Consider the following 115343-nt stretch of genomic DNA (forward strand, 5'->3'; position numbering starts at 1 on the left):
CAAACTCTCCAGTTCTATTTCCCAGCCAATCACAATCAAAACATGATCGGACTTATCTACTTCTCTTCGAGTATCAACATACTCAATCGGCCCGCTCTACTACTGTTCAGTTTTCAAAGATCAAGACCGAGCCTTGGGGCATCTGCCCACGCCTCTCGGTGGAACGCTAGCTTATCTCGAAAGCGATCACTTGTCAATGCTTTTTTCCGCCGCCCTTCCGCAAATCCAGCAGGACACGGACAGGCAAATCCTGTCCCCAAGGCAACGGAGCGGCAAATTACCGGAACCGGAACGCCTTGTCAATGGGTTTTATATTTTTCCGTTTTATCAGAACCTGTCATTCAGGCCAAACCAAAAAATTCAGGTTAAAGATAAAAATCATTCATTAGCCTTCTGTTTTTACATGTTATTTTTATCATCTAAAGTAACCAGAAAGAACGTTGCCCCCACGAGAAGGGTCTTTTATTGTATTGCAAACAATGAATTTTCGCACCACCAGCAGTGTCTTTGCCTTCGGCAGCCAATGCACCCTCAAGAACAACAAAGACAATTCATCCCTGTGAGCAGTGTCCGGCCCCACGCCATCTTTATTCCCCGTAACCGTCCGATAAAGTCTACTTTAACCGAACGGTGACAGACAATAAAAATGACGCACGGACGAACGCTCACGGATCCAGAATGAGGATACTGAATCAGGTCCGTTGATAATCCTGTCGGAGCCCTTTTCGCATACAGGTGCGAAACCTGTTTTCTCGGTTTTTTTAAAAAAAAAGGGTAGCTGGATTGCTCCAACTACCCGTATACACTGGCGGGGCCGACGAGACTCGAACTCGCGACCTCCGGCGTGACAGGCCGGCATTCTAACCAACTGAACTACGACCCCAGTATATCTATTGTGGTGGGCGAAACAGGGCTTGAACCTGTGACCCTCGGCTTGTAAGGCCGATGCTCTCCCAGCTGAGCTATTCGCCCCAAGGTGAAGGATGTATTTATCAGGATAGCTGTTGTCCGTCAAGAAAAAACAGTGCTCATTCCCGGGAATATATGTTTTCTTTACGAAGTTCCTTTTCTTTATGAAGTTCCAAGTGACCGGTTATGGACCGTCACTGTGCTGTGGTATTGTGCGAAGAGACCGTGAAATCCTTGAATATTGATCCCGGTGGCACTTCCTTGAACAGGTCGTCTCCCTCTTTGACAATCAGGGCTCGCTGCAGCACCTCATCAACATCATCAACCAGTTCAATGGTCAGGCTGTTGCGGATTTTTTGGGGCACATCACGCAGGTTCCTCTCATTATCCCTTGGAATCAGCACACTGGTAATGTTTCCCCGTTTAGCCGCCAGTAATTTCTCAGTTAGACCGCCAATGGGTAACACCCTGCCCCGCAGGGTAATCTCCCCGGTCATGGCCAGTTTTCGATCCACCGGCATTTTGAGAATCGCTGATACGATGGCTGTTGCAATGGTGATGCCTGCGGAGGGACCATCCTTTGGAATGGCACCTTCCGGAACATGAACGTGAATATCAATTTTCTGATAAAAATCGGTGTCCAAACCAAGCCGCATCGCCCGGGAGCGGACATAGGACAAGGCGGCCCGGGCCGACTCCTGCATGACATCACCAAGCTTACCGGTGATCGTCAATTTACCGGTGCCGGGCATGATGGTGGCCTCGATCTGCAGCAGTTCACCACCGACCTCTGTCCAAGCCATACCGGTGGCCAGGCCGATTTCGCTATGCTCCTCGGCTGAACCAAAACGGTATTTTGCCACGCCCAGGTAGCGCTCCACTGCCTGAGGAGAAATACGAAATTTTTTCCTGGGCTCCTTGTTCTTCAACCGCTCTCGAGCCACCTTGCGGCAGATGCCGGCCAAGGCACGTTCCAGCCCGCGCACACCTGCCTCCCGAGTGTACTTTCGAATGATTTCCAGGATAGCTTTGTCGTTGATGGTGATCTCATCGGGCTTGAACCCGTTGGCTTCCAACTGTTTAGGGAGGAGAAAACCCGTGGCGATGTGTTGTTTTTCTTCTTCGGTGTACCCGTTGAGATGAATGATCTCCATTCTGTCCTGTAATGGCAAGGGAATGCCATGCAGGGTATTGGCCGTGGTGATAAAAAAAACCTCGGACAGGTCATAGTCAGCATCAAGGTAATGATCGTTGAAGGCGTAGTTCTGCTCCGGATCCAGCACCTCGAGGAGGGCAGCCGAGGGGTCACCACGAAAATCAACACTCATCTTGTCGACTTCGTCCAGGCAAAAAACCGGATTGATCACCCCGGCCTTCTGCATGGATAGGATGATTTTACCAGGCATGGCTCCGATATAGGTTCGTCTATGACCGCGAATCTCTGCCTCATCACGGACACCACCCAAGGACTGACGAATGAATTTCCGTCCCATGGCCCTGGAGATGGACTTGCAGACCGAAGTTTTCCCTACCCCGGGAGGTCCGACCAGGCAGAGGATGGGACCACGGATTTTTTTAACCTGAGCCTGGACTGCCAGGTACTCAAGGATGCGCTCCTTCGGTTTTTCCAGGCCATAATGATCCTCGTCGAGGACTTTTTCTGCTCGCTCGATATCGATCTTTGATCGTGTTTTCTTTTTCCAGGGAAGGCTGAGAATGGTGTCAATATAATTGCGGACCACCGTGGTTTCCGCGGACATGGGAGGCATTTGTCGGAGTTTCCTGAACTCCTTGAACATTTTCTCTTTCACTGCTTTGGGAAGATTTTTTTTCTCGATCGCCTGCTGCAGTTCACTCAGTTCATCGCCGCCCTCGCCGGAGCCCATTTCCTCCTGGATGACCCGCATCTTCTCGGAGAGGTAATAATTCCGTTGGGTAGCCCCCATTTTCTTTTTCACCTTGGCATGGATATCCTTTTCCATTTCAGAAAGTTCCATTTCCCGGTGAAGGATTTCAAGCACTCTGGCAATACGCTGCGGCAGAGAAACCATTTCCAGAATCGATTGCTTCTCTTCTGTTTTCAAAGCAATATGCGAGGTCATGAGGTCGACCATGCGCGACGGATCTTCCAGGGAGGTAATCGATTTCAGCACCTCGCGCGGAAGCTTTTTATTGCTCTGGCTGTATTGATCAAACATTTTGCGGAGTTCGCGGATATAGGCAGGCACCTCCACCCGTTCGAGGTCGACATCCGGGGCTTCAACCAACCTGACCGAGTAATATGATTCCTCACCACTCCTGCCTTCAAAGGAGCCGACAATGATGGCCCGTCGCTTGCCCTCCACTAGAGCTTTGATGGTCCCGTCCGGCAGGCGTAACAGCTGCATAACCGAGGCCAGGGTGCCAAGAGAATAGAGGTCCTCCTGGCTGGGGTCATCAACTCTGGCATCCTTCTGAGTGACAAGAAAAACCAGAGAACGGTTTTCCATGGCTGCTTCCAGAGCTTTGATCGATTTTTCCCGCCCAACAACCAGAGGCGCCACCATTCCAGGGAAAAGAACGATATCCCGCAGTGGCATCAAGGGATAGATTTCCGTATTCAACTCACTCATACATTCTTTCAGGCGCTTTTTTTGGATTCAGCATTATCATACAGAATGACAGGATATTCTCCATGGGTAATGACCTGTTCGTTGATCACGCATTCAGTGGCATGCTCATCAGAAGGTATTTCGTACATGACATCCAGCATGCACTCTTCCAGGACCGAACGGAGACCGCGGGCTCCTGATTTGCGGGCCATGGCCTTCTGGGCAATGGCTTTATACGCGCCTTCGGTAAACCGCAGGGTGATCCCTTCGTATTCAAACAGCTTCTGATACTGCTTACTCAAGGCATTTTTCGGTTCTTTGAGGATACGAATCAGATCTTCTTCCACCAACTCTTCCATGGTGGCAATCACCGGTAAACGGCCAACCAGTTCCGGGATAAGGCCGAATTTCAGCAGATCCTCAGGCTGAATGTTGGCAAGAATTTCACCGATGGTTCGTTTGGTCTGACTGACCACTTTGGCGCCAAATCCCATAGCCTGGGTCCCGGTTCGCCTTTTGATCACCCCGTCCAGACCGACAAAGGCGCCACCGACAATAAAAAGAATATTGGTGGTGTCAATGCGCACCAATTCCTGCTGCGGATGCTTCCGCCCTCCTTTGGGAGGAACTGAAGCTGTTGTACCCTCGATGATTTTCAGCAATGCCTGCTGCACCCCTTCCCCGGAAACATCCCGAGTCAGGGAAGCGGAATCGGACTTGCGGGCTATTTTGTCGATTTCATCAATGTAAATAATACCGCGCTCAGCCTGCTCGATATCATAGTCCGCGGCCTGAAGCAGACTGACAAGGATATTTTCAACATCCTCACCGACATATCCGGCCTCGGTCAGTGTCGTGGCATCGGCGATGGTGAACGGCACCTTGAGCAGCCTCGCCAAAGTCTGGGCCACAAGAGTTTTGCCGCTACCTGTCGGGCCAATGAGGATAATATTTGATTTCTGCAGTTCAACATCATCAATGGTGCTGGTTCTGGGAGCGTTGATGCGTTTGTAATGATTATGCACAGCCACTGAAAGAATCCGTTTGGCATGATCCTGCCCGATCACGTACTCGTCAAGATATGCTTTTATTTCCTTTGGCTTGAGAACCTGACTGGTGGTCTCTGCTCCGATGCCATCATCCTGTGAAGAATCCAGAACGATTTCATTGCACAACTCGATACACTCGTCGCAAATGTACACGTTGGGCCCGGCAATCAGCTTACCGACCTCCTCCTGATTCTTACCGCAGAAGGAACACGAGCAGGTCATGGAGCGCTCATCATGAAAATCATTATTCACCTTACTTCTCCTCGCCCAGTTCCTCTCGGCTGGTCAAGACTTTATCTATTATGCCATACTGGCTGGCCTCAGCAGCAGTCATGAATTTATCACGATCGGTGTCGGCCTGTATTTTTTTCAGTGATCTGCCGGTATGTTTTGCAAGGATGGTATTGAGATCATGCCGCATCCGGAGAATTTCCTTGGTGTGAATTTCAATATCTGTTGCCTGGCCCTGGTATCCCCCCATGGGTTGATGAATCATGATCCTTGAATTGGGCAGGGCAAAACGTTTACCCGCCGCCCCACTGGCAAGCAGAAAGGCCCCCATGGAAGCGGCCTGCCCCATGCACAGTGTGGCCACATCGCAACGGATGTACTGCATGGTATCATAGATGGCCATTCCGGCGGTAACGGAACCACCCGGAGAGTTGATGTAAAACGTGATATCCTTGTCCGGGTCATCTGCTTCAAGAAACAGCAACTGGGCGATAACGACGCTAGCCACATCGTCATTGACCTGGCTGCCCAGGAATATAATTCGCTCTTTGAGCAACCGGGAATAAATATCAAAGGCCCGTTCGCCGCGTGGGCTCTGTTCAACTACCATGGGAACTAAATTCATCTGTCTCTCTCCGAAATAAACTTTTCCGCGACGACCCGGCCACCAAACCGCCATGGAGGGTGCTACTGCCCTCGACGCTTGTCAAGCTTCAGTTTTCTCGACTGTCGATTCCTTGGAATCTGTATCCACCTGAATAATGTTGGCCTGCTGACGCAAAAAGTCGAGAATTTTTTCATTATGCAGTTCATTCATGAAGGGGAGAATCTCTTCACGGCGCTTGAAGTACTTTTTTACCTCATCCAAGCTCATATTGTACTGGTTGGCAATACGCTGATACCCTCGCTGGATATCCTCATCGGCAATTTTGATTTCCTCTACTTCGGCGATTTTTTTCAGCAGAAAGTCCCCTTTGACGCGCTTAACGGCCACTTCCCTGTTTTTTTCCACCAGATCCTTCAAATCGATTCCCGCTGATTCAAAAGACAGGCCATTTCTCTTGAGATTCTCTTCCGCCTGCTTGAGCATTTCCTGAATTTCAAAATTGACCAGCCTTTGCGGCACCTCAAAGGGATTGAGTTCGATGAGTTTTTCCATGATCTTGTCATGCACATCCCCCAGTTGAGCTTCTTCTTTCCCTTTCTGCAGATGGGTGCGAATGTCTTTTTTCAAATCCTCCAGGCTGGTGAAATCAGGGTTGATATCCTTGGCCAGTTCATCGTCTATCTCAGCCATGATCCGCATCTTGACGTCCTTGATGTCGACCTTGAACTCCACCTTTTTTCCAGCGAGAACGGGGTTGGGGTAATCACCGGGAAAATCGATTTCGTAGAGAGTCTTGTCCCCTTTTTTCAGGCCGAGCAGCTTTTCTTCGAATTCTTTGCCAAGGCGATGCATGCCGATATCGACGTTGTAATTCTCGCTGCGGACTTCCTTCATGGCCTTGCCTTCATGAAACCCCTGAAAATCGACGGTGACCATGTCATCCATAGCGATAGCATGATCTTCATCCACGCTCTTCAGGGCAGCCTGATGGCGCTGCAGCATTCGTATCTCCTTATCGACCTCTTCGTCGGTTACCTTGGCAACCGGCCTTTCGACGTCGAGTCCCTTGTACTCCTTCAACTCAATGTCCGGTTTGACATCAATCATGGCCACATAGACAAAAGTGCCGTCCTCGGTGAAAGAGTGTTCGGTGATCTCAGGATGCACCACCGGCTCGATACCCTCTTTTTCAACGGCATCGAAATACGTGTCCTGCACCAGTTTTTCACCGACTTCAGCTTCCACCTGACTCTTGAAATTTTTTTCCAGAACGGTCTGGGGAATTTTGCCCCGGCGAAAGCCCTTAAGTTTGACCTCCTTATTGATCTTGCGGTAGGCCTTGTCAAGAGCCGGCTTAACGGTTTCCCTGGGAAGCGTGATGGTCAGTTTTCTTGTCAGGTCAGAGAGATTTTCGACGACGATTTCCATGGACAGCGATTCCTCTAGTTCGGTTTTCTGCGGCTGTGACTCCGGCAGCTTTGTTTTTCAACCTGCTTGCCACCATACATCTCTACAGGACTGCAGGCTGGGGATGATTTCCTTGACGGTTTTGATGGGTGTACAGTTTTATCCAGGTGCACGTAAACTGTGGTCCTGCCAGACCGGTGGAACCGGCTACTGGTGCGAGAGGGGGGAGTCGAACCCCCATGAGCCGGGCCCGCTGGATCCTAAGTCCAGTGCGTCTACCAATTTCGCCACTCTCGCATCAACCTTCAAGTAATAACCAGAATAATCTGCTCCGTCAAGTAATCCATAAAGAGAAAAAGTTGTATTATCAACAAATTTAAGCCATTACCTGGACACACCCTTCATGATGCAGAACCGACTGTTTCGCCCGAATGCTCACCGGTCCGGATCATGACTGCGGCAATTAATGACAAAACCAAGACCGCAACAGCGGTGATCCGGAATGCCTGGGGCATACCCCACGAATCCATGCTGACCCCCGCGAGAATGGCTCCGGTGAAGACTCCGGCGCTCATGGCCAGGTTAAAGACCCCCATCATGGTACCATGACCGAAATGGGTTCGCCCCTCCTCGGCAGCATACGCTCCCAGCACCGGCCAGAGTATCGCTTCGCCGAAACCGAGAAAAAGGTACAGTCCCATAATCGCCATGAAAGTCGAAGCCATGGGGATAGAGAAAATTGCGATGCTCATACAGATGCAGCCAAGAAGTAACAACACCACCTTGTCATGCTTGTCCGCCAGTCGACCAAAAGGTATTTGCAGCACGGCATTCATCATGGTTCGACCGGCGATGACCAGGCCGACCTGGAGTCCGCTGCTGTCGGGCCACGGCGCCATCATCACCGGCAGAAAAGCCATGGTCGGCACCATCATCAGTACGGTGGAAAACCGGGCGAGAAGAATACCCATAGTCCGCCGACGCGCCATCATCCGCCGCATACTGACCTGCAACCCGACCGCCATGTGCCCGTCTCCGGGGCAGCTGGCAGGCATATTGACCACCACCAGAACACAAGCGATGAAACAAAGGGTCGCCATCATATAAAAGACCGAAGCCAGGCCCCATAGATCAGCAAAGATCCCTCCAAGCACGGGTCCGAAGCCGATACCGCAGAAGATGGCAATGTTGATGACGCTCATGTAGCGTCCTTCCTGACCTACAGGGGACAAAGCACTCGCATACGCCATAGCCACAGGGATGATCATGGCGGAGCCGATACCCTGAAAAAGACGAATCAAAATGAGATGGAAGACACTGGTGGCATACGGAATGAGCAATCCGACCAGACCGTAAATAAAAAATCCAACTACCAGGAATCCTTTGCGCCCCCATCGATCAGACAGCGATCCGACCCCCGGCTGGACCAGACCACGACTCACCGAAAAGGCCGCGGTAATCAACCCCAGAGTGAATCCGGTTGCCCCAAGATTGACGGCCAGCAGCGGCAGCACCGGAATAACGATCCCCACCCCGAGAAGAGCAATAAAAACCGATAAAACAACGGTGATAAGGATGCGGTTCATCATGAGATCAAACGGGTCGGTGCAGGTATGAACAGTACTGCCGGAAGATTGAAAAGAGAAAAACACACCAACTAAACCGGTGCGTATGGACAGAATGCTCGTAACGAGGAAATTCTCCTGCCCGATGTGTGTCCTTTTACCACTTGGGGCAGGGAAAACAAACCGCTCTTTACATCATGTTGCCTTAATGTTTAATGCGCTCGAGAAGATGACTGTCCCTTGATCAACCGGGGAAAAGACCGTATATTCGGCGACTGGTCTGTGCAACACATTTCTCCTCAATATGCAAAGGATACAAGAACATGCAGCACAATGTACTCGATGCTCGTATCAGCCCCTACGGCAGCCTAGACGTCCTTTCCCGGCTGGAAGTAGGCAAGCTTCTCAGCGCCAGTCAGGGGAATCTGTACCCTCTATTCCGCAGTTGTTCACTGGCTGTCCTCAACTACGGCGATTACCTTGATGACGGCAGAGAGTTGCTGGAACGCTACAAAACTTTCGACATCCGGGTGATCCAGGAAGAACGCGGCATCAAACTCGATCTGCGCAATGCGCCGGCCAGCGTCTTTGTGGACGGCCAGATGATCAGAGGCATCAACGAACACCTTTTTTCCGTTCTTCGTGATGTAGTCTATACCGACGATGCCATTAACAACAATCCGCGATTTGATTTGAATACCTCCGATGGCATCACTAATGCTGTCTTTCATATCCTGCGCAATGCCGGCATCATGCGGCCTCTGACCAACCCTCGCATGGTGGTCTGCTGGGGAGGGCATTCCATTCCCCCCGACGAATACGATTACAGCAAGGATGTCGGGCATCAACTGGGCCTGCGCAACCTGGATATCTGCACCGGTTGCGGCCCGGGTGCCATGAAAGGCCCAATGAAGGGAGCAGCCATCGGCCATGCCAAGCAGCGTATCAAGGGCCAGTATCTCGGCATCAGCGAACCAGGCATCATTGCCTCCGAATCACCCAACCCCATTGTCAATGATCTGGTTATCATGCCGGATATTGAAAAGCGACTGGAGGCTTTTGTCCGCACCGGCCATGCCATCGTAGTGTTTCCCGGAGGTGTCGGCACGGCAGAAGAGATCCTCTATATTCTCGGCATCCTCATGGACCCTGAAAATTCACGGATCCCCTTCCCCCTCATTTTCACCGGCCCGGCGAGCGCCGCCGGATATTTTGAGATGATTGATCAATTCATTACCGACACACTGGGCCTTGTGGCCCGGCAGTTTTACCGGGTTGTCATAGACGATGCAGAGACAGTGGGGCGTCTGGTCCAGGAAGGAGTCGAAGAGGTGCGCTTGTTCCGAAAAAAAACGGATGATGCCTATTATTTCAACTGGCAGCTGAAAATCCATTCGCTCTTCCAGCAACCTTTTATTCCGACCCATGAGAGTATGCGCAGTCTAGATCTGCACAAAGGCAATGCTCCCCATTTACTGGCAGCCCATCTCCGCCGAGCCTTTTCCGGCATTGTTGCCGGTAACGTCAAAGAGTCGGGTATCCTCGCCATAGAGGAAAAAGGACTCTTCGAGCTTCACGGCGACGTCAGCGTCCTCAAGCCGCTGGACACCCTGCTCACCGCCTTCGTGGAACAGCAACGGATGAAACTGCCGACCGCAACGACCTATACCCCGTGTTACAAGCTTCTCAGCCAGGAGAACACCCAGAATTCATGACCCCCCTTTTCGATCCAACAACCGCAGGGAGATGGTCATTACAGCCATATGGCTCCTGTCGGGACATAAGGCCCCCCACCTTTTTCTTCCGCTCATGAGCCGGTCATGCTTTCCTTGATCATACTCACCGTCATCGTTGTTGTCGCTCTGATCCTGTTCATTGGTGGTTGGCTTTCTGTCGACCTGGTCGGCCTGCTCGTCCTCTCATCTCTCGCCCTCACCGGCCTGATAAGCGGCACACAGGCCCTGGCCGGATTCAGCAGTCCGGCCGTGGTCACGGTCTGGGCCATGTTCATCCTTTCCGCGGGATTGACCCGCACCGGAGTTGCCCAGCAACTTGGACAACCGCTCCAGCGTTTTACCAAAGGCAGTGAGGCTGTGCTTGTCATCGCCCTGATGGTGGCCGCGAGCCTGTTGTCGGCGCTCATAAACACAATCACGGTCGCCGCTATTCTCCTGCCGACGGCGATGGAACTGGCGCGCCGCAGTGGCCGTCCCCCCGGACGCCTGCTGATGCCTCTTTCTCTGGGATGTCTTCTCGGCGGTCCCTTCACTGGAATTTCAACCCCACCGAACATCCTGGTGACCGATGCCCTGCGCACTGCCGGGCTCAGCCCCTTTGCCATCTTCGATTTTACCCCCATCACCGCCGCCATCGTTGTCTCAGGCATTGCCTTCACAGTCCTTATCGGTCTTCATCTCCTTCCCAAGCGATCCGCGCAGACAGCCGTTGACAGGCACGCTTCCATCGAAGATTCCTACCAATTGAGTACCCATCTCTTCACCACCCAGATTCGCCCTGACTCCCTGCTCGCTGGGCGGACCATTGCCGAAAGCCGACTGGGCTCAGCCCTCTCTCTCACCGTTGTGGCTCTGCAGCGCAAAGGTGCTCTGATCCTCGCCCCCCGGCCCAATGAAATTCTTCAGGTGCATGATAACCTTGTTGTCCATGGCCCAAGTGAACTCCTGGCCCACTTTAACGGCAGCCATCATCTCCGCATCGAACCCGCGGACATAATCGATACAGATATTCTCCGCCGGCTGGTGATGGCCGAAGGACGTATCGGCGAAGGTTCACCGCTTGAGGGAAAGACGTTGGCTGAAAGCGGTCTGCGCAACACCCATCGTGTCCATGTCCCGGCACTGCCGCCTGCGCCTGAATGCCACGCCATGGCCACTCATCTGTGCCGTCGATTCGTCCAGGGCGACAGGTTGCTGCTGCAGGGAGAACGGGAAGATCTGGAGGAAGTCGCGCGCCAGGGCCTGGTCACGGACCTCGAGTTTCTTGACCCCGACCAATCGTACACAGGTACAGAGACCAAGGTCTCCCTGCTGCCGGTGCAAGTTCCTCCTGGGTCGGTTCTTGCAGGCCTTAATCTGATTGAAAGCCGGCTTGGCAATGCCTTCGGATTGACAGTCGTGGCCATCGTGCGCGACCAGGAGACACTGTTCATGCCCTCACCTCAGGAACAGATCAACGCGGGCGATCTGCTCATATTGCAGGGCAGTAAACACGATCTTGATGTTCTCGAGGAATTGCAAAATCTTCAAATCAAGGAGCAATCCCTGAGCCTCGCAGCCGAACTGGAATCCCAGCAGATCGGAGTGACCGAGGTCCTCCTCTCACCGCGGACAACCCTGGCGGGACGAACCCTGGCAGACCTCCTCTTTCGCGAACATTACGGGCTCAATGTGCTCGCCATCTGGAGAAAAGGGACCGCCCATCGCATCGGTCTACAGGATATGCCTTTGCAGTTCGGTGATGCCCTGCTCGTCTATGGGCAGCGCCAGAAACTGGAAGCCGTGGACCGTGATCCCAATTTTCTGGTTCTCGACCAGGCAGCCGCCAGCACGCCACGCCTTGAGAAAGCTCCCATTGCCATTGCGATAATGGTGGCCGTCCTGCTCAGCGCGATTCTTGGCTATGTACCCATCGCCATTGCCGGGCTGACCGGAGCGGCTCTGATGGTATTGTTCGGGTGTCTGAGTATGGATGAAGCGTATCGGGCCATCGAGTGGAAGGTGGTCTTCCTCATTGCCAGCATGCTTCCCCTTGGGGTGGCGGTGGAAAATACAGGGGCAGCGCAAATGGGAGCTGAGGCACTTCTTGCAGTGGTAGGCGACCTGGGGCCCCGCTGGGTAGTCGCCGCCCTTTTTCTCGTCACGGTGATCGGTACCCAGGTCATCCCCACCGCAGCCTTGGTGGTGCTGATGGCCCCGGTGGCACTCAGTTCTTCCGAGGCCCTGGGCATCTCCCCCCATTTGTTGATGATGACCGTGGCCATGGCAGCCTCGGCAAGCTTTGCCAGCCCCCTGTCCCATCCTGCGCACCTCCTGGTCATGGGTCCCGGCGGATACCGCTTTATTGATTATGTCAAAGTCGGGGTCCCCTTGACCATTGTGGTGATGGCGGTCTCGGTATGGCTTCTGCCGATTCTCTGGCCGGCATGAGCACATGAGCACCCCATACCCGGCATCAGCCTAGACGACAAAGGATCGTTTCATGACGCCCCCAACCGTCGACAATCAGGATTCTGAATCCATGACGGCCGGAATTGGTTTAGGATATATCATATTGTAATCACTATACAATTTCAGCAGAATCCTTGATAATACCCTACACTGGCCGCCCTTGGGAAACATCCGTCCGCACGCCATCTTCATTGACCGTAACCGTTTGATAAAGTGTCCTTTAATCGAACGGTCAGTGCGGCCGATAAAGCTGACGCACGGAAGAACGCTCAACGGATCCAGGAGGATGTTATGAAGGAATTCAATGTGCACCAATATCTTGCCTCTCGGTGCAAATGTATCACTGATGAAGAGTACAGGTTGCAAGCCATGCAACCATTTATCTGAAATCTGAAAACAGGTATCTGTAACAACAAGGAGGATTCAAATGCTTCGAGACCTGGCCCTGGCCGCAAAAGCCGCTTGCAGCAAGGAAGATCAGGAAAGCCTGGTCCCTTTGGTACAGCAGTTGCGTACCCTGGGTGAAATCGCCTTTAAACGTGGCCTGCTGGCCCTGGAGGGTGAACTTGCCAAGATCACTGACCCATTTCTTAAACTGGGCCTCCAACTCATCGTCGACCAGACCGAGCCGGAGAATGTTCAGGATATTCTTGACGCAGACATTTATTATAATGAGTCCAACGGTAGGGAACTGCTGAAGAAGATCATCATCCGCGAAGGACTGCTGCGGATTCAGGCCGGAGACAACGCCCGCAATATCCTCATCTGTACGAAAATTTTTCTGGGTAAGGTCGATCCGGATCAATGGTAATCGGTTTACCTTCCAGGGTATGTACAACCTGAATCCGTGACGGCTGAACGCTTGTTTTAGATATATCTTGCTGTAATCATGTTTTAATTGTAACGAAATCCTAGGTAATGAGTTTCATCAGCCGCCCTTCGGGGCATCCGTCCGCACGCCATCTTCATTGCCCGTAACCGTCCGATAAAGTGTACTTTAATCGAACGGCCACGAACAACGAAGCTGACGCACGGACGAACGCTCACGGATTCAGGCACAAGAAAAGAAAAGTTCACCTGTTTAACCGAGAATACACCGCAACGACATGAAATATGTTTTTTTAACGAAAACGAAGGGGTTTTTGCTCCCGCTCTTCCTCTGGCCCGGTATCTTCACGGACAGATGGACCTGATCTACCCTCGATTGCGGGCTGCTGCCGAGATTCACCCAGCGACGCGCTGCTCAGCAGATCAAGAACTTTATTCATTTTCCTGTTCAGTTGGGCTACATGGGAGAGTATCCGAAAAACGAGGAACGGCAGCAGAATTGCCGTAACCCCCACGGTGACCGTGGCAACTATGCCGACAAGTAACAAAATCAACCCTAATCCACCTGCCAATACCTGTTCCATAACTGCCAATTCCTCCTATGTCATTGAATTCTCACTTGGAGAACGTTGCAAGTGCCTTTCTCCTGGCATGCCATACCATAGGATGGCGCTAAATATATTTCTGATACTGGGGCTCAAACGTCAGGTCACGAATGAAGGCTTGCAGATCATCCGGCCGTGGTCTGCTTGCCAATCCTCTGGCATAAGCCACCTCGGCCACTGCCACCGCCACTTTCAGTGAAACCTCACGGATTCTGGTCAGAGGTGGAAAAATCCGCCCCTGAGCGAGATCCGTCTCCAGGACTTCACCAGCTACTATCCGGGCAGCCACCAGAAACATTTCATCCGTGACCCGCATCGCGCCACTGGCCATCACCCCCATACCAACCCCTGGAAAAATATACACATTGTTGCCCTGAGACGGAATCAGGGTCCGATTATGGGTGGTCACCGGATCAAATGGACTGCCACTGGCAAAAACAGCCCGTCCCTCGGTCCAGGTATAGGCCTCCTCGGCCGAACATTCGGAGTTCGATGTCGGGTTGGACAGAGAAAACACAATGGGGCGCTCATTGATTCTGGCCATGGTTTCGAGAATTTCCGCAGTGAACCGGCCTGCCTGCCCGGAAACTCCGATGATCGCCTGCGGCTGCAGGATTTCAACCGCAGCATGGAAATCAAGGACCGGGGGATGTTCGTGCGCAAACAATGCTTTATGTTCATTCAGGTCAGTACGTTCCTTGACAATCAACCCCTTGGAATCAACAAACCAGCAGCAGCTCCGCGCTTCTTCGCTGGTGAGTCCCTCCTCCATCAAGGCACTCACCATCAGTTCTCCGGTGCCAAGCCCGGCCTCGCCAGCGCCAAGGAAGAGAAAGCGCTGCTCTTTGAGATGACCACCGGTGATCCGCAAGGCAGAAAAAATTCCGGCCACGGTGACAGCTGCGGTCCCCTGAATATCGTCATTAAAACAGCAGACTAAATTACGGTATTTTTGCAACAGGCGAAAAGCGTTACGGTTGCCGAAATCCTCGAATTGAATCAAGGCCGCGGGGAAAACCTGCTGCACGGCGAAGATAAATTCCTCTATCATTTCATCATACACCTCGCCGCGCAAACGCGGGTGCTGCAACCCGGTGTAGAGCGGGTCATTGAGCAACCGGGTGTTGTTCGTGCCCATATCCAGGGTTACCGGCAGGCTTAACGAAGGATGGATCCCGGCGCAAGCTGAATAAAGGGCCAGTTTGCCTTTAGGAATACCCATACCATCGGCGCCAAGATCGCCAAGGCCAAGGATACGCTCTCCGTCGGTTACGACAATGATGCGGATGTCATTGAATGGCCAGTTGCCCAGCAGTTCGGCCACTCGCCCCTTGTCCCGGGCGGTAATATAGATACCTCTGGGCCGTCGGAAGATATGACCGAATTCAAGGCAGGCCTGGCCAACAGTTGGCGTATAGACAATGGGCATCAGCTCTTCAATGTTATCAAGCAACAACCGATAAAAAAGGATTTTGTTGCGGTCCTGCAAGGCGATGAGAGAAACATAGCGCTCGATATCGCTGGATTTTTTCCGCAGGACCTCCAGTACCCGCTGCATCTGCTCCTCAATGGTGTGTACTCGAGGCGGCAACAGACCTGTCAAACCGAGCATTTCCCGCTCCTCCAGAGTAAAGGCTGATCCCTTGTTCAGGGTTGGATCACGGAGCAGAGCCATGCCGGTGGGCAATCCTTCCAGCTGTTTCCGAATTCGTAGACGAGCAGCGGTATCACCACCAGTGCATTTTTTCAGCATGGACTGCAGATTGATATGATTGAGAAAACCGGACAGCGTATCGCCGTCGACCAGATCTTTTTCAAACTGAACGGTTATCTCGTTTTTTTCATGGATTATTTTATACATGTATTATTCCTTTTCCTGGAGAGGACCACGGCCATGCCAACTTTACCAGTTACTGAATCCGTGACGGCTGGACTCTTGTTTTGGACATATATTGCTGTAATCATTTTATAATTGCAGCGAAATCCTTGGGAATAACTTTCACCCGCCGTCCTTCGGGGCATCCGTCCGCACGCCATCTTCATTGCCCGTAACCGTCCGATGAAGTGTACTATAATCGAACGGTCACGAACAACGAAGCTGACGCGTGGACGAACGCTCACGGATACAGGCAGTCGGAATCAGCACAAACCTGATCTGCCGATGTTACAAGAGAACAAATGCGTACAGCATTACAAGCCGTTGTTTACCCTGTCAAGGCTATCCGGTCGTAATAACCTTATCCTGAATCCGTGACGGCCGGGATCTTGTTCTGACTTAATTTGATTGTAGTTAACTTATAATTCTGGCTTCTTTTTTTGGAAGTAAACCGTCACTGAAATAACCGTGAAAGGACTGAAAAATGCACAAGAAAGCAAAATTTTGTTGAATCCAAAAGGTGGATGCATGATTCCTCTGGTAATGGTCGGCAACATCATGATAACATAATTAGTATCGGGCAGATACATACATCCCGCAAAGGGACGAATCATCGAGGCATCCGGGAGATTTTACGTTAAGCAATAAATGCGACTCCCTCCTTCCGCCGTGCAAGAGGCTTTCCAGCTTCTACGGGCGGCGAGACGTTTCATTACAATGCGGCACAATAAACAGCGAATGGAGAACTCTAATGAGCGTAGCAACCATAGTGGTTTTGGTACTATTCGGCGGCATAGTCCTGTTTATGATCATGATGTTCAACCGCCTGGTGGCGTTGCGGAACCGGCTCAAGAATGCTTTCGCGCAGATCGAGGTTCAGTTGAAGCGACGTTACGATCTGATTCCCAACCTGGTCGAAACCGCGAAAGCCTACCTGCAGCACGAACGGGAAACCCTGGAGGCGGTGGTCAATGCCCGCAACACAGCGACCCGTGGCTTGAGCCAGGCTCATGACCGTCCCGGTGATCCACAAGCCATGGCGGTTTTGGGTCAGGCAGAGCATGGTCTGGCCAGCGCCCTGAGCCGTTTTAATCTGGTGGTGGAAGCCTATCCCGAACTGAAGGCCAATCAAAACATGATGCAAGTCAGTGAAGAGTTGACCAGCACCGAAAACAAGGTGGCCTTCGCCCGCCAAGCCTTCAACGATGCCGTCATGACCTACAACACATACAAGCAGTCGTTTCCCCAGGTCGTGGTGGCCGGGATGTTCGGCCACGGCCCGGATGCGGCCCTCCTGGAATTCGCCGATAGCGAACAGATTCAAGCCGCCCCTAAAGTGTCGTTTCAGTAAACGGGGCCGACGATGAATTTTTTCGAGGAGCAGGAGCGGGCCCGGCGCCGGACCGTTGAACTGGTGCTACTTTTCGTCCTGGCCGTGACTGGGATGATTCTGCTGGTCAACCTGCTGGTCCTGGTGACCATAGTCGGTTTCGAAGCCGGTATGGTCGATTTCAACCCGACAACCCTGGCCCGCTATTTCCGCTGGGATATTGCCGCCCTTGTCAGCGTGGCGGTACTGGTGCTGATTACGCTTGGCAGTCTGCACAAAACTCTGGCCTTAGGCGGAGATGGCGGCCGGGTCGCCGAATTGCTCGGTGGCCGCCTGGTCGGTGCGAATACCAAGAATGAAGCCGAGCGCCGTTTACTCAATGTTGTTGAAGAAATGGCCATAGCCGCCGGGATACCGGTGCCCAGAGTGTACCTGCTGGATGAACCAGGGATTAACGCCTTTGCCGCCGGAACCAGTCCCGCCGACGCGGTGATCGGGGTAACCCGCGGGGCGTTGATGATGCTGAATCGAGACGAATTGCAGGGAGTGGTGGCCCACGAGTTCAGTCATATTTTCAACGGCGACATGCGGCTCAATCTTCGCTTGGTCGGAGTGCTGCATGGCATTCTGCTGCTGGGAATGGTGGGCTATCACCTGCTGCGACTCACCACTATCCGCGGCTCCCGACGCTCTGGCGGTGGCCGGCAGACTGCAGCCCTGGCAGCCCTGGGTGTCGGGCTACTAGCCGTCGGCAGCGTCGGATATTGCTGCGGACAACTGATCAAGGCCATGGTCAGCCGGCAGCGCGAATACCTGGCCGATGCTTCGGCGGTTCAATTCACCCGCCAACAGAAAGGGATCGGCGGCGCCCTGAAAAAGATCGGTGGTGCAGCTGCCGGTTCCCGGCTGGAAACTCCAGCCGCCAGCGAATACAGCCATGCGTATTTGGCCGCCGGGGTCACCGGTTTCTTGCAGGGGCTTTTCGCCACCCACCCACCCCTGCCGGAGCGGATCAGGAAGATCGACCCCGGCTGGGATGGACAATTCATCACCCCGGGAGAGAAGAAGCCGCTAGCCGGAGATAAACTGAGGCAAGAAGAAGATAAACGCCGAATCAGTCCCCAGTCGATTGAGGCAGCCGGGGTGCTGATGACAGCCGGAGTACTGAACGCCGGCCGCATCCTGGAAAGAATCGGGACAGTGGACGAACAGGGAGTGGAGGCGGCCCGTGTCATGCTGGGATGCATTCCCGGTCCTCTGCGCACGGCCGCGTCAGAACCCTTCGGGGTCCGGGCTGTGATTTACGGTCTCCTCCTCGACCATCGTCCGGAAATCCGGGCTGAACAGTGGCGCCTGCTCACGGAACTGGCTGATCCGACAGTGGTCGCTGAAGGCCGTAGCCTGGAAGCAGATTTGTCAGACCTGCCTGAGGAAGCTCGCCTCCCTTTGCTGGAGTTGGCCCTGCCGACTCTACGCAATTTGTCCCTCGAACAGTATCAGCGTTTCCGCCGGGTGGTGGAAGCCCTGATCGAAGCGGATCAGCAAGTGAGTCTGCGGGAATGGATCGTGCGTCGCCTGGTGGTACATCAACTCGACCTGGATTTCAGCCTGCGCAAGCCACCCCGGCCTCGTTACCGCGAACCGGCCTCGATTCGAGAAGAACTGGCGCTGTTGCTCTCCCTGATCGCCCACGCCGAACATCCCGATGATCCGGAAAAAGCCATCCGGGCCTTCGTCGCCGGCGAAGATGCATTCGGCGAAACCGGCCTGAGGCTGCTTCCTCGTACATCCCTGAATACCGTAGCGCTGGATGCCGCCATGGATACCTTAGAGATGGCTGTTCCACTGCTCAAACAACGTCTGCTGCAGGCCTTTACCGCCTGCCTGATGTTTGACGGCCGGAGCAAAATGGTCAGCTGGGAATTGTTGCGCACCATTGCAGCCTGCTTGGACGTCCCCGTCCCCCTGCACCACGCAGCCAAAGAAATTCCAGCCTAGATACACCGCGGCACTGTAAACTAATACCTGAATCCGTGACGGCTGGACTCTTGCTTTGGGCATATCTCTCTGTAATCATTATATAATTACAGCAAAATTTTTGGCAATAACTTTCACCCGCCGCCCTTCGGGGCATCCGTCCGCACGCCATCTTCATTGCCCGTAACCGTTCGATAAAGTGTACTTTAATCGAACGGCCACGAACAACAAAGCTGACGCACGGACAAACGCTCACGGATCCAGGGTGGAGTTTTGTCTCCTTGTGGCTTCACGCCTCCTTTTTCAGAACGTACAACATAATATAAATACCGGCAAAACCGCTCTTCTCTTTTGACAAAAGAGCGGTTTTAGAAGTAAATAAACAGTATTGTTTGACGTTTCATACCAGATACGTTCTGCAACCAGGCATCACATCTTTCTGAACAGTTCCCCCGGTGGGTACGGGTTCCTCCAGGAGCCCGGTTCTTTCTCTTTCACATAGGAGTAATCGAATGGCTGAGCAAATTTTTCGCGTGAACATGTCGGACTTGAGTACCAAGATCGAAACCGTGCCCGAGGAATGGAAGGGGCTGGGGGGCCGTGGCTTGACTTCCACCGTAATCGCAGCCGAGGTTAATCCGACCTGTCACCCCCTGGGCAAGCATAATAAACTCGTCATAGCCCCGGGCCTGCTTTCCGGCACCCCGGCCGCCAACTCCGGCCGTCTGTCGTGCGGGGCGAAAAGCCCCCTGACCGGCACCATCAAGGAAGCCAACGCCGGTGGCACCTCAGCCCAGATGCTGGCCAGACATGGCGTCAAGGCCCTGATCATCGAGGGGAAACCGACTGATAACGGGAAATGGTACAGTCTCCATGTCCATAGCGGCGGAGTTACTGTCCAGGAAGAGACGGAAGTGATCGGCATGGGAAACTTTGCCGTGGTTGAGGTACTGAACAAACGGCTCGGCGACAAAGTCGGTGTCATCACCATCGGTCCTGCCGGTGAAATGCGGATGACCGGAGCCAACATTTCCATCAAGGATCCGGACAATCATATACGTTCCAACGGTCGCGGCGGCCTTGGCGCGGTCCTGGGGTCCAAACAGATCAAATTTATCTCCGTGGAACCAACCAGCGAGAAGGTGGCGATTGCCGATCCGGAAGCGTTTAAAACCGCCAATCGCGCCTTTGCCAAGGCCTTGGTCGACAACCCGATCAGTAAGGCTCTGGGCCAGTACGGCACCAACGTCCTTGTAAATATTATCAATGAGTCGGGTGGATTGCCCACCCGCAACTTCACCAGCGGTCAGTTTGCCGGTCACGAGGCCATCTCCGGTGAAACCATGCACGACACCATTGTCGCCCGTGGCGGCAAGCCAAAACATAACTGTCATGCCGGCTGTGTCATCAACTGTTCGCAGATCTACACCGATCTCAAAGGGCAGTACAAAACCTCGGGATTCGAGTATGAGTCTATCTGGGCGTTGGGGGCTGACTGTTGTGTCGATAACCTCGATCACATTGCCGAGGCCGACAGCCTCATGGATGACCTTGGTCTTGATTCCATTGAAACCGCCGTGGCCTTTGGGGTGGCCATGGAGGCGGGAGTACTTCCCTTCGGCGACGGTGCCGGTATCTGCCGCATCCTCAGGGAAGAAGTCGGCAAGGGTACTCCATTGGGACGGATTATCGGGTCCGGGGCCGCGGCGGTCGGTCGAGCCTATGGAGTCACCCGGGTACCAGTGGTGAAAAACCAGGCCATTCCGGCCTATGATCCGCGGGCCATCAAAGGCATCGGCATCACCTATGCCACCTCGACCCAGGGCGCGGATCACACCATGGGGTACACCATCGCCACCAACATCCTCGGGGTTGGCGGCAAGGTCGACCCTCTCAGCAAGGAAGGCCAGGTGGAACTGTCACGCAACCTGCAGATCGCCACCGCGGCCATTGACTCAACCGGCATGTGCCTGTTCATTGCTTTTGCCGCTCTTGACGATGCCACCTGCCTCCCCTCTCTCATCGATCTGCTCAACGCCCGCTTCGGTATCAACTTGACCGCCGATGATGTCACCAATCTCGGCATGTCGATTCTCAAGACCGAACGTGCCTTCAATCTGGCCGCGGGTTTCACCAACAAAGATGATCGATTGCCGGAATTTTTTGCCGAAGAGCCGATCGCTCCCCATAACGTTGTCTGGGACATCAGCGACGAGGCCATTGATTCGTTCTGGGATTTTTAACCAAAGGACCAGGCCTATGCAACTGACGGTCAAACTCTTCGCCTATTTCCGGGACAACCGTTTCAAGCAGAAAGTGACGGACTATCCCGAGGGGACCACGGTGGAAGACATTATCCGTTCCCTTGGTATTGATCTTGACGAGGTCGGTGTGACCATGATCAACTCACGCCATTGTTCCCTTGAACAGGTCCCGGTCGACGGGGACCAACTGGCCATCTTTCCCAACATCGGCGGGGGGTAACCCCCCCGCCGATCCTTCCCGGGTTCCTTGTCCTCTCGTCGACTGATATTCTCCACATCCGCATCGGTGCACATCCAGACCGGTACGGGGAGCCTTCCCGGCCAAGGCTTTTGTTGAGATAGGGAGCAACTCTTCATCAATACGGCAAGTAGTTGCCAATTGGCTGTCATCGTCATCATCTTCGAGACGTAATTTCACCTCAACCTCACTCCATCAGCCCACTTCCCGACCGCAGGCAAGAGATGATGAAAGACTTCTTCAAACTGATCACCTCCACTGAGTTCCTGGCCCATTTTTCAACTTTTTCTACCTTGGATGAGCAGACAGTGCCCTTGCACGCGGCCCGAAACCGCGTTCTGACAAGGGACATCATCAGCCAGGAAGCCCTGCCGCCTTTTTCCCGTTCCACCATGGATGGGTTCGCGGTCAGGGCCCGCGATACCTTTGGCTGCTCGGATTCGGAACCAGCTCTGCTGCAGGTGACCGGCGAAATCGCCATGGGTATACCCGGATGGGAATATTCCCTGCAACCCGGTCAGACCGTTCGCATCTGGACCGGTGGGGAACTGCCCGCAAAAGCTGATGCCGTGGTCATGGTCGAGTATACGCAACCCTACGACGAAGAAACCGTGGCCGTCTATCGACCGGTGGCGCCGGGAGAACATGTTATCCAGGCCGGTGAGGATTACCGGCAAGGGGCCATGGTGCTCGAGCGGGGCAGGATGTTGCGGCCCCAGGATCTGGGCGTGCTGGCCGGCCTGGGCATCGTATCCGTACCGGTCTACCGCAAGCCCAGGGTCGCTATAGTGTCCACCGGTGACGAAATTGTTCCTGCTGAGCAAAAACCACCACCAGGGAAGATACGAGATATCAACTCCACAACTCTGGCAGCCCTGGTGGAAGAGGCTGGAGGCGTACCAGTGACCTGTGGTATTCGCAATGACGACCTTGAGGCTCTCCTTGCGGTGTGCACCGCAGCCTTGGCCGAATGTGATATCCTGCTGATCTCAGGGGGCAGTTCTGTCGGTCGCCGTGATTACACCTTACAGGTCTTCAAGGCCCTGCCGGAGGTCGAAACCCTGGTTCACGGGGTTGCCATCCGGCCGGGCAAGCCCACTATTCTGGCCCGACAGGGCAACAAGGCCCTGTTCGGTCTCCCCGGCCATGCAGCCTCGGCCATGGTGATCTTCACCCTTTTTGTCCGTCCTCTGTTGCGCGCCATGGCAGGCTTAGGCGCCAGTCATGGTTTACAGGTCGTCAAGGTCATTACTGCCCAGCAGATCCCCTCGACCATCGGCCGGGAAGACTATGTACGGGTACGATTGATCCCTTCGGAGAACAACACCCCTCCCCAGGCCATCCCGGTGTACGGCAAATCGGGTCTGCTCAATTCCCTGGTGCAGGCCGACGGACTCCTGCCGATTGGCCGGGACATCGAAGGGCTTGACCAGGGATCTGAAGCCCATGTCCTTGCGTTCCCCTGAGCCCATTCCATGTACACAGGCGTGGTTAACCACACAGTGACAACCCCTGATTGGTTACCCATCCTATCCGCTAACTCAGCATTGATCCATTGCCATGCAACGAAAAATCTATCTGAACATGCATTCCAGGGAAGAAGCCGAACGCCTGCTTCGATCACGATTCAGCAGCAGACGTACCGTCTCGGAGACCATCCCCTCCCGCCAGGCTCGGGGCCGGGTCACTGCCGGGCCGGTCAGTGCCCGCCTTTCCTCACCCACTTTTCACGCTGCCGCCATGGACGGCCTGGCAGTGCGGGCTGAGCAGACCTTCGGGGCCAGTGATCATGCGCCCTTGGTCCTGCGCCTTGACACCGGTCAGGCGGACCTGATCAACACCGGCTATCCTCTGCCGGCGGATAAGAATGCCGTTATCATGATCGAGCAGGTTCTGCTCAGCGACGACGAAACCAGTGCTACCATCCGTGCCCCGGTATATCCCTGGCAGCATGTCCGCAAAGTAGGAGAAGATATTGTTGCCACTGAGCTGCTTTTCCCCACCGGCCATATCATCCGGCCGGCCGATGTCGCCGCCCTGGTTACCGGTGGATGCGCGACCGTCGATGTCCGCCGCAAACCGAAAGTGGTGATCATGCCCACCGGCAGTGAACTGGTTGGTCTGGAGGAGTGCGCAGATGGAGTACCGCCGGGTAAAATCATTGAATCCAACTCGGCGGTCCTGGCCGGCCTCGCCGAGGAGGCCGGAGCCGCGGTGACGGTGACCCAGATCATCAGCGACGATTTTACCACCATCAAAAACCAGCTGGCAGCTCTCATGGTCACCGATGTCGACCTGGTGGTGATCAATGCCGGATCATCGTCGGGCAGCGCTGATTACACGGTCCGCATCATCGAGGAGTTGGGCGAGGTCCTGGTCCACGGCGTAACCATCATGCCCGGCAAACCGACGATTCTGGGGGTGATCGACGACAAACCGGTGGTCGGTATCCCCGGCTATCCGGTCTCGGCAATCATCGCCATGGAGCAGTTCATCCTCCCCCTGCTGGCACAGATGCAGGGTATGCACCTTCCGGCCAGACCTTCCATCCAGGCCATTGTGGCCAAGGACCTGCCCTCCCCCGCCGGTATCGAAGAATTTCGACGTATGATCGTCGGCCGAATCAAAGGTCAATTCATTGCCGTCCCCCTGAAAAAAGGAGCGGGTGCCATTACCACCTTGACCCGGGCCAACGGTATGCTGCGCATCGATCCCGCCTCGGAAGGCGAAAAACAGGGGACAACAGTCAACCTGGAAGTACTCGTACCCGAGTCCCAGGTGGAACGAACCATCCTCTGTACCGGCAGTCACGACCTCTGCCTGGATGTGCTGAATGATTTCCTATGGAAAAAAGACCCGGCCTTTCCCCTGGCCTCAACCCATATCGGCAGCCTGGGCGGCATCATGGCCCTCAAACAGGGAATGTGCCATATGGCCGGATCCCATCTGCTTAACCCCAGGGATGGCTCATATAACACCTCTTATATCCGTACATACCTGCCGAATAGAGATATCCGCATCCTGACCCTGGTGCATCGGCAACAGGGGTTCATCGTTCCGCCCGGTAACCCCAAGGAAATCGACGGCATAGCTGATCTTTTCAGAAAAGGGATATCCTTTATCAACCGGCAGGCCGGTTCCGGCACCCGGGTGCTGCTCGATTACGAATTGCAGCGCCACAATCTTGATGGTGATCTGATCAAAGGCTATGATCAGGACGAATACACTCACATGGCGGTGGCGGTGGCGGTTCTTTCCGGCAAGGTGGATGTCGGCCTGGGCATCAAGAGTGCAGCCAGGGCCCTGGGGTTGAATTTCGTCCCGTTGGTCGAGGAGCGCTATGACCTGCTCATCCCCGGAGAGTTATTCCACTCCCCGATGATAACTGCGGTGATCGAGGTGATCAACTCGCCACTTTTTCAACAAACAGTGGTTCAATTAGGCGGCTACTCCACTCGGGAGACTGGAACATTAGTACCCTTGAACTGAGCCTGAATCCGTGACGGCTGGACGCTTGTTTTGGACATATCTTACTGTAATCAGTTTAGAATTGCAGCAGAATCCCTGACAATGACCTTCGCCGGCCGCCCTTGGGGGCGTCCGCGGCTCAGCCCATGGTGGCAAAATCACCGTGTTTGAGATCGATGTGCATCCAGTTGTTCCGGAGGGACGAAGGCTCCCCCAACAGCACTTTTATCGTCTCACTAACCTGAAGACCAGCAACAACGACCACGGTGCAAACGAGCACGGAAGGGGGCGACGGGGAAGATAATCGCGGAGCGCGATCCGGATACAGCCGGGCCAGAAGATCGTCGCCGGGCCGCTGTACACCAACCTGCCCGCACCAGGCATTGACCGCGCCATGAATCAAGGGCTGCTTATGTTCACCGCAGAGACGTGCCAGATCTCGCCTCGCTTCGATACTATCCAGACAATCCACCACCGCGTCCACCGCCGGCCAGGTCTCCTGGGGCACATCCCGGAAATCGACGGCCCAGGCGGTCACCCTGGCGAACGGATGAATGCAGCGGGCCCGATGGGCGGCGATTTCAGCCTTGTTGCAGCCCAGGGTGGCGGTCAATGCGTTGAGCTGACGGTTGCAGTTGCTGGCAGTGAAGACATCGGGGTCAAAAACATCCATCCGGCCGATACCGATGCGGACCAGCTGCTCGATCACGTATCCGCCAAGTCCACCGCAACCGACCACGGCCACATGACTGTTGTCCAGGGTCTGTTGCTGCTCCAGAGTCAGGGCCCCCTGGTTGCGGACAAAATATTCCTTGAAAGGTTCCATGGCAAAACTCGATGCAAAACAACCTGATACAGACCGCCCATACCGGCGGTCCCCATTGTTCGTCCTACAGTATCGGGCCATACCTGGGGTTGTCAACAGGCAGCCCCCCGGTTTCGTCGTAATCGACATTCCCTTGCACAAGCATACCCTGTGCCCTTCCATTACCAACTTTACTTCCAGTCTTTCTATCGCGCCGTCAGAATCACTCCTCAAATTATTTCCAGCCCAGGAATACCTGTGACCCTGGTGGACCGGGACACGTCTATCAAATACAAATAAGATCACGAGATTGTGGCTAAAGAATCAAAATCAAGGTAAGATAGACAAAAATGTATCGGCTGAATAGCATCCGCACAGATCTTGACCCCACGCTGCCTGCTGTGCCTGTCTCATAAGCGTTACCTGTGCCGAACGTCTTCTGCATAGAGTTAACAATAAAAAAAGTCTTTTTTCAAATAGATGAATGCAATACTTCGAGTTTTACAAACAGCGGCCAAATCTAAGGAGGTGAACCGGACTCGCACCTGATTTCTCAATCGCAATACATGCCCCTTGAAAGAACACTTTGTGAGGAACCGAACACCATCCCTGTATTCGTGAAAAATCTGTTTTCCTGAAGCAGGCATACCCGAGACCGGAAGCCTGCTTATCCCCAAGGGAAAACTGGGAAACGGTTCCAGGTTCCGGGTGTATGCAGCATCAAGTTGTCCACCCGGTGAACGGTTATCTTTGATGAAGAGAGGTCACCATGAAGAAGATCCTGGTATGTGCAATCGGAGTCCTTGTCGCCGCCGGATTCTCAATCCTCCAGGCCGAGGGCATCGACCTGGGCGAGGGCAATTTGGAATTCAGAAACATGCCCCAGTACCAATCCTACCTGCAAAACAATGACGATACCCAGATGACCGAATACGGTGGATCAGTGCCCCACCGTAAACACGATGGCGTCAACCCCCTGCCCAAAGGGTATAAGCATGCCCAGCCTTACCTGAAAAACCTGTGGCTCGGGTATCCCTTCAGTTACCAGTATGACCGCGCCCGCGGCCACACCTATGCCATCGACGATCTTTTCAAGATTGACCGGATCAACCGCTACAGTGAACAGGCCGGCCTGCCAGCGACCTGCTTGAACTGCAAGACCAACACCATCCCTCAACTGCTCGAGGAAAAGGGGGATGAGTTCTGGGCGTCGGAGTTCCACCAGTACCGACCCATGCATGACGGCGGTAAACACAGCATCGGTTGTACCAACTGCCATGATCCAGAGAACAGTATGCGCCTGACCATCACCAGCGTTCCTCTTGACGAGGCGCTCAAAAGGGCCGGTAAGGACTGGCGCCAAGCCTCCCGTGACGAGATGCGCTCCCTGGTCTGTGCCCAGTGCCATGTGGAATACTACTTTGAAACCGGTGTCCACGGGGTAGCTGCTAAACCCCATTTTCCCTGGGATTACGGGATGAACCCGGATCAGATGTACGAATTTTTCCGGAACGGTATTCCGGAACGCGACGGTTTCAAGGGACAATTTGTCGATTGGACGCATGCGGTTTCCAAAACTCCGATGATCAAAGTCCAGCATCCCGAATATGAAATGTACTATGACAGCATCCATGGGGCCAACGGTGTTTCCTGCGCCGACTGTCACATGCCGCGCATCAGAGTCGGCCCGGCAACCATCTCTTCGCACCATTGGACCTCGCCGCTGAAAAGCGATGTTGGCATGAGCGCCTGCATGACCTGTCATGGCGACAAGACCCCGGAATTCATGAAGAGCCGAGTCATTTATCACCAGGAAAAAGTCTGGCGACAACTCCTCATCGCCCAGGAAAAATCAGTGCGTGCACATGAAGCCGTGCGCATGGCCATGGAGTACCCGGATCTGCCCTTACCTAACGAAACCATTATCAACGAGGCCCGGGAATTGGTCCGCAAGGGCCAGTGGTTCTGGGATTATGTCTCAGCCGAAAACAGCGCCGGCTTCCATAACCCAAGCAAATCCCTGGAAACGCTAGCTTTTTCACAGCAATACAGTGATGAGGCGGTGCGGCTGGCCATCCGCGCCACCAACTATGCCATTGCTGCTGACCTGGATAAACCGATTGAGGAACTGGTACCGCCGATCATGGAGCATAGCCGCAAACTGCAGCAGAGCCAAGAGCACCTCGATTCACATCCCTGGCTCCGCTACTTGCCGCTGTTTCCGGAGGCCGACCTGGTATGGGATGGATACCAACGGGTGAACTGACGCAACAACACAACCGAACACTGCCAGGTGAGTGAGGCGGAACACCGTCTCACTCCGTTGGAACTTCCCTGCAAGGAGGTCTGTATGAAAAAAAACAGGACGATTTTCTGGACATTGATCGTTGTTGTTGCCCTCGCCGTTGTTCTTGGTGGGGCCTTGAAACTGACAGCCATTACTTCTTCTGATACTTTTTGCATCACCTGTCATGCCTACGAGAAAGTCTCTTGGGATTACGGCCAGCATCCGGATGTCGGATGCATTGCCTGCCATACCAAGGGAACAATACAGGATAAAACGGCAGGTCTGCGCAAAGTGTATTTGACCCTGACCGACCAGGTCGATCCCCATCGAGATAACCTGCCCAGTTATTTAGACAACACCCAGGACAACTGCATCGCCTGTCATATGGACAGCGAAAGAATCGCTCTTATGCCCGTCTTCAAGGAACGGCATGACGAGTACCTCCGCCATGCCCCAAGCTGCATGAGCTGTCACGAAGCAGGCCATTCCCTGAAACTCAGGGATTTACGTGTCCCGGGGACCCGGCTCAGGCTCTGATTTATCCTGGGTCCGTACTGTTCGTCCGTGCGTCAGCTTTGCTGCCCGTGACCGTTCGATTCAAGTGCACTTTATCGGACAGGGACGGCAATGAAGATGGCGTGCGGATCGGGGCCCTCAAGAAAGGCGGGTGAATCTCATTGTCAAAAAATCTTCAGAAATTATAACCTGACGACAGGACAACAATACCCAAACAGCTGTTCAGCGATCATTCATCCAAAGGATGATTTACTGTTTCCCACAGCTAAGGTTTGGGGGAAAATGCAATGGCAGGATTCGGTCCCACTCGGTTTCTTTGCCAGAAACAGGCAGGTGTTGCTGGCATATTTCCGTGCCAGTGATTATATTTATAAATTACCTAAGAAAAGGTTCATCCATGGATGAAGAGCAGCTCTTGTCCAAGCTCAGCCCTTCATCACCTGTAGCCAATGAACACCACGTGGAGGTTGACCATGTACAGTGAAAAGCAGTTGTGTGATAAAATCAGATCGCTTTATCCTGAAATCGGTGCGTGCGGGATAGATATTGATGTCAACTATAATGACAAGGAACAGGCTTGGCTTGTTACCCTGAAAAAAGATGCCAAGGAGTTGAAGCATTATCTCAACCTGCCCGACGCCGATGGATGCATGGAAGGAAAACAATGCGTGTCCCTTGGTCTTGAAATTGCCCAACTTCGTAAACACCTGGAACGCGAAGGCTTCTAACACCCTTCACTCCTGTTTTGCCAGAGGCGGTAAAGCGCCAAGTAAACTTCAGGCCCTGGTTCCTGGCAAAATCACAACAATAGTCAAAAGGAGGCAGGTCTCTCACTTGCCTCCTTTTCTCGTAGTTGCAAGCGACACATTGTCCACCCCGCCCTGACCACAAAAAAGTCGCGAAACACCCTGATACCAGGTTTCATGGTGCAGCGCCCATCCAAGGCGAATCAAGCCGACGTCACTCCCCCTCATTTTCATTGTGCAGCAACTGTTTGCCCGGGCCTGTTTGCAGAAAACTGCTTGGAGAGAGCAATTCCTTTGGCTATACTTTATCTATGAGAGTACTATTTCGTCTTTTCCCATTTTTTTGCACCATGCACCCAGAAAACCACGGTTGCGCTAAAGCTCCTCCTTACCGAATCAGGTTTCGGACAGTGGTAGGAAGCCCGCCAGCTGAATGCCACGATTTTTCGGTCGCAGGTACTGTCGTGCTTCGTCAAAACGACGACGTGCGCTCTCCGGCACAGGTTTGGCAGGCAACAACGGCCATGGTCCTGTTCATCCTGACCCTGCTCCTGGTTGGAGCAAACTTCGGCCATGCCGAAGTGCGCCCTTTTCGTATCGGCACCGGTGGCCTTGGCGGCGCTTATTATCCTGTCGGCAAGCTGATTGCCCTGGGGATAACCGCGCCTATACCCCGAGAAGATGGCAGGGAAGACAGTATCCAGGGCATACCAGGACTTGTCGGGGTGGCTTATAATTCCACGGGATCCGTAGCCAACGTCCTTGCGGTAGCGGCCAACGAAATCGAGGCCGGCCTGGCACAGGCTGATGTGGCCTTCCAGGCTATACACGGTCAGGGTCCGTTCGCCGATGTTTTCGCTGCCCGCAATCTTCGCGCCGTAGCCAGCCTGTATCCGGAAAAATTACAGATTGTCACCCGGAGAGATACCGGCATCAGAAGCGTCGTTGATTTTCGTAATAACCGCATCTCCATCGACGAGCTTGGTTCCGGAACCCTGCCGGTTATGCGCATTGTCCTCGAAGCACATGGGTTGACCGAGAATGATTTTTTCCCTGTATATCTCAAACCGGTCTTCACCACAGAAAAAATGATCAACCGAGAAATCCATGGCTTTTCAATGATGGGTGGCGTTCCCATGGAGGCTGTCTCCCAGATCATTGATACCGGTTTGTTCCTGGTTCCCATCGCCCCGCCCACGGCGGTACAGATCGCGGCCCGTTACCCCTTCCTCACCCCCGGAATTATCCCGGCCAATGCCTACCAAGGCCTGCCGGAGACACCAACCCTGCAGGTTCACGCACTGCTGGTCGTCCATTCCAACCTGGACCATGAACTTGTCTACCAACTGACCCGGGCTTTATGGAACAGGCGCACCCAGGAACTCCTCGCTACAGGTCACCCCGTTGGCCAAAGTATCCGTCTTGAATCAGCCATGGAGGGCCTGTCTATTCCCCTGCATCCCGGGGCTGAACAATTTTACCAAGAGCAGGGCATGGTCCTGCCATAAGCGCATCTTGACAACACCATGCTGCAAGCGAACAACGTCCCTCTAAACTGCAAACACTGACACTTCAGGAAGGGTCACCTGCGAAGCCGTTTCCCAGGCCGTGTGACTGCCACCGGCTGTGCACCTGGTCAACTGTTTAAACCTCACCACGTTTTTTCATTTTGAATACAGAATACCCTGACAAACGATTGAGCCGCGCCACTCACATCCTGCCTTGGGTTGCCATATTCGTGGTGATTGTCATGGTGATCGGCACCGGCTGGCATACCAATACCACCTTGCGCTCGGTGGAGAAAAACCTGCCTTTTCTCGTCCTCAATGAACTCCACGACCTGACCCTGATTTTTGAAGAACTCTCCGAGGCCACATTCGCTGCCGAATTGACCAGATCCATGCCCAGCAACCTAAACCTGGAACGGCTTCGCCGCAAAGTGGATACCGTGCATGATAGTTTGATCGAACTTCGCCAGAGTTACGTGTTCGATAACATGGTGCAGGCTTCTGCTTTCCATAATCTGGTGGCCCCGGCTCTCATCGATGCGCGGATCTGGTTGTCTGAAGGTATCTCCGGGTACGGACCCGACTCGGAGACAACCCTGGCCATTGTCCAGTCCCGCCTGGCCAATGTCTTTGCTCAATCCAAATCACTCAATCGGGTCTCAAGGGAGTCCGCCCTGAGCATCCTTGATGCACAGCGCACTCGACTTGACCGTTTTCTTCTCAGTATCAATGTACTTTTTGCGGCTACTCTGTTTATCACTGCAACCCTGATCGCCCTGCTCATCCGTCAACAGCATTTCCGCCGTCGAGAAATGGAGCATGTGACAGCTCTGACCCGAACCAGACGGTCCCTGCAGCAGAGTGAAGAACTGCACAGCAAGCTCCTGGCAACACTGCCGGATATCGTCCTTCGTACCGACCTGGCGGGAACCATTCTCTTTGTTAATGAACAGGCTCTGGACATATCCGGCTATCGAGCCGTGGACGTCATCGACCGCAATATGTTTGATTTCATCGCTCCTGAGGATCGGCAGCGGGCGGTGAAAAATACCAGGGACATGATGAACCAACCCTTGGGCCCACGGGAATACCAGCTGATCATGAAAAACGGTGACCTGAAAAATTTTGAGGTCAACGGCAGCGTTTTGAGGGATACTGAGAACAACCCGTACGGGATTGTTCTTGTTTGTCGGGACAGTAGCGAGCGGTTGCACCTGATAGCTGAACGCCGCCAACTGGAAGAACGTCTGCACCGGGTCGAAAAAATGGAAGCTCTGGGGACGCTCGCTGGTGGAGTGGCCCATGATCTGAACAATGTTCTAGGGGGGCTGGTGGGGTATTCGGAGTTACTGCTGATGAAAATCCCGCCGGATAACCCGCTCCATCGCTATGTCAGCAATATATTCGAATCCGGTCAGCGAGGTGCGGCCATCATTCAGGATCTTTTGACCCTGGCCCGGCGAGGTGTGTCCGTCAATCAGGTCGTCAATTTGAACACCCTGATCCAGGAAGCTCTCAACACTCTGGAGTTTCAACAATTGAAAACCTCGGCTCCAGGTATTCTTTTCACCACCGACCTGGACAATACGCTTCTGGATATTAAAGGATCGTCTGTACACCTTGGTAAAACCATCCTCAACCTGATTTTCAATGCGGTGGAGGCCATGGAAGGATCTGGTCAGGTGACCATCAGGACGGAAAACAGACACCTGGACGCGCCAATCAGCGGCTACGACACCATCACTGCCGGTGATTATGTCCTCCTTTCAGTTGAGGATACCGGTCACGGCATAGCTGAATCCGATCTGAAAAAGATATTCGAGCCCTTCTATACCAAAAAGGTCATGGGCAGAAGCGGTACCGGCCTGGGGCTGGCAGTGGTCTGGGGAACGGTCAAGGACCATCAGGGTTATGTGGACGTTCATAGTGAGGAGGGCAAAGGCAGCCGGTTCATGCTCTATTTTCCGGCTACTTCAGAACACAGGGCAGAGGCACTTCCTTTTCCTCCTTCGCAACAGTATAAAGGACACGGTGAAACGATCCTTGTTGTTGATGATGTCGAGACCCAGCGAGAGCTGGCCCGGAACATGCTCAGCAGTATCGGGTATGAAGTGATCGTTGCCCCAAGTGGAGAAGCGGCGCTGGCCTATCTGCAAACCGGCAACCAGGTTGACTTGGTGATGCTGGACATGATCATGGATCCAGGCATCGACGGCCTGGAAACCTATCATCGCATCCTCAAAATACGCCCAGGCCAGAAAGCCATTCTGGTCAGTGGATTCTCGGAAACGGAAAATGTCCGCAGAGCCCTCCAATTAGGAGCAGGCAGCTATGTCCGTAAACCCTACCTGATGGAAACCCTGGCCATGGCTGTCCGCAACGAGCTTGAAAAATAACACCTGGGTCCGTGAGCGCTCGTCAGCGCGTCAGCTTTATTGCCGGTGCCCGTTTGATGAAAGGACACTTTATCGGACGGGTATGGGCAATCAAGATCGTGCGGACGGACGCCCCGAAGGGCGGCGGCTGAAGATTATCACTAATGAACCCAATACAATTACATTGCAATTACAGCAAGATACACCCAGGAAAGTGTCCAACCGTCACGGATTCAGGCAACGGTGATCATTCCGGCAGGTTATTGACCTGGTACCCTTGGGCAACCAGTGCATTGACCAGTTCTGTCCGCTGACGCTCTCTGGCCACGATCTGCAATTGCAGCCAGGAACGCCATTCAGCCCGCTGTTCCGCCTTGGGTGAATCGGCCGCAAGCGGTGGACTGTTTTCCAATTGAACCCTGGCCTGCTGTATTTCTCCCGTCAGTTTATCGTACTGCTCACGAAAACGGGCAAGATCCTCTATAGTTTCATATTCGATGGTCAGCATAGCATTCTCGTCCGCCTACCCTGGCTCTTCAATTCAATACCAACCGAGAAGCCGGGTGCCCTGCCGGTGCGGTAATCGATGGGCAGAACGGAAACACGATTGCTCTCCCGGTCCCTGTCACCGTTCTTCAGGTGGCGTGTTGTTGCACCCAGGCAGCATACCGGTCCATCCAGCCTTGCAGGAATTTCCGGGACTCGGCGCTGATTCCGCCGGATTCGTCAAAGAGTCCCGCGCCGGCCTGGAGAAAAGCTTCCGGCTGCCCCAAGGTGGGCATATCCAGATAAGCGAGGATAGTACGCAGATGTTGCTGCGCTATGGCGGTGCCGATGGTACCCACCGATACGCCCAGGATGCCGGCTGGTTTTCCGACCCAGGCACTGTCGCCATAGGGGCGGGATGCATGATCCAGGGCGTTTTTGAGAACACCGGGGATGGAGCGGTTATATTCCGGGGTGACAAACACCAGACCGGCAGCAGCCCTGATTTCATCTTTGAAACGCTTGACCGAGTCGTCCTGGCGATCATCGTGGTCCTGGTTGTATAAGGGCAGATCGCCGATTTCCAAGGACTTGAAAGTAAACCCCTCCGGCGCCAGTCCGGTCAGGGCATGGGCCAAGGCACGGTTAAAAGAATCCTTGCGCAGACTGCCAACGACAATACCAATATGATATAATTTCATGATGCCCTCCTGGTATGATGAGATTTATGAATGATTCGTGTCCATTCAGAAACAAAATTTCTTGGCTTTTATTGGAGACACACGCGCGTGGTGGCACACGCGAACGGGACCGCAGGCATCTATCTGATCCTTGCGGTGTTGATCGAACAGCGCCACAAAGAACTAGGGAAAGAGAACCAGTTTCAAATAGTTACACTTCTACTTTTACATCAATTTCTCAAGTTGTCAAGATACGACCGCCTTGACCCTCGCACCACATTCGACCCGTCCGGAACAGGGCTTCATTGCTCCCCCCAGACTTTGGCACTGCGCGCAGCTTTTTTCACCACTGTGCTCCAGGTGTCAGTGGTCAGAAATGAATCGTGGTATCGCTCCAACATGAGGAGGAACATGGCATAAGGAACCGTGAAGGACAACTCATCCGGCGGAACATACTTCCGGGCGGAGGGATCCCAGCCACCAAGAACCGCTTTGTTCAGGCCCCGTCTTTGATAATGGAAGGGCCAGGTGACAATGGAACCGCACGAGGCGCTCCAGGGCGACATGACAACCTCGGGATCGTTGGTAACAAAAGTCGCCAGTTGATGCAGACCGCACAAAGGTTCGGGTCGGGAAAAAAAGAGAACCAGCTCCGGTGCTTCGTCCGCGGCGAAATGGGACAATGGCTTGACAACACAGTATGCTGCCGGGGCCGGGACCGGATCAAGATAGGTGAAAATAGTCCGTAACGCCTCAGGGGATGCACAGTATTTTTCCCCGGTGGACCAACCGGGGATCCCGGTGGTGACATACTTGAGGATGGTTTCGGTCTGCGGCTTGTGAAAACCAAGAAAAAAAGATCCCCCGGGGCATCCCGGCTGGACGGCTGAAAAACAAGCAGCGGTCTTTTTTTTCCGGGCCCGCCAGATGCCCCCCATAACACAGGAAAAAGAGGCGAAAACAGCCTGCCAGTCGATCTCACCGCGCTGTTCCCGTTCAGGGGTCGGTGGCTCCATACCAGGAGGTACCAGGCATTCTTCTGGTTTGACTTCGGTATGATAGAGCCCCATGGGTTCCTCTCTCAGCCTGAGAGTTTCCAGAAATTCCGACAGATTTTTGCCTACTATGGGATCCACAACGTCCTCCTGTTATTCAATACTGACAGAGCAGCTGTCACGCCGCAATACCCACAGATCCCCGGCGATCCAGACCTCTCTTTCCTTGCGCAGATCGGAATTTTCCAGAGCGAGAAGAACCCATCCCGTGGTGGCGGCAACCTCCTGCACATAGGCACGGGAATAGGCAAACCGTCCGGTCGGACGTAACTGGTAGGACCCTGTCTCCATATGCTCGGTGGAAAAACAAAACAGAGCCTGCGGCCGGGCAATGGCGGCGGTATCCTTGAACAAATCGTATAGATCACCGATATAGATCAGGACATCGGTGGCAAGAAAAAAATCATAAGTTTCCGAGGTGGTGCGCAGATAATGACGGATGGTATCCAGGTAGAGTTGACTGTAGCATCCTTTTTGCGCTGCCTGCGCCAACATGTTGGCGGACAGATCCACTCCGTCTAAAACCATTACCGCTTTAATGAAAGCTGTGCCGCTGAGCCCCGTGCCGCAGCCGAGATCAAGACCATGCTCATAGACGGTCTTGTGACCTGGACACCGCCCCAGAAATTCATAGAGTTTTCGCGGATTGTCATAGCCCAGCTCCGTCACCAGGCTGAATTCAAAATCTTCAGCATACGCGTCGAAGAAGCCGCGAATATAGGACTCCGGGGCCTGGGCGATGGCTGATGTCCCGACCAGGGAGGCCAGCATGAATCGAGCAGCATCGTCTTCAGGGCGTAGAGTCAGAACGCGTCGATACCAGATCAAAGCCTGATCGGTGTCCCCCTGGCGGTGACAGAGATAGGCAAGATTATTGATAGCGGGCAGATACTCTGGATTGACCTCCAGCACCCGAAGGTATCCCAGAGCAGCACGTTCATACTCGTGGCTGTCCCGGTAACATCCAGCCAGATTGTACAGGCAGTCAACACTGTCCGGAGTGATCTCAAGAATTCGCTGGTAGGAAACGATGGCCGCCAGCCGGTCTCCCATCTGACTCTGGCACAAAGCGAGATTGAAAAGAACGTCGGTGTCTTCTGGCCCCAGGGTCAATGCCAGGGAAAACTCATCTAAAGCCTCAGTAAAGGATCCAAGCGCAAAATAGACCAGACCGATATTGTAGTGCACAGGAGTCGCATTGGGCAGATACCGCAGCAAAAGCAGGTATCTGTCCCGGGCCTCTGTGAGGCGACCCTCTGATTGCGCGCAACAGGCCTGGGTAAATAGGAGATTAACTTCCTCCTGAGTGATCGCTTGCGTTGTGCCGGGCATAGGTGTTCCAATCCGGGGTCGAAGGTTTTGCGAGGGGTTATAGAGGGGTTATAAGGTTATGCTATCATTTTTCGATCTGTGGATTTATACCTGAATCCGTGACGGCTGGACTCTTGTTTCGGATATATCTTGCTGTACTCATCTTATAATTGTCGCGCAATCCTTGACAATACCTTTCACCAGCCGTCCTTCGGGGCATCCGTTCGCACGCCATCTGCATGGCCAGTAACCGTCCGATAGAGTGTCCATTCATCGAACGGTCACAGATAATACAGCTGACGCACGGACGAACGCTCACCGATTCAGGTTATATACACGGATTCAGCCAAACCTGGTCGAAAAAAATGCTGATCTTTGACTCTTGACTGTGCAAAGACCAGCAGCAGACTTTTCGAATAACTGGATTCAGTCAAAATCCTCAATAATGGCACACCGGACCTTTCAGCAAGGCCCCCTTGACCAGTTGGCTCAGATGACAGGCAAAGCCGTCTTGACAAAAACAAAACCAGATAATAAATTTTTAGGAAATATTCCTTGTCAGGGTTGGATATTGCGTGAATCAGTTCAGTTCCACTTTCTCCTGCAAGCAGCGAGGCTCTTGTGAAAACTCACTCATCCTCTATCTTTTTTCTGTTGTCCCTTTTCATCTGCTTCACTTTGCTGCTCATCTCCGGCTGTAGTAGCAAAATTCCCAACGGGGCCTGGCAGGTGGATCGGGAAGCTCAAAAATCCTTTAAAACCGCCACGGTTCTCCCGGACCATACTTATTATTATCTTGGCTCCTCCAGTGCTCCCGCATCTGTTGTGGCCATCAGCAACGAATTTGTCCTCCGCACAAGAGTCTGGGCCCGAGTAGATATCTCCGAGAACATATTGCGCGGTTGGCGGCAATGGCACACCGCCATAGAAAATTCCTCCTGCAGATATTTTGGCGGTGTTATCCTTGCCCCCGATGGGCGTCAGGCTGGGGTATGGTATTCGCAAAACATCATCAACACCGTCCGCATGCCGGAACCGGGGGTGCTGGAAATTTTTCAGCCGGTTTCCACTTCCGGCAGAGAGTGTGGCGAACGAGAAAGAGAGCGAGTATTTCAACAGGCCTGGACACCCTCGCGAAGCCTGTGAACACTGAATCCTGGATCCGTGAGTGCTCGTCCGTGCGTCAGCTTTACTGTCTTTGACCGTTCGATGAATGGACACTTTATCCGACGGTTACGGGCAATGAAGATAGCGTGCTGACGGGCGCCTCGAAGGGGAGCCGGTGAAGGGTAATACCAAGGGTTCTGCTGCAATTATAATATGAGTGCAGCAAGATATATCCAAAACAAGAGCCCATCCTTCACGAATACAGGTGAATATTTTATGCATTTACCGACACCACCGGCAACCCTTGAAAGTGCGCCTGCAGGTGCAGCGGCCAACGATGCCTGATTTCAGGATCCGATAATCTTGACCAATACTCTTTTTTTACGTCGCCCGTCAAATTCTCCATAAAAGATCTGCTCCCAGGTTCCAAAGTGCAGTTTGCCGTTGGTCACAGCCACTACGACCTCCCTGCCCATGATTTGCCGTTTCAAATGGGCGTCGGCATTGTCTTCATACCCGTTGTGGCGGTACTGGCTGACCGGTTCGTGCGGTGCCAATCGTTCCAGCCACTGCTCATAGTCGGCATGCAAACCAGCCTCGTCATCGTTGATAAACACCGAGGCTGTTATATGCATGGCATTGCAGAGCAGCAACCCTTCCTGGATACCACTTTCTGCGAGACATTTCTCCACCTCGGAGGTGATATTGATAAAAGCTCGCCGGGTAGGGACATGAAACCATAATTCTTTGTGATAACTTTTCATACGTTTTTCCTTGAATCCGTGACGACTGTTGTCAGTCGAGGTTTTTCAGGGCGATATCATGGAAACGGGGTTCCACCTGCAGAAAGGCTTCGATCAGAATCGGGTCAAAATGATTACCCCGGCCGGCAATCATGATATCCATCGCCTCGGCATGGGGCATGGCATTTTTATAAACACGCTTGGAAATGAGGGCGTCATACACGTCGGCAACAGCCATGATTCGACCGGCCAGGGGGATATTCTCTCCCACCAGCCCCCGAGGATAACCACTCCCATCGTATTTCTCATGATGACTGCCGGCTATCTCTTTGGCACAATTGAGAAAAGAGGTCGGCTGACCAGCCATCTGCTCAAGATTGGCAATGACCTCTTCACCGAAAAGTGCATGTGCCTTCATTTCTTCAAATTCCTCAGGAGTCAGTTTACCCGGTTTCAGCAGGATTGAATCCCGGATGGCCACTTTACCGATATCATGCAGAGGGGCGGACTTCCGCAGCAAAACGATATACTCAGGGGTGAGAATATCACCAAAATACCCGTTTCCCGCCAAGGTATCGGCAAGCAGGAACACATATTCACGAGTCCGGTGAATATGGCTGCCGGTTTCAGGATCACGGTATTCCGCCATTTCGCCCATGGCCTCGATAATCACATCCTTGAGCAACTCGGTTTCCTGCGTCCTCTCCTCCACCAGTTGTTCGAGATCCCTGCGATAGGCGTGCAGTTCAAGATGATTGCGCACTCGAGAACGTAGTTCCACTCCTTTGAAGGGTTTGATGATATAATCGACCCCACCAAGCTTGAATCCCTGCACCACATCTTCGGACTCGGCCCGGGCAGTGAGGAAAATCACCGGGATCGATCGGGTAGTCACATTCTGGTTGAGGAGTTCCACAGTTTCAAAACCGCTCATTCCCGGCATCATCACATCCATGAGGATCAATTGCGGCCGGGTGGCAACGATCCGCTCCAGTGCCTGTTGTCCCGAGGTAGCATAGGCGAACTCACACCCTAATTCCTTGAGATGAGACATGGCGATTTGAATATTTTCCGGGACATCGTCGACGATGAAGATAAGAGGATGTTTTTTTTTCATTTTTGATTTCGACCTGTTACCCGTGAAAGTTTTGCCAGCAAACGATCGACACCCAGGATGTTGGGTTCTGTGGCGTGCTGCACCAATTCTCCACCAATCTCGACCAGCAACGGTTGCATGCCAGCCTTTCCAAACCGCTGCATGGCGCTTCCCAGCACGATGGCATCGGAGAGGCTACCGGAACCAGCCGCCTGTTGGCGCAACTGTTCCAATTCATCGGTCCAGGCAGCTCTGATGCCGCTGAGGAAGATATCCTCCTCCCGGGTCGGTTGACCAAAGGAAGCGCCATCCCCTTCCTCTTCACCCGATATCGAGACATACTGACTGACAATCTCTTTGAGGGACTCCAACCTGAACGGTTTCTGCAGGAAATTGTCAAACAGAGGTCTGTACCCGGTTTCATCAAGCATCTCACCGGTCATGACAACAACCGGAATGGCATCGGTTTCAGGCTGCTGTCGCAGCGCTTCGGTGACCTGTCGACCATCCATGCCTGCAAGGTTGAGGTCCATGAAGATGAGATCCGGCAGTTCTTCGGTGGCAATACGCAACGCCTCTTCACCCGTATTGGCGGTGAGAATACGGAGAGGACTGTCCTGAAAAAAATCGACAAACACATCCTTGATCAAATCCACATCGTCAACTACCAGAAGTTTTCGTTCCAGACTCTTCACCACCGGAGGAGCTTCTGCCTGCAACTCATCGGATGATGATGCAGCGACCCGTACGGCATGGAGGCAGATCGTAAATTGCGTTCCTTTGCCTTCAGTACTGGTCAGTTCAATATCCCCGCCCATCATGGCAACCAACCGACTGCTCAGAGTCAAACCCAGGCCGACCTCAACGTATTGATCCGCTGTGGAACTGTTTCGTTGACTGAAACAATTGAAAATCTTGCGCTTATCCCTGGCAGAAATACCACATCCACTATCTTCGACTTGGAAGCGAAGGTCAAAGCAGCTTGAAAGCTCCTGCGAAGGTTCGCCATACACCGTCAGTTTCACGAAACCGTTGGTGGTGAAGTTGATGGCATTGCTGACCAGATTCTGCAGAATCTGCTTCAACCGTACACCATCGAGAATGAAAGTCTGAGGCACATTCGCGGCCACCTGACACGTAAAAGTTATTCCCTTCTCATGAACCTGATCCCGAAAAAGTTCTTCGATTTCACTGCACAATGCCGATAACCTCACAGAACTGGCCATGATCTGCATCCGGCCGGAATCGATCTTCGAGAGCTCCATGATGTCGTTGAAAATAGAAACAAGTCGCAGGCTGCTTTTGTGGATGATGTCGACAAAACGCTTTTCCCTGGGGGCCAGTTCGGCATTGGCGAGCATTTCGGTATAGCCGATGATGGCGTTCATCGGCGTGCGGACTTCATGGTTGATATTGGCTATGAATTGGCTTTTCAGGCGGCTGGCGGATTGCATATCCCAAGCAACCTGACTGTCTCTGCCAGCTGTTGAAACCGTTTCTTCGACCTGACCACAGTTGCTCCGACCGGGTGGTGCTCTAAACCATACAACTACTCGCCGCTCACTGTCGGCAAGGAGAACCAAGGTATCATCGGCAGCTGCCCCGGAGAGAGGGGGAGGATCTGAACATGTCTCATTGATTTTGTCGACCTGGTCTTGAGATTTCAAGGAAACAACTAGAGGATGCTCCAACAATTTCGGTTCCAGCTGAGCGAGATCGACCCCGATCAACTGGCGATCGCCTGCCCTGGTGGCGGCTGATTGATTCGCCTCAAGGACTCTGAACTCAGTGTCCATCCAGAGAATTTCATAGGGAGCGGCGTCCAGGGTCTGCCGGGCCAGGTGGAGTTGTTTCCGGGCCACCTGATTCTCCTTCTTGTGATCTTGCAATCGCACCCACAGCCAACAGGCCCAACCGGCAAGCAGCAGGCTCAGCAAGGGGAAAAAAAAAGAGATACCAAACGTCTGCGGCAGAATACTCTCCGCTGCAAAAACGGCTTGCGGTGCGGACAGGACAACGACAAAGAAAATATAAAAAAACACGTTCACCTTGGCATGGACGGCAAAGGATAGGGGAAAAGCAAATTGTATATATGCATTATAGCACTCGTCCTTCACTTGTCAAAAACAGCCTGGACGAACCAAGCGATCACGAACAATGAATCCGAAGAAGGGTCGAAGGGTAGAATTATTTGTGCAAAAACAACATATTTTTTTGTATCAAGGTGGGCCGGTGAATGGAATCGCAGGAATATCCGCACTATTCCGAGGATTACATTTGATATCTCCCTGGATCCGTGAGCGAACGTCCCGCAAAACGGCCGGTGAAGGTTATTATCAAGGATGCCGCAGCAATGATAATCTGATTACAGGAAGATATATCCAAAACAAGAGTCCAGCCGTCACGGATTCAGGGGCACTACCAGGAGTCAGAGCCAAACAGCCACTCCTGAATGATACTCACTCTCAAGATACATGTGCGCCGAAGGCAAAAAAAAATGAATCAATCCGTAGTTGGCTGCCTGTACGAATCAACCCGCTTGAAAACCGGCGGTTTCACCATGATGATACCTGCGGGCCGCGGCAATTAAGCCTTCCGCCCATTGAGGCGTCCCGGAAGCCAGCACATGCGTATACAGGGCCAGGACATTGTTTTTAACCAGCCCGTCGCGTCCATCCGTGAAACCGGTCCCCCGTTCCATTTCAAGGACCAGGTCCTCTGTATCTCCTGCCCATTGCTTGACAACCGAATAGCGGAACTCATGCCCTTTGATGCGCATACCCACCGGGTAAAAGCTATTGGCTCTCCTCACGATAAAGGTGGAATACCCATGGGCCTGCGGCTTTTCGGCAATGGTGAAGGTCACGGGAAAGACTCCGGCAAGAGAGTATTCCCGGTCACGAAGAATAATGGACCGTCCGAGAAAAATAAGACCGCCACATTCAGCATAGACAGGTAACCCGGCTTCAACTTCGGTGTACACAGACTGGCGGAAGGCAGCATTGTCAGCCAGCTGTGGGGCACTGGTTTCTGGAAATCCACCACCGATGTATAGGGCATCCAGTCCGGGTGGCAGTTCTCGGGAACAAAGGGCATCAATCAGTATCAACCGTGCACCACCGGCACGAAGGGCTTCCAGGTTTTCTTCATAGTAAAACTGAAAGGCGGCATCGCGGAGCACACCGATGGTCAGCATTGCCGAAGCAGTCTTCCGCCGGGAGACCGGTGGGGGTGGCATCGGCACCACTGCCTTCATTTCGATGCATACGGCATCCAGATCGAAATGAGTCTCGGTTAAGGCGGCCAGGGTAGCCACCGCTTCAGTGGCATTGCTATATTCCTGATGCGGGGTCACTCCAAGGTGACGCATGGGGAAAATATCATGTTTCAGGCGCGGCATGACCCCCAGAACCGGCAGGTCGGTGTACCGTTCCATGGCCAGACGAATGACGGATTCGTGTCGGGACGTGGCGATCTGGTTAAGAATGACACCGGCAAAACGTATTCTTGGATCAAAGGCCTGACAGCCAAGAACCAGAGCAGCCACCGTTCTGGTGGTCTTGGCGCAGTTGACAACGAGTAACACCGGCAGATCAAGGAGGAGTGCCAGCTCTCCGGTCGAAAAATCACCGGCTGCATTAACACCGTCATACATGCCCCGGTTTCCCTCGACAATGGCATACGAGTTCCCATGGAGATGGGACTGAAAAGTGGACACAACAGCATCAGGTGGCATGAGGTAGGGATCGAGATTGAAGCAGGGCTGACCGGCAGCCTTACTCATCCAGCCGGCATCAATATAATCCGGTCCTTTTTTAAATGGTACGACGTCATGTCCCCGGTTTTTCAAGGCCGCAACCAGACCGACGGTGACCACCGATTTCCCCGAGCCGCCACTCAGGCCCGCCAGGACAACACTTCTGACTTTTTCCGGACTCATGATTCCCTGCAAACTGTTATCAAAAAAGGGTACGGATTATCTGCACTTCATCACCCACAATCATGCGACTCCATGCAGCGGCATTCAAGCTGAACAGCCTGCTTTCGACCACCTGTGATTGGGGACAGATACAAAACTGATGCACCAGCGAGTATCTGGAAACGACCACCGTTGCCCTGAAGTCGGTGAACGGCTACGAAGCAGGCCTTGAAAACCCCTGCTGGGATATTTCACCCGTAGGCCCGGCTACGTCCTGAATCCGTGAGCGTTCATCCGTGCGTCAGCTTCGTTGTTCATGGCCGTTCGATTAAAGTAGATTTTATCAGACGGGTACGGGCAATGAAGATGGCGTGCGGACGGATGCCCCGAGGGGCGGCTGGTGAAATGTATTACCAAGAATTTCGTTACAATTAAAACATGATTACAGCAAGATTTATCTAAAACAAGCTTCCAGCCGTCACGAATTCAGGTTCGTGGCTCTGTACCGATATCGTGAGGTGGACGGCCCACTTCGCTCCAGGCCTTGAGGTAGAGCCTGTTGAGACAATCCTCCAAAGCCAGCCGATAGCTCTCAACCTGGGCGGAAGAAAGGTCTGGCGGTACATACAAAGGTTCCCCCTGATACAGGAAAACGGTGGCAAAAGGATACGGGATCACAGTTCTGTCCCAACTGTTAAATGCGAAATACCGATCAGCAGCCCAGGCCATGGGGACAATAGGACGCCCTGATTTACTGGCCATGAAGATGCATCCCGGCTGGACCCTTCGTGCCGGCCCCTGTGAGCCATCAGCAACAATGGCACCGTTTGTTCCCTGCCGCAACAGGTTGATCATCTCCCGTAGCGCCTGCATACCGCCACGATTGGATGACCCCCGCACGGGTACGTGTCCCAGTATCCTGGCCACCCGGGCAATGTATTCACCGTCCCGGCTGGCACTGACCATGACCGCCGCCGAGGTCGAACGCTTCTGAAAATAATAAAAAAAATACAGAAAAGAATAATGCCAGAAGGCGGCAATTCCCGTCTCGCCTTTGGCCAGCATCTCGAGGAGCTGCTTTTCACCGCGGGTTCTGAGTCTGCAAGTGGCAAACCAGACCCTGATCAGGGTCACCACCAACCTTGGCAACACCAGCAGAGACCATCTGTAGACCAAATCAGCCAACCGCCAGCTCCAACATTTTCAATTCCTGGATCCGATCTCGATATCCGGCGGCTTCCTCAAAAGCAAGCCGGTCAGCAGCTGCCCGCATTTTTTGATCAAGATCAGTTATTTCCCGGTGCAGTTCCTCAACACTATGGTAGACAACCTCTGGTTCCGCGGCGGTCAACAGGCTAGGAATCATCGCGGTGGCCTCATCGGCGCTCTCCCATCCGGCAGCCTTAAGATGCTGCGCCATGGCATCCTTAACTTCGGAAACCACTGTCTGCGGAATAATGCCATGCTCACGATTGAAAGCGTTCTGAATCTCTCGCCGGCGATTGGTCTCATCAATGGTGTGCTGCATGGCCGGAGTGATCTTGTCGGCATAAAGAATAACCATGCCCGCGGCATTCCGGGCTGCCCTGCCGCAGGTCTGCACCAGTGAGCGCTCGGAGCGCAGAAACCCCTCTTTATCGGCATCAAGAACCGCAACCAGGGACACCTCGGGAATATCCAGTCCTTCACGAAGCAGATTAATCCCGATAAGAACATCGTATTCCCGATGACGCAGGCCTCGGATCAACTCTACCCGTTCCAGAGTCTTGATATCAGAGTGCAGATAACGAACCCGAATACCCAGTTCCTCGTAATACCGGGTCAGATCCTCGGCCATTCGCTTGGTCAGGGTGGTCACCAGCACCGCTTCATTCCGCGCATTGCGCAAGCGTACCTCCTCGAGCAGATCATCGACCTGGGATGAGGCTGGTCGAACCTCGATACGGGGGTCGAGAAGGCCTGTGGGCCGGATCAACTGTTCGACGATACATGCCCCGGACCGTTCCAGTTCGTATGGTCCGGGTGTAGCTGAAACATACACAACCTGACGGATGCGGGCTTCGAATTCGTCGAAACGCAGAGGACGATTATCCAGGGCCGAGGGCAGCCGGAATCCGAACTCCACCAGGGTCTGCTTACGTGACCGGTCACCGTTGAACATTCCGCCGATTTGAGGAATGGTAATATGTGATTCATCGATGATGAGCAGATAATCGTCCGGAAAATAGTCAAGAAGGTTGGGCGGAGGGGTACCCGGTGCCTTGCCGGTCAGATGTCTGCTGTAATTCTCAATGCCGTTGCAGTAGCCCAGCTCACCAATCATCTCCAGGTCAAACATGGTCCGTTGCTCCAGTCGCTGCGCCTCGACGAGCCGATTGGCGGCCTGCAGTTCAACCAGTCTGACCTGCAGTTCATCCTGAATCGAAACCATGGCGGTCTTCAGATTCTCCTCGCTGGTGACAAAATGACTGCCAGGAAAAACCGCCACCTCATCGACATCGGCGATCACTACCCCGCGCAGCGGATCGATAAGGGTGATGGAATCGATGGTATCACCGAAAAATTCAACCCGGATGGCCTGCTCCTCTTCGTGAACGGGAAAAATATCGATGACATCTCCTCGAACCCGAAAAGTCCCTCGATGAAAAGAAATCTCATTACGTTCGTAAAGCATGAACACCAATCGCCGTTGCACCTCTTCCATGGGATGGTCTTCACCCCGACGAAGAAACAGGTGCATATTCTTATATTCATCCGGCGAACCGAGACCATAAATACAGGAGACCGAGGCAACGATAAGCACATCTCGCCTGGTCAGGAGGGATCGAGTAGCTGAATGGCGCAGCTTGTCAATGGCATCATTGATAGCGGAGTCTTTTTCGATATAGGTGTCAGAGGCCGGTATGTAGGCTTCCGGTTGGTAATAGTCATAATAGGAGACAAAATACTCCACTGCATTGCCAGGAAACAGCTCGCGAAATTCACCAAACAACTGAGCGGCCAGGGTCTTGTTGGGGGCTATCACAAGCGTTGGTCGCTGTACCAGTGCCACTACCTGCGCCATGGTAAAGGTCTTACCGGATCCAGTGACCCCGAGCAGGATCTGATCGCGTACACCGGCGCTGAGGTTGTGTACCAGACGCTCAATGGCTTCGGGCTGATCACCGGCCGGAGTAAAACTGGTGACAAGTTCAAAAGGGCGGTCAGGTGAGAAGATAGGAGTCTGCACAGGGAAAAGAAACATTGACTGAAAAAGAGTGACGTTAACCTGGATCCGTGAACGTTCGTCCGTCGCGGACTCAAGGGTTCACGGCAAGCACGCCTGTGCCTCATCATCCGGTAGGCGTACCCATGAACACACTCCGGATACCGTGGCGACAAAGAGCCTAAAACTTGATCGCAAAACTGTACACGCCTTCGTCCAGATGACTGGTGACATTGCAACCGGAATGGTTAAAGACGTTCTGCATCCGTTGGTTTTCCTTGAGCACCTCGGCGGTAAACCCGGCAATACCATTGCGTTTAGCGATCTTGATCAGATGCTGGAACAGGAAGGTGCCCAGTCCCTTATTCTGCCAGCCGTCGCGAACCACAAAAGCGACTTCGGCCATATTGGTCTTTTCATTGAGATAGTAGGTCCCCACCGCAATAATCTGTTCGCCGTGAGCTTCAGGCACTGTTCCAACGACCGCCACATCACGACGATGATCGATATAGACAAAATCCTGAATCTGCCTGGGCGTAAATCGCTGATGCCGACTCATAAAGCGGTAATAGATGGTCTCCTGACTGAGATTATAGACCAGATCTCGCATGTGCGGCTCATCTGTGGGCCGGATGGAACGAAAACTGACCTCGATACCGTCTTCCATGAGGAAGGTAGCACGGATGGATTCCTCCACCGGCATCATAAAACGGTTGCCGAAGCGGGCCAGGTCAGGACGCAGGTATCTGGCCTCCACCGCTTCCCGAAACAGCTGTTCCCGAAACTCAGGATGGGCGATGGAAATCAGGGACATAACCCGCTCCTGAATAGATTTGCCATGGAGATAGGCCACACCGTATTCGGTCACCACATAGTGTACACTGGCCCGATTGATGACCACGCCAGAACCTGCTTGCAGGGTGCAGGTGATCAGTGACCTGGTGCCTTCCCGGTTGACCGAAGGCAGGGTGATGATCGCTCGACCGCTTTCCGACTTGGCGGCGCCGCGGTTGAAGTCAATCTGGCCGCCGATACCGGAATAAAAACGCCCCCCCACGGAATCGGAACAGACCTGGCCGGTGAGATCGATCTCCAGGGCCATGTTGACCGAAACCATCCGCTTGTGTTTGCCTATTATATTGGCATCGTTAATGTACTCGGTGGGCCGGAAACTGAACAGCGGGTTGTCGTCGATATAATCGTATAACTCCTTGGTCCCCATGCAGAAACTGGCGGTAATCTTGCCACGATCGATACTCTTCATCGCGCCTGTCACCGCTCCGGATTCGATCAGAGGGATGATGGTGTCGGAGATCATTTCGGTATGAAAACCAATGTCCTTTCGGTCATGAAGATACTCCATCACCACCTGTGGTATGCGGCCGTAACCAGGTACTCGCCCCAACCCCAGTTCGATGGTGGAACCGTTGGGAATGAGTGCGGCCACTGTTCTGGCTATTTTTCGACTGATTTCGTTGGGTGGATCCACCCGTCGCTCAAGAATAGGTCGGTCAACCGGCACCAGGATGTCAAGATCAAAGACCTCTACCTGGGTATCACCGTGGGTCCACGGCATATTCGGATTGACCTCGGCAATGACCAGAGAGGCGTTCTCAATGGCGCTACGGACAATATCCACTGAAATTCCCAGGCTCACTCGTCCCATGATGTCGGGCGGAGTGACCTGGATGAGGGCGATATCAATGGGCAGGATACCCGAATCAAGAAGCCTTGGCACATCGGAAAGAAGAATCGGTGTATAATCACCGAACCCTTCCTGAATAACATCGCGAATATTGGAGCTGATGAAAAATGCGTTAATCGCAAAGCTGTCCGACATTTTTTTATCGGCATACGGGGCTTCGCCCTTGGTGATCAGCTGAATGATTTCGACATTGGTCACGGATCGGCCCCGAGTGGTCATGGCAGCGATCAATTCCTGCGGGGCTCCGCACCCGGTACCGATGAAAACGCGCTGCCCTGCCTTGAGATGACTCAGGGCCTGGGCTGGAGTGGCAATCATGTCGCTGTATTTTTCCTGCCAATTGCTATCATATTCCATGGCAAACCCCGCTGGAATGGGTGGATATTGTCTTCGACAAACTGCTCTGGCAAGCGTTCAGACACCCGTCAAAGGGCGAGCAAAAGTCATACGGGCGTCGGCTACCACTGGATCATTGCCGACTTCACCGACGATCAGGGGGTTGATGTCAAGTTCGACGACCTGGGGAAAATCAGTGGTCAATTGGCTGATCCGCTGTAAGGCAACGGCAATGGCGCTGATATCGACCTCCTTGAGACCACGCTTGCCTTCAAGGAGCTTGTAGGACCGGGTTGACTTGAGCATCTGCACCGCCTCGTTCTCTGTAATAGGCGCCAGATGAAAGGTGACATCCTTCATTACCTCGACAAAAATACCACCCAGACCAAACATCAGCATAGGTCCGAACTGGGGATCCCGGGTCATGCCGATAATGACCTCCAGTCCTTTTTCGGCCATTTTTTCCACATAGACACCCTCAATAATAGCATTGGGAGCATGCTTGTTAATGCGCAGCATCATGAGATCAAAGGCGTCGGCCACCTCCTGACTGGACCCGAGATTGAGTCGCACACCTCCGAGATCGGATTTCTGCACAATACTGGGCGAAACAATCTTCATGGCAACGGGAAAACCTATGCTTCGGGCAATTTCCACTGCTTCTTCGAGCGAAGTGGTCAAGCGACCTTGCATGATATTGAATCCATACGCCTTAAGAATATCCTTGGACTTAACCTCGCCAAGACGCAGGCGACCGGTTCGCTGCCTGCGGGTGATTATCCGTTCAACCCGTCGGCGATTGACGGGAAAACGGACCACGTGACGGGCGGGCCGCCGCTTCCAGACTCCATACTCATACATGGCCTTCAAAGCACCGGCAGCCCGTTCCGGCGAATCATAAAAGGGCAGACCGGCAGCGGCCAGTTCCTTGCGCGAGGGCATGACATCACTGCCTCCAAGAAAGGAAGCAAGGATAGGAACAGTGTCATCGAGCTGGGCCAGAATGGCACGGACGGTTGCCGCCGGTTCATTCATGTACTGCGGTGCCAGCACCACCAGGATGGCATCTATGGACCCGTCGGCAAGAGCACTTGCAATGACAGTGGCATAGTGCCGGGGTTCAGCATCAGCGGAAATGTCAATGGGGTTATTAATACAAGCGGCCAGGGGCAGTTTGTCCCGCAGGGAGGCCGTCAATCCATCAGTGAGTCTGCTTACAACCAATCCTGACTTTTCCGCGGCATCCGCGGCCATAGTCCCCGAACCACCGGAATTGGTAATGATCAATACCCGGTTGCCCCGGGGGGTCGGTTGCAGGGCGAGGGCTGTGGCGTAATCAAAAAGGGCTTCAAAAGAATCGGCCCGGCAGATGCCAGCCCGTTTAAAAGCCGCGCCGTATGCCGTATCCTTGCCGACCGGCACACCGGTGTGGATGGCTGCGGCCCGAGCTCCGGCGCTGGTGGTCCCGGCCTTGAGGATAACAACCGGCTTGCGGCTGCTTGCCTCCTCTGCTGCTTTAACGAACTTGTCACCATCACTGATGTCTTCGAGATAGCCGACAATGACCTTGGTTTCATCATCGCCCGCCAAGGTGGCAAGGACGTCAACTTCATTGATATCGGCCTTGTTACCGATGGAAATGGCTATGGAGACCCCCATTTCCCGCTCATCGGCAATATCCATCATGGCCGTACACAGGGCTCCGGATTGGGAAAAAATGGCCAGATGTCCGGGTTGTGGGATTCTTCTGGAAAAAGAAGCGTTCAACCGGATGGCCGTGTTGATGATTCCCAGACAATTTGGACCGAGCAGACGCACGCCACCCTGGCGACAGATAGCGGTCAACTCCTCCTCCAACTCGCGACCTTGGAGGCCACTTTCCTTGAATCCCGAAGCCACAACCACAATGGCTCCAGCTTTTTTCCGGACAGCTTCCCTGGCAGCGGCGGGCACCAATTCCGCCGGCACTGCAATGACAACCAGATCAACAGGATCGGGGTACTCGGTGATGTGCGGATAAACCTTGAGACCAAACAGTTCACCTCCAGCAGAATTTACTGGAATAACAGGGCCCTTGAATCCACTCTTCACCAGATTGCTCATTATATCGTATCCGACCTTGCCGATTGTTTTGGATGCACCGATAACAGCAATGGTCTGCGGAGAAAACAACCTGTCCAGCATATCCAACTCCTTCACAGTGATATTTCGGGGACATGAATTGAAAAACCGGCCGCCTCGACAGCCTTGTATACAGAGCGGACATTGTAGGTATTGATCCGGACAAAGATCATCGGCTGGCTTTTGCAGGTGCCATCCGTCCGAACCAAGCGGGTGAACTGAATTTGTTTGTCTTCAAGCACATTGACTAATTTACTCAGGGCCTGGGGATCTTCATTATCCTTGATCGATACCAGGACCGATCCTTTTTCCCCCAGGCCGAAAAGACAGCGGTAGGCTTTCATCAGGTCGCCGATGGTGAAAATACCAAGCAGTCGTCCCTCGTCATTGACAACCGGTAACGCTCCGATTTTACGCGACTGGAAAATCAGCAGGGCATCATCCAGGGTTGCTAAAGGGGAGAGTGTCAGGCAGTCTCTTGACATGACGACGGAAACCGGAGTTTTTCTCACCCGCTCTTCAACGTTGTGTCGCTCCTTGCTGCGAGCTACAGAGGAAGGACGGGCGGAGCGCAGATCCCGGTCTGAAACGATACCGAGAAGTATGCCGCTTTCATCAACGACCGGAAGGTGACGAAAGTCATATTGATGAAGGATATCGACCGCCTCGGCAACAGTATGATCCGGAGTGACGGTAAAAGGTGGAGTAGTCATATGATACTGTATGAACATCACTGTTCTCCCTTGGCCATGGTTCCACCACTGATTGCGCTCATTTGGTATTTTCAAGTATCCCGATCAGATACGCTTCAACACAGAGGCCGAGTTTGTCCAGGTGATACCCGCCCTCAAGGATGGACATGACCCGACCCTGGGTATGATTCCGAGCCAGATCCATTATGAACGTGCCCAACTTCCGGTATAAATCAACGCTGAAGGCCAATCCGGACATATCATCCTCCCTGTGGGCATCAAACCCGGCGGCTATAACAAGGGCATCAGGTTGAAATTTTTCAAGAAAAATTCTTATTTTCGGCAAAAGGCGAAGCACTTCCCGTTCACCGGCCCCTGGTGGCAGGGGTAAATTGAGGATAGTTCCCTTTCCCGCCCCAATGCCATGCTCTTCGGCCCAACCAGTCCCTGGATAACTGAAACTGGGATGTTCATGAATAGAAATATAGGCTGTGGAGGGATCCTCTTCGAAGGCGGTCTGAATGCCGTTGCCATGATGCGCATCGAAATCAAAGACGCACACCCGTTGTCGCCCATATTGTCGCTGCCAATAACGGGCCGCAATGACGCAATTATTAAAAAAACAGAATCCAAACGGCATGTTGGGTTCGGCGTGATGTCCTGGGGGACGTGTCAGGCTAAAGACGGCGTTACTCGAACGTTGTTCGACTGCATCAATGCCAACCAGGCCGGCACCCGCGGCCAGGGTAGCTATCTCATAAGAGTCATAGCAAACCTGATTATCAGGATGATCTATATAGGTACGTCCGGACAACACGGCTTCCTCGAACCGAAACAACCAGGCTTCGGTATGAAAGCTCAACAATTGTGAACGTAGAGCCGCCCTGGATGGCAGACGATTGAGGGTGCCTGCCAGAGGGCTCTGGTCAAGACGATCCGTTATGACCTGCACTCGCTCAGCAACTTCCGGATGCTCGCCTCCACCTGTGTCGTGCCGGCTGAATGCAGGATCAGTGATGAGGGTTATGGCGGGAAGATGGTCCATGGTCGATGCAGCAGAGGCCAATAGCCGGTCTGTCCTTCTGGATTTTTAGAGCACTGTCAATTGCACTCCTTGAAACATTAAACACAGGCTTGGGTTTTACCTTGAATCCGTGACGGTTGGACTCTTTTTGAATTTCATTTTGCTGTAATCAGAAAATAATTATTGAGGAATCCCTGATGACTACTTTCACCCTCCGCTTTTCGGGGCGTCCGTCCGCACGCCATCTTCTTGGTCCGAAACAGTCCGATACATTCCACTCCAATCTAACGGCCCCGGACATCGAAACTGACGCAACAGCGAACGCTCAGGGATCCAGAATCCTGGTTTCCAGCGAAAACTGGTCAAAAAAAAACGGGACCTCAGCCACACAATACGCGTGAGCACGCCCCTTGTTTATAAATAAGTCAATACTACTTCATTAACCGGAATAAAACAAAAAAAGTATTTCATTTGTATTGCCGCCGGAATGACAGTGAATTTCAATATCAGCACAAGAAAAATCATGCCGAAGTCCAATATAATCGAGCGGTGACAAATCCAGGTACATGGGCACTTACTCTTTTTTCCAGATTTTGTCCTCCGTGCCCAGTGCCTGATTGAGATAACGGGCCACAACAAAGAGATAATCCGACAGACGGTTCAAATAAATGAGAATAGCGGCCAACTCGTCCCCGCCATCCGATGCTTCGATCAATTCCGTCAAACGTCGCTCGCATCGCCTGCACACTGTTCTCGCCACATGGCACCAGGCTGCGACCGGTTGGCCCCCGGGAAGAATAAAAGCCTTCAAGACTGGAAGCGATTCCGAGAGAGCATCAATGCGGGCTTCCAGTTGCTTTGAAGCTTCAGATGGTAGTGGTGTGAGATACCCAGTGGCTGATGAATCCGGTGTGGTGGCCAGCCAGGCTCCGGCCAGAAAAAGATTGGACTGCATGCCATCAAAATCCTCCCAAAGTACCTGTTCGTCAGGGGGCAGGTAAGCTGCGACCGCTCCTAAAATGGAATTTAATTCATCCAGATCACCATACGCCTCGATGCGGATGTGGTGTTTAGGTACCCGTTCACCTGAAAACAAACTTGTTTTCCCTTTGTCTCCACCACCTGTGTATACTTTCATCAGAACGCTCCTTGGTACAATTGCTGGGTTAGATCCTCAATCATTAACGGCTGGACTCTTGTTATTGACTTAATTTACTGTAACCATCTTATAAATACGACGAAATCCTTGCCAGTTATCCTTCACCAGCCGCTCTTCGGGGGGTCGGTCCGCACGTCCGCACGCCATTTTCTATTGCCCGCATCCGTCCGATAAGGTCCTTTAATCCAACAGCCCTGAACAATCAAGCTGACGTACCGACGAACGCTCACGGATTCAGGGAAATTTTTTGTTCTGAATCGAAGCGTACTTGCTGGCAAATGACATGTGCAAGCGCAACAGAACGTCAGGGAGTAGAACCGTTTCTGGATGAACGAAGCATGGTGCATGGTGCTGAACGGTACAACCGTTCCCGAATCATTATCTACTACACGAAAATCGAAGTGTTCACAATATTGTGTCGGGTAAACCTTTACCCGGACCTGAGTCCGTGACGGCTGAACGCTTGTTTGGGATATATTTTCTTGTAATCAAGTTATAATTACGGATAAATCCTTGATGATAACCTTCACCAGCCGCCCTTCGAGGCGTCGGTCCGCACGCCATCATCATTGCCCGTATCCGTCCGATAAAGTGAATCATCGAACGGTCGCCGACAATAAAACTGACGCAGGGACGAACGTTCAAGGATTCAGGCCGGGGTAAATAAAGCGCATGAAAATTACTTGCAATATACCTTATTTTTTTCGATTAATGCGCAAAGCTTGAGGTTCCGCGTTTGCGGAGTTCTTTTTGCTGTTGACAAAATGATGAACTTCAAATAGGTAGACTAAATTAAAGTTATTCATTTTCAGAGTGTTACCCTTTTTTTCCGCTGAGCTCGAACATACTGCGCTTATCGTGGCGAAGGGTTTCTTGTTCATACCCGTTTCAGGACACCAAAACGGCAATGGATGGGCGAAAAGAAAAAGGGAGCAGGCCAAACGAGTCCATAGGGTGCTGCAAAACTTTCCTGGATTTCTTTTTTTTTCTTGAAGCATTTTCCGAACCTTTGATTGCGTTTGCAGTAATCCAGGTCGAAGAGGCAAGTCATCTGAGCATATCACGATCATTCCGCGATAAAGCATTTGAGGAGAATTGACTCAACCCATGATAGATCAAACACGTATAAGAATGAGAACGATTGGATTGTTTTTGATCGAATCAGTGAAAAAACCGAAACAATGACGAAAGACCCCTCGTTGTTATCGGTTTTTTTTTTGAAGACCTGAATCTGTGAGCGTTCAGCAAAATATATCCAAAACAATCGTCCAGCCGTCACGGATTCAGGTTAGGAGGGATTCTGGAAAGCCATACGTATCGCCCGAGTATCAGCAACTTCTGACAAAAAGCAAGAGGAAGCAAGTTGGAAAATAGCACGCAAATGTTCTGGACGGGTTTATCACCCGATGAAGCAAGGGAAGCTCTTGTTAACAAGAACAAGTCCATGTGGGATAAACGGATGTCGCTCAAAGAAGCTGTGTCCAGATTTATCAAAAATGGCGATAATATCGGTATCGGCGGGTTCGTCCATGTACGGCAGCCAGTCGCCACCTGTCACGAAATGGTGCGGCAGGGTTTCAAGGACCTGACTCTTTCTTTCCAGTCAGCAGCCATGGCCCCTGAAATTCTCGCTGCAGCCATGATGATCAGGCCGGATCATTGCACCATCAAAAGAATCGAGCTGGCCTATTGGGGCCACGAGTCTTTTGGCCTGTCCCCTGCCTGGAGGTATCTTGGCGAACGTGGCATGATCGAATTTGAAGACTGGAGCAATTATAACATGTCGGCCCGTTTCAAGGCCGGTGCCATGGGCCTGCCTTTCATTCCGACTCGCGGCCCTCTGGGCGGAGATATCCCGAACACCAGCCGCACCAGGGTCATGGACTGCCCCTTTACCGGCCGACCCATCGCGCTGCTCCCGGCCAGTAACCCCAATGTGGCCCTGATTCATGTGCAGGCCGCCGATATGTACGGGAACTGCATCATCCGGGGGACCGACGGCACCTGCGCTGAAATCGCCATGGCCTCAGCCCATACCATCGTCACCTGCGAGCAACTCCTTGACCATGAAATCATCACCAGCAATCCAAAGGATATAGCGATTCCCTTCCCCGCGGTTGATGCAGTCGTCCAGGTCCCATTTGGTGCCTATCCGGGTGCCTGTCGGCGGCATTATTATTACAACGGCGATGAAATCCTCAAGTTCCTCGGTCTCATCTCTCCGATGGTTAAGGGTGGATCAGCCGATGCATTGAAGACCTGGTACGATGAGCACATCTTTGGTGTCGAAACCTTCGGAGAGTACATCGAGACATTCCAGACCAGAAAGCTGATCGCCGACCAGGCCGCGGAAGCTGTTCACTGCCAACGGCTGGCCTGATCCGTGCCAGCATCATTGTCAGAGCATCGGAACCTCCCGGAACTCAAACCTGGATCCGTGAGCATTCAAACCTGGATGCCCCGAAGGGGGCTGGTGAAAGTTATAATCAAGGATTCCACTGCAATTATAATTTGATGACAGCAAGATATAATCCAAAATAAGAGTCCAGCCGTCTCGGATTCAGGTCAAAGATAAGGAGTCACCATGACAGTTGCAACGGACTTCACCGCCCAGGAACTCATTGTTGTGGCGGGAGCAAAAGTTCTCGAAGACAATAAAATCGTCTTTGTCGGGACCGGCCTGCCCATGGTCGCAACCCTACTGGCAAAGCTTACCCACGCCCCCGGCCTGATTCCGGTTTTCGAAGCCGGCGCTGTCGGCCCCCCCTTACTGCACGGTTTGCCGATATCGGTGGGCGATTCTAAAACCGGGACCGGTGCTTCGTATATGAAAGGCCTGAATGCGGCCTTTGAACTGACTCAGCGAGGCTTCGCCGATTTTGGCTTTATCGGCGGCGCTGAAGTCGATATGTACGGCAATCTTAATTCCACCATGATAGGTGAATTTCCAGACGAATACCATAAACCGAAAGTACGTCTTCCCGGAAGCGGCGGCACCGCTGACATGGCCGCTTCCTGCGAGCGTACCATTCTGATCGTCCCCCATGAGAGAAAAAAATTCAACGAAAAGCTGAGTTATGTCACCAGCCCCGGTCACCTCGACGGGACCCCCGGCGCACGTCAAAAGGCGGGTATGCAGGGCAAGGGGCCCTATCGCCTTATCACCACCAAGGGTATTTTTGATTTTGATGAAGAGACCAAGAGAATGCGTATTCTCTATACATTCCCAGGAGAAACCATTAAAAGCGTTCAGGCGGCCACTGGATTCGAACTGCTCGTTGCCCCACATGTCGCTGAATTTCCACCACCGACAGTGGAAGAGGTCCGTTTGATCCGCGAAACCGTTGATCCCAGAGGAATTTTCGTCAAACGAGCCGCTTAAAAAGACTCTGAAGGACCGTCAATACCATCGTCCACAACAGCACTGACACCCCAAAAAGAGTTCAGCCGCCACGGATTCAGGGGGGTGTCCTTTTTCAGCGTAATAGGTTTCAGGCAGGCAGTTTGATCGGCAATAGATTGAAACAGTATGAAAATGTGTTAGAATGCCTCTTGGTTCGGAATCAGAAGGCATCATGTACGTTGAGCACAATACGGCCTTCTGGTCTGGTGCTCAACGCAATCGGTTCAACACAACATCCGCTACAATGTAACGGAAAGGAGACCTCAGCATGAAAATTTTGAAGATCGATCATCTTGGCATCGCGGTCAACACTCTTGAAGAAGGGAATAAGTTCTGGGGTGAAATCCTCGGCCTTAAACTCGAAGGCACGGAAACCGTGGAAGAGCAGAAAGTTACAACCGCATTCTACCCGGTGGGCGACAGTGAAGTTGAGTTGTTGATATCGACCGCTCCCGATGGACCGATTGCTAAATTCATCGAGAAAAAAGGCACCGGTTTTCAACATGTTTCTTTCCGGGTCGCGAACATTGAAGAGGCTCTGGCCGAACTGCAGGAAAAAGGCGTCGCCCTCATCGATAAAACACCTCGCATGGGAGCCGGTGGCGCCAAAATTGCCTTTTTGCACCCCAAAGCCACTGGCGGGGTGTTGGTTGAACTGTCTGAGCGTGACTGAGACAATACCACATTGAGGTATTCGCGGCAACGAAAACCTCCATACTGCACACCGTAACCATGACACGAAGATAATCGGCCTGCCCATAGCAGCCGGTTGTCTTCGCGTCGGTCTGTTTCATATCCAACCAAGGGATTCGTCCCAAGACAACGACAAGGAGTAAGTGACATGGCAAGTGCATACGAACAATGGGTTGAGCTGGCGACCAAGCAGATGAAGGGAAAAACCCCTGACTCGATCGCCTGGAAATCCCCCGAAGGCATCTCCATCAAGCCGATGTACCACGAGGACGATATCAAAGGCCTGCCCTCCGTTGGCAGTCTGCCTGGTATGGCACCGTATACCCGTGGACCGATGGCGACCATGTATGCCGGTCGTCCCTGGACCATCCGCCAATATGCCGGGTTTTCCACCGCCAAGGCGTCCAACGAATTTTATCGGAAAAACCTGGCTGCCGGCCAGAAAGGCCTTTCGGTTGCTTTCAGTCTGTCCACCCATCGTGGGTATGACTCCGACAACCCACGTGTTGCCGGTGACATCGGTAAAGCCGGTGTTGCCATCGATTCCATCGAGGATATGAAAATTCTCTTTGACGGCATCCCCTTGGATCAGATGTCGGTCTCCATGACCATGAACGGCGCGGTCATCCCGATTCTGGCAATGTGGATTGGTGCCGCCGAAGAGCAGGGTGTCAAGCAGGAACAACTCAATGGCACCATCCAGAATGACATTCTCAAAGAGTACCTGACCCGGAACACGTACATTTATCCGCCCGAACCTTCCATGCGGATCGTGTCCGATATCATGGCACATGCGTCAAAAAATATGCCCCGATACAACACGATCTCCATCAGCGGCTACCACATCATGGAAGCTGGTGCCGACTCCGTCCTCCAGTGCGCCTTTACCCTGGCCGACGGTGTCGAATATGTACGCGCCGCTCTCAAATCCGGCATGGACATCGACACCTTTGCTCCACGGTTGTCGTTTTTCTATGGCGTGGGCATGAACTTTTTCATGGAAATTGCCATGCTGCGGGCTGCCCGGTTCCTGTGGCACCGTCTGATGCAGCAGTTCAACCCGAAACATCCCCAATCCTCGATGCTGCGTACCCATGTACAGACCTCCGGTTGGAGTCTGACCGAGCAGGATCCGTATAACAATATCATCCGGACCACCATCGAGGCCATGTCCGCAGTCCTGGGCGGCACCCAGTCGCTGCACACCAACTCCTTTGACGAGGCTGTCTGCCTGCCCACTGAATTTTCCGCCCGTATCGCCAGAAACACTCAGATCATCATTCAGGAAGAATCGCAGATCTGCAAAGTCGCTGATCCCCTTGGCGGTTCCTATTACGTCGAGTGGCTGACCCATCAGATCGTTGAAGAAGCCCAGAAGATCATCGATGAAATCGAGGAAATCGGTGGTATGGCCAAAGCTATCGAGTCCGGTATGCCGAAAATGCGCATCGAGGAATCCGCCGCCCGTCGTCAGGCCCGTATCGACCAGGGCAAGGACGTCATTGTCGGTGTCAACAAGTATCGTCTCAAAGACGAAAAAATGGACTTCGATATCCTCGAGGTACCCGATTCCGTCCGTCTCGAGCAGATCGAACGTATCAACCACATCAAGAAAACCCGTGATGAAGCCAAGGTACAGGCTTGTCTCGAGGCGCTCACCAAAGCCGCAGCCGGTAAAGAAAACCTCCTCGAGGTCGCCATTGAAGCTGCCAAAGCCAGAGCAACAGTGGGAGAGATATCCGACGCCATGGAAAAAGTATTCGGCCGCTTTGTTGCCACCACCCAGTGTGTATCCGGAGCCTATTCTTCTGAATACAGTGAAGTGAACAGTGAAAGCGCCCAGGTTATCGAAACCCTGCGCAAACGCACCGCCGACTTCCAGGCTAAACATGGCCGCCGTCCACGTATTCTTGTCACCAAAATGGGCCAGGATGGCCATGACCGTGGCATCAAGGTTGTTGCCTCCTCTTACGCGGATCTTGGCTTTGACGTCGATATCAGCCCCATGTTCCAGACTCCTGAAGAAGCAGCGAAAATGGCCATTGAGAACGACGTCCATGTTGTCGGTGCCTCCAGCCTGGCAGCCGGGCACAAGTCTCTGGTTCCGGAACTTATTGACCACTTGAAGAAAGGTGGTGCCGGTGAAATCCTGGTTGTGGCCGGTGGCGTTATCCCGCCCAGTGACTATCAATTCCTTTATGACGCAGGTTGCAAAGGCATTTTCGGACCTGGAACCCCGATCACCCAATCAGCGACCAAGGTACTTGATCTGATTGAAGCACAGGTAGGCAAATAAGTACATACAGCACACAGGTAACACTGCAAACGGACGGGCGACAATCCGTCCGTTTGCATGCTGGCATGACGAAACCTCCACTAAAGGTCAGATATGCATAAAGATCCCAGCTATTACATCCAGGGTGTCATGGACAATAACCGCCTGATGCTTGCCCGAACCATTACCCTGGTTGAGAGCAGTCTTTCTTCGCATCAGGAGATTGCCAGACACGTCATCAATGAACTTTTACCGTACACAGGCAAAGCAGTACGAATGGGCATCACCGGAGTGCCCGGTGCAGGCAAAAGCACTTTTATCGAAAGTTTCGGCACCATGCTGACCGTTCTGGGACACCGTGTTGCGGTTCTGGCTATCGACCCAAGCAGTACGCGCAGTGGCGGTTCCATCCTTGGCGACAAAACCAGGATGGAAAAACTTGCAGTGGACGACATGGCTTTCATCCGTCCATCCCCATCCGGCGGCAGTCTGGGAGGGGTAGCCAAAAAAACCCGGGAAACCATGCTTGTCTGCGAAGCAGCCGGCTTTGATGTCATCATTGTTGAGACCGTTGGCGTGGGGCAATCGGAAACCACCGTGGCCTCCATGGTCGATTTTTTTCTTGTTTTACAGATATCCGGTGCCGGCGACGAACTTCAAGGAATCAAAAAAGGTGTCCTTGAAGTCGCTGATGCCATCGTTGTCAACAAAGCGGACGGTGACAATGTCAACAGGGCAAAACTAGCGAAAAGACAATACGAAACAGCACTTCACCTGGTGACCCCATCCTCGCCTAACTGGATGCCGCCGGTCATGACCTGCAGCGCTCTTGAAAATACCGGCCTGAAAGAAATCTGGGATACCATCAATTCTCATAAAGGCATAATGGTCGCCACCGGCGAGTTGGAAACCAAACGTCAGGAACAAGCCATGTCCTGGATGTGGTTTCTGGTTAATGAAGGATTGGAGCGCTGGTTTTATCAGCACCCGGAAATCAAGAAACTCCTGCCCGGTATTAAACAGAGTGTTGAACAGGGTCATATAGCTCCCACCAGGGCCGCCGAGGATCTGGTTTCCATTCTTGGCAAGGACCTGCTCATCTGACAATACCTTTCCGCCAACCGAGGTGACCATTGCCCCTGGCACAACCTGACAATCGGTCATCTGAAATCATTCACTTCCTCACCTTTTCCGGGAGTGAATGATTTCACTTACCTGGCATCCTCCCGTCGTTTATCACCCTTTTCTCCGGAATACCATCTCCACGCCTGTGCTCCGTCACCAGTGGAATCAGTATGCACCCGGCATAGCAGGCTCCGCAACATGCCGATTAATATTCCACCTTTTCCATCCCGACCATGAAATCTCTTGACGGGTATCGAATTGACAGGTATAAACGACCGATCGAAAAGGGAAAGGCTAACCAAGATAGCACAGGACCTCGACACATAGCCGGACAGGTTCAGATTCAACCTTATCTCTCCTTTCGTACCATTCCCTTTTCATGGAACCAGATCCATCAGTGTGATAGCCGGGTCCTGGGCAATAAAGAATCACGAACCCCGTCAGGTCCGGAAGGAAGCAGCGGCAGTGACCCTCTTTATGTGCTCAGGGGTGCCCGGCTATCTTTTTCCCCCCACCGGAATCACTCCTCGGCCGCTTAGTGATCCGATCATTTTTTTCATCACTCAGCCTGGTACCCCGTTGTGTCCTACCTTGTCCTTGCCAGAAAATCACGTCCGCAGACTTTTGCAGAAGTTGTTGGTCAAAAAGCGGTGGTACGGACCCTGCAGAACGCACTGAAGCTGAACCGGGTCCCCCATGCTTTGATCTTCAGCGGTGTCCGTGGCACCGGCAAGACAACCCTGGCACGCGTTATGGCCAAAGCCCTCAATTGCGAACAAGGGCCGGCAGCCGAACCCTGTAATCGCTGCCGCTCCTGCCGCGAGATCACCGACGGCACCAGTATCGATCTTCAGGAAGTCGACGGGGCATCCAATCGAGGTATCCAGGAAATTCGTGAACTGAAAGAAAAAATTCGCTTCATGCCCACCAGTTCACGGTATAAAATCATCATCATTGATGAAGTGCACATGCTCACCACCGAGGCTTTCAACGCACTCTTGAAAACGCTGGAAGAACCGCCTCCCCATGTGTACTTCATGTTTGCCACCACCGAACTGCATAAAGTTCCCATAACCATCCTTTCCCGCTGCCAGCGTTATGAACTCAAACGCCTGAGCCACCGAGAACTCGCCGATCATTTCAGCCGACTGGCTGAAGCGGAAGGTGTACAGATCACCACTGAGGGTCTTGACATGATCGTCCGGGAAGCAGGCGGCAGTGTCCGTGACGGTTTGAGCCTTCTTGATCAAATTTTTTCCTATTGCGGCCGGGAAGTCAAGACCGAGGACGTCATCGATGTGCTCGGCCTCGTCAGTCATCGTCTGGTCGCCGCCATGGGGTCGGCGCTGCTCAAGGGCGAATTGGCAACAGTTTATGCCCTGCTCGACGAGATCTACCTCCATGGCACGGATATCAAACGGTTCAGCAACGATCTGCTTCAATGGTTCAGGGGTGTTATTGTCTGCTCGGTAAGTACTGATCCCGGATCCTTACTGGAAGTGACCGACGATGAACTGGAGGAAATGAAACATACGGCCGCAGCATACTCGGTGGAGACTCTTGCCGCGCTTTTCAACCTGCTCCTTAACGGATTGGAAACCGTTTCCTCTTCACAGCAACCCCGCCTGGCCCTTGAACTCACTTTTATCCGCACCATCCAGTTTCGCGATATCACCCCGGTTTCGGAACTTATCAGCCGATTCGACAACATACTGGCCGCCCTTCCCTGTGAACAGCCGAACCCGGTTCCACTTGCCGCACCCCAACAGCCGAACCGGAGCGGACCGGAAACATCTCTTCAGGATCGGGCCCAGGCTGTTACCAGACATCCTGAAGGCAACCAGGATAGACCGGCACCGAACCAGTCAGCCGACACCGTACCGCTCCAGGAATCCTTATCCAGTCGACCAACTGCATCGCCTGCCGGTCGTACCGATGGAACGGTGCCGCCTTCCTCAAAGCTACAACAAGAACTCGCGACTTCGCCTACCATGGAGCCGGACCAGACTGTCCTTCCTGAGCCCGATCAGCTGTCGCAGCCCAAATCCAATGATGCCTCCCCACCACCCCAGGATGTTCCTGCACCTGCCACCAATGCTGGCAGACTGGACAATGCAACTCTTCGCCGCCAATGGGACTCCTTCCTCAGATACGTTCATGAGCGACAACCCTGGATCGCCGCACCTCTGCGGGTCGCATCTTCAGTGGAGTGTCAGCAGGATGTTCTGATCATTCACTTTGATGACAGCACGGACTGCACCATGTTGAAACAGGCTAACAACGTCCAATCTCTGACAGAATTTGTCCTGAATTTTTTTCAGGAAAACCTAACCATCCGTTTTGAAGTTCCCGGTTCCGATGCCTGTGCTGTCCATCCAGCCAACGGCCTTGCCGTGCAGGAAAAACGAAGGGCTCTGGCGAAAGATCCGCTGGTCCTGACAGCCCTCGATGTCTTCACCGGCCAGGTCGGTGCCATCAGAGTCGGCTCGCAACATCAGACGACAACGACCCAAGTTGCCGACGGCAATCCATCCGACGAAGAGCAAGCAGGTCCTCAATAAACAGACCACACGGACGAAACCGATTGGACAGAGCCTGCAGCTTCGCCATACCCGTGTCCAAATCAGGCTTCTGTCAACAGACCACGCAGAGTGCATCAGGCTGGCAATACCGGCCACTAACCTGAACCCTTTCCCTGGAGATAACGACTAATGAACATGGGCGATTTAATGAAACAGGCGCAGCAATTCCAGGAACGTCTGGCAACATTGCAAAATGACTTGGCTGAAAAGCGCGTCACCGGATCAGCCGGAGCTGGTATGGTGACAGCCACCTTCAACGGTAAAGGCGAACTGCTTGATCTGACCATTGAAGAAGCCATGGTCCAGCGGGAGAATACTCTCATGCTGCAAGATCTTATCACTGCCGCAGTGAACGACGGAATACACAAGGCCAAAGAACTGAGCAAAAGTGAAATGGCCCGGCTGACCGGCGGACTCAATATTCCAGGTCTCATTTAAATGCAGGTCATCCCGCCCGCTCTTGAGCGTTTGATTGCCGATTTCTGCAAGCTGCCGGGAATCGGAAGAAAAACCGCCACCCGACTGGCATTGTACGTTCTACGCAGACCGGCGGCGGAAGCCCGTAACCTGGCCGGTGACCTGATCGCTCTCCATGAGACCATCCATCTTTGCCACCAGTGCTACACTTTTTGCGAAACAGACCTTTGTGGCATCTGCGGCAACACCGGCCGAAATCCTCGCCTGGTTTGTGTGGTTGAAGAGCCGGGTGACCAGATGGCTATCGAAAAAACCGGAGCGTTTCGCGGCGTGTATCATATCCTCCACGGTGTGCTCGCGCCCATGGACGGTATAGGACCCGCCGAGTTAAAAATCGGTGAACTACGACAGCGGGTCAATTCCGGCAGTATTGACGAACTGCTCATTGCCACCAGTTCCACAGTGCCAGGCGAAGCCACAGCCTCCTACCTCGCCGACCTGTTCAAAGGGGCAGCCATCAGCATCAGTCGTCTGGCCTGCGGCATTCCCATGGGCATGGACATCAAATACGCCGATGAACATACCCTGAGCAAGGCCATCGAATCCCGTCAATCGTTTCAGAAATTTCCCTGAAGCCTGAAACCTTGGACGGCTGGAGAAGGTTATTATCAGGGATTCCGCTATAATTACGATCTTGTTACAGCTGGATATGTCCAAAACAAAGGTCCAGCCGTCATAGGTTCAGGATGAAAACAACAAACAAGGATACTGACCAAACCGAGCTCTCTGGTCCGCAATGGCTATCAGACTGGATGAGCAGGCACGGTATTCTTTTGTGGGGTGGAGCAGACCTGCGTATTCTCCCTTCACCGGTGGTGCAGGGGGGGGCAACGCTTTCCCTTTGCCATTGCCTGGGTCGCTCCCATGCAGCCACATATCATGGTCGGTATTTCGAACGGACCAAACCAGGCTTACGCCGACGAATACGGCCGGGTGAATGCCCGTATCAACAGGCTGTCCGCAGCGCTGGTCGACGCACTTGTCACCAGAGGGTATCATGCTACGCCACTTGCGGCGTCGGAACGAACGGATACTGTTGGAATCCGGGGTGACTTTCCCCACAAAACAGCGGCCACCCTTGCCGGGTTAGGTTGGATCGGCCGCAACTGTCAGCTTGTGACCCGCGCGTACGGTCCCTGGGTTCGTCTGGGCACGGTTTTCACCGATCTTGCCCTTCCCTGCGGCCCGCCAATGCAGAAAAGTTTCTGCGGCCATTGTTTGCGCTGCGTCGAGGCCTGCCCGGCAAAGGCCCTGCAGGGGAACGCCTGGGTGCCAGGGATACCCCGGGAGGCGTTACTGGATGTGCGAGCCTGTGATCAATGGAAAAAAGAGCACTACTTTGCCTATCATAACGGTCACAACTGCGGCATCTGCGCCGCTGTCTGTCCCTATGGCACCAAAACCCTGAAAAGCAAATCACCGATCTGAAAATATCAGATCATCCCACCGCCATCACAACAATTGGCAAAAACTCGCACAGAGAAGGACCCACAGGTCGACACTCCTCTCCATGCAGCCCGCTGGTTACGAAAGCCTGGATCCGTGAGCATTTGTCAGTGCGCCAGCTTCATTGTTCGTTGCCGTTCGACTAAAATAGACTTTATCGGACGGTTACGGGCAATGAAGATGGCGGACGGACGCCCCGAAGGGCGGCTGGTGAAAGAGTATTGCCAAAAATATCGTCCTATTTTCAGGACGATTACAGCAAATTAAATCAAAAACAAGAGCCCAGCCGTCACAAATTCAGAGAAAGATGAAAGCCGATCAACGCCGATTGACATTACAGGACTGGATCCGGTTGATAATACTCTCCAAGGCCTGAAAAAACGATGCAGCCCCGGGGTCCTTCGGATCCCGTTCCCGGCGCTGTTCGTAGTGAGCAAACAACTCGGCCAGAATCAAATGGGCCTCGTCGTTGTCCAGGGAACCCAGGACATCCCAAAGATCATTGCCATTCATGATGTCATTCCTCTTCGTCGTGAAGATCGTCTCCGGTGCGCTCGGGCGTAGGGCCCTCATCCTCCAGGACATATCCGAAGCCGCAGCAGGCCGGGCACTCTTCCCTGGTGATGAAAAATCGGCTTTCTCCCTGGAAATACCCGATTTCTCCAGTGCCGCCACAGGTATTGCAGACCTGTCTGTTTTCTTTCGCAAAACCCTGCATGCTCAACCATCTATCCTCGCAGCCCTTTTGGCCGCCTGCAGGGTGTTCTGCATCAACATGGTAATGGTCATTGGACCGACCCCACCCGGTACCGGAGTAATGGCACCGGCTTTGCCGACCACATCGTTGAAATCGACATCGCCGGCGAGTATGGCTTTGCCGTTGGCCGCCTGACCGACGCGATTGATGCCGACATCAATGATGACCGCGCCTTCTTTGATTTGATCGGCCTTGATCATGCGCGCCACTCCAGCGGCAACGATGAGGATGTCGGCCCTGCGGGTATGGAACCCCATGTCCCGGGTTCGGGTATGACAGACGGTTACCGTAGCGTTGCCTCCTTCCCGTTTCTGCAGCATCAGACTGGCCACGGGCTTGCCGACGATATTGGACCGCCCGATCACCACCACTTCAGCCCCGGAAGTCTCGACACCGGAACGGCGAAGCAACTCGAGAATACCGTTAGGGGTACAGGGCAGGAAACACTGTTCACCCAACAACATCTTACCGACGTTGACCGGATGGAAACCATCGACATCTTTATCCGGATCGATAGTAAAAAGTACCTTGGTCTCGTTGATGTGGCGAGGCAGTGGTAACTGCACCAGAATACCATGAATGGCGGGATTCCGGTTGGCCTCGTCGATGATCCGCAACACATCGACCTCAGCCGTGATGGCCGGCAGAGTCACCTGTTCGGAAAAAATCCCCAGTGCCTCAGCGGTCCTGTTCTTGGCGGCTACATAGGACTGGGAGGCCGGATCATCGCCCACCAGGATAGTCACCAAACCGGGAATGATGTTATACTCCTGTTTAAGACGGCGCACCTCGATTCCGATTTCTTCTCGTATCGCCTTGGCGGTTTCGATTCCGCTGATGATTGTTGCCGGCATGTTCATCGTTATGAAAAAAGGGAATAGGGAACCGGTACGGGACCGGCTGACTCTCTGTCTTTTGCAAACTATCACAGCGACCGGTTTTTTCAAGGAGAGACATGACATTCCTTTAATTGGCGCGGAGTCTCTCTCCCCTGAATCCGTAACGGGAGAATGGTTGTGGCGGTTTTTTCCCGTTCTCAATCACAGTTTTTCATTTTTTTCATATTTTCTGCACAATTCATCATTATCTTTTGCTCCAAGCGAACACAGCATGCCTTGCCGATACGTTCCACTTTTTTCAGCAACGGTTTCCGCATATACTGATCTCTGGATCCGTGAGCGTTCATCCGTGCGTCAGCTTTGTCGCTCGTGGCCGTTCGATTAAAATACCCTTTATCGAACGGTTAAGGGCAAAAAATGGTGTGCGGACGGACGCCCTGAAGGGCGGCGGGTGAAGGGGGTCCATGAAAAATGTTTCTCCACTTATGTCCTGATTACAGACAAATATATCCACAAAAAAACCCAGCCGTCACGGATCCAGGTGATCGATACGGCTCAACCCGATCGACATGCCAAGGAGATATTTTTGAGCAGATTGTTTTTTTTGCTGTCGGTGATCATGGCAATCCTGCTATCCGGCTGCAGCGTCCACTCCATAGATCCTGCCCCCTTGCCTCTGCAATCAGGAGCAGCAAGCTACGCCATCGAACAAGCCGATGCTGATGCAGTCCTGAGGAGCCGTTGGTACGACAGTTTCAACGACCCCGAACTCAGCGAGCTGATTGCCCAGGGCCTGGAGAATAACCTCGATATCCGCGCAGCCTTGTCTCGACTCGAACAAGCCGATGCACTGACCAGACAGTCAACCGCACGTCTCTCTCCCGAAATCAATCTCAATGCCAATACCAGTGGGAGATGGGAAAGCGGTGCCAGCAGGAGAACAAGCAGTGAAACAGGACTTGCCCTGTCCTGGGAAATCGATGCCTTCAACCGGCTGCAGTCCGCGGCCACTGCCGACCAGTTGTTGCGCTCAGCGGCCGCCCATGATGTGGAAACAGCCCGCCTGACCCTGACAGCATCCCTGGCAGCGACCTATTACCGGGCCATTGCCCAGCACGCTGTCCTTGCCCTGCTCCATCAACAGGAACAGGCGGACAAGGAACTCCTCACCCTCATCGAATTACGTTGGCAAAAAGGGGTTGGTACCAGGATCGAGTTCCTGCAGCAACAAGGACAACTGGTGCAAACCCAGAGTCTCATCCCGCCGGCCAGAGCCGCTCTGCGGACCGAGGAACTCCGTTTGGACGTACTGCTCGGCACGGCACCGGACCAGGAAGAACGGACCACCGCCGACCATCGCCTTGCTACCGTCGGAAACCTCCCCCCGTTGGGTATCCCATCGGATCTACTGCTCCAACGGCCGGACCTGCGCGCCCAGCGTGACCGACTGGTCGCCGCCGATGCCTCCATTGGCGAGGCCATGGCCGCCCGATTGCCGCGTGTGACCGTGACCGGCGGTTTATTCCTGGTCGACAGTGCCAATTCCTCCGGTCCTCTCGGATCCCTCCTTGCTGGTTTGGTGCAACCCCTGCTGGACTGGGGCCGGCGAAAAGCGGAAGTCGAAAAAAACCAGGCACTGTATGAGGAACGCCTGACCATTTTCACTCGCACCTACCTGGAAGCGATCGAAGAGGTCGAAAACATTTTGTACCGAGAACACCGTCAGCGCGAATATATACAATTGCTCGATGCCCGTCGTCACCTCCTCAACCAGAATCTGACCTTGGCTCAAGAGCAATTTGGCCAGGGCGTGAATGATTACCTGCCTGTACTCGATGCCCTGCGCAGCCTTCACCAGGTGGAACGCGACCTGGTGTTGCAACGCCTGCAGCTTGTTCTCCTGAGAATACAACTTTTCCGTGCCCTGGGAGCCCCGGTGGCCACGGCGGGATAACCTTGTCATGAAGCCTTATGCCATACCTTTTCCATGCACCCTCCTGCTTTCCTGCCTTCTTGCCGGCTTTGCCTTTGCCCAGCCCCGTGATCTGGCCCCAGCTGTCGTTGTCGCTGAAGCCCGCCAGGTCGAAATCGCTGATGAGGTCGAAGCCCTGGGTACCCTGCGGGCCAATGAATCTGTCACCTTGACGGTAACAGTCACCGATACGGTGGTAGCCATCCATTTCGAGGACGGCCAACGGGTAGAGGCCGGTGACAATCTGGTGGAGTTATCCAGTGCGGTCGAACTCGCGGAAATGGAAGTGGAACAGGCCTCCATCGCTGCGGAAGCCCGCCGTCAGGTCGACCGCCTGGAAGGGCTGGTCAGTTCGGGGGCAGCCTCGGAATCCCTGCTGGATCAGCGCCGCCGCGAGTATCAGACGGCCCTGGCACGATTGAACATCATCAAGGCACGGATCGACGACCGCCGGATCACAGCACCGTTCAGCGGGGTGGTGGGTCTGCGCAACATCAGTGTCGGCTCGCTCCTGCAACCCGGGGTACCTATCACCACCCTGGATGACGATTCAATCATGAAACTGAATTTTTCCGTGCCCTCGGTGCACCTGACCACTCTTGTGCCTGGATTGGACATTATCGCCCGGGCCGCCCCTTTCGGTGACCGGGTTTTCACCGGCACCCTGTCCAGCGTGGACACTCGCATCGATCCGGTCACCCGCGCCATCACGGCACGAGCCATACTCGAAAACGACGACCGTCTTCTCAAACCGGGCCTGCTGATGAATGTGATTCTGCTCAAAAATCAACGTCAGGCCATAGTGATTCCTGAATCAGCCATTGTCTTTGACGGGCGGCAAACCTTTGTTTTTCTGGTACAAACAGGTGAGGATGGGCGACCCTTGACCAGAAAAACGGAGGTCAGGATCGGTACCCGCGGCCCGGGGAAGGTGGAAATCCTCGAAGGGCTGGTTGCCGGCGATCTGGTGGTCACCCACGGGACGATCAAGGTGAGCGATGCCATGGTGATTCGGATCCTTGCCAGGCAGGAGGGCAACGAATCTCTGCAAGAGCTTCTTCGTCAGGACAGAGAGACAGGCGACATGGAGACCAGGTAATGCTACTTTCCGACCTCTCGGTCAAGCGGCCGGTTTTTGCCTCTGTCATCTCTCTGCTGTTGGTGGCCTTCGGCCTGGTCTCCTTCGATCGTCTTGCTCTGCGGGAATATCCCCGCATTGACCCGCCCGTCGTTACCATCGATGTCCGCTACCCCGGAGCCTCCGCCAGCATCGTCGAGACAAGAATCACCCAACTGGTGGAAAATCGCATTTCCGGCATCGAAGGGATCAATTATATTCAATCCTCCAGCGAGGATGGGCGTTCCCGGGTCATTCTGGAGTTCAACATCAACCGTGACATCGATGCTGCCGCCAATGATGTCCGCGACCGTGTTGCCGGCCTGCTCAATAACCTGCCGGACGAGGCCTCGCCGCCCGAGGTGCAGAAGGTCAATTCCGACGATGATGTCGTTGTCTGGTACAGCCTCTCCAGTCCGTATATGAACGGTCAAGAGTTGACTGATTATGCCAGGCGCTATCTGGCCGAACGATTCTCGGTCCTCGACGGGGTGGCCAATGTGCGCATCGGCGGTTCGCAGACCTATGCCATGCGCATCTGGCTGGATCGCAACGCTATGGCCGCCCGCGGCCTGACGGTCAGCGACATCGAGAATGCGCTGCGGGCTGAGAATATTGAATTGCCCGCCGGAGAAATCGAGTCCATCGAACGTCAGTTTACCGTCAGGGTGGAGCGAACCTTCCGCACGGTGGAGGATTTTGCCAGACTGGTGCTGGCCAAGGGGCAGGATGGCCATCTGGTCCGTCTGAGCGATGTAGCGCGCGTCGAACGCGGCACCGTGGAAAACCGAACCATGTTCCGTGGCGATGGCCTGCCGCGTATCGGTATCGGCATCACCAGGCAGTCCGTGGCCAACACGCTTCAAGTTACCGACGCCGCGGCTCGACTGGTGGAGGAACTCAATCCAACCCTGCCTGATGGCATGGTCATAAGCCGCACCTTTGATTCCTCTGTTTTCATCAAGGCCGCCATCCGCGAGGTCTATGTCACCCTGGCCATTGCTCTGACCATGGTGGTGGTCATTATTTACCTCTTTCTCGGCAACATCCGCGCCACACTCATCCCGGCGGTGACGGTGCCGGTGTCGCTCATCGCCACTTTTTCAATCATCTACGCCTTTGGTTTTTCTATCAACCTCCTCACCCTGCTCGCCTTGGTGCTTGCTATCGGCATTGTGGTCGACGATGCCATCATTATCCTGGAAAACATCATCCGCCGCATGCAGGACTATCGGGAGACCCCACTGGTTGCCGCCTACCGGGGGACCAGAGAGGTTGGCTTCGCGGTGATCGCCACCACCATGGTGCTGATCTCGGTGTTTGTGCCCATCACCTTTCTCCAAGGAGACCTGGGCCGCCTTTTTACCGAGTTCGCTCTGACCATGGCAGCGGCCATCCTCTTTTCCAGCCTGACAGCCCTTTCCTTGTCCGCCATGTTGGGGGGGCATTTTTTACAACAAAAAAACCACGGCGGTACCCCTGGCCCGACCATCATGCATCGTCACTTCAAGGTGATCCGCCACGGGTACATGCGTGCCCTGTCGATTTGTATCCGCAGACCGGTCATTGTTCTGGTGGTGTTTGCCGCCCTGATCGCCACCACCTTGCACGTTTTTCGCCAGATTCCCTTTGAATACACTCCCCGTGAGGACCGGGGCGTATTCATCGTTCTTGTCAATGGACCCGAGGGCGCTACTTTTGCCGTTATGGAAGAATACATGGATGAGATAGAACGGCGTCTGCTGACCTACACCGGTGATAACGGCGAAATCTCATCCATGCTGGTCCGGGCGCCGCGGGGTTTCGGCAACATCGCCCGCTTCAATACCGGCATGGCGATGGTCGTGCTCGAAGACTGGGGAAAACGCCGGCCCGCCAGCGTTATCATGAATGAAATCCGGGGCCGACTCAATGATCTGCCTGACGTGCAGGTCGCTGTCGTCATGCGGCAGGGTTTCACTCGCTCCGCGGCAAAGCCGGTCCAATTTGTCATTGGCGGCGGAACCTATGAACAACTGGCATCCTGGCGGGACATTCTGATCGAGAAGATCGAAAAAAACAATCCTGGTTTGATTGCCGTGGATTGGGACTATAAAGAAACCAAACCGCAGCTGGGGGTCCGCATCGATTATGACCGTGCTGCGGAGGCAGGCGTCACGGTCACTACCATCGGTCGAACACTGGAAACCATGATGGGGTCACGCAGGGTGACGACCTATATCGATGATGGTGAGGAATATGACGTAATTCTTGAAGGGGAGCGCGAGGAACAGCGCAGCAAAACCAGCATGGAACATATCTATGTCCGCTCCAGCCGGACCGGCGCCCTGCTCCCCCTGGCCAACTTCATAACCATCGAAGAGTTTGCCGACTCCGCCACCCTCAACCGCTACAACCGCGTCCGGGCCATTACCATCGAGGCCAACCTGGTCGATACTCTGCCCCTGGGGGAAGCACTGAACTATCTTGAAAACCTGGTCAGAGAGCACTTGCCCGATACGGTTCGTATCGATTATAAAGGAGAATCAAGGGATTTGAAAAAATCCATCGGTTCCATGGTTTTTGTGTTCGTCCTGGGTATTGTGGTCGTTTTTCTGGTGCTGTCCGCGCAGTTTGAAAGCTACCTCCACCCCCTGGTCATCATTCTCACCGTACCGCTGGCCATGGCGGGCGGCCTTCTCGGCCTGCACCTGACCGGAAAAACGTTGAACATCTATTCACAGATCGGCTTGTTGACCCTGATCGGCCTGTCGGCGAAAAATGGTATTCTCATCGTCGAATTCGCCAACCAGCTGCGGGACAGGGGCGCATCTTTCAATCGAGCCCTGATGAAATCCGCGCAACTGCGCCTGCGGCCCATTCTGATGACCGGTCTGACTGCCGCCGCCGGGGCAACACCGCTCATCCTGACGTCTGGGGCTGGGGCCGAAACTCGCCATGTGATCGGCATCGTTGTTTTTGTCGGAGTCCTGACCGCGACCCTCTTCACTATCTTCGTGGTGCCGGTGGCCTACAGCCTGATCTCGCGATACAGCGGTTCACCAGGTGATGTGGCCAAAAGACTGCAGCAGGAACAGCATCAGGTCCCGAAGGCATCGCTTCCGCACATCGACAAGCCACCAACAAAGTAAGTTCTCGCGTCATGCATGCCTGGGTCGCTTCCCTGACATTTCTCGCGGTCATCCTGCTTGTTATCAGCAACCGACTGAGCCCGGCGGTGGCGGCACTTACCGGAGTTCTTGTCCTGGTCTACGGGGGGATTTTCACCCTTTCCGAGGCTGTGGAACAGATGACCTCGGCCTACTCGACCCTGGCCCTGCTCCTGGGCGCCATGATCGTGGCCCGCACCCTGCAGCCAATCGGCATATTTAATAAAGTTGCCCGGAGAATGTTGATCGTTTCCCGGGGCAGAGGCAGCCGACTGCTCATCGGGATCACCCTGGTCACCGTCATGCTCAGCGCCATACTGCCTAATGCCACGGTAGTCTTGATACTCGGCCCGGTGCTGCTTCCCCTTGCCAGGGAACTCAAGCTGCAACCCGCGCCACTGCTCATCCTGGTGGCACTGGCCGCTAACAGCGGCGGCCTGCTGACCATGGTCGGTGATCCAGCCACATATCTGATCAGCCAGGCGGCCGGGATGCATTTTTCTGCCTACCTCAAGGCCTTTTCATGGACCGGTGTGGTCGCGGTAGCTGTCTTGGTGCTGCTGCTGCCCTGGTGCTGGCGGCACGAATGGCGAGTCAGGCTGCCTGTCCAGGCGGAATCCCTGCCGCCAAAAGTGCTTATTCCCTGGCGGTTTTTCCTGCCCATCGTTGCCATCGGCAGCGGCATGCTCATTTTTTTCGTCATCGGAGAACTGCTGGAAGTTCCGGTTTCTCCCGATCTGATCGCCCTGAGCGCGGCCTCGGGCGCCCTCATCCTGGCGGAGCGATTCAGCCTGGATTCCGCGGCCGACATTCTCAGGGACATCGATTGGAGCACACTGATTTTCTTTTCCTGCACCTTCATGCTCACCGGCGCACTGGAAGCCACAGGGGTCATTGAGGCAATCGCCGCTTACCTCGGCAATGCCGTGACTACTCAACCCCAGGTAGCGGTGTATCTTCTTTTTCTTGCCATCATGACTATCTCGTGGGTGGTCCCCAACATCCCGATCATGGCGGCCCTGATTCCGCTCATCGAGGCACTTGGCAGGCAAGGCAATCGGATGGAACTGTATGCTTCCCTGCTTCTCGGCGGTTCCCTGGGAGGCAACGCCACCATGGTCGGCGCTTCCGCCAACATGGTCGCGGTGGGCATAGCCCGTCAGAATGGCACCCCCATTCTCTTTGTTCCCTTTCTTCACTACGGATTACCCGTCTGCCTGGCCCAGATGCTGGTTATCGGACTCTTGCGTCTGCTCATAGGCACCTGAACAACAGCCGGGAAAGGCATCACCCTCCAGCGCCTTTCCGTTCCCCTGCTCCAAAGACGCTCAGCATGCTCTTCACCTCAATTCGTAAGTGTCCGTCCGTGGGTCAGCTTCGTTATTCGTGGTGCTTGCTTAAAGGAGACGTTATCGAACGGATACGGGCCATGAAGATGGAGTGCGGACGGACGCCCCGAAGGGCGGCTGTTGAAGATTATAGTCAAGGATTCTGCTGCAATTACAATCTGATTATCGCAAGATATAACACAAAAAAGAGTCCAGCCGTCACGGATGCAGGCTTCAGGCTTCCTCCTGGTGCTTCTTGGCCAGGGCCTGGGCCTGGATAGCGGTAATAGCCACGGTGTTGACGATATCAGGCACCAGACAGCCGCGACTGAGGTCATTGACCGGCTTGTTGAGTCCCTGCAGAATAGGACCGATTGCCACTGCTCCGGCGGAACGCTGCACCGCCTTGTAGGTATTATTGCCGGTGTTGAGATCGGGAAAGATGAAAACCGTTGCCCGCCCAGCCACCTCGCTCTCCGGCATTTTCTGGCTGCCCACCGAGATATCAATAGCGGCGTCGTACTGAATCGGTCCGTCGATTTTCAAGTCCGGTCGAAGTGTACGGGCCAGGGCCACCGCCCTGCGCACCTGCTCCACATCTTCACCATGTCCCGATGAACCGCTGGAATAAGAAAGCATGGCCACAATCGGCTCGATGTTGAACATGGCCGCGGTCTCCGCTGAACGAATGGCGATCTCCGCCAGCTGCTCGCTGTCGGGGTTGGGATTGACCGCGCAATCGCCGTACACCAGCACCCGTGTTTCCAGACACATGAAAAAGACACTGGAAACCACCAGAACTTCCGGGCGGGTGCGGATGATCTGGAAAGCCGGCCGAATGGTGTGCTCGGTGGTGTGGACCGCACCGGAAACCATGCCGTCGGCCCTGCCGGTGTGAACCATCATGGTTCCAAAATAGCTGACATCATTGATGGCGTCTTGAGCGTAGTCCCGGGTGAATCCCTTGTGCTTGCGCAACTGGTAGAGGTTTTCAATGAACTCCTCCCGCAGAGGAGATGTCTTGGGGTCAATGATGGACACATCCTGCAGTTTCAGACCCAGAGTTGCCCCCCGACTGCGGATCGTCTTTTCATCACCAAGCAGGGTGAGATCAACCACCTCGCGGGAGCGAAGAATCTCGGCCGCCTGGAGAATACGCTCGTCATACCCCTCGGGCAGGACAATATGTTTGCGCTCGGCCCTGGCCTGCTGAAAAAGTGAATACTCAAACATCAAGGGAGACATGATGGTGGTCACGGTATCGATGACCTGCTGCTCCAGACCGACCGTATCGACATGACTTTCAAAAACACCCAGGGCCCTGGCAGTTTTCTGCTCATTATGCGGCTGCAATACCCCCTTAACCTCACCGGCACGCATAGCTGCCTTGTAGGTATCGCCAGGGATAAGATACATCGACAAGGGCAGATTATCGATACCGTCGAGCAATCTGACCATGGAGGGGCTTGGTTCAAAACCACCGGAAAGCAGCAGGCCCGCCGGTGAAGGATAATGACGCGAAGCTATAGCCCCCAGGGTGGCAAGGATGATGTCCGGGCGGTCGCCGGGGGTGATTATCAGATCGTCCTCTTCAAGAAAGTCGATGAAATTTGCCGGACTCATCGCCGCCACCTTGATGGCATGAATATCACTTTGCCGTCCGGCGGCCGGTGGGCCGCTGAAATGACGAGCACCGAGGGCTTCGGTGATCTCCTCCATGGTTGGCATACTGAACCCTTTCATCTCAGGAAGGAAATCAAGCCGATAGGATTTTTCCTGGTGACTGGCCTTGATTTGCTCCTTGGCGGCGGTGAACAGGTCGGGATCGATCCGGTTGACAAACATCGCCAACAATGGGCACTGATACTGTTCATAGATTTTCTCCGCTACCCGTATGTTTCCCTGTATTTCATCAACACCGCGATTGCGGGCATTGACAACGTGCAGGGTCGGGGTCCCCAGTTCGCGGGCAATACGAATACTGATGTCGTAATCAAAGGCCTCGGACATACTGACAATGTTTGGCCCCTCGCACAACAGGAAGTCGCATTTTTTACGGACTTCAACGAATTTGCCGACAATACGGCGAAACAGCAGTTGCTCCTGCCCATTGGCAACCAGAGAACGAGCCTCGTCATGGCTGATACCGACCATCTCCTCCTCGGTCAGATCAATATTGTACCGGTGTCTGATCAGGTTGATGTCATTGTCATTGGTGCCATCTCCCGGGGTGATCGGTCGGAAGAACCCCACATGACCGATCCGTCGAGAGAGCAGTTCCATGACCCCCAGGGTCACAACCAGTTTGCCGCATTCAATTTCCAGATTGGCGATATATAGGCTGTCGGCCATGGCGTACCCGTACGAAAATAATAAAATATAAAGACCTGGATCCGTGAGCGTTCGTCCGCAGGTCAGCTTTAGCTGGTGAAAGGTATTGTTAAGGATTCCGCTGCAATTATTATATGATTACAGCAAGATATTTTCAGTAGAATGGTCGATGTAGCCGCGTGTGCATGTAAAGCTCTGCAGAGGCAGGCAGAAAGGGAGTGCATAAGGCATAAGACTCGTTACCCTGAGAGAATACCCTTTGCCTCAAGCCGCTACGATCCCTTTACCCAGAGATCGCAGCGGTTGGCATGATGCAAAAATTTCAACGCAATGTCAGGAGAAAATGAAGGTGCTTTTCGTACTGATCGATCACGTCGGTGATGATCTGCTCCTTGCTCCATCCCATTACATCGTAGTCCTGTCCGCCCTCGCTCAGGTGCACCTCTGCCCGATAATAACTTTTACTTCGCTTTTTTGAAGTGCCGCGCAGGGCAAAGGTCGGAGGTGAATAGGTGCGGGGTCGAACCGAATAAAAAAAATCGATTTCGTCACCGTGGAGAATCTCCAGCCAGACACGACCGTCTTCACCATGCTCCACGCGAACGTCCATGTCTCGTTTTTTCAATTCAATGGTAACGTCCTCCAGTGCAGGCGTGACGGTTTTGGTGATGAATTCCTTGACCTCTGTCTCGGTAGGGTGGTGCAACAAGGAGGTAATTCGTTTTTGCCAGGAAACCGGTTTCTGGGCAATCTGCGGCATAAGTACCGCATTGCTCAGGCTGGCCCTCTTGACTATATCAATGCGCAGGGCACGTAAAAGGCCCCAACACATAAACAGCATGATCACGGTAAAGGGCAGTGCAGTGGCAATAGTTGCGGTCTGCAATGCCGCCAGGCCACCTGCCAGCAGGAGTGCTGATGCAACAACACCCTCACTCCCGGCCCAGAATATCCGCTGCCAGACCGGCGCATCATCTTCACCGCCCGACGCCAGCATATCAATGACCAGAGAACCGGAATCCGATGAGGTGACAAAGAAGGTTACCACTAAAATGGTGGCAAGCAGCGACATAATACTGGAGAGAGGCAGATGTTCAAAAAACTGGAACAGAGCCATGGTGGTATCTGCAGACACGGCTTCACCTAACTCGGTAATTCCCTGGGCCATAATCATGTGCAGGGCGGTGTTGCCGAAAAAAGTCATCCACATAAAGGTGAAGCCAACCGGAACCAGCAGTACGCCAAGGACAAACTCGCGAATAGTCCGGCCTCTGGACACTCGAGCGATGAACATGCCGACAAACGGAGCCCAGGCAATCCACCAGCCCCAATAAAACAAGGTCCAACCACCAACCCAGCCCGTTGGTTCATAAGCCTCGAGATTGAACGTCATAGTGACGATATTCGAGGCGTAGGCACCGATATTCTGAGTCAAGGTCTGTAGCAGGAACACAGTCGGGCCGGCCACCAGCACAAAAGCCACCAAGGCAATCGCCAGAATCATGTTTAACTCGGAAAGCCGGCGGATACCGCCATCCAGTCCCAGCACCACGGAAACGATGGCAATAAGAGTAATCCCGGCAATGAGTAGGATCTGTACGGTAATGGAAACGGGAACGTCAAACAAATAGTTGAGGCCGGAATTCACCTGAATGGCACCGAAGCCAAGAGATGTGGCCACGCCAAACATGGTGCCGAGAATGGCAAAGATGTCGACAGCATGACCGAAGGGACCATGAATCCGCTCACCGATCAAAGGATAGAAGGCTGAGCGAATGGTCAGGGGCAGGTTGTGGCGAAAAGAAAAATACGCCAGAGAAATGGCCACCACCGCGTAGATGGCCCAGGCATGAACCCCCCAATGGAAAAAGGTGATTCTCATTGCATCCCGGGCCGCTTCAACCGTCCCCGGATCAGCCACAGGTGGAGTCAGATAATGCATGACCGGCTCGGCCACCCCGAAAAACATGAGACCAATACCCATCCCTGCGGAAAAGAGCATGGCGAACCAGGAAAGATAGCTGTAGTCCGGTTCACTGTGGTCCGGACCCAACTTGATGGATCCATAGCCGAACACCCCCAGCAGAACCACAAAAATCAGGAAGGTGGCCATAGCTAATACATAAAACCAGCCAAAGGTGTGGACAATCCAACCCTGGATACCGCTGAAAAGTTCTCCGGCCCGTCCAGGGTCGAGTATGGTAAAAACAACGAAAAGAATAATCAAGCCGGCTGAACCTAAAAAGACCGGCGGATTAATTTGTATTCGAGGTTTTCGGGTTGACTCTTCTGACGCATTACTGCTCATGATTCATCCTCCCATGGATAAATATTTATCTGAATAAAACGGATAGGACACGAGTATACGCATACTACCGAGGCAAAAACAACCCAAAAAATTAAAGCAACCGGTCTGATTCTTCGAAAAAAACATGAAAAATCAGACGTTAGCAGCGGTGTCTTTTTCCTGCAGCGAAGAGGACCAGGTGGAGCGCGGGGCAGGTCAGCGAAGCTTTTCCCGCAAAGTTTTTCGATCAATTTTGAGAATGGCGGCCGCCCTGGTTTTGTTCCCCTGCACACTGGCCAGAACCTCACGAATATATTCCGCTTCGTATTCGGCCAGACTGCGATCCAGTCGTTTAGTGATGGAGACCGTGGGTTTCAGGGTCGAGGGCAGATCCATGAGATCGATTGTTTCTCCCTCGCACATGAGAACCAGTTTCTGCACCAGGTTTTCAAGTTCCCGCACATTGCCAGGCCAGTGATAGGCCATCAGATGTTGTAAAGCCTCATCGCTGAAAGAAGGAACCGGATGCCCCAGGTCCTTGGCGAATTTTGCCCGGAAATGGTTAATTAACAGCAGGAGATCGTCACCCCGCTCCCGCAAAGGCGGTAGAGAGATGTCGATTACGTTGATTCGATAGTACAGGTCTTCTCTGAACAAACCCTTGTCGATCAACTGTACCAGGTTCTTGTTGGTGGCACAGATCATACGGGTATCGATCTGTACGGCACTACTCGATCCCACCTTGTAGATGGTTTTCTCTTGAATGGCCCGTAACAGTTTGGCCTGCAGGGCCAGGCTGGCATCGCCGATCTCATCCAGGAAAAGCGTGCCTCCGTCGGCGATGGCAAAAAAACCGCTACGCGCGGTTCCTGCTCCGGTGAAGGCCCCTTTGACATGGCCAAACAATTCACTTTCAATCAGGTTTTCCGGAATGGCTGTACAGTTGACCGGGACAAAGGGTGCTGATCGGCGTTTTCCAGCGTAATGGATGGAGCGGGCGACGAGTTCTTTTCCAGTGCCGCTCTCGCCGGAAATGTTCACGGTCGCCGACGTATCACCGGCCTTGCCGATCAGTTTGAACACCTGCTGCATGCTCGCCGATGCCCCGATGATGCCATACGATTGCCCCGAGAGTGATTCACCGTGCGCCAATCGTTGACGCGTCATTTTTTCAACAATCGATCGAACCGCCTCCAGCAGTTCCCGTTCCGTGAAGGGTTTGGCCAGGTAATGTTCAGCGCCGGTCTTAATGGCTTCAACAGCCCCCTCGATGGAAGGATGACCGGTGATCATCATGATCTCGACATCCTTCAGATTGTTGCGAACATACTGAACCAGTTCCAGGCCGCTGACCCTGGGCATGCGCAGATCAGTGATGATCAAATCGAATACGGATGACGTAATAAGCTGCAGAGCTTCTTCAACGCACGAGCAGGTCCGCACCGCATAGCCTTCATCCTCGAGATGAGTCTGGATCACCTCGCGGGCATCGGCTGAATCGTCAACGACCAGAATTCTGAATAGTTCTGATTGGATATGTGTTTCTTTATCCATGAAACTGTCTCTCCGGACTGCTTCTCTTCTGCATGGCAGGTGTTATTGCTCAACGATCCGCCCTGATTGGATCGATCACCATTGTTTACCGTTCTGTGCCCGCATACGCTGGAAAGGTAATGGTAAAAGTCGTCCCCTCTCCGACCCTGCTCTCTACCTCGATCGTCCCGTCATGGGCCGAGACAATCCCGTGCACCACCGACAAACCCAGGCCGGTTCCTTGTTCCATGTCCTTGGTGGTGAAAAAGGGCAGAAAGATCTGTTCCCTGGTCTGCCGGTCCATGCCGATGCCGGTGTCCTCGACGATCACTCGCACCACCTTGTCGGCACTGATCGTGCGCAAGGTCAGTGTGCCTCCGCTGTCCATGGCTTGGATGGCATTGATCACCAAGTTGATCAGCACCTGGGTGACCTGCGAGGCATCCGCCAGAATCGGCGCTATCTTCGGATCAAAGACGGTCTTGAACCGGATGGCGCCCTTGGAGAAACGGGGCTCAATGAAGGCCATTCCCTCGGCCAGCACCTGGTTGAGATCTGTTTTGTTCTTATGCCTCGGCTTGGGGCTGCTGAACAGCATCAATTTTTTGATGATTTCCCGGGCATGCAAGATGGATTGAATAATTTTTTCGAGGTAGCGGACCGTCTGGGACGGTTCATCGATTTTTTTTTTCGCCAACTGCGCAAAACCGAGAATACCGGCCAACGGTTCATTGAGTTCATGGGCTACCCCCGCTGTCAGCTGCCCCACCTTGGCGAGGCGGTCGGCATGCAGCAACTGGGTTTCCAACTCGGCCCGTTTCTCGTTGGCCAGTTTGATACCGATCATCAAGGAAACCTGATGAGCAATGGCCTGGAGAAGTTTACGCTCCTCGGGAAAAAAACCGATCTCCAGGTCTTCCGCAGCCTCCTCCCGCTGATGATAAAAAACCTCGATAGCCCCATGGGGGGAGGCTTCCATCTTCAGGGTGTCGCGGAGTACATGGCCGGATTCCGTGAATCCTTCGGTTGTGTAGATCTTGTCCGCCACGATAATTCTTGCCCACACCTGATCAGGATACCGAAAGGCCGAAGGCAGCACATCCACAATCGCCTGCAGGACTTCGGCAACCGTTGTTTCCGTGTCAGCAACAATCTTGGCAATTTCATACAAACAGGAAAGTTCCTTGTTGCGCTCAATTAACTTAGCCCGTTCCTCCAGCAATGCTTGTTCTTTCATTCCCTGGTCCTTTCCGGCCTCCCGTCGCGTCATTCGACTACAACCAGGTTTGCCTGGATCGAGAAGTTGGGGAGCCTGTCGGTTGGGGAGAAATGACCCGCCGACCGTAAATTCCCCGATCGACACCCGCCGAGGCACCTTCCTGTTGCCGGGAAGCATTGCCCCCCATTTTCCGTGCATAATCCATAGCAGCCAACGTCCTGACCGTAAAAAGCCTGGATCCGTGAGCGTTCGTCCGTGATCCAAAACAAGCGTCCAGCCGTCATGGATTCAGGAAAATAACTGCTCAACTGGATGAAAACAGAAAGGCATGATACTTGCTAAATATCCTGTATCTATCAATGCCAACGGATAGAGCATCCTCTATGCGGGCGGTCATGACCACGCAAAGTCGGGCGCCTACGATCGCTTTCCCCCGAAGTGATCCGCGCAAAGATAGGAAAAGGTGACTCAGGAACAATGTCACCTGTCTAAACCACCCGAAATGGGAAAGCAAGTCTCATATCGGGTGACAATCAACACAACGGAGGTCAACCCTCCGTTACGGTACCCAACCAGAGCCGCTCCCGGACGGAGCGGCCCTTTTTTTTGTCTCGTCACCGTGTTGACGACCTGTTGCATCATCACAGGGAACACCTCAAGGAGAGTAGTGCCGTGCACTTGTCACTGAAACCGAAACAGCCACGGGAACTGTATCCAACAGATATTCTCTTTCAAAGCAGATACTGGGGAGAAGTAAAGGCCCGGCTGGGCTGGAAAACCTATGCTTTTGAAATGGACTCTTCCCGGCCCGGCAGGGATATGCTGGTGATCGTCAAACCCTTCAGTCCCGATGCCGTGGCAGCTTATGTGCCTCAAGGACCGGAATTCGCTCCTGATAAGGAGGAATACGGCCCTTTCCTGGAGGCGTTATCCGAATCGGTGCTGGAACATATGGACCGAGATATAGCGTTTATTCGCTACGATCTCCCGTGGGAATCACCCTATGCCGACGAAATGCAGCGGCAGAGCTGGCTCGATTTTCCCGAATCCAGGATCAGAGAGATGCGGATGAATTTCGGTACCAGGTACTGGAATCTCGTCAAAGCACCAGTCGATGTGACTGTTGCCAATACCTGCGTCATCGACCTGGATGGTGATGAAGCAAATATTCTGGCCCGCATGAAACCGAAAACACGATACAATATCAGACTGGCGGAACGTAAGGGGGTAGGAGTGCAGATCGTCTCCCCCGATCAACTGCCGATCTTTTACCGGTTGTATTGCCAGACTGCCCAGCGCAATGGCTTTCACGCCAGCGATTACCAGTATTTTGCTGCTCTTTTTTCGGCAAAAGAGCAGCAGGTTTCTTCACCGGAAGTCATGCTGCTGCTGGCGACTCATAAGCAGGATGCCCTTGCCGGGGCAATTGTGACCCTGTCGGAAAAAGGGGCTCTTTTCCTCCACGGGGGCTCATCCAATTATAAACGGGAGTTCATGGCCACATACCTCATGCACTGGAGGGCTATTGAGTATGCCTTGTCCCGGCAGTGCCGCACCTACGATATGGGGGCGATCTCGCCCAGCGACGACCCGGCTCACTCGTTTTACGGCATGTATCGATTCAAAACCGGGTTCGGCGGCCGAATCGTGCACAACAGCGGCTCTTGGGACTATCCGGTGCTAAAAGAGGTCTATCGGAACTTCAGAAACTATGAAATGGTCCTCTCGTAACAGGATCCGAGGCGCGCTGGCGAATAAAATCGCAGGCATAAACATACTATTCTGGGATTACCTTTGACAACGTAGCAAAGAGTGATGAGAATAGAGGAGTTTGTGGCTGGATACTCACTCTGCTGACGCCACCAGGGATAGAAAGTGGTGTTCAATATCCTGATTCTGTCCGTTTCAGCCTTCCTGTTTCCGGCGGAAATCGTACTGTATTCAATCCTCTGCGCTCTGGTCACCATGCTGGCGACAAACAGCGTTTTCCACGGACTCAACGAACGGGCAGCTATCCTGATCATTTCGGAAAAAGCACCAGATCTAGCTGACATCCTGACCTTGAAATACCGGTTTGGGGTCACCCGACTGCTTGGCCAAGGAGGATATCAGGACACCAGACTCATCAAGCCGCGAATGTTGCTCACTACATGAAAGGAGAACTGCATTTAAATGATAAAAGACACGGCCACTATCTCGGCACCGAGATTGCTGAAAAATGGTGGCACCGATCTTCTTGCGAGGGACTATTGGCGCGCGGCACCGGCGAGTTCTGGATCTATGATTCTGCCGTGCTTTTTCGACGTTACCTGACAAAAATCCCGACCGTGATTTCCTTCGATGATGTGGTTGATGTGAAGGTGGGCAGGTGGCATTCCGGGCGCTGGGCCGGTGGTTCGCCTGTGGTCAAGGTAGTGTGGGAAAACGCAGGCAATCGTCTCAGTTCTGGTTTTGTTTTTTCTTCCGATGTCCAAAAGACCGATCTGCTGGTTGAGGATATTCGATCGCATATGCGACATAGACCTCCTGGTCCCTAAAAATTTGTCCCTTGGCTCCATCTCCCCTTTACCACTGCGCTTACCCTTTTCGTGCCACTGCGAAAAGCTCCACACTCACCATATCATGCACCAGATGCATGCCGAGACGTTCGAAGTATCTGCACGATCCATACAGTACACCCCAGAGATGGACTCTGTCGGGTACCGTTTAGCTGGTGCAGGTGCATATCGGGAGCAACTCCAGTATACGGCTCATATTATTTAACAGTCTTTATTTTTTATTCTATCAAATCATATAAATGTTGCAACAAATGGGTGATTTGACATCTGCATTCAAAGACATGCAAACCTCAAAAAGGTTGCCATGGGATAACCAGACTTGTACGTTAAATGAATCCTCTCACAGAAGAGATTCCAGAAAATTGAGGTCGGTCAAGAGGAGTGGTTCTTCAATGTTTCAACAACGAAATCTCTACCACAAATCTGGAGGTTGTCATGAGAACTTTGCTCTTTGCTCTTGTATTCATTTTGCTTTCTGGTTTTCCGGCTCTGGCCGGGATAGTAACCAAAACTGTATCCTACAATATTGACGAAAACATTTTCGAGGGAATCATTGTGTACGACAGCACTGCAAACAGCATTCGCCCCGGAGTACTTATGGTTCCCAACTGGATGGGACCGTCCGAGCAATCCCTGGAAAAGGCCGCCCGTGTTGCTGGAGACAAATATGTGGTGTTCATAATCGATATGTATGGTCGTGAGATCCGCCCAAAGGACAGCAGTGAGGCAGCAATAGCCGCCGGCCAGGTCCGTCAGGACAGGGAATTGATGCGCAAAAGGGTCAATGTTGCCCTGACAACGTTCAGGGAGCAGTCTGACGAAGTCCCTCTGGACCCCGCCAGAATTGCGGCAATTGGATTTTGTTTCGGCGGAGGCGTAGTTCTTGAATTAGCTCGCAGCGGCACGGAACTGAAGGGTGTGGTCTCCTTTCATGGCAATCTGGACACTCCGAATACCGCTGATGCACAAAACATCCAAGCCAAAGTTCTGGTTTTGCATGGCGCGGACGACCCCCTGGTTCCTGATGAACAGGTTCAGACGTTCATCAGTGAGATGCGAGATGGTGATGTCGACTGGCAATTGGTCCATTATGGCGGAGCTGTGCATTCATTTACCGATCCTTATGCGTCCATGCCCGGAAGGGCTGAATACCACCCTGAAGTGGCCCGGAGAGCATTCACGACAATGGAACTTTTTTTCCAGGAGATTTTTGATTGAATGTGCTCTGGCCTGATTCAATGGATGCTACTCTTCGTCATTGAACTCCGGCACTGTCTCGATGAACTTTTGTGAATAGAGGACGGTCATAGTTGCATTTTAACAATGATGGTCCCTCAAGCATATTTTTATCAATCCATCCTTCGTGCATCTACTGGCCGTGTCAAAAAAATATCATATTATAACAAAATGATACATTATTAGCGATGAGTGCAGCACTGTAAGCAGATGAGAACTTTAACATCCACCTTTTCCGGCAGATTGTATAGAATATTACTGCTGATGCTGCTTACAATCTGCATAGGAACACAGTCGGAATCTCAAGCATCTCAACAAGCCTGGCAGGCACTGCAAGAGGGTACAGCCGTAGGCCTTATTCGCCACGCCATCGCCCCGGGAACAGGTGACCCGCCCGGGTTTCTACTTGGCGATTGTCTGACTCAGCGAAACCTTTCGCAGCGAGGTCGCATCCAATCTCAGCGTATTGGCGAGTTCTTCCGCGCCCACGGAATCAGAGAGGCATCAATATACTCCAGCCAGTGGTGTCGCTGCCTGGAAACTGCCCGCCTGCTGGAACTTGGCCCCGTTACAGAACTGACATCTCTCAATTCTTTTTTTAACGATCGTGCTAATGGTCCGAAAAAGACAGAAAAAACTAGGGCCTTTGTCTCTGCTTATCAGGGAAAAAGGCCACTCATTCTCGTGACCCACCAGGTCAACATCACTGCTTTGACAGGTATATTTCCAGCCTCCGGGGAAATTATCATCGTACAAAGAACCGAAGACGGGCTGGGTCAAGTTCTGGGCCGATTCAACGTCCCTGCTGATCCAGCCCAGTGATGTCCCTTTATTGCCAATGGGTTCGGTTGTCAATAAAAGACAAAAGCAGATTTGACCCCTCTTTATGACCCGTTTGCCACTAAAAACCCAGAAGCAGAACCCTTACTGACCCCTCACTGGAGATCTTGCTCCCCTGGCGGAGTACCCCCATGCTGGATACTTTTCCGGAATCGTGAATCCGGGGGTTTCTGCCACGGCCACATATTGGTCATTTCAAGCTCGATGGCAAAACTTAAAAACGTCCGAATCAGTACGATCACCGCAAGAATTCCGACGTTGGTAAACGACATCTCGATGGCGACGGTCTTGATGATGTCCGCAGCCACCAGAAACTCAAGCCCCAGGAGAATACCCCGGGCGAGCTGAAGGCGGTAGGCCTGGAACAGATCTTTTTGGAACCCCTTAGTGACCAGCAGATAGACGTTGGTCACGGTGGCATAAAGCGAAAAAAGCAGGATCGTCCCGATCCCCATTAACTCGAGCAATGCAATGCTCCACTCTGCTACCTCCTGCACCAGTGCCATCATAGGCCCAGTCATACCGACCCTCCTTTTGTTTGGTCAATTTCTTGCGCAGTTTCCAGTTTAATCCCGTACACCGCATAGAACGTCACCGGCACCACCAGCAGGGTGAACAAGGTGGACGCGAACAGACCGAATATAAGCGCCCAGGCCAGTCCGGAAAAAATCGGATCCAGGGTGATTGGCCAGGCACCCAGCGCGGTAGTCAAGGCGGTCAGCACGATTGGGCGTAATCGGATGGCGCCGCTTTGCAGGATGGCTTCCTTGACCGGCATCTTTTCCGCCAGGCTGACCTGGATGAACTCGATGAGGACCACTGCATTGCGGATAACGATGCCCCCCAGGGCGATCATCCCGATCATGCTGGTCGCGGTGAAAAAGACCAGACTGTCGTACCCACCGATCTCGCGCCCTGTCACCAGGTTCAAAAACCAGAAACCGGGCATGATCCCGATCAGGGTCAGGGGGATGGCCATCATGATCAAGACCGGCATGAGAAATGAATTGGTCTGCAGAATCAGCAGCATATAAATTCCCACCAAAGCCGCGGCAAAAGCGATACCCAGATCCCGGAAGACCTGCAAAGTGATTTTCCACTCCCCCTCCCCTGCCCATGTCACCCGGATACCATCCGGCAATGGATTCTGCTTGAGTCGGCCCTGCATATCGATGATGGCTTCAGCCGGGGCCCGGCCAGCCACATCGGCGGTGACATAGACCACCGGATCCAGGTTTTTGTGAAAGATGGGTTGCTCGTTCAAGATCCGGCGAACTTCGACCAGTTCGCCCAGTGGCACGATCCGCCCATCCGGGGTGGCCAGGGGGATCTGCGTCAGGGTAGTCATATTGCTGCGACTCGCCCTGGGCAGAATCACACGCACATGCAGGGTCTGACGTTCATTTTCCTGGTGAACTTGCGCCGGCGTCGACCCTCCGACAGCCATCTGCAGGGTCTGGACGATGGTCTGCGCGGAAAGCCCATGCAAGGCCGCTTTTTCCCGATCGATTACGAAATCGAGGCGATCGTGGGCTGCTTCGGCCATATCATCAATATCGACCACAAAAGGCTCTGTCCGCATGAGGGCTTTGATGGGCTCGGCCGCGGCGATCAGCTCATCATAGGTCGTGTCCGGCGAACCATGGATTTCGGCAACGATGGTGGCCAGCACCGGCGGCCCGGGGGGCATCTCCACCAATTGCATCCTGGCCCCGTTGCGCTCGGCGATCGCCGTGAGATCCTGGCGCAGTCGCAACAGGATGTCGTGGCTTTGCTCGCTTCGCTGGTCTTTCCCCACCAGGTTGACCCGGATATCGGCCTGATGTGGCGCCTGGCGCAGGTAGTAGCGGCGGACCATGGCGTTGAAGTCAATGGGAGAGTATGTTCCCGTATAGGTCACATAGTGGGTAACTTCAGGCACGGTGCGCAGGTAGGTTTCGAAATCGCGGACAACTGCATCAGTGGCTTCAAGAGTCGTCCCCGCGGGCATATTGATGACAATCTGGAACTCATTTTTATTGTCAAAAGGCAGAATTTTCAGCGGGACCATCCGAAAAAGTGCCAGCATTAGCGACAGGACCAGCAGCACGATGATGGCGACCGCCAGCAATCGACGGTTGATCCGGGAGGTCAGAAAAGGGGTCACCACCTTGCGATAGAAATCGAATATCCATTGAGGAGGCCCTTTGTCATTTTGCGAGGCGGCCGTATCGGAACCGGCACGGGGATGGTTGCGCAGCAGTCTGTAGGTCATCCAAGGCACCACGGTCAGGGCCGCGAGAGTGGAGAAGATGACGGTCAGGGGGACATTGGCGGACATAGGTGCCATGTAAGGACCCATCATGCCGGTGATAAAAAACAGGGGGACAAAGGAAATAATGATGGCGATGGTTGAAATGATCACCGGCGGCAGGACTTCGCTGACGGCGAACAAGGTCGCCTTGAAGGGATTGCGCCGGCCCATGAAAATGTGCCGCTGGATGTTGTCCACATTGGTGATCGGATCGTCGACCACCAGTCCAAGCGACAGAATCAAGGCAAACAAGGTGACCCGGTTGATGGTGAAGCCCAGAAGGTGGTTGAAAAAAAGCGCCAGGCTGAAGCTGATCGGAATGGCCACGGCCACCACCAGCGCCTCGCGCCAGCCCAGGGCCAGGGATAGCAGCACCACCACGGTGATAATGGCCAGGAGCAGCGAAAGCAGCAATTCGTTGACTTTCTGCTGAGCGGTGTCGCCGTAATTGCGGGTGACCACCACTGTCACCCCGTCCGGAATCAGATCCTGTTCAAGCCGATCAATTTCAGCCAGGATACTGCGTGAAACAGCCACAGCGTTGGTGCCCGGTTTTTTAGCCAGAGCCAGGGTAACAGCCGGATAGGTCAATGGCTGATCCTGCAGATGCTCCGCCTGCCTGACCCGGTGGGAATGGCCCAACCTTGTGTAATGGGTGACTTCCGCTGGTCCGTCGGTGATTTGAGCGACTTCGCGCAAAGAGACCGGCCGCCCGTCGTGGACAGCCACAACCAGTTGTTCCACATCCCGCACCGAGCGCAGGAACGAATCAGCGACAACGGTAAAATTGCGGTTGAATCGGTCGATATTCCCGGCGGTAACCGACACATCGGCCTCCTGCAGGGCCTGGTTGATCTGCAGCAGAGAGAGGTTGTAGCCGGACAAGGCCTCGGGCAGCAGCTCCACCCGGATTTCGCGAGGCCGGCCACCGACAATTTCGGTGCGCGAGATATCCTCCAGTCTGGACAACCGCCAAAGCACCTCCTCGCCGATGCGTCTGAGTTCGTGATCGTCGTATTGATCCGAATAGAGAGCAAGGGTGACGATGGGGACATCGTCGATTTCAACCGGCTTGATCACCCACCCCTGGACGATGGGAGGGGCCTGGTCGATGTGCATGGTGATCTGGTTGTGGAGCTTGACCAGTGATTCGACCCGGTCTTCACCCACATGAAAGCGGACCGTGACGATCGCCACGCCCCGCCGGGAAACGGAATAGACGTATTCAACCCCATCGATCTGCCACAACAACTGCTCCAGCGGTGTGGCAACCAGTTTTTCCACTTCCCTGGGGCTGGCCCCCGGCGCCTGGATGTAAATATCGGCCAGGGGAACAACAATCTGCGGGTCTTCTTCGCGTGGAGTGATGAAGATGGCTGTTGCTCCCAGGCAAAGAGCGATGACCAGCACCAGTACCGCCGGTGTGCCGGCCAGAAACGGCCGAACGATGCCGGAAATCAACCCGGTCGGCTCGCGCCCGTTATCGGCCATCGTCACCCGGCTCCCCGATCAGCAACGTCTCTCCACCTTCGAGCCCCGAGAGCACCTCGATCAGGTCATCGTACATGGCGCCGGATTTGATAGAGCGGCGCTGCCAGCCCTCCGGTGTTTGTACCGTCACCAGTTCGAGTTGGCCCACCCGCCGCACAGCCCGAGGGGGGATCAGGACCACATCCATTTCCCCATGAGGGATCATCAGTTTACCGTACATGCCGGGTAAGGCGCCGTCGATTTCCGGCAGGTCGGCCTTGACCAGAAAGGTGCGCGTTCGGGGATCGACAAAGGGAACGATGCGGTCGATCTTGGCGTCGACTGTGGTATCGAGCGTGGCCAGCCGGACCGGCCGAATGTCACCCAAGCGCACCCTGTTCACCAGGTTTTCAGGGACAATGGCCTCAATCTGCAGGCCCTGAGCCGTGCGCAGCAGCAATAAAGGTTTGCCCGGCGTGGCCATGTCGCCGGGATCAATCAGACGTTCGAGCACCTCGCCGTCGACAGGGGCGGTCAGCTCACTGTATCCGTGGGAAATTTCCGCCTCCCGAACTCTCTCCCGGGCCTGACCGATATCGGCCGATGCGGCTGAAAGCCCCTCCTGCGCTCGACGCAGGGCCGCTTGAGCCTGCAAAAAACGCGAGCGCACCTGCTCGAGATCCTGCTCGGTGGCCGCTTCGAGTTCGTAAAATCGCTCGACCCGTCCATAAGCCCTTTCAGCCTCTGCAAAAGCGGCTTGGGCCGCATTGAGCGTTTGCCTGGCTTGTTCGCCCCGGGCCGTTGCGGAGTGCAGGGATTGGCGAGCCTGATCCAATCTGGCCTGCAGTTGAGCGTCATCCAGACGCACCAGCAGATCGCCCTGGACGAAGGTCTCCCCCGCCTCAACCAAAACCGCCGTAACCGTTGCCCGCACCTGAGCCTCGATACTGGCGTGCGTCCGGGGCATGACGGTGCCGACGGCACTATACCATTCGGTGACCGTGTGCACGATCGCTTCGACGGTTTCAGCTTCGAAGCGCTGGTCGCCCTCCGTCGGCTGCATGTGGCCGGGGCCCACCCGGTCACCGGAAAATAACCACAACGCCAGAATAAGAGCGGCCAGCCCTGTGATGGCCAACACCAGTATGGATAGCTTCTTTTGATTGACTGGCATAACGGATCATTCTTGTGGAGATGATCTTTCAAGCGCCCATAAACCAAGAGCGCGCGCCACCTCTGCATCGGCCCTGATCCGATCATAAAAGGCGGTGGTTGATCGCATTCGCGCCCGGTTGCGGTCGAGCTCGGCTTCCAGGTAACGGGTGATCGGCACCGCACCTCCCCGGTACAGTTCCTTGATCAGCCGAAAGGATTCTTCGGCGCTTTCCACGCTGCGCATAGCCACCATAGAGCGTGCTTCAGCCTCCTGGCGTTTCAAATAGCTGGTTTTCACATCGTGCTTGACCTGCAGGATAGCACTGCGGTCGGCTGCCAGCATTTGCCTGAACACGGCCTGCGCCTGGTTCACCCGGGCCGAACGGGAAAAACCGGTGAAAATATCCCAGTTCAAAACCAGTGCGGCCGTCCAGTTCTCACGGTCCAGATTATACTCCAGATTGGGGTCGGCCAGGTAGTAGGCGGCTACCAGATCCAGCCGAGGCAGGTAAGTGCCCTTTGCCGCGGTCATGCCGATGTGAGATTTGATCACCTGTTGGCGTGCCTGCAACAGTTCCGGGCGGTGCGCCAATGCCAGAATGATACCGGCATCATAATGGTCAGGGATGGTCGGAGGCTGCCCAGTGTTTTCTGCCAACACTGCACCCTGTTCAATCCAAGCGGCGGGATCAAGGCCCATCAGGTTGGCCAGCGCCGCACGAGCAAGTTGAAGCCGGTTTCGGCTTGCAACGAGCTGCTCGTGCGCCTCGGCCTGCCTTACTTCCAGGGAAAGGAGGTCCGCTTTATAGGCTGCGCCTCCTTCATAGTGTACTTGGGTGATTCTGTATTGTTCGGCCACCGTATCCACCGATGTTTCGGCTATGCGGATAAAATCCCGCGCGGACAGAACGTTATAAAAGGTACTGATCACTTCCGCGGTAAGGTTATTGACAACCTGGGCGCGCTGTCCGCGCGAAATATCGATATCCGACCGGGCCATCATGGTGGCTGAATAGTCCTGGAACCCATTGAACAGATTCATCCTGCCCCTTATCCCGGATTCGAAATTCTCAAACCAACCGGGATTGTTGAAATCGATATCGGGCGGCAGCATGCGTTGGTCGATTGTCTTGAAGAGATACGCCGATGGAGCGTCGCCTTGCATGTATTCCGTGTACGCCGTCAGCTGGGGCCAGAAGGCGGCCTCAGCCATGGCGCGCATCGCCCGGGCCTGTTCGATACGCCATTTGGCCTGCTCCAGATCGGGATTGTTTGCAAAGGCGGTTTCGATCGCCTCGGCCAGGGAGAGCGGCGCGGCGCTGGAGGCCGAATTCACCAAGGTGGGTGTACCGGCATCGGCGTAAACCGGTTGCGGGTAAGCGCTCCGAATTTTTTCATAGGAGGGAGGTGCAGGAAAGGCGCAACCGCATAGAAGCCCTACGAGTAACCAGAGCAGAATCGTCGGGCCGCGGCGTTTAATAATCAGAGGAAGTGTGGAAGATCTTCGCCCATCTTGCATGTGCGCTCATTCATGGGTGCGGTTGATGGAACCAGGTTCAACCATCATTATCAATGGCAGGTAGCCATTTTTTTACCCTACCGCACCTTTCAGGAGAGTTCAACACGAAGGTGGATATTGAACATAAAGGTGTACGTACCGTTGAAGAAATGGTGGTTTGAAGGGCACAGCAGAGAAAAAAATAAGCCCTTGAAAATCAAGGGCTTATTTTTATATATGGCGGAGAGGGTGAGATTCGAACTCACGGTACTTGCGTACACACGCGTTCCAGGCGTGCACCTTAAACCACTCGGTCACCTCTCCTGATTTTGGGACACATCGAGCAACAACGGGAAACCAGAGGTGTATCCATTGCCGGTGCATTTGGAGCATCTATCTAGCCTGCACGTCACTTTTTTACAATAGAAAATTACCGCCGATTTCGAAAAAAATCCCGCAGCAGCGTGCTGCACTCTTGCGCCAGAACGCCGCCAGTGATGGTAAAAGTATGATTGAGCTGCTGGTCGGCACCGATGGCATACTTTGAAACCACTCCCCCGCCCTTAGGGTCCGTGGCCCCGAAGACCAGCCTGGCGATGCGGGCGTGCACCAGCAGCGCCGCACACATGGGGCAGGGCTCCAAAGTAACGTACACCGTCACCCCGGGTAAACGGTAATTACCGATTTTTCGGGCTGCCGCCCGGATCGCCACCATTTCCGCGTGCCCGGAAGGATCTACAGCAACAATACAACTATTGCCTGCTTCCGCGACAACAAGCCCACTGCTATCGACAACAATCGCTCCCACAGGAACCTCGCCAAAGGCAGCAGCCTGGCGTGCCAGGATGAGGGCTCTACTCATCATCAACTCATCAATGCCGGTCCACTCTGTTGTCAATCCTGTGTGCATAAATGTTCTCTGCTCCTCAGAGAGACCTTGTATTAGTAACGGCCGGACTGCTGCCAGAACTGTATTATCTTGTAATCATTATATAATTTTAGAAAAATTCTCCCAATACGCTTGCACCCGCCACCCTTGGGGCCGTTCGTCCGCACGCCTTTTTATTACCCGTACCCGTCCGATAAAATGTCCTTTAATTGAACGGTCACGAACAACAAAGTTGACGCAGGTACGAACGCTCTCGGATCCAGGCGACAACTTCCCTTTGCTTTTTCACGCAGGAAGGTATACTATTACCAAAAAGAGATTGAAAGTACCAGATGGAAATCAGGACAGCAACGGAGCATGGATCATCATGGAGAAAAAAGTATCTGTACTCGCCTATGAATGCCCTCCGGAAAGCCGCAGTAATATCGAGCAAGCTTTAGCCAGCACCTCCGATATTACCTACCAGAATGATCCGAAGTTGTTGAAGCGGGAGATGAATAATAAACAGTTTGATATCATCTTCATGAATGTTCGTCCGGAAAATGGCAGAAAAATTGATCTGTTGGAAAAAATCCACGATCAGACTCCCAACACTCCCATCATAGTCACATGTGATCAAGCAGATACCGGCACGATCGAAAAGGTGATCGGCGCAAAGATCTACGATGTACTCACCCATCCCTTTTCTCCGGCCTTGATCAAACGGTTGGTGCGGCAGGCTCTGCACAGTCGGCAACAGGAAAATGAACTGGCCTACCTGCGCCGCACCCAGGATATTGTCTATGACTTCGATCGAATCATTGCCGAGAGTGATAATTTCAAAACCATCATTGCCAGCCTGAAAAAATTCGCCGCCACCGATGCCACCATTCTCATCACCGGCAAAACCGGCACCGGCAAGAGTTTTCTTTCCGGCACGGTGCATTATAATTCACCCCGCAGGCACTACCCCTTTGTCAAGATCAACTGCGCCAACATTCCCGAGGCGTTGCTGGAGAGCGAATTGTTTGGTCACGAAAAGGGTTCGTTCACCGGCGCGGATAAGCAGCGTATCGGTCGTTTCGAGCAAGCCGACGGTGGGACTATCTTTCTTGATGAGATAGGCGAGATCTCCATGGAACTGCAGTCAAAATTACTGCGGGTGCTGGAGGAAAAATCTTTCGAGCGGGTGGGCGGCAACAAGACCATCAAAGTGGATATCCGTCTCATAACCGCCACCAACAGAGACCTGCCGGAACGGATCGCTACCGGTGAATTCAGGGAAGATCTTTTTTACCGGATCAATGTATTGCCGGTGCATCTGCCTCCACTCAAGGACCGCCCCCGCTGTCTGGCCCCTTTGGCGGAAAAACTTCTGCACCAGGCGATCGTCGCCATGAAAAAAACTCATATCAAAGGATTTACACCCGAGGCACTAACCATAATCCGCGGATATGAATGGCCGGGGAACATCAGGCAACTGGCCAATACCATTGAGAGGGCAGTCATCCTTGAAGAAAGTGATCGTATTGGCATCCAGGCGCTGCATATTCCGGAACTGTTTACCCGAGCACCGGCGGAAGAACGGATTACCGAACCGCTGGAAGCCCAGGAAAAAGCCCTGATACTCAAAGCTTTGACAGAAAACCTCTGGGTTCAAAAAAATGCAGCCCGTTGCCTGGGCATAAGTCCCAGAGCTCTGAACTACAAGGTGAAAAAATTCGGTATCACCCACGAAAACTGGCGTAAACACAAAAAAAAATGAAATGTCAGCAACCGGTTTTCACGAGAGGGTTATCGCCTTGATTATCTGTGCTCGGCAGGTGGGATTTCTCAGCGCCCTCCACTCAATTCCTTGAGCTTTTCAAGAATATCGAGTGCCTCGGCCCGCAGCTTTTCCGGCACACTTTCATCCTTGGATGCGCGCAGCATGTATTGCTCGGCCACCTTCTCCCGTCCGAGGTAGAAATTATATTTGCCCAGATAGAAATGGCTGACGCTCATCCGCCCGCGATCCGCTTCGATTCGGCCCAGATCAAAATACAGCTGCGCATATTCCGGCATAACCCGAGTCATCTCCTGTAACAACTGCTCCGCCCTGATGAGATTACCACGCATCTGCTCAACCCTGGCCAAGTGATAGACACCGTACATATCGGTCGGATCGCGCCGGTAGGCCCACTCAAGCAATCGCCTGGCCTCTTCCACCCGACCAGCATTAAGCAGCAGAACAGCACGATCAATTTCAAGAATATCCTTATTCGGATATTGTTCCCGAACCTTGGCCAGGTGCCGCAGAGCCTGATCAACATTACGATTGGCGCCTTCCAGCAGGGCCAGGCCGTATTGGGCCAGGGCCTGCTGTTCCCTGTCTTTGGAATTGGCCAGGGTAAAGGCGCAGTGCTGCCGCAGCCTGGCATGATCCATGACCTGCATCAACACCCGGTATTTAAAGCGAAGAAAGGCAAAATTATCCGTCTGCAGATAATATCCTTCCTGGTGCCTTTTTTCGTCGAGTTCAAGCAATGATTGTACATAGCTCAAGCGGGCCTCCGGGTTGGGATGGGTGAGAAGATACTGGGGTGTGTCCGCACCCACCCGGTAGCGGGTGATTCGGCGCATGGTTCTGAGCATATCTTCCATGGCTGCCGGGTCACGCCGCATCTGCCGCATCCATTCAAAAGCAAGCCGGTCCGCCTCCTCTTCGTCGGTACGGCTGTATTGCAGTTTGACGGCCTGACCAGCGGCAAGTGATCCGGCCAGCAACCCCTGGGAAAGCCCTGGAACGCCAATAGCCAGACCGGCAATGGCAAGAATCAGCGAGGCAGCACCCACCTTCCCCCCTTTTTCCAGTCGCTGAGCAATATGCCGACTGTCCACATGACCAATCTCATGAGCCAGGACACTGACCAACTCATCCTCTGAGCGCATGGTCTCGATCAAGCCGGTGTAAAAGAACACCAGCCCGCCAGGGGCGGCGAAAGCGTTGAATTGATCGTTATGGACTATGAAAAACCTGTAATCAAAGTACTGCGGCCCGGCAGTTTCGAGGACCTCACGTCCCAGCGTATTGATATACTGGCTGATATCCGGATCATCGAGAATGGGCAATTCTCTGCGCACCGAAAACAGCAATCGCTCCCCGATATTCCGTTCCTCGCCGATAGTCAACGCCAAGGCGGACAACGGCAGCAACAGGAACTGGCCGATAAGCAGGACAAAACAGATAAGACTGCGGGCTACACTTCGACTCTTCATGGGAGGTCCATTCAGGCACGGAAAACAGCAACGAATAATATAGATGATAAAATAACGCGTTGGTTCTGGCACCGCAACCAATGCCGGCAGCTTTTTCCAGTCATCCCAGCATCCGTATCAGCTGTCAAGGGTTCCAACTTCAGGTTAGGTGCCTTATGGTTGCAACCGGTGAAGGGTCACGTCAAGAACAAAAAAACTAACCCCGTAATCGGGTACGGTTCAACTGTTGGTCCATCCGGTCAACAGCCAGAGAGCATGGAAAAGTCAACAGAAAATACATGGCGGCAATGGTCAACCATACCTCGATGGTCAAATAGGTCGAGGCCATCAGTTGTGTTCCCTGGTAAGTCAGTTCCTGGATAGAGATGACCGAAACAATGGCCGAATCCTTGATGAGCGATATCATCTGCCCGGCCAACGGCGGCAATACCCGGCGAAACGCCTGGGGCAGAATCACATGGCGCAGGATCTGGCCACGAGTCAACCCCAGTGCCTGGGCCGCATCCCATTGAGAACGACCTATGGATTCAATACCGGAACGGAGGATCTCAGCTACATAAGCGCTTTCAAAAACCGCCAGGGTGATCACCGCGGAAAGAAAAACAGAAAGTTGTTCCGGTTGGCCAAAACAAAAACGGAGCACCCCTTGCCAGAAAGGCGCGGCTTCTCCGGCGAGGATATCAAGATCCAGGAGCGGAATGAGTTGGTTGGCAAGAAAAAAATAGAACAGGAAAATGATAACCAGCGGCGGCAGATTGCGCATCAATTCGATGTAGGTTCGCGCCATCATCCGCCAGTATAAACTTCGACCGGTCCGGGCCAGGGCCATGAACAGACCAAGGGTCAACGCGAGGATACTGCTCCACACGCTTAAACGTATCGTTGTCAGCAGGCCATGAATGAGATAGTTGGATACCCACCGCCCTTCCTCCTGGTCATAGCGGAAGAGAAACTGGGGAATCACTGACCAGTTCCAGGTATAATCAAGGTGATAGGTGATCCGATAGACGACAAACCCTGCTGCGCCCAGCAGCAGGGTCAATAGAATGGCATCAAGCCCATGAAAGGAACGGCGAGAGGTCAGCACGGTCAACCGATGGAGGTCATCACGAGAGGATTACTGCACCAATTCCTGCCACTGGAGTGAACCGAACCAGTAGTTGTACCGCTCTTCAAACCAGCCCCTGTTTTTGGTGATCTCGATCCAATTGTTAAAGAAATTGAGTGTGTCGACATCTCCCTTGCGGATACCGAAAGAAATGGGTTCCTTCATCAGTTGATCAGGATACGCCATCAGGGTTTCCGGAGCAAGTTCGGCGCTATGGGCGGGCAATGGCTGTCCGGCCACCATGCCATGCACCCGGCCATTGCGGACCTCCTGCACTGCGGAGGGCTCGTCATCAAAAAGCCGCAACGTTGCCAGAGGAAAGCGGTTTTTGGCAGTTACGGCGGCGGTAGAACCCAATCGGGCTACCAGGGTGATCTCGGGACTATTGAAATCATCGATGGTAAACCCCTCGCTCATCTTCCGATGAGCAAGCAATCCCTGACTGGTGAAATAATAGGGATTGGTAAAATTGATTTTCATGTTCCGCTCAGTGGTCATGGTCATGCCTCCGATGATGACATCGAATCTGCCGGCAATCAGCGACGGAATGATCCCGGACCACTTGGTGGGAACAAACTCCACCCGGATGCCCATATCTTCGGCCAATTTTCTGGCCACATCGATCTCAAAACCGATCAATTCGCCCTTCTTATCCTTCATTGCATGGGGGACAAACACATCCATACCCACCCTGATGACACCGCGTTGGATGATCTGTTCAATGGTGCTCTCAGCAGCGAGTTTGCGCTGCAGTTCCGCAGTACTTCCTGGCACCACCGTCAGCATGAATAGCATAGCCATGGTTGTCAGCAGCGTTAAAACCAGTCGTTTCATATCCACCTCCTTGTTTTGTTGTTTGTTCAACGTACTCAACAGATGCCTGACCTGCTCAAGGATGACCGGCAAAGGGTACATGAGCGATGGACAGACCTGATGTTCCATCTCCTGTCAGAGAATCTGGCGGAGAAAATCGCGGGTCCGCTCCTGGGCGGGATGGAGAAAAAACTGCCGCGTTGCAGCGGCTTCAACGATACGGCCAGCCTCCATGAACACCACCCGATCACTGACTTCCCGCGCAAACCCCATTTCGTGAGTAACCACAACCATGGTCATACCCTCTTCCGCCAGGGTGCGCATGACATCAAGGACCTCCCCGATCATTTCCGGATCCAGCGCACTGGTCGCCTCATCAAACAACATGACCTTGGGACGCAATGCCAGGGCCCGGGCAATGGCGACCCGCTGCTGCTGACCGCCGGATAGTTCATCAGGATAACCGCCAATCTTATCCGACAGGCCCACTTTAGCGAGCAATTCTTCAGTGGCCCGGGTCGCCTCTTTTTTACTCTTGCTCCGTACCAGACACTGGGCCAGGTTGACGTTTTCCAGCACCGAGAGATGGGGGAACAGGTTGAAGGACTGAAAGACCATGCCAACCTCGCGTCGGATAGCCAAACGATTTTTTTCGTTGGCATCGAGTGGAATCGAATCAATGACAATACGGCCGGAGTCGATCATTTCCAGACCATTGAGGCAACGAAGAAAGGTCGATTTTCCTGACCCCGAGGGCCCGACAACCACCAGGACCTCTCCTCGCTTGACCTGCACCGAAAAATCGTTTAAGGCCGGCACGGAACCCGGAAAAATCTTGACCAGATGCTCAGCGATGATAATAGGCTCATCCTGGTCTGTTGCAGCATGAATATTTTTTTCCATTCAGGTAATCCTGGGAAATCGGCGCTCCAGTGCATTGGCCAGAGCCGACAGGGTCAGGGTCAGCAGCAGGTAGATTGCCGCCACCGTAAACCAGAGTTCAAAGGTAAGAAAGGTCTCGGCGATAATGACCCGTCCCGCCATGGTCAGGTCATACACGGCTATGGTGCTGACCAGGGCGGAGTCCTTGATCAATGAAACGGCCTGACTGGTTAGAGGCGGCAGGATACGGCGCACCGCCTGGGGCAGGATGATCCAGCGATACGCCTGATAGCGGCTCAAACCCAGACTATGGGAAGCTTCCCATTGCCCCCGATGTATGGATTGAATCCCGGCTCGGAAAATCTCCGAGGCATAGGCTCCTTCAAACAGACTCAAGGCCAGAATAGCCGTGGCCGTCCTGCCGATGTCAAAGATAGGAGCCATGACAAAATACAGAAAGAAAATCTGTACCAGGAGCGGAGTATTGCGAATGACCTCCAGATACACCCTGGCCAACCATCGGCCAACCGTGGAGTTGGAGAGTCGGAGCAAGGCAGTCACCAACCCGATACAGGCGGCAAACACCAGGCTGACAGCAGTGATCTCCAGGGTCACCATTAACCCCTGCAACAGAGGGCCGGGGATAAATTGACCGTCGGTATATGTAAACAGATAACGGGGTATCTGTCGCCAATGCCAGTTGTACCCCAACTGCTCCCCTCCCCGCAGAACCAGCCAGCCCACACCGGCCAGGGTCAGGACGAAGAGAGAACTGTCTCTGATGGAGGAGAAGGACGGGAAACGTAATGACATGCTATCGACACGGATGGATTAAATACGAGCAAACGTTTTGCCGGGTACAGGGAAAAGGCTGCATGCCCCCGAAAATGGAACCGTTTACCTGCGCTTCCCATACGGAGACGCAAACTGCAGATCTCCAGTCATAATGTGCACGGACGCCTGATCGACCATCGAGGCAAGGCCGGCAGCCGAGTATCAACAAGGAATACGGCAAGGTCAACAAAGAGACCATTACCGGAGAAAAGCCGGTCAAAATGACCAATTCATTGACGTACAATGGCAAATAAGTAGTCACTCTGTCCATTTTTTCAAGATCTTAATTGCAACCTGACCAAGAAACAGCCTGGAAGCCCTGGTCCATCTTCCTGTTGCCGACAAGATGTCCCTCGGGTAGAGTAACGACTTTCATCCTCTGTGTACGATATGCTCATGGCCCCTTTGCTGACCATCGACAACTTTTCTCTGACCTTCCTCGCCCATGCCCACGAGGCGGCGCAGGAATCCGTGCTCAACAATATCAGTCTGCAACTTGCAGAGGGAGAAACACATGCCCTGGTCGGGGAATCCGGTTCCGGAAAAACGGTGACAGCGCTGGCCATCCTTCGACTTCTGGAGGAAACGAGCCGAGTGGCAAGCAGCGGTTCCATTCATTTTGAAGGGATCGAACTGACCACCCTGAAGAAAAAAGATCTCCGGGCCATCCGTGGCAACCGCATCGCCATGATCTTCCAGGAACCCATGACCGCCCTCAATCCGGTCTATACCATCGGCAATCAATTGATGGAACCACTCCTCCTGCATCGGTCGCTCGAGGCGAAGCAAGCCAGGCAACAGGCTTTGCATCTGCTGGACCGCACCGGTATCGACAACCCCGAGTCCCGGATCGACTGCTACCCGCACCAATTATCCGGCGGCCAGCGCCAGCGGGTGGTCATCGCCATGGCCCTGGCCTGTCGCCCCAAGCTATTGATCGCCGATGAACCGACCACGGCCCTGGATGTCACTATTCAGGCACAAATTCTCCGCCTGATCACCGACATTCAACAGGAATACGGCATGTCGGTTCTGCTCATCACCCATGACCTGCCCATGGTACGCCGAATTGCTGATACGGTTTCCATCATGCATCGCGGCAGAATCGTTGAACAGGGCCCGGTGCGGGAAATTTTTGACCACCCGCGGGAGGGATACACCCGTCATCTCCTGGCTGCCTTGCCCAAAGGGATACAAGCGCCTCGTCAAGGTGGACCCAAGCTGTGTGAACTCAAAGATATCACCTGCACCTTTCCTCTCAAATCGGAATGGCAGGGTTTATTCCGCCGGAAAAAAAGAGTGCTGACCGCCGTGGATCGGGTCAGTTTGTCCCTCAACGAAGGAACAACGCTTGGCCTGGTGGGTGAATCAGGCTCCGGCAAATCAACGCTGGCCCTCTGCCTGCTCAATCTCATTGACTATAACGGCGAAGTCCTCTATCACAGCGGTGGCACCACCCACCGCCTTGCCGGTCTGCGCGGCAAGGATCTCCGTCCGCTGCGCAAGGAACTGCAGATTGTTTTCCAGGACCCTTTTTCATCCCTGTCGCCACGCATGACCGTGGAACAGATCATCACTGAAGGACTGCAGGTCCACAACATGGGCGGCACCGCAGCGGAACGGCGTGCCCTGGTTCTCCAAGCCCTGCGGGACGTCGAACTCGATCCGGACACAGCCAGCCGTTATCCCCACGAATTTTCCGGCGGCCAGCGCCAACGGATCGCCATCGCCCGAGCTGTCATCCTCCGCCCCAGGCTGCTGATTCTGGACGAACCCACCAGTGCCCTGGACATGACCATCCAGAAGCAGATCATTGAGTTGCTGCGTACTCTACAGGATCGCTACCGGCTCACCTATATTTTCATCACCCATGATCTGCGGACAGTCCGCTCCCTGGCCGATCAACTGGTGGTCATGCGTCAGGGCCGTGTCATCGAGAGTGGTCCGGCAGCGACCCTTTTTACCAATCCGCGCCAGGAATATACCCGCAACCTGTTCGATGCCGCCTTGCACCAGGTGACCGCATGAGCGAACCCGCAGCCACATCCATGGTTATGGCGATCACCGGATGATCTGTTCAATCGAAAAAACCTCGCCCTTTCTGCCGCTGAAAGCACCTTTTCAGCCCCTGTAGAGAACATAAGGAGCATGCAAACATGATCTACCGCGCCGTCTTCCACGTCGACATGGATGATGTCAAAACTTTCAGTCTGGCCCTGACCAATGTCGCCAATCTTCTCCGGGCCATCCCGGAAAAACATTATGACTTGGTCCTGCTCTTCAACGGACCAGCCGTCACTCTGCTGCAGAATGAGGAATGTGCTCAATATCGTGAAGAAATCTGGCAGCTGCAACAGACACGGGTCTCATTCAAAGTCTGTCGCAACGCTCTCAACCGCTTCAACGTCGCCCCTGAAAACCTGATTGAGGGATGTGAACTTGTCCCGGCCGGAGTGGTGACTCTGATCGAACTGCAGCAGGATGGCTACGCCTACATCAAGCCCTGAGGCGATCAGAGCCCCGGTGGACAGGAACCCTCTGTCCGCCGAGTTTCTCGCCACCGTCAGCCACGGACCTGGTGTCTATCAGATGCTGGGTAAAACACAGGTCCTCTACGTCGGCAAAGCACTTGATCTGCGCAAACGACTGAGCCAGTACGCCCACTTCACCGGTCCAGCGCACTCGAAGACAGCGGTGATGCTCTCCCACGTCCGGCGGGTGGAGACCATCCTCACCACCACTGAAAAAGAGGCCCTGATCCTTGAGGCCTCATTGATCAAGCAGCACCGGCCCCGCTACAACGTCATCCTCCGTGACGATAAAAATTATCCACTGATTAAAGTGACCACCCGGGACCCCTGGCCTCGGGTGGTAGTCACCCGCAAACGGCTCCGTGACGGCAACCGCTATTTCGGGCCCTATGCACAAAGCACAGCCATGCGCGCCACCTTGCAGTTGCTCCACACCCAGTTTCCCCTCCGTCGCTGCGCAACAGTGCAGCAGCGATCCCGCCCATGCCTCAACCATCAGATGGGCCGCTGCCTCGCACCCTGTGCCGGCAGGGTCGACACGAGCGAATACCAACGCATGGTGCGAGCTGTCGTGAACATCCTTGAGGGACGCATTGACAACGTCATAGAGGACCTGACCGCCAAGATGAACCGGGCTTCCGAAAACCTGGCTTTTGAAAAAGCAGCCCAATATCGCGATCAGATCAAAGGCGTACAGCGGACTATCGAGCATCAGGCCATTGTTGCCGAGCACCACCTGGATCAGGATGTGTTCGCCATGCACCGTCAGGATGCCTCCGTGGGCATTGCCCTGCTCTTTATCCGCGCCGGTATGATCACCGGGGCACAGTCTTTTTTTCTGGCCGACCCCCTGGGTGAGGACGAGTCTCTCCTGGCTCAGACTCTTTTGCAGTATTATTCAAGCGAACGGCAGCCGCCGCGGGAAGTACTGTTGCCCTTCGAGCTTGCAGATCAGGACCTGATCAGCGAACGGCTCACTGAATTTCGCGAGGGCACAGTGACCCTGAACGTCCCGCGGCGAGGCAAACGCATGCACCTGATGCGGATGGCGGCAGACAATGCTGCCCAGGTGTTTTCAGAGCAGGCTAAAAAGGAGCAATCCTGGACTACCCTGGCCACAGCCCTGCAACAGACCCTGCGGCTTGCCAACCGGCCCGACACCATTGAGTGCCTCGACATTTCCAACCTGCAGGGCAGGCAGGCGGTGGGATCTCTGGTCTCTTTCGTGCTGGGCGAAAAAATGACCAGACAGTTTCGTCATTACCGGATCAAATCCCAGGACACCCCGGACGATTACGCCATGATGGCTGAAGTTCTCGAGCGTCGCCTGGCCAGGGGGGTTGAACAGAACGACCTCCCCGACCTGCTCCTCCTCGATGGCGGCAAGGGACAATTACAAGTGGCAACAACCCTGCTTGCCCGCTTCAATCTGCTGGATACGGTCGATCTGGCGGCCATTGCCAAAGAAAAGGCGGACGAAGGTGAAAGGCTGTTCCGGCCGGGCCGAAAAAACCCTATCCTGCTACCCGCTCATTCGCCGGTACTTCTCTACCTGATGCGCATCCGCGACGAGGCCCATCGCTTCGGTATCACCTTGCACCGCAAGCTGCGTGGCAAGGACCACCTCCATTCCCGGCTGGATATAATCACGGGCATTGGTCCACGGCGAAAAAAACAGCTGCTGCAGACACTCGGCAGCTTCAAACGGATCCAGAAGGCCGATGTTGCCAAACTGGCCGCCACCCCCGGCATCGGCCCGGAATTGGCCCGTCAGATTTACGAACAGCTTCATCGCCATGATAGTACCCTGGATCCGTGAGCGTCCAGCCGTCACGGATTCAGGAGGACATGAACGGCTTATGGCCCATGCACGAGTTGGTTGTCTTTGCACGGGGATCAAACTGATTCGCCTGATTCAGGCCATTGACAATGGTGCCAACAGTTTTGAGGAAGTCAAAGCTGTTACCGGTATCGGCGCCGGATACTGCCGAGGAAAACGCTGCGGGGCAAAGGTCAGGGAACTGCTGGCACAGAAGCGATACGCTGGCTCTTCAGGGGCGGATCCTGTCTCTTGTCCCCTCGATTTCTTCACGCTCAACGAAAAAAATACCGCCACTGGAATACCTGCAACTCAGGACATCCGCTGCGGTCCTCAAGGAAACGGCAAGGAGGCGCCCATGATTATCAAAGTACTCGAAGGTGATACTTTTTTAGCAAACTGCTACATTGTTGCCTCCGCAACGACCCGACGCGCCATGATCATCGATCCCGGCGTGCAGGCAGGGCGGATTCTGGCAACCATTAAAGAACTCGATCTCTCCCTTGCTTTCATTGCCCTGACTCATGCGCACCTCGACCATGTCAGTGCCTTTGACTCCATCAGAAAAAAAACCAACGCCCTGTTTATTGCCTCCAGCGCCGAAACGGAGGCGGCATCGGCCGATCCTCCCCTGGTCATACCGGGGCTGACCTTCACCCCCTTCCAGTTCCCGTACAAACCGGACAGAGAACTCAAAGACCATGACACCGTGGAATTGGATGACCTCTCCTTCACCGTTCTTCACACCCCCGGACACAGCGCTGACAGTGTTTGCTATTACGGTCATGGGGTCCTCTTCTCCGGCGACACCCTCCTCAAGGGAAAAATCGGCACAGTCCTTCCTGGTCTGTTTCCCGGTCATGACCACCAGCAACTCAAAAAAAGCATCACCAAAAAACTGATGGCCCTGCCCGATGACACCCTCGTATATCCTGGTCACGGCGCTCCCACCACCATAGGTGCTGAACGACAGCACTAGCAGGAGTTGGCGGAAAATATTATCCGCACCCAAGGGTCACGATTATCCCCTGAATTCCTGAGCGTTCGTCGGTGCGTCAGCTTTATTGTCAATAAACGTTTGATGAAAGTACACTGTATCGGACGGTTATGGGCGGTGAAGATGGCGTGAGGACGGATGCCTTCGAAAGGCGGCTGATGAAAGCTATTGTCAAGGATTCCGCTGCAATTATAATATGATTACAGCACGATAAATCCAATACAAGCGCCCAGCTGTCACGGATCCAGGTATCCCTTTGCGATCCATACTTGCTCTACGATCGAGAAGATTTGCCTTGTCCCGAGGCCTGGCAGGCACGTCGGTAGACAGACAGGGTTTTCTGAACTCGCCCCAGTACAGTACCCTGAGGATACAGACCACTGCCGTTGATTAAACCAGCCGGCACACCGGTGATTAATTCCAACCCTTCAATGACATGCTCCGCGGTATGAATCCGGAACAGCCCCTGTTCGACAGCCTTGAGAACTTTGTGGTCGAGCATCAGGCGGCGACGGTTGCGGTGGGGGATGAGTACGCCCTGGCTGCCGTCCAGACCGAGGTCAGCACAGAGACCGAAGTAGCCCTCTATCTTTTCGTTGATATTACCCACCGGCAGCATCTCGCCATACTGGTTGAGGGCGCCGGTTACAGCAATGCCCTGCCTGAGCGGCAGTCCGGACAACGAAGAAAGCAAGGCATACAGTTCGGCACAGGAGGCGGAGTCACCTTCAATCCCACTGTATTCCTGTTCAAAAACAATGGAAGCATTCAAAGCGAGCGGAGCATTGCGGGCAAACAGCGCTGCCAGGTAATGTTGGAGGATAAGCACGCCCTTGTCGTGAATAGGTCCTGACATGTCCACTTCACGCTCGATATTGATCAACCCGTCTTCACCGGCGTACGTCCGCGCACTGACACGCATCGGAAAGCCGAAACAGTGATCACCCAGATCGACAACGGTCAGCCCGTTCAACTGGCCGACCTGTTTACCGTGCAGTGCAATCAGGACATCACCCTGAACAAAGGCTTCCCGCATCCGCTGCTCAGGATAATCGTGACGCCGCGAACGGGCAGCCAGGGCCGCATCGACATCTGCAGCTTCAACAACTGTATCACCGCGAGCCCGGCACAGCGCGGCACTCTCCATAATCAGTGCTTCGGTATGACCAAAGATTGCGCTTTGCCGCACTCTGTCTGCTGCTTCACGATGGTTCTGTTCCAGCAAACGGGCAACAGCAGTTGCAGAAAAATGCGGCAGGCCAAGTTTGTGGCAGGTATGGGCAACAAAAACGGCTGACAGGCGGCGGGTCTGATCGTTTGCTGGAAATGTTTCAGCAAAATCAACCTTTACTCGAAAACGGCGGGCAAATTCCGGATCGCCTTCTTGCAATTCATAATACTGCTGGCGAGAACCGATCAACACAATCTTGACATCGACATCAACCGCCTCAGGCTGAAGAGAAACCGCGGCGATAGGGGCAAAAGTCGTGCCCGGTTCTTCTATCTCCACCAGGCCGCTGCGCAGAAAGCGGCGCAATTTTTCCCATACCAGGCCATCGGCGAGCAGATCGCGCAGATGCAACATCAAAAATCCACCGTGCGCCTTGTGCAGGCTGCCGGCATGGATGCGGGAAAAATCAGTGACCAGGGTATCGTTCTCGGATTGATATTCGATTCTTCCAAACAGGGAACGAAACAGGGGGTTGTTTTCGATCAAAACCGGGGCACCGAGCAGACCGTGGTTGTCCACGACCAGATTGACCCGATAACGGGCCAGCAATCTGGTCAAGGCCTCCTGGCGGCCTTCGTCATCACCCCCGGAAGCTTTGAACAGTTCCAGATGGTTGAGCAGGTCGTCGATCACCTGCTGCAGATAGGAATCAAGCCGGTCCGAACCATTGTGCTGGTGCGCAAAGCAGGTGCGTATCCTGCCAACCTCACGGTCGAGAAGTGGCTTGACGACTTGGCGCCGTAAGGTCGCAAGAGCCTCGTTCATCACCTCTTCCATGGGGCGGATCATTTCGAAATAGCGGTTGATTTCGGCAAGCAGTTCCCGTTCTGCCTGGGCAATCTCGGCCCGCCGTTCTTTGGGCAGGGCAATCAGCTCGGCTTCGGTCATGGCCCGTCCTTTCTTGCCCCGCAGGGTGAAGAGCATCTGGCCGGATTCCCGGCGCAGGGTAAAATCACGGGCCTCGGCAAAGGTTTCAAGTTCGGAGAAAATCCGCGACTCTTCCGTGTTGTAACTCTTGGTGATGCGCTCGCTTTCCAGCTTGTATTCGGCCCCGTCCAACGTATGCGGTATTGCTCTTAACAGCGTCTTGGTCATCCGTTCCATACTCTGGATGAGGGTCCGACCATGCCCTGCGGTCAGACGGAGAGCGCGAGGATGTTCCGGGGCATCGAAATTATGCAGATAACACAGATCCGGCGGAGCCATCCGCTTATCAGCAACCGAATCCATGGCCTGTTTGAGCAACGAAGAACGGCCGCTGCCAACCTCACCCAGAACAAAGAGATTGTAATCAGTCTGATCCATGCTGAGACCGAAAATGGCGGCACTCTCCGCCCGTTCCTGGCCGATCCAGGGCAAGGGGTGCTCCACCAGTTCCGAAGTGTCGGTACATCCCAGTTCGCCTGGATCGACGATCAAGCGAAGATCAGCAATGTTCAGGTTGCAAAGCGGCATATTCGGATGGGTGAAAGAAGGAGGACATTTGACAGCGCAACAAAGACCCAAGGGAAAAGAGCTGTTTCCGGATGGATACGAGCAGAACGATACACACTCTGCCCCCTGTCAGCTGGTTTTGGAACTGAGTGAAACGCGTTTTATTGCAAGACCATTAGCTGAATTCGTGCCGTCTGGCCGCTTTTTGGGGATATATCTTGCTGTAATCAGATTGTACTTGCGGCGGTATCATTGAGAATACCCTTCACCAGCCACCCTTCGGGGCGTCCGGCCGCACGCCTTCTTCAATGCCCGTACCCGTCCGATAAAGTCTCCATTCATCGAAAGGTCACAGACAATACAGCTGACGTACGGACGAACGCTCACGGATCCTGGCATCAAAGATGCTCTCCCCCCTTTGTTTTTAGCAAGGTGGGTGCCGGACAAGTCATGATGGCGATGGTGGTTGCTCCTGACTGTCTCCGGATTGTGCTGTCTGCTCTTGTTGCGTCTTGAGTGCTTTTTGCTTCAACTCATTGAATTTGATAGAAATACTTTCAAGCCGCGCTTCCCATTCCGGATCAGCGGTCTGCCCTACAGTCACTTTGAAAAACACCAGCATAAGAGCGATCATCGCCACCGGCTCAATGACCGCCTGTTTGATGCCCCAGGCAAAAACCAGCGCCACGATCAGGGTCAATGGCCCACCGGTTCCCGGGAACAACTTGACCAGCAGAGCCGCGGGCCCAAGAACCAGCAAAAAAATCATAAATGTCAAAACCCACACAAAAACAGCGAGCCACACGGCATTCTTGAGAAATTTGGTATAATTCTGCGCATAGAGTATAATTGCCGTGCGACTCGATGCCCAGGGATTTTCCGTACGGGTTTTGATGAGATAGGCCAAGATGACCTCGTCGAGATACGTGAGCGACAAGGTCAGAATAGTATTGAAAAATTTTACCAAGCCCTTGGCTCCCGGAATGGGAATGATGGTCGCGACACTCATGAAGGTCTTATTAAAGGTTTTCAGGATCCCTTTAATCAATTGATCCAGTGCAAAAAGCAGACTCGAGGTAGCAAACCGCTCCTGAACCATCTGGCGGGCATAATCGACCTGCCCCTTGCCGCCGGGAATCTCCTTGCCTTCGATCAAGGTGACCAGGACCGCGACATGGCCGGCTTTGACAATGTAAAGCAGGTATTCACGGATCAGATACATAATGGCACTGGCGACACCAAATCCGACCAGACCACCCCACATTCCTCCCATCGGCGCGGCGTTGGCAATATAGCCGACCCCGTACCCAACCCCTGCCCCCGCGCCGGTGATCAGCACAAAACAAAGGGTTATGGCGAAATAAACAAGAAAACGAAAGATGAGAAAAGGGGCTGTTTTTCTCATCAAATCGAAAACATCTTTGAAACTGAAGTCTTTCATGGGTACGCTCCTTTGAGGCAAGAGGACAACTTGAAACAGATTTAACTTTCATCGTACCAAAGCCTATACATAATTTGCAAGGCACACGTGATCATGACAATCACCTGGCTCCGTGAGTGTTCTTCCCCGAAGAGGGGCAAATGAAGGTTATTATCAGAAATTATAATGCAATTTAAACTTGATTACAGTAAGATATTTCAAAACATGCGTCCAGCCGTCACGGATTCAGGAATCAATAAAAGCACAATAGGCTTGACTTGCAACTTGCTGTTTTGTATAAAATAATTTATTAAATTGTGTCCAAGACCACTCGACCAAAGCCATTTTTCGCTCGAGACCTCTGCAAGGTCGGCCCGACCGACCGCCCATTGCCTATCAGTATTGACCAGCTGTAGTCACACAACCTGAACAGCTTCCATACCAGCCGAGAGGACGATTGCATGATCCCTCTTGCCTGCCCAACCCTTGATGCAACCATGGGTCCGATCACCGGGTGCACAAGAAAAATTAAACATATCAGACAACTGAAACCGGTTACGGACCAGAACTTGAAATCCTGTTTTTTGCCACCGGGCGGTCCCCTGACGGGGTCGTTCTCTGATCAACCGTGGAGTACCAGGAGGAGATCATGAAGCTGATATGGGGAGTGCTCACAACTTTAATATTGGCAGCCGTGTCCAGCGCCTCATCGGCCCAAGAGGTGCAGACCCTGGATGAACTTGTGCAGCTGTATGACTCTTCAAGCTGCAAGGTCTGCCACCAGGAAATTTATGAAGAGTGGGAACAATCGCTCCATGCCCGCCCTCTCTATGGGCCTATTGGCAGGACCCTTGCCACCTTTCGAGGGTATGTCCTCTCCAGGGACACAGAACTGAAAAAATCCCTGGAAGTGGCTCCCGGGATGAGGGAATTCCTTAAACCATGCATCGAGTGCCATTTACCCCAGATGATGGACGCCTCGGAAGAAGTTGCCAACGAACTAGCAAGAGCCATCATCGACGAAGATGAAGAGGTTTTGGACAAGCTTCAGATCACCTGTATCGTCTGCCACAACAGAAACGCCATCCTGCGTAAATTCCGTGACGGCAATCCCAGGCCCGATACTATCTACGGCCCCGGTTTTTCCGGGCCCCATGGAGACAGCAGGTTCCCGAAAGCGGCTAAAAACGAGATGATGGCGGATACGATTTTCTGCGCCCAATGCCACCAGGGACCTAACGTTCAGCATTACGATGAACCGATGTGGTGTACCTCAACCTTTGACAGTCACCAGCATTTTTATGTGCCCATGGGTGGGACGCAGTCCTGCCAGGATTGTCACATGCGCAATGAAGGAGGCCACAGCTTCCCACCAAATTATCAAAACATTGCAGAGACATCGGCACGACTGCAGGAATGGATCGACCTCAACCTCACCATCATCGCCTATCGGATGAAACCGGACGCCGTCAACCTGATTCCCATGGTGGTTATCGATGCTGAGGTTGTCAGCAGAATCGGCCATCGCTTTCCCGATGGTTGCCCCTCTCCCAACCGGGTAACCCTCGACGTCAAGGTCTCGGCACAAGACGGGCAGGAACTCTTTCAGAAAAACATTATCTACATGCCCCAGCACAAAATGGGATATGCCGAAGACACTATGGTTTACGCCGCCGATCGCAAATTGACCCTCATCCGCGACACCAGCCTCCATCCTTTTGTTCCCAAGAAAGAAACTATCGAGGTAGTACTCCCCGACGGGATTGAGGATGTGGTGGTAGAGGCTGTCCTCACTTTCAGACAGTTGCCGGGCATACCGGAAGTCGAATTTCCTATCCACCATGTCACCAGGGCAGTTCGCCTCAGATAAGACTCGCCAACCCTGACACAATGGATATCTATATTGCTCGACAACCCGTTTTTAACAGGAAAAAACAGCTTTTTGCCTACGAGGTTCTGTACCGTTCCAGCATCGAGAATACCTGCCCGAGTTCCGTTCTCGGTGACGATGCCACCAATACAGTCCTGGCCCATGTTCTTTTCAATATCGGCCTGGAGACCATCACCGGTGGTCGTCGGGCCCTGATTAATTTCACCGAAAACCATCTCCTGCAACAGACGCCAACATACCTCCCCAGGGAACAATGCATCATCGAAATTCTGGAATCAATTCTGCCGACACCCGACGTCCTCGCCGCCTGCAAGATCCTCCACGGAAAAGGGTACATTCTCGCACTTGACGATTATGATTTTGACGAAACAATGGACCCGTTGATGCCTTGGGTCCATATCGTCAAAGTCGATTTTCTGGCCGTTGACAAGGACTCCATTCGCAACGGTATGGCGCGGCTCAAGCAGTTTGAGGCAATTCGATGGCTTGCTGAAAAAATTGAAAGTCATCAGGAATTCGATCTGGCAATGTCCCTGGGTTTTTCCTATTTTCAAGGATATTTTTTTAACAAACCCGAAGTGATAAAAAACAAAACCCTGAATTCTTCGAAAATCACGCTGCTCAACCTGTTGACGGAAGTATGCCGGCCGGAAATCAACCTGAAAAAAATTGAGAAAATGATTACCCCGGATGTATCTCTTTCCTATAAGGTGTTGCGATACATCAATTCCGCCTATTATTCCCTGGTCACCAAGGTCACATCCATCCGCTACGCCCTGCTCTACCTGGGAGAGAGCGGCGTCCGCCAGTTCGTCTCCCTGGCTGCCGCATCCGAATTTTCCGAGGGCAAGCCCACGGAACTCATGCGCCTGTCCATGGTCCGGGCGCAACTGTGTAAACTCCTTGCCGAGCCCCGCAAGGACGAACTCGACACCTCGCAACTCTTTCTGCTTGGCCTGTTCTCGCTTCTCGACGCCATGCTTGACATGCCGATGCCTGAACTTATGAAAAAGCTGCCTCTCACCGATGAGGTCAAAATGGCCCTCAGTGAGCGTACGGGCCCTTTCGCCCTGTACCTGGAGACGGTTATTGCCTATGAACAGGGCGACCTGCAATCGTGCAGCGAGTATCTCAGGCGCCTTGCCATTGCTCCGGAGACGATGGTCCAGACCTATTTCGAGGCCCTGGCCTGGACCGATCTCTTCGAAACCGACCCTGTGGTGTCCTGACATATTCCTGAGTCCGTGAGCGTTCGTCCCGAAGGGCGGCTGGTGAAGGTTACTCTCAAGGATTCCGCTGCAATTATAATTTGATTACAGTGAGATGTACCCAAAAAAAGCGTCCGGCCGTCACGGATTCAGGATATTCACAGACCGTCATTCAGCCGCAAGGGCGCTTTTCTGTTTCAGTGACCTGAACTTTCCTTGCGACGTCTTACCACAGTGGAAATCAAAGAGATTACAACCATGGATATCATGCTTGATGCCATTGAAGCCCGGCTGCTCGGCAGCTTGATGGAAAAAGAGCTGGCCACGCCTGAGTATTACCCTCTTTCCCTGAACGCTCTCATCAACGCGTGCAATCAGAAAACCAATCGTTTCCCAGTACTTGCTCTGGATGATAAAACAGTGGCCACAGCCCTGCACACTCTGAAAACCAAGCAGATGGTCTGCCAAAGTGACGCCGGCCGGGTTCCAAAGTATTGGCAGACCTTGACCAAAGAGAAAAATCTGATCATTCGTGAAGTTGCCCTGCTCAGCCTCCTCCTTGTCCGCGCACCCCAAACAGCCGGGGAATTGCGCAGTCGAGCCGAAAGACTCGCTTCCTTTGACGACCTGGAGGAGGTGGGCCAATCACTTGACAATCTCATATCAACCGGTTTGGTTATCAAACTGCCTCTACAGCCTGGGAAAAAAGAACCTCGGTATGCTCACCTGCTGTCCGGTGAACCCGAAAACCTCGACCAGGAAAAAGCCTACAAGGAACCGGTCATGGTGACGGTGGAAACGGAAAGCGCCCGCATCGCTGCCCTGGAACACACCGTCGCCCGTCTCCAGGAAGAAATAGAAGCGCTGAAGCAGGAGTTCCTGGCTTTCAAAAAAGAATTCGAATAATCATTTTGACATTGACGCTCATTTCGATTAGTTGGCCTAACCGTCCTCGCGCAAACCTGGAACCTTTGCTCTCCATACCCTGGCAGGGCAATGCGTCGTGATATAAACCGGTTAAAAGCATCCACCACGGCAGCAAAGCGCACGCCCTCAGTCTGAAAAACAACCAGCACCTGGATCCGTGCACGTTTGATTAAAGGACACTTTATCGGACAGGTATGGCATTGAGGATGGCGTGTGAACGGAAGCCCCGAAGAGCGGCCGGCGAAGATTATCCCCAAGGATTCCGCTGCAATTTTAACCTGATTACAGAAAGATATACCCAAAAAAAGTGTCTAGCCGTCACGGATTCAGGAGCATTTGACCGGTGAACAAAGCCCCTCAAGGTCACCGCGACGGCTGCCGGTCATTGCCCCCCCGATCGATTCATTCACCAGGAGAATCGCCATGCCAAAACGCACTGATATCCATACGGTCCTGATCATTGGTTCCGGACCGATCATAATCGGCCAGGCCTGCGAATTCGATTATTCCGGGACACAGGCGTGCAAAGCG

85 protein-coding genes, 4 tRNA genes and 1 other RNA gene (1 of these 90 running past the window's edge) are annotated in these 115343 nt (G+C 53.7%); 44 read left to right on the plus strand and 46 right to left on the minus strand.

Features of this window, described 5'->3' with window-relative positions; all coding sequences use genetic code 11:
- Positions 1–369 (plus strand): hypothetical protein (locus JWG43_RS05190; protein WP_205241764.1); only part of this gene is annotated, 369 nt, incomplete at its 5' end.
- Positions 370–806: 437 nt separating this feature from the next.
- On the opposite strand, the gene JWG43_RS05195 is transcribed toward JWG43_RS05190, so the two are convergent.
- The 8 genes from JWG43_RS05195 to JWG43_RS05230 all read right to left on the minus strand — a co-directional run bounded on the left by JWG43_RS05195 (position 807) and on the right by JWG43_RS05230 (position 8383).
- Positions 807–883 (minus strand) — tRNA-Asp (locus JWG43_RS05195).
- Between the two features lie 13 nt (positions 884–896).
- A tRNA-Val gene (locus JWG43_RS05200) sits at positions 897–972 on the minus strand.
- Positions 973–1103: 131 nt separating this feature from the next.
- The gene (gene lon / locus JWG43_RS05205; protein WP_205241765.1) at positions 1104–3521 is read right to left on the minus strand and encodes an endopeptidase La; all 2418 of its coding nucleotides are present in this window, start codon (positions 3519–3521) and stop codon (positions 1104–1106) included.
- 8 nt (positions 3522–3529) lie between these two features.
- Positions 3530–4771, minus strand: coding sequence for an ATP-dependent Clp protease ATP-binding subunit ClpX (gene clpX / locus JWG43_RS05210; protein ID WP_205241863.1), 1242 nt, complete (start codon positions 4769–4771; stop codon positions 3530–3532).
- A gap of 31 nt (positions 4772–4802) precedes the next feature.
- A complete protein-coding gene (gene clpP / locus JWG43_RS05215; protein ID WP_205241766.1) occupies positions 4803–5405 on the minus strand; it encodes an ATP-dependent Clp endopeptidase proteolytic subunit ClpP in 603 nt (200 codons plus the stop codon).
- A gap of 81 nt (positions 5406–5486) precedes the next feature.
- Positions 5487–6815, minus strand: a complete 1329-nt coding sequence (gene tig, locus JWG43_RS05220; protein ID WP_205241767.1) for a trigger factor — start codon at positions 6813–6815, stop codon at positions 5487–5489.
- Between the two features lie 190 nt (positions 6816–7005).
- Positions 7006–7091: transfer RNA gene (locus tag JWG43_RS05225), tRNA-Leu, on the minus strand.
- Positions 7092–7195: 104 nt separating this feature from the next.
- Complete coding sequence (locus tag JWG43_RS05230; protein WP_205241768.1) at positions 7196–8383, minus strand: MFS transporter; 1188 nt, start codon at positions 8381–8383, stop codon at positions 7196–7198.
- Between the two features lie 299 nt (positions 8384–8682).
- Here JWG43_RS05230 and ppnN point away from each other — a divergent pair, with 299 nt between their 5' ends.
- The 3 genes from ppnN (at position 8683) to JWG43_RS05245 (ending at position 13357) form a co-directional block, all read left to right on the plus strand.
- Positions 8683–10074, plus strand: a complete 1392-nt coding sequence (ppnN, locus tag JWG43_RS05235; RefSeq protein ID WP_205241769.1) for a nucleotide 5'-monophosphate nucleosidase PpnN — start codon at positions 8683–8685, stop codon at positions 10072–10074.
- 105 nt (positions 10075–10179) lie between these two features.
- Positions 10180–12525 carry an SLC13 family permease gene (locus tag JWG43_RS05240; protein WP_205241770.1) on the plus strand — a complete coding sequence of 782 codons (2346 nt, stop codon included), beginning with the start codon at positions 10180–10182 and terminating at the stop codon, positions 12523–12525.
- 448 nt (positions 12526–12973) lie between these two features.
- On the plus strand, positions 12974–13357 hold the full coding sequence (locus tag JWG43_RS05245) for a MotA/TolQ/ExbB proton channel family protein (RefSeq protein ID WP_205241771.1): 384 nt from the start codon (positions 12974–12976) through the stop codon (positions 13355–13357).
- 310 nt (positions 13358–13667) lie between these two features.
- Here the strand turns inward: JWG43_RS05245 and JWG43_RS05250 are convergent, their stop codons facing one another.
- A complete protein-coding gene (locus JWG43_RS05250) occupies positions 13668–13958 on the minus strand; it encodes a hypothetical protein (protein WP_205241772.1) in 291 nt (96 codons plus the stop codon).
- Between the two features lie 88 nt (positions 13959–14046).
- Complete coding sequence (locus JWG43_RS05255; protein WP_205241773.1) at positions 14047–15840, minus strand: NAD-dependent malic enzyme; 1794 nt, start codon at positions 15838–15840, stop codon at positions 14047–14049.
- A 766-nt stretch (positions 15841–16606) separates the two neighbouring features.
- Here JWG43_RS05255 and JWG43_RS05260 point away from each other — a divergent pair.
- From JWG43_RS05260 to JWG43_RS05285, 6 genes are all read left to right on the plus strand, one after another.
- Positions 16607–17206, plus strand: a complete 600-nt coding sequence (locus tag JWG43_RS05260) for a LemA family protein (protein ID WP_205241774.1) — start codon at positions 16607–16609, stop codon at positions 17204–17206.
- Positions 17207–17218: 12 nt separating this feature from the next.
- Positions 17219–19183 carry a M48 family metallopeptidase gene (locus JWG43_RS05265; RefSeq protein ID WP_205241775.1) on the plus strand — a complete coding sequence of 655 codons (1965 nt, stop codon included), beginning with the start codon at positions 17219–17221 and terminating at the stop codon, positions 19181–19183.
- A gap of 491 nt (positions 19184–19674) precedes the next feature.
- A complete protein-coding gene (locus tag JWG43_RS05270; RefSeq protein WP_205241776.1) occupies positions 19675–21405 on the plus strand; it encodes an aldehyde ferredoxin oxidoreductase family protein in 1731 nt (576 codons plus the stop codon).
- A 16-nt stretch (positions 21406–21421) separates the two neighbouring features.
- Complete coding sequence (locus tag JWG43_RS05275; protein ID WP_205241777.1) at positions 21422–21646, plus strand: MoaD/ThiS family protein; 225 nt, start codon at positions 21422–21424, stop codon at positions 21644–21646.
- 242 nt (positions 21647–21888) lie between these two features.
- Complete coding sequence (locus tag JWG43_RS05280; RefSeq protein ID WP_240193399.1) at positions 21889–23130, plus strand: molybdopterin molybdotransferase MoeA; 1242 nt, start codon at positions 21889–21891, stop codon at positions 23128–23130.
- A 94-nt stretch (positions 23131–23224) separates the two neighbouring features.
- Complete coding sequence (locus JWG43_RS05285) at positions 23225–25153, plus strand: molybdopterin biosynthesis protein (protein WP_205241778.1); 1929 nt, start codon at positions 23225–23227, stop codon at positions 25151–25153.
- 118 nt (positions 25154–25271) lie between these two features.
- On the opposite strand, the gene JWG43_RS05290 is transcribed toward JWG43_RS05285, so the two are convergent.
- The gene (locus JWG43_RS05290; RefSeq protein ID WP_205241779.1) at positions 25272–25958 is read right to left on the minus strand and encodes a HesA/MoeB/ThiF family protein; all 687 of its coding nucleotides are present in this window, start codon (positions 25956–25958) and stop codon (positions 25272–25274) included.
- Between the two features lie 748 nt (positions 25959–26706).
- Here JWG43_RS05290 and JWG43_RS05295 point away from each other — a divergent pair.
- The 5 genes from JWG43_RS05295 (at position 26707) to JWG43_RS05315 (ending at position 33390) form a co-directional block, all read left to right on the plus strand.
- The gene (locus JWG43_RS05295) at positions 26707–28203 is read left to right on the plus strand and encodes an ammonia-forming cytochrome c nitrite reductase subunit c552 (protein WP_205241780.1); all 1497 of its coding nucleotides are present in this window, start codon (positions 26707–26709) and stop codon (positions 28201–28203) included.
- An 84-nt stretch (positions 28204–28287) separates the two neighbouring features.
- Complete coding sequence (locus JWG43_RS05300; RefSeq protein WP_205241781.1) at positions 28288–28761, plus strand: multiheme c-type cytochrome; 474 nt, start codon at positions 28288–28290, stop codon at positions 28759–28761.
- A 452-nt stretch (positions 28762–29213) separates the two neighbouring features.
- Positions 29214–29468, plus strand: coding sequence for a hypothetical protein (locus JWG43_RS05305; protein WP_205241782.1), 255 nt, complete (start codon positions 29214–29216; stop codon positions 29466–29468).
- A 482-nt stretch (positions 29469–29950) separates the two neighbouring features.
- The gene (locus tag JWG43_RS05310) at positions 29951–30994 is read left to right on the plus strand and encodes a TAXI family TRAP transporter solute-binding subunit (RefSeq protein WP_205241783.1); all 1044 of its coding nucleotides are present in this window, start codon (positions 29951–29953) and stop codon (positions 30992–30994) included.
- A 242-nt stretch (positions 30995–31236) separates the two neighbouring features.
- Complete coding sequence (locus JWG43_RS05315; protein WP_205241784.1) at positions 31237–33390, plus strand: hybrid sensor histidine kinase/response regulator; 2154 nt, start codon at positions 31237–31239, stop codon at positions 33388–33390.
- A 226-nt stretch (positions 33391–33616) separates the two neighbouring features.
- Here JWG43_RS05315 and JWG43_RS05320 read toward each other — a convergent pair whose 3' ends face one another.
- From JWG43_RS05320 to JWG43_RS05335, 4 genes are all read right to left on the minus strand, one after another.
- Positions 33617–33877: a hypothetical protein gene (locus tag JWG43_RS05320; RefSeq protein WP_205241785.1), complete on the minus strand. Its 261-nt coding sequence runs from the start codon at positions 33875–33877 to the stop codon at positions 33617–33619.
- A 127-nt stretch (positions 33878–34004) separates the two neighbouring features.
- Positions 34005–34556, minus strand: a complete 552-nt coding sequence (locus JWG43_RS05325; RefSeq protein WP_240193400.1) for an NADPH-dependent FMN reductase — start codon at positions 34554–34556, stop codon at positions 34005–34007.
- 281 nt (positions 34557–34837) lie between these two features.
- Positions 34838–35671, minus strand: coding sequence for a DUF169 domain-containing protein (locus tag JWG43_RS05330; RefSeq protein WP_338033237.1), 834 nt, complete (start codon positions 35669–35671; stop codon positions 34838–34840).
- Positions 35672–35683: 12 nt separating this feature from the next.
- Positions 35684–36922: a tetratricopeptide repeat protein gene (locus JWG43_RS05335; protein ID WP_205241786.1), complete on the minus strand. Its 1239-nt coding sequence runs from the start codon at positions 36920–36922 to the stop codon at positions 35684–35686.
- 600 nt (positions 36923–37522) lie between these two features.
- Here JWG43_RS05335 and JWG43_RS05340 point away from each other — a divergent pair.
- The gene (locus tag JWG43_RS05340) at positions 37523–38047 is read left to right on the plus strand and encodes a hypothetical protein (protein ID WP_205241787.1); all 525 of its coding nucleotides are present in this window, start codon (positions 37523–37525) and stop codon (positions 38045–38047) included.
- Positions 38048–38355: 308 nt separating this feature from the next.
- Here JWG43_RS05340 and JWG43_RS05345 read toward each other — a convergent pair whose 3' ends face one another.
- The 11 genes from JWG43_RS05345 to JWG43_RS05395 all read right to left on the minus strand — a co-directional run bounded on the left by JWG43_RS05345 (position 38356) and on the right by JWG43_RS05395 (position 53987).
- Positions 38356–38772, minus strand: a complete 417-nt coding sequence (locus JWG43_RS05345) for a secondary thiamine-phosphate synthase enzyme YjbQ (protein WP_205241788.1) — start codon at positions 38770–38772, stop codon at positions 38356–38358.
- A gap of 31 nt (positions 38773–38803) precedes the next feature.
- Positions 38804–39868: a response regulator gene (locus JWG43_RS05350; protein ID WP_205241789.1), complete on the minus strand. Its 1065-nt coding sequence runs from the start codon at positions 39866–39868 to the stop codon at positions 38804–38806.
- Positions 39865–41889, minus strand: a complete 2025-nt coding sequence (locus tag JWG43_RS05355) for an ATP-binding protein (RefSeq protein WP_205241790.1) — start codon at positions 41887–41889, stop codon at positions 39865–39867. The genes JWG43_RS05350 and JWG43_RS05355 overlap by 4 nt, the downstream gene beginning before the upstream one ends.
- 488 nt (positions 41890–42377) lie before the next feature.
- Entirely contained in the window at positions 42378–43787 is a 1410-nt protein-coding gene (locus JWG43_RS05360; protein WP_205241791.1) for a cobyrinic acid a,c-diamide synthase CobB, read from the minus strand.
- Positions 43788–44252: 465 nt separating this feature from the next.
- On the minus strand, positions 44253–44951 hold the full coding sequence (locus JWG43_RS05365) for a lysophospholipid acyltransferase family protein (protein WP_205241792.1): 699 nt from the start codon (positions 44949–44951) through the stop codon (positions 44253–44255).
- The gene (uvrB, locus tag JWG43_RS05370) at positions 44944–47010 is read right to left on the minus strand and encodes an excinuclease ABC subunit UvrB (RefSeq protein WP_205241793.1); all 2067 of its coding nucleotides are present in this window, start codon (positions 47008–47010) and stop codon (positions 44944–44946) included. Before uvrB ends, JWG43_RS05365 begins: the two co-directional genes overlap by 8 nt.
- Positions 47011–47152: 142 nt before the next feature.
- Positions 47153–49033 (minus strand): bifunctional acetyl-CoA hydrolase/transferase family protein/GNAT family N-acetyltransferase, encoded by a 1881-nt coding sequence (locus JWG43_RS05375; protein ID WP_205241794.1) that lies wholly within the window; start codon positions 49031–49033, stop codon positions 47153–47155.
- Between the two features lie 57 nt (positions 49034–49090).
- Complete coding sequence (locus JWG43_RS05380; RefSeq protein ID WP_205241795.1) at positions 49091–51196, minus strand: acetate--CoA ligase family protein; 2106 nt, start codon at positions 51194–51196, stop codon at positions 49091–49093.
- Positions 51197–51207: 11 nt separating this feature from the next.
- Positions 51208–51864 (minus strand): CBS domain-containing protein, encoded by a 657-nt coding sequence (locus JWG43_RS05385; protein WP_205241796.1) that lies wholly within the window; start codon positions 51862–51864, stop codon positions 51208–51210.
- A 40-nt stretch (positions 51865–51904) separates the two neighbouring features.
- The gene (locus JWG43_RS05390) at positions 51905–52870 is read right to left on the minus strand and encodes a histone deacetylase family protein (RefSeq protein ID WP_205241797.1); all 966 of its coding nucleotides are present in this window, start codon (positions 52868–52870) and stop codon (positions 51905–51907) included.
- 553 nt (positions 52871–53423) lie between these two features.
- Positions 53424–53987: a cob(I)yrinic acid a,c-diamide adenosyltransferase gene (locus JWG43_RS05395; RefSeq protein ID WP_205241798.1), complete on the minus strand. Its 564-nt coding sequence runs from the start codon at positions 53985–53987 to the stop codon at positions 53424–53426.
- Positions 53988–55467: 1480 nt separating this feature from the next.
- Here JWG43_RS05395 and JWG43_RS05400 point away from each other — a divergent pair.
- From JWG43_RS05400 to JWG43_RS05445, 10 genes are all read left to right on the plus strand, one after another.
- Positions 55468–56388 carry a CoA transferase subunit A gene (locus tag JWG43_RS05400; RefSeq protein ID WP_240193401.1) on the plus strand — a complete coding sequence of 307 codons (921 nt, stop codon included), beginning with the start codon at positions 55468–55470 and terminating at the stop codon, positions 56386–56388.
- Between the two features lie 204 nt (positions 56389–56592).
- On the plus strand, positions 56593–57390 hold the full coding sequence (locus JWG43_RS05405; protein WP_205241800.1) for a CoA-transferase subunit beta: 798 nt from the start codon (positions 56593–56595) through the stop codon (positions 57388–57390).
- A 289-nt stretch (positions 57391–57679) separates the two neighbouring features.
- Positions 57680–58084, plus strand: a complete 405-nt coding sequence (gene mce / locus JWG43_RS05410) for a methylmalonyl-CoA epimerase (RefSeq protein ID WP_205241801.1) — start codon at positions 57680–57682, stop codon at positions 58082–58084.
- 168 nt (positions 58085–58252) lie between these two features.
- Positions 58253–60400 (plus strand): methylmalonyl-CoA mutase, encoded by a 2148-nt coding sequence (gene scpA, locus JWG43_RS05415; protein WP_205241802.1) that lies wholly within the window; start codon positions 58253–58255, stop codon positions 60398–60400.
- Positions 60401–60493: 93 nt separating this feature from the next.
- Positions 60494–61483, plus strand: coding sequence for a methylmalonyl Co-A mutase-associated GTPase MeaB (gene meaB / locus JWG43_RS05420; RefSeq protein ID WP_205241803.1), 990 nt, complete (start codon positions 60494–60496; stop codon positions 61481–61483).
- A gap of 425 nt (positions 61484–61908) precedes the next feature.
- Positions 61909–62006, plus strand: an RNA gene (gene ffs, locus JWG43_RS05425) — signal recognition particle sRNA small type.
- 79 nt (positions 62007–62085) lie between these two features.
- Positions 62086–64065 carry a DNA polymerase III subunit gamma/tau gene (gene dnaX, locus JWG43_RS05430; protein WP_205241804.1) on the plus strand — a complete coding sequence of 660 codons (1980 nt, stop codon included), beginning with the start codon at positions 62086–62088 and terminating at the stop codon, positions 64063–64065.
- Positions 64066–64215: 150 nt separating this feature from the next.
- Positions 64216–64524 carry a YbaB/EbfC family nucleoid-associated protein gene (locus JWG43_RS05435; protein ID WP_205241805.1) on the plus strand — a complete coding sequence of 103 codons (309 nt, stop codon included), beginning with the start codon at positions 64216–64218 and terminating at the stop codon, positions 64522–64524.
- A complete protein-coding gene (gene recR, locus JWG43_RS05440; RefSeq protein ID WP_205241806.1) occupies positions 64525–65136 on the plus strand; it encodes a recombination mediator RecR in 612 nt (203 codons plus the stop codon).
- Between the two features lie 291 nt (positions 65137–65427).
- A complete protein-coding gene (locus JWG43_RS05445; protein ID WP_240193402.1) occupies positions 65428–65991 on the plus strand; it encodes a 4Fe-4S double cluster binding domain-containing protein in 564 nt (187 codons plus the stop codon).
- Positions 65992–66327: 336 nt separating this feature from the next.
- On the opposite strand, the gene JWG43_RS05450 is transcribed toward JWG43_RS05445, so the two are convergent.
- The 3 genes from JWG43_RS05450 to JWG43_RS05460 are packed head-to-tail and all read right to left on the minus strand — an operon-like array spanning position 66328 to position 67620.
- Positions 66328–66522, minus strand: a complete 195-nt coding sequence (locus JWG43_RS05450) for a hypothetical protein (protein ID WP_205241807.1) — start codon at positions 66520–66522, stop codon at positions 66328–66330.
- A 4-nt stretch (positions 66523–66526) separates the two neighbouring features.
- Positions 66527–66733, minus strand: coding sequence for a hypothetical protein (locus JWG43_RS05455; protein ID WP_205241808.1), 207 nt, complete (start codon positions 66731–66733; stop codon positions 66527–66529).
- Positions 66730–67620, minus strand: coding sequence for a bifunctional 5,10-methylenetetrahydrofolate dehydrogenase/5,10-methenyltetrahydrofolate cyclohydrolase (locus tag JWG43_RS05460; RefSeq protein WP_205241809.1), 891 nt, complete (start codon positions 67618–67620; stop codon positions 66730–66732). The genes JWG43_RS05455 and JWG43_RS05460 overlap by 4 nt, the downstream gene beginning before the upstream one ends.
- Before the next feature lie 571 nt (positions 67621–68191).
- On the opposite strand from JWG43_RS05460, the gene JWG43_RS05465 reads away from it, so the two are divergent.
- From JWG43_RS05465 to JWG43_RS05480, 4 genes are read left to right on the plus strand one after another with little or no spacing between them, the layout of a single operon-like run.
- Positions 68192–69559: an efflux transporter outer membrane subunit gene (locus JWG43_RS05465; RefSeq protein ID WP_205241810.1), complete on the plus strand. Its 1368-nt coding sequence runs from the start codon at positions 68192–68194 to the stop codon at positions 69557–69559.
- Between the two features lie 7 nt (positions 69560–69566).
- Positions 69567–70676: an efflux RND transporter periplasmic adaptor subunit gene (locus JWG43_RS05470; RefSeq protein WP_205241811.1), complete on the plus strand. Its 1110-nt coding sequence runs from the start codon at positions 69567–69569 to the stop codon at positions 70674–70676.
- On the plus strand, positions 70676–73825 hold the full coding sequence (locus tag JWG43_RS05475; RefSeq protein WP_205241812.1) for an efflux RND transporter permease subunit: 3150 nt from the start codon (positions 70676–70678) through the stop codon (positions 73823–73825). Before JWG43_RS05470 ends, JWG43_RS05475 begins: the two co-directional genes overlap by 1 nt.
- 11 nt (positions 73826–73836) lie before the next feature.
- Entirely contained in the window at positions 73837–75111 is a 1275-nt protein-coding gene (locus JWG43_RS05480) for an ArsB/NhaD family transporter (RefSeq protein WP_205241813.1), read from the plus strand.
- Between the two features lie 294 nt (positions 75112–75405).
- Here the strand turns inward: JWG43_RS05480 and pta are convergent, their stop codons facing one another.
- The 4 genes from pta to JWG43_RS05500 all read right to left on the minus strand — a co-directional run bounded on the left by pta (position 75406) and on the right by JWG43_RS05500 (position 82559).
- Positions 75406–77523, minus strand: a complete 2118-nt coding sequence (pta, locus tag JWG43_RS05485) for a phosphate acetyltransferase (protein WP_205241814.1) — start codon at positions 77521–77523, stop codon at positions 75406–75408.
- A 301-nt stretch (positions 77524–77824) separates the two neighbouring features.
- Entirely contained in the window at positions 77825–79810 is a 1986-nt protein-coding gene (locus JWG43_RS05490) for a BCCT family transporter (protein WP_205241815.1), read from the minus strand.
- 195 nt (positions 79811–80005) lie between these two features.
- On the minus strand, positions 80006–81343 hold the full coding sequence (locus JWG43_RS05495) for a sigma-54-dependent transcriptional regulator (RefSeq protein WP_205241816.1): 1338 nt from the start codon (positions 81341–81343) through the stop codon (positions 80006–80008).
- 85 nt (positions 81344–81428) lie between these two features.
- Positions 81429–82559 (minus strand): sensor histidine kinase, encoded by a 1131-nt coding sequence (locus tag JWG43_RS05500; RefSeq protein WP_205241817.1) that lies wholly within the window; start codon positions 82557–82559, stop codon positions 81429–81431.
- Between the two features lie 654 nt (positions 82560–83213).
- On the opposite strand from JWG43_RS05500, the gene JWG43_RS05505 reads away from it, so the two are divergent.
- The 5 genes from JWG43_RS05505 (at position 83214) to JWG43_RS05525 (ending at position 87157) form a co-directional block, all read left to right on the plus strand.
- Positions 83214–84272: a peptidoglycan bridge formation glycyltransferase FemA/FemB family protein gene (locus JWG43_RS05505; RefSeq protein WP_205241818.1), complete on the plus strand. Its 1059-nt coding sequence runs from the start codon at positions 83214–83216 to the stop codon at positions 84270–84272.
- 144 nt (positions 84273–84416) lie between these two features.
- Positions 84417–84695 carry a YitT family protein gene (locus JWG43_RS05510; protein WP_205241819.1) on the plus strand — a complete coding sequence of 93 codons (279 nt, stop codon included), beginning with the start codon at positions 84417–84419 and terminating at the stop codon, positions 84693–84695.
- Entirely contained in the window at positions 84692–85078 is a 387-nt protein-coding gene (locus tag JWG43_RS05515; protein WP_205241820.1) for a PH-like domain-containing protein, read from the plus strand. Before JWG43_RS05510 ends, JWG43_RS05515 begins: the two co-directional genes overlap by 4 nt.
- Positions 85079–85534: 456 nt before the next feature.
- Positions 85535–86317 carry a dienelactone hydrolase family protein gene (locus JWG43_RS05520; RefSeq protein WP_205241821.1) on the plus strand — a complete coding sequence of 261 codons (783 nt, stop codon included), beginning with the start codon at positions 85535–85537 and terminating at the stop codon, positions 86315–86317.
- Between the two features lie 228 nt (positions 86318–86545).
- Positions 86546–87157: a histidine phosphatase family protein gene (locus JWG43_RS05525; protein WP_205241822.1), complete on the plus strand. Its 612-nt coding sequence runs from the start codon at positions 86546–86548 to the stop codon at positions 87155–87157.
- A gap of 113 nt (positions 87158–87270) precedes the next feature.
- On the opposite strand, the gene JWG43_RS05530 is transcribed toward JWG43_RS05525, so the two are convergent.
- The 6 genes from JWG43_RS05530 to tadA all read right to left on the minus strand — a co-directional run bounded on the left by JWG43_RS05530 (position 87271) and on the right by tadA (position 94501).
- Positions 87271–87696 (minus strand): DUF1622 domain-containing protein, encoded by a 426-nt coding sequence (locus JWG43_RS05530; RefSeq protein WP_205241823.1) that lies wholly within the window; start codon positions 87694–87696, stop codon positions 87271–87273.
- On the minus strand, positions 87693–90959 hold the full coding sequence (locus JWG43_RS05535; protein WP_205241824.1) for an efflux RND transporter permease subunit: 3267 nt from the start codon (positions 90957–90959) through the stop codon (positions 87693–87695). Before JWG43_RS05535 ends, JWG43_RS05530 begins: the two co-directional genes overlap by 4 nt.
- On the minus strand, positions 90949–92112 hold the full coding sequence (locus JWG43_RS05540; RefSeq protein ID WP_205241825.1) for an efflux RND transporter periplasmic adaptor subunit: 1164 nt from the start codon (positions 92110–92112) through the stop codon (positions 90949–90951). The genes JWG43_RS05535 and JWG43_RS05540 overlap by 11 nt, the downstream gene beginning before the upstream one ends.
- A 6-nt stretch (positions 92113–92118) precedes the next feature.
- Positions 92119–93429 carry a TolC family protein gene (locus JWG43_RS05545; protein ID WP_338033241.1) on the minus strand — a complete coding sequence of 437 codons (1311 nt, stop codon included), beginning with the start codon at positions 93427–93429 and terminating at the stop codon, positions 92119–92121.
- A 400-nt stretch (positions 93430–93829) separates the two neighbouring features.
- Positions 93830–93915, minus strand: a tRNA-Ser gene (locus JWG43_RS05550).
- Between the two features lie 106 nt (positions 93916–94021).
- Positions 94022–94501, minus strand: a complete 480-nt coding sequence (tadA, locus tag JWG43_RS05555) for a tRNA adenosine(34) deaminase TadA (protein ID WP_240193403.1) — start codon at positions 94499–94501, stop codon at positions 94022–94024.
- 346 nt (positions 94502–94847) lie between these two features.
- On the opposite strand from tadA, the gene JWG43_RS05560 reads away from it, so the two are divergent.
- The gene (locus tag JWG43_RS05560) at positions 94848–96224 is read left to right on the plus strand and encodes a sigma-54-dependent transcriptional regulator (protein WP_240193404.1); all 1377 of its coding nucleotides are present in this window, start codon (positions 94848–94850) and stop codon (positions 96222–96224) included.
- 68 nt (positions 96225–96292) lie between these two features.
- Here the strand turns inward: JWG43_RS05560 and JWG43_RS05565 are convergent, their stop codons facing one another.
- The 5 genes from JWG43_RS05565 to JWG43_RS05585 form a co-directional block, all read right to left on the minus strand.
- Entirely contained in the window at positions 96293–97717 is a 1425-nt protein-coding gene (locus tag JWG43_RS05565; protein WP_205241827.1) for a beta-barrel assembly-enhancing protease, read from the minus strand.
- A gap of 196 nt (positions 97718–97913) precedes the next feature.
- A complete protein-coding gene (locus JWG43_RS05570) occupies positions 97914–98804 on the minus strand; it encodes an ABC transporter permease subunit (protein ID WP_205241828.1) in 891 nt (296 codons plus the stop codon).
- A 30-nt stretch (positions 98805–98834) separates the two neighbouring features.
- Positions 98835–99659 carry a transporter substrate-binding domain-containing protein gene (locus JWG43_RS05575; RefSeq protein ID WP_205241829.1) on the minus strand — a complete coding sequence of 275 codons (825 nt, stop codon included), beginning with the start codon at positions 99657–99659 and terminating at the stop codon, positions 98835–98837.
- Between the two features lie 114 nt (positions 99660–99773).
- The gene (locus tag JWG43_RS05580; RefSeq protein ID WP_240193405.1) at positions 99774–100541 is read right to left on the minus strand and encodes an amino acid ABC transporter ATP-binding protein; all 768 of its coding nucleotides are present in this window, start codon (positions 100539–100541) and stop codon (positions 99774–99776) included.
- Entirely contained in the window at positions 100542–101333 is a 792-nt protein-coding gene (locus JWG43_RS05585; protein ID WP_205241830.1) for an amino acid ABC transporter permease, read from the minus strand.
- 417 nt (positions 101334–101750) lie between these two features.
- Here JWG43_RS05585 and JWG43_RS19885 point away from each other — a divergent pair, with 417 nt between their 5' ends.
- The 4 genes from JWG43_RS19885 (at position 101751) to JWG43_RS05605 (ending at position 106683) form a co-directional block, all read left to right on the plus strand.
- A complete protein-coding gene (locus JWG43_RS19885) occupies positions 101751–103382 on the plus strand; it encodes an ABC transporter ATP-binding protein (RefSeq protein WP_205241831.1) in 1632 nt (543 codons plus the stop codon).
- Between the two features lie 128 nt (positions 103383–103510).
- Entirely contained in the window at positions 103511–103861 is a 351-nt protein-coding gene (locus JWG43_RS05595; RefSeq protein ID WP_205241832.1) for a DsrE family protein, read from the plus strand.
- A 16-nt stretch (positions 103862–103877) separates the two neighbouring features.
- Entirely contained in the window at positions 103878–105704 is a 1827-nt protein-coding gene (uvrC, locus tag JWG43_RS05600) for an excinuclease ABC subunit UvrC (RefSeq protein ID WP_338033239.1), read from the plus strand.
- Between the two features lie 40 nt (positions 105705–105744).
- A complete protein-coding gene (locus JWG43_RS05605; protein ID WP_240193406.1) occupies positions 105745–106683 on the plus strand; it encodes an MBL fold metallo-hydrolase in 939 nt (312 codons plus the stop codon).
- Positions 106684–106975: 292 nt separating this feature from the next.
- Here the strand turns inward: JWG43_RS05605 and JWG43_RS05610 are convergent, their stop codons facing one another.
- The gene (locus tag JWG43_RS05610) at positions 106976–109387 is read right to left on the minus strand and encodes a Lon protease family protein (protein ID WP_205241835.1); all 2412 of its coding nucleotides are present in this window, start codon (positions 109385–109387) and stop codon (positions 106976–106978) included.
- Between the two features lie 427 nt (positions 109388–109814).
- A complete protein-coding gene (locus JWG43_RS05615) occupies positions 109815–110807 on the minus strand; it encodes a hypothetical protein (protein WP_205241836.1) in 993 nt (330 codons plus the stop codon).
- Between the two features lie 628 nt (positions 110808–111435).
- Here JWG43_RS05615 and extKL point away from each other — a divergent pair.
- The 4 genes from extKL to carB all read left to right on the plus strand — a co-directional run.
- Positions 111436–112656 carry a multiheme c-type cytochrome (seleno)protein ExtKL gene (gene extKL, locus JWG43_RS05620; RefSeq protein ID WP_205241837.1) on the plus strand — a complete coding sequence of 407 codons (1221 nt, stop codon included), beginning with the start codon at positions 111436–111438 and terminating at the stop codon, positions 112654–112656.
- A gap of 20 nt (positions 112657–112676) precedes the next feature.
- Positions 112677–113906, plus strand: coding sequence for an EAL and HDOD domain-containing protein (locus JWG43_RS05625; protein ID WP_205241838.1), 1230 nt, complete (start codon positions 112677–112679; stop codon positions 113904–113906).
- Positions 113907–114143: 237 nt separating this feature from the next.
- Positions 114144–114791: a YceH family protein gene (locus tag JWG43_RS05630; RefSeq protein ID WP_205241839.1), complete on the plus strand. Its 648-nt coding sequence runs from the start codon at positions 114144–114146 to the stop codon at positions 114789–114791.
- Between the two features lie 444 nt (positions 114792–115235).
- On the plus strand, positions 115236–115343 hold the 5' end (the start) of the coding sequence (carB, locus tag JWG43_RS05635; protein WP_205241840.1) for a carbamoyl-phosphate synthase large subunit. Its footprint extends 3099 nt past the window's final position; the window shows 108 of its 3207 coding nt (coding positions 1–108); it begins with the start codon at positions 115236–115238; the stop codon falls past the right edge of the window.

It is taken from the genome of Desulfobulbus alkaliphilus (assembly GCF_016918545.1).
In the GTDB taxonomy this organism is placed as follows: Bacteria; Desulfobacterota; Desulfobulbia; order Desulfobulbales; family Desulfobulbaceae; genus Desulfobulbus; species Desulfobulbus alkaliphilus.

Bases quoted from the DNA above. Each gene is read 5' to 3' on its own strand.
- JWG43_RS05490 (WP_205241815.1), bottom strand. From the start codon at position 79,810: ATGAGCAGTAATGCGTCAGAAGAGTCAACCCGAAAACCTCGAATACAA.
- JWG43_RS05390 (WP_205241797.1), bottom strand. From the start codon at position 52,870: ATGGACCATCTTCCCGCCATAACCCTCATCACTGATCCTGCATTCAGC.
- JWG43_RS05535 (WP_205241824.1), bottom strand. From the start codon at position 90,959: ATGGCCGATAACGGGCGCGAGCCGACCGGGTTGATTTCCGGCATCGTT.
- JWG43_RS05500 (WP_205241817.1), bottom strand. From the start codon at position 82,559: ATGAAAGAACAAGCATTGCTGGAGGAACGGGCTAAGTTAATTGAGCGC.
- JWG43_RS05250 (WP_205241772.1), bottom strand. From the start codon at position 13,958: ATGGAACAGGTATTGGCAGGTGGATTAGGGTTGATTTTGTTACTTGTC.
- JWG43_RS05450 (WP_205241807.1), bottom strand. From the start codon at position 66,522: ATGAATGGCAATGATCTTTGGGATGTCCTGGGTTCCCTGGACAACGAC.
- JWG43_RS05265 (WP_205241775.1), top strand. From the start codon at position 17,219: ATGAATTTTTTCGAGGAGCAGGAGCGGGCCCGGCGCCGGACCGTTGAA.
- JWG43_RS05400 (WP_240193401.1), top strand. From the start codon at position 55,468: ATGTCGCTCAAAGAAGCTGTGTCCAGATTTATCAAAAATGGCGATAAT.
- JWG43_RS05385 (WP_205241796.1), bottom strand. From the start codon at position 51,864: ATGTTCATACAGTATCATATGACTACTCCACCTTTTACCGTCACTCCG.
- JWG43_RS05435 (WP_205241805.1), top strand. From the start codon at position 64,216: ATGAACATGGGCGATTTAATGAAACAGGCGCAGCAATTCCAGGAACGT.
- JWG43_RS05575 (WP_205241829.1), bottom strand. From the start codon at position 99,659: ATGAAACGACTGGTTTTAACGCTGCTGACAACCATGGCTATGCTATTC.
- tadA (WP_240193403.1), bottom strand. From the start codon at position 94,501: ATGCACACAGGATTGACAACAGAGTGGACCGGCATTGATGAGTTGATG.
- lon (WP_205241765.1), bottom strand. From the start codon at position 3,521: ATGAGTGAGTTGAATACGGAAATCTATCCCTTGATGCCACTGCGGGAT.
- JWG43_RS05350 (WP_205241789.1), bottom strand. From the start codon at position 39,868: ATGAAAAAAAAACATCCTCTTATCTTCATCGTCGACGATGTCCCGGAA.
- JWG43_RS05230 (WP_205241768.1), bottom strand. From the start codon at position 8,383: ATGATGAACCGCATCCTTATCACCGTTGTTTTATCGGTTTTTATTGCT.
- JWG43_RS05520 (WP_205241821.1), top strand. From the start codon at position 85,535: ATGAGAACTTTGCTCTTTGCTCTTGTATTCATTTTGCTTTCTGGTTTT.
- JWG43_RS05630 (WP_205241839.1), top strand. From the start codon at position 114,144: ATGGATATCATGCTTGATGCCATTGAAGCCCGGCTGCTCGGCAGCTTG.
- clpX (WP_205241863.1), bottom strand. From the start codon at position 4,771: ATGACCTGCTCGTGTTCCTTCTGCGGTAAGAATCAGGAGGAGGTCGGT.
- JWG43_RS05270 (WP_205241776.1), top strand. From the start codon at position 19,675: ATGGCTGAGCAAATTTTTCGCGTGAACATGTCGGACTTGAGTACCAAG.
- ppnN (WP_205241769.1), top strand. From the start codon at position 8,683: ATGCAGCACAATGTACTCGATGCTCGTATCAGCCCCTACGGCAGCCTA.
- JWG43_RS05375 (WP_205241794.1), bottom strand. From the start codon at position 49,033: ATGGAATATGATAGCAATTGGCAGGAAAAATACAGCGACATGATTGCC.
- uvrB (WP_205241793.1), bottom strand. From the start codon at position 47,010: ATGTTTCTTTTCCCTGTGCAGACTCCTATCTTCTCACCTGACCGCCCT.
- meaB (WP_205241803.1), top strand. From the start codon at position 60,494: ATGCATAAAGATCCCAGCTATTACATCCAGGGTGTCATGGACAATAAC.
- JWG43_RS05495 (WP_205241816.1), bottom strand. From the start codon at position 81,343: ATGGATAAAGAAACACATATCCAATCAGAACTATTCAGAATTCTGGTC.
- JWG43_RS05360 (WP_205241791.1), bottom strand. From the start codon at position 43,787: ATGAGTCCGGAAAAAGTCAGAAGTGTTGTCCTGGCGGGCCTGAGTGGC.
- JWG43_RS05315 (WP_205241784.1), top strand. From the start codon at position 31,237: ATGGTGATCGGCACCGGCTGGCATACCAATACCACCTTGCGCTCGGTG.
- JWG43_RS05395 (WP_205241798.1), bottom strand. From the start codon at position 53,987: ATGAAAGTATACACAGGTGGTGGAGACAAAGGGAAAACAAGTTTGTTT.
- JWG43_RS05540 (WP_205241825.1), bottom strand. From the start codon at position 92,112: ATGCCAGTCAATCAAAAGAAGCTATCCATACTGGTGTTGGCCATCACA.
- scpA (WP_205241802.1), top strand. From the start codon at position 58,253: ATGGCAAGTGCATACGAACAATGGGTTGAGCTGGCGACCAAGCAGATG.
- JWG43_RS05530 (WP_205241823.1), bottom strand. From the start codon at position 87,696: ATGACTGGGCCTATGATGGCACTGGTGCAGGAGGTAGCAGAGTGGAGC.
- JWG43_RS05290 (WP_205241779.1), bottom strand. From the start codon at position 25,958: ATGGAACCTTTCAAGGAATATTTTGTCCGCAACCAGGGGGCCCTGACT.
- mce (WP_205241801.1), top strand. From the start codon at position 57,680: ATGAAAATTTTGAAGATCGATCATCTTGGCATCGCGGTCAACACTCTT.
- JWG43_RS05275 (WP_205241777.1), top strand. From the start codon at position 21,422: ATGCAACTGACGGTCAAACTCTTCGCCTATTTCCGGGACAACCGTTTC.
- JWG43_RS19885 (WP_205241831.1), top strand. From the start codon at position 101,751: ATGGCCCCTTTGCTGACCATCGACAACTTTTCTCTGACCTTCCTCGCC.
- JWG43_RS05560 (WP_240193404.1), top strand. From the start codon at position 94,848: ATGGAGAAAAAAGTATCTGTACTCGCCTATGAATGCCCTCCGGAAAGC.
- JWG43_RS05245 (WP_205241771.1), top strand. From the start codon at position 12,974: ATGCTTCGAGACCTGGCCCTGGCCGCAAAAGCCGCTTGCAGCAAGGAA.
- JWG43_RS05580 (WP_240193405.1), bottom strand. From the start codon at position 100,541: ATGGAAAAAAATATTCATGCTGCAACAGACCAGGATGAGCCTATTATC.
- clpP (WP_205241766.1), bottom strand. From the start codon at position 5,405: ATGAATTTAGTTCCCATGGTAGTTGAACAGAGCCCACGCGGCGAACGG.
- JWG43_RS05610 (WP_205241835.1), bottom strand. From the start codon at position 109,387: ATGCCGCTTTGCAACCTGAACATTGCTGATCTTCGCTTGATCGTCGAT.
- pta (WP_205241814.1), bottom strand. From the start codon at position 77,523: ATGGCCGACAGCCTATATATCGCCAATCTGGAAATTGAATGCGGCAAA.
- JWG43_RS05585 (WP_205241830.1), bottom strand. From the start codon at position 101,333: ATGTCATTACGTTTCCCGTCCTTCTCCTCCATCAGAGACAGTTCTCTC.
- JWG43_RS05305 (WP_205241782.1), top strand. From the start codon at position 29,214: ATGTACAGTGAAAAGCAGTTGTGTGATAAAATCAGATCGCTTTATCCT.
- JWG43_RS05445 (WP_240193402.1), top strand. From the start codon at position 65,428: ATGCAGCCACATATCATGGTCGGTATTTCGAACGGACCAAACCAGGCT.
- JWG43_RS05320 (WP_205241785.1), bottom strand. From the start codon at position 33,877: ATGCTGACCATCGAATATGAAACTATAGAGGATCTTGCCCGTTTTCGT.
- JWG43_RS05300 (WP_205241781.1), top strand. From the start codon at position 28,288: ATGAAAAAAAACAGGACGATTTTCTGGACATTGATCGTTGTTGTTGCC.
- JWG43_RS05260 (WP_205241774.1), top strand. From the start codon at position 16,607: ATGAGCGTAGCAACCATAGTGGTTTTGGTACTATTCGGCGGCATAGTC.
- JWG43_RS05475 (WP_205241812.1), top strand. From the start codon at position 70,676: ATGCTACTTTCCGACCTCTCGGTCAAGCGGCCGGTTTTTGCCTCTGTC.
- JWG43_RS05525 (WP_205241822.1), top strand. From the start codon at position 86,546: ATGAGAACTTTAACATCCACCTTTTCCGGCAGATTGTATAGAATATTA.
- JWG43_RS05280 (WP_240193399.1), top strand. From the start codon at position 21,889: ATGATGAAAGACTTCTTCAAACTGATCACCTCCACTGAGTTCCTGGCC.
- JWG43_RS05595 (WP_205241832.1), top strand. From the start codon at position 103,511: ATGATCTACCGCGCCGTCTTCCACGTCGACATGGATGATGTCAAAACT.
- JWG43_RS05615 (WP_205241836.1), bottom strand. From the start codon at position 110,807: ATGAAAGACTTCAGTTTCAAAGATGTTTTCGATTTGATGAGAAAAACA.
- JWG43_RS05240 (WP_205241770.1), top strand. From the start codon at position 10,180: ATGCTTTCCTTGATCATACTCACCGTCATCGTTGTTGTCGCTCTGATC.
- JWG43_RS05405 (WP_205241800.1), top strand. From the start codon at position 56,593: ATGACAGTTGCAACGGACTTCACCGCCCAGGAACTCATTGTTGTGGCG.
- JWG43_RS05470 (WP_205241811.1), top strand. From the start codon at position 69,567: ATGAAGCCTTATGCCATACCTTTTCCATGCACCCTCCTGCTTTCCTGC.
- recR (WP_205241806.1), top strand. From the start codon at position 64,525: ATGCAGGTCATCCCGCCCGCTCTTGAGCGTTTGATTGCCGATTTCTGC.
- JWG43_RS05625 (WP_205241838.1), top strand. From the start codon at position 112,677: ATGGATATCTATATTGCTCGACAACCCGTTTTTAACAGGAAAAAACAG.
- JWG43_RS05295 (WP_205241780.1), top strand. From the start codon at position 26,707: ATGAAGAAGATCCTGGTATGTGCAATCGGAGTCCTTGTCGCCGCCGGA.
- JWG43_RS05565 (WP_205241827.1), bottom strand. From the start codon at position 97,717: ATGAAGAGTCGAAGTGTAGCCCGCAGTCTTATCTGTTTTGTCCTGCTT.
- JWG43_RS05345 (WP_205241788.1), bottom strand. From the start codon at position 38,772: ATGAAAAGTTATCACAAAGAATTATGGTTTCATGTCCCTACCCGGCGA.
- JWG43_RS05515 (WP_205241820.1), top strand. From the start codon at position 84,692: ATGAAAGGAGAACTGCATTTAAATGATAAAAGACACGGCCACTATCTC.
- JWG43_RS05380 (WP_205241795.1), bottom strand. From the start codon at position 51,196: ATGCTGGACAGGTTGTTTTCTCCGCAGACCATTGCTGTTATCGGTGCA.
- JWG43_RS05605 (WP_240193406.1), top strand. From the start codon at position 105,745: ATGGCCCATGCACGAGTTGGTTGTCTTTGCACGGGGATCAAACTGATT.
- JWG43_RS05285 (WP_205241778.1), top strand. From the start codon at position 23,225: ATGCAACGAAAAATCTATCTGAACATGCATTCCAGGGAAGAAGCCGAA.
- JWG43_RS05460 (WP_205241809.1), bottom strand. From the start codon at position 67,620: ATGCCGGCAACAATCATCAGCGGAATCGAAACCGCCAAGGCGATACGA.
- extKL (WP_205241837.1), top strand. From the start codon at position 111,436: ATGAAGCTGATATGGGGAGTGCTCACAACTTTAATATTGGCAGCCGTG.
- tig (WP_205241767.1), bottom strand. From the start codon at position 6,815: ATGGAAATCGTCGTCGAAAATCTCTCTGACCTGACAAGAAAACTGACC.
- JWG43_RS05255 (WP_205241773.1), bottom strand. From the start codon at position 15,840: ATGTATAAAATAATCCATGAAAAAAACGAGATAACCGTTCAGTTTGAA.
- JWG43_RS05480 (WP_205241813.1), top strand. From the start codon at position 73,837: ATGCATGCCTGGGTCGCTTCCCTGACATTTCTCGCGGTCATCCTGCTT.
- JWG43_RS05325 (WP_240193400.1), bottom strand. From the start codon at position 34,556: ATGAAATTATATCATATTGGTATTGTCGTTGGCAGTCTGCGCAAGGAT.
- JWG43_RS05335 (WP_205241786.1), bottom strand. From the start codon at position 36,922: ATGCCCGGCACAACGCAAGCGATCACTCAGGAGGAAGTTAATCTCCTA.